This window comes from Sinomonas albida (assembly GCF_004919045.1).
GTDB classification, from domain to species: Bacteria; Actinomycetota; Actinomycetes; order Actinomycetales; family Micrococcaceae; genus Sinomonas; species Sinomonas albida.
In genome coordinates, this window is the sequence record NZ_SWDW01000017.1 from 1 (window position 1) to 83,022 (window position 83,022).

Below are 83,022 nucleotides of genomic sequence, written 5' to 3' on the forward strand. Positions count from 1 at the left end.
CCGGACTCCCACACCGCCCGCTCGGCCGTGCGCGCCCCGCCCTCGGCCCCCGGGCCCAGCAGCTTCACCGCGCCCTTGACCAGCATCGGGTCCGCGGCCATCAACGCCGTGGCCTCCAGCACCGCCCTCGCATCCCCCACCGCGCCCGCGGCGCGGGCCTTCAGCCCCGCCTGCACCGCCCTGGACGCCGCCCGGATCCGCTCACCCTCGGACTCCACCGTGGCCCCCACCGGCAACCCCACACCCGCAGCAGGCTCACGAACCGGCAACGGCATCTGCCGCACAGGCCCCACCACACGCCCCGCCGTCACACCAACACCGTGAAACTGCTGCATGTTCGACCTCGAACTTTCTCCGCTAGGCGGCGACAGGCTCGGCTTCAACGGCCGCGGGGGCCTTCCTGCCAACGTAGCGCTTGAGCCCGATGGTGGCCAGAGCCGTCACCACGACGCCCACCGCGATCGAGATGACCCAGCCGAGGAAGTTGTCGATCGCGAAGAAGACGAAGATGCCTCCGTGCGGAGCCTTGGAACCCGCGCCGAAGCCCATGCTCAGCGCGCCCGTCACGGCACCGCCGAGCATCGAGGCCGGGATGATGCGGAACGGGTCGGCGGCGGCGAACGGGATCGCGCCCTCCGAGATGAACGAGGCGCCGAGGAGCCACGCAGCCTTGCCGTTCTCGTGCTCGGCCGCGTTGAAGGTCTTGTGGTCGAGCACGGTCGCGAGGGCCATCGCGAGCGGCGGCACCATGCCGGCCGCCATCACGGCCGCCATGACGTGGTACGGAGCCTGGTTCGTGGCGCTTGCCGCGCCGAGGCCAGCGACCGCGAACGAGTACGCGACCTTGTTGACCGGGCCACCGAGGTCGAAGCACATCATGAGGCCGAGGATGATGCCGAGCACCACGGCGGCCGCGCCGGACATGCCCGAGAGCCAGTCGTTGAGAGCCTTCGTGATGAACGCAATGGGGCCGCCGAGGACCACGAACATCAGTCCGGACGCGATGATCGACGCGATGAGCGGGATGATCGCCACCGGCATCAGGCCGCGGAGCCACCGGGGCGCCTGAAGGGAGCCCAGCCAATGCGCCGTGTAGCCGGCCAGCAGGCCGCCCACGATGCCGCCGAGGAAGCCCGCGCCCATGAAGCCTGCCACAGCGCCGGCCGTGAAGCCTGGCGCGATGCCGGGCCGGTCTGCCAGGGCGTAGCCGATGTAGCCGGCGAGAGCCGGGACGAGGAAGCCGAGCGAGAGGCTGCCGATCTTGAACAGGACCGCGCCCAGGTACGCGCCGACCGGGCCCCACGCTTGTGGCCCGAACTCCGTCGGCAGGCTGAACAGGTTGTTCTTGACCGTGATCGTGTCGGCGTACTTCGTGATGTCGTAGCCGCCGATGAGGAAGCCGAGCGCGATCAGCAGACCGCCCGCGGCGACGAACGGGATCATGTAGCTGACGCCCGTGAGCAGGGCGCGCTTGAGCTGGCCGCCCACCGACTCGCGTCCTTCCGGTGCGGACGACGACGGCGCGCCCGCCGAGGTAGCGAGGCGACGGCCGTTGGGGTCGGCCGCCGCCGAGAGCGCCTCGGTGAGCATGACGGCGGGTTCGTCGATGGCGCGCTTGACCGGCGACTGGACGTACGGCTTGCCCGAGAAGCGATTCTTGTCCCGCACGTCGACGTCGACTGCGAAGACGACGGCGTCTGCGGCGTCGATGACCGACTGGGGGAGCGGCGTCGCGCCGGCCGAGCCCTGGGTCTCGACCTGCACGTCGATGCCGTGTTCCTTGCCGGCCGCGACGAGCGAGTCGGCCGCCATGTACGTGTGGGCGATGCCCGTGGGGCACGCCGTGACGGCGACGATGCGCTTGGCGGTGCTCTGTGCCGCAGCTGCGGGTGCCGCAGATGCTGGCGCCGCCGCAGTGGCCGTCGGGGCGGCTTCCCCGCCGGGGGTCAGGCCGAGTGCTTCATTGACGAGCCTGACGATGTCCTCGCGGGTCGCGGCGGCGCGGAGGGCCGCCGTGAAGTCCTTCTTGATGAGGCTGCGGGCCAGCTTCGCGAGGAGCTTGAGGTGCTCCTGGTCGGCTCCGGCCGGGGCCGCGATGAAGAAGACGATGTCAGCGGGTCCGTCCTTGGCCCCGAAGTCCACAGGCCGGGAAAGGCGGGCCATCGCGAGGGACGGCGCAGTGACCGCCTCGGAGCGGCAGTGCGGAATGGCGATGCCGCCGGGGACGCCGGTAGCCGTCTTCTGCTCTCGGGCGTAGGCGTCCGCGAAGAGTCCTTCGGCTCCCGTCGCGCGGCCAGCGTCGGCCACGGTCTCGGCAAGCTTCCGGATCACGTCGGCCGAAGCGTCGCCGAGGGCGACGTCCAGGTGGACAAGCTCCGGGCTGATGAGTTCGGTCATGGTCAGTCCTTCGTGAGAGCCGTGACGGTCACGGCGGAGGGATCGGTCTGGTTGACTGCCGGGACGGTCGACCCGGGCAGGGAGGCGGCTGCCGCGCCGTGCGCGACTGCCTGGCGGAGACGGCCTTCGGCGTCCGCTCCGGTGGTGTCGGCCAGGAGGTACCCGGCCAGGGATGAGTCGCCGGCACCCACGGTGCTGACGGCCCGGATGGGGGCATGCGCGGCGAACCACGCGCCGTCGGCCGTTACGAGAACGGCACCTTTCGCGCCGAGCGTCGCGAGCACCGCGCCCACTCCCGCGTCGACGAGCGAGCGTGCGGCGGTGGCCGCCCGCTCCGGTGAGGCCTCCAGTTCCGCCGGGGTGCCGGCGTCGGGGAGTCCAACGAGCGCGGCGAGCTCGGAGAGCTCGTCCGCGTTGGGCTTGAGGAGATCGGGCCGCCCGCTGAGCGAGGCGGCGAGCGGCGCGCCCGAGGAGTCCACGGCGATCTTCGGGGCATCGCTGCCGAATTCGCTGCGCAGGCGCTCCGCGGCGGCAGCGTAGAACGTCGCGGCGACGCCCGGCGGGAGCGATCCTGCCAGCACGACCCATGACGCCCCGGCCGACTCCTTGACGAGCAGCGTGAGGAGCTCATCCTGCTGCCCGTCGGTCAGGAGTGGGCCGGGCTCGTTGACCTTTGTGGTCACGCCGTCCGGCTCGGTGAGCGTCACGTTGGAGCGCAACGACTGGCCGATGGGGAGGGCCCTGAAGGGGACTTCCCGCGACTCGAGACCGGCGAGGACGGGATCGCCCGGATCGCCCGGGAGGACCGCGAGGGTCGCGAGCCCCGAGGCGACGAGCGCCCGGGAGACATTGACGCCCTTGCCGCCCGATTCCTGATGGACGGCGACCGCGCGCTGGACCTCCCCGCGCTGCAGGGGGCCGCCCAGCTCGACCGTGCGGTCGAGGCTCGGGTTGGCCGTGAGGGTCACGATCATTCGGGGCCTGCCTTCACAACTTCGACGCCGGCGGACTCGAGGGCCGCGGCGAGATCGGACTCGGGTGAGGCGTCGGTGACGATCGCATCGACCTGATCGAGCCGCGCGAATTGGACGAGGGTCTCGACGCCGAGCTTGCTCGCGTCGGCGAGGACGACGACGCGGCGCGCCGCCCGCACGAAGGCCGCCTTCACGGCGGCTTCTTCGGTGTCCGGGGTGCTGAGCCCGAAGGCCGCATGCACTCCGTTCGTGCCCACGACGGCGAGGTCTGGGCGCAGGCGCTCGACGGCGTCGACCGTCTCAGGCCCTACCGCCGCCCGGGTGAGGCCGCGGATGCGACCGCCCAGGAGGTGGACTGCGTGTGCCGGGCTCGCGGCGAGCTTGTCCGCGATGGGGAGGGCATTGGTGATGATGACCTGCTCGGGGCCGCCGCTCTGACGGGCGCCGTTCCGGCGGTGCGCCGCCCGCTGGAGCATGACGTCCACGAGCGCTTCGGTGGTGCTGCCCGCGTCCACGAGGATGCTTCCGGGCCGACTCGATTCGAGGAGTCCCGCTGCGGCCTCCGCGATGAGCAGCTTCTGGGGGAGGTGCTGGACGAGCCGCTCGGAGAGGGTGGTCTCTGCGGTTGAGGCGCTCTCGGCGGGAACCGCGCCGCCGTGGACGCGGCGGAGGACGCCGCCCTGTTCGAGAGCCGCGAGGTCGCGTCGGACGGTTTCGGTGGTGATGGCAAAGCGCTCGGCGAGTTCGGTGACGCTGACTCTGCCCGCCTCGGCAACCCGCGCGGCAATGAGCCGCTGGCGCTCCTCGGCGAACATCTGCATCGAACGTCCTTGTCCTCATGCCCCACTCCGGAGAGTGTGGTGCCAATCACAACATCTTTGCTTTGATTGACTGTATCTGCGTTTCTGTGGCTTTGTCAACGGGTTCCAACACAAACACAGATTGAGGGTGACTGCAGACACACGAGGAGCCCGGCACGGGGCCGGGCTCCTCGTTTCATTGACTGGGGCGGTTGGATGCCCACGCAGCCAAGCTCAGTACTCCTCGACGTCTCCGTCCCGACGGCGAACGACCGTGGTTCGCCTAGCCGACGACGCCATGATGATCGACACGATCAGCCCGATTCCCCCGACGACCATGAGGATGTAGCCGATGATCGTCTGGTTGACGTACGGGATGAGGCCGGGGGCGATGGCAAACGCAAGGATGGCACCCAGCGCGATGAGAACGATCGATGAACCAATTCGCATGATCCACTCCTGACTGTTGGCTCGGTGCATGGGGCACCCGGTCCGTGCTCAAGTACTACCCGGTTCTGCGGCGTCCAAACGCCGAGCTGCGCCGCCCTCGGATTAGGCTCGGCATATGACCGCGCGCCCGCTCGACGTCGTGTGGTCCCGTCCCGCGGACCAGCGCGAGGGCACGCCGCTCGTCGTCCTCCTCCACGGCTACGGCAGCAGTCCCGAGCGCATCCTCGCCGCGACCCGTGGCCTGCCGGCGGAGTTCACGCTCGCGGCGCCGCGCGGGCCGCTCGACGTTGGCGGGGACCGCGGCTGGTTCCTGCTCGACTACTTCCTCGCAAGCGATTTCAGCGACGTGATCGCGACGACGACCGCGGTCCAGGCCTGGGTGAACACGGTGCGCGGGTCGCATTCGAGTGTCTCGCTCGTGGGCTTCTCGCAGGGCATGGCCCTCGCGAGCACTCTCCTGCGCCTGAAACCGGAGGCCTACGCTGCCACGGTGGGCCTGTCCGGGTTCGTGCTCGACAGCGAGATCCTGTCCGTTACGGAGAGCCTGCCCGGCAGGCCGCCGTTCTTTTGGGGGAGGGACGTCCAGGATCCCGTGATCAATCCCGACGCGGTCGCCTATACGGCCGAATGGCTTGACCAGCACGTCCAGCTCACCGCGCGCACCTATCCCGGGATGGGCCATCGGATCGGCCGGCCCATGCTCGCGGACGTCTCCGTGTTCCTCCGGCACTACATACCGAGCGCCCTGCGGTAGGCGCGGGCTGATGCGGGCTCGCGTGAGCGCTTCCGAGCCCTTCCGAGCCCGCCCGGGCCCGCGCGCCGCTAGGCCCGCAGTTAGGCTGGTACGTATGGCGAGGAAGAACTCAGCCCTCCGGATCGCCCACGACACCGCCCGCGGCGCGATGTTCGAACGGGACGGAACGGTCCGGCCGGGCCTCCAGCGGGCGCTCCTGCGCGCCGTCGACGTCCAACGGCCCCTGGTCGTGGCAAACCTCCGCCGGATGCGGCGACAGCATCCGGCCTTCACCGTCGAACAGCTGAGCCGCCGGCTCGAGCGGGACTATCTCGCCGCCGTCGCCGGGGGCGGGGCCGCCGTGGGCGGCACGGCTGCGGTTCCGGGTGTCGGGACGGTGACCTCGCTTGGACTCTCCGCGGTCGCGACCGTCGGGTTCCTCGAGGCAACGGCCGTCTACGCCGCGTCCGTGGCTGAACTGCACGGAATCCATCTCGAGGATCCCGAACGGGCCAGGACCACCGTCATGGCGATCATGCTCGGCGAGGAGGGCGCGGCACTCCTGAGCGCCTTCACAGGCCAGGCGTTCGGACGCGGCGCTGCGCCGCAGCACGCGTGGGGCGCCGCGATCAATCGCGCCGTACCCTCACCGACGGCGAGGCTCGTCCAGCGTCAGGTCCAGGACCGGTTCCTCAAGTGGCTCCTGCGCAAGCAGACCGGGGCACTGCTCGGGCGCGCCCTCCCGTTTGGCGTCGGCGCAGTGGTCGGCGGGGTGGGAAACCTCGCGATGGGTCGCGCCGTGGTCCGCTCGACACGGATGGCCTTCGGACCGGCGCCCCTCGGCCTCCCCGGCCCCTTCCGGCTGGGCCCGAACTTCCCCGGCCCGAGCCGCCCCGGACAGAACTTCCCCGGACAGAACTTCCCAGGGCCGGCACTCCCCGGGCCGGCAGGCCGCGAGACGCCCGCGCAGGCGGTCGAGCGGGAGATCGAGGAGCGGCGGGCACGCTTCCACGGAGAAGCGCGCTGACGGTCTAGCCCCCGAAGACCGCGTGCGCGACCGTGAAGATCAGGAGCCCCGCCAGGGCGCCGACCACCGTGCCGTTGAGCCGGATGTACTGGAGGTCGCGGCCCACCTGGAGCTCGATCTTCTGTGACGTCTCCTCCGCGTCCCACCTCGCGATCGTGTCCTCGATGACGCCCGCGATGTCCGAGCGATACGTCGACACCGCGTAGCTCGCGGCGTCCCCGATCCACGCGTTGACCTTGCCGGCGAGCTCGTCCTCGGAGACGAGCCGCGAGCCGAAGTCCCGGATCGCGGTCGTGAAGCGGCGGTAGAGCTCGCTGTGCGGGTCATTCACCGCGTCGAGGAGCGCGTGCTTGATCGTGGTCCATGTGCGGCGCGCGAGATCGCGGACCTCGGGGTCCCCGAGCACCTGGGCCTTGATCGTCTCGGCTCGCGCGATCATCGCGGGGTCGAACTGGAGGTCGCGCGCAAGGTCGTTGAGGTACTTGTCGATCGACTTGCGCACCTGGTGGTTCGGGTCCGACTGCACCGCGGCGACGAACTTGGAGAGCTCGATGTACACCTTGTCGCCGACGAGCTCGTTCGCGAAGTTCGGGACCCAGGTGGGCGAGCGGTCCGTCACAAGGTGCGTCACCGTGTCGTAGTTTGCGGCGACCCAATCCGCCGCCCGGTCCACGAGGAGGTCGACGAGCCGATGGTGATGGCCGGCGTCGAACACTCTCTCGGCGAGGCGTCCGATGGGCGGCCCCCACGGCGGGGCGAGCAGATGCTTGCGGACGAGCCCCTCGATGACCGCCTGGACGTCGTCGTCGTTGAGGACGGTGAAGGCGCCGCGGATTGCCGCGGACCCCTCCTTCGCGACCCGCTCGGCACCCGCCGGCGTGGCGAGCCACGCGCCGGCCTTGCGCGCGATGTCCGCGGAATCGAGCTTGGCGCGCACTACGGGCGCCGAGAGGAAGTTGTCCTCGACGAAGCCGCTCAGCGCGGCGCCGATCTGGTCCTTGCGCCGCGGGATGATGGCGGTGTGGGGGATCTTGAGGCCCATCGGGTGCCGGAAGAGGGCGGTCACGGCGAACCAGTCGGCCAGGGCCCCGACCATGCCGCCTTCGGCTGCGGCCCGGACGTACTGGAGCCACGTGACCCGCTCCTGGAGGGCGAACGCGATCGCGAAGACTACCGCCATGGCGATGAGGAGGCTCAGTGCAAGGGTCTTCATGCTGCGCAGGGCCGCGGCACGCTCCGCGTCGGCGGGGCTGAGCTCCACCTGCCGGCGCGTGGCGGTGCCCGTTGGCCGATTGAGCGTCACCATACGCATCACCCTACTCGCGCGCCGGGTTCGCGGCCCCACCGGGACAGAGCGCCCGCGGGAGTCGGTTAGCTTAATGCCATGACTTCCGAGCGCCCCCTCGTCTATGCTCACCGCGGCTCGAGCGCCCAGTTCGCCGAACACACGCGCGCGGCCTACCTCCAGGCCATCGCGGATGGGGCCGACGGCGTCGAATGCGACGTCCACCTGACCCGCGACCAGCACGTGGTGCTCCTCCACGATCCCAATCTCGACCGCACATCGGACGGGACCGGCGCCGTCGCGGACCGTACGCTCGACGAGCTGCGGGAGCTCGACTTCTGCTCGTGGAAGGGTGCGCGTTTCCCCGACGAGTACGGCGCGGTGAGCCAGCAGCTCCTCACGCTCCCGGACCTCCTCGACCTCCTCGAGCTCGCGGGCCGCGAGATCGGGCTCGCGATTGAGCTCAAGCATCCGAGCCCGTACCAGCTCCGACTCGAGGACACGGTGCTCGCCGTGCTCGCGGAGCGCGGCTGGGATTCCCAGTCCTCGCGGCTCGGGAACGTCCGCGTGAGCTTCATGAGCTTCGATCCCGAGGCTGTGGAGTACCTCCTCGAGCGCGTCCCGGCCGAGCACGTCTGCATGCTCGTCGACGACGTCCAGGTCGAGGACGTGCGCGAAGACCTGGCTCTTGGCCCGATCACCGGCGGAGCCGTGGCGAACATGCTCAAGGCCGCGCAGGCGGATGCCGAGACCATCCTCGACGCGGGCCGCGCGGGAATCGCCGGCCCTGGGATCGGCTACGTGCGAGAGCACCCGAACCGCGTCCGGCAGTGGCTCGACGACGGCCGGCGCTTCCGCGTCTGGACCGTCGACGCCCCCGAGGACGTCGAGCTCTGCCTGTCCGCCGGCATCCAGGAGATCACGACCAACCGGCCCGCGGAAGTGCTACGCCAAGTGGGCGCCGCCGTTGTCTGAGGCGGACAGTCGAGTCCCCGGGGGCGAACACGGGCGGGAGGACAAAGCGGACGACGGCGGGGCGTCACGTTCGCTGCGCACGTCGCCCGGGTTCCGCGTCGGCATGTCCATCGCCATCGCGACCGGGCTCTACGGCATATCGTTCGGCGCGTTGGGCGTCGCGTCAGGGCTGAGCGTCCTCCAGACCGTGGCGTTGAGCCTGCTCATGTTCACGGGCGGTTCGCAGTTCGCGTTCATCGGGGTCCTCGGCGGCGGCGGTTCTGCCGCAGCCGCCACGGCCGCGGCGGCCTTGCTCGGGATCCGCAATGCGGTGTACGGAATGCAGCTCAACGCGATGTTCGGGCCGAGGGGGTGGCGCCGGTTCGCGGCGGCGCAGATCACCATCGACGAGTCAACCGCAACCGCGTCCGGGCAGACCGACCGGCGCGAGCAGCGCCGCGGCTTCTGGACCGCGGGCCTCGGCGTGTTCGTTCTGTGGAATGTCTTCACGGCCGTCGGCGCGTTCGCCGGCAACGCCCTCGGTGACCCGAAGCAGTGGGGCCTCGACGGTGCCGCGGTTGCCGCGTTCCTGGGCCTGCTCTGGCCGCGGCTCAAGGGCCGTGAACCCGTCGCGATCGCCGTGGTGTGCGCCCTCGCGACCGTGCTTGCCGTCCCGTTCCTCCCGCCCGGGATCCCGATTCTCGTGGCCGCACTCGTCGCAGCGGTCCTCGGCTGGGTCAGCCATGCCCGCGCCGAGTCGGGGCGCCTGCTGGCCGTTGAGGGCCTCGAACCGGACGTGGATCCGTACTCCCAGCGGGGGCGGGATCGAGGGGCCCGCGTCGGCTCGCCCGAGGCTGGCCCTGGGGGAGCGGATGCGAGCGCAACAGGTTCGGCTGGGACAGGTCCGGGCGAGGACGGTCCGCCTCACGACGCCGGCCCTGTTCGCGGCCCAGAGGAAGGCGCCTCATGAGCCTGTGGTTCTGGGTGCTTCTGGCGTGCGCAGTGGCCTACGCGACGAAGCTGCTGGGCTATCTGGTGCCCCGCCGCTGGATGCAGAACGAGCGCATGACCCGCATCGCGGGGACCGTGACGATCGGGCTGCTCGCCTCGCTCACTGCCGTCAACGCCGTGGCGAGCGGCCAAGCGTTGACGTTCGACGCGCGGATCGGCTCCCTCGTCGCGGCCGCGGCCGCTCTGGTCCTGAGGGCGCCGTTCCTTGTCGTCGTTCTGGTCGGCGCTGCTGCGGCCGCGGGACTCCGCCTTCTCGGCTGGGGCTGAGGACTCTGGCCTGAGCCCCCAGCCCCTTAGCCTCCTGTGGGCGCGGGCGCGGGCGCGGGCATCAGCATGAGCAGAGGCTGGGGCTCGAGCGCTTGACCCGAGCCCGCAGCCCCCTTCGCTATTGCTGCGGCGTCCCAGCTCCGCCGGCCTCGCCGGACTGCTCGGACTGACCGGGTTCGCCGGACTGACCGGGCTGGCCTGGCCGGCGGGGCTCACCGGTGGGACCGTGGGTCGGTTCCGCCGGGGGCTGGTAGCCGGGCTGGTAACCGGGCTGGTTGTACTGCGGCTGGTTGTACTGGGGTTGGCCATGCTGTGGCTGGTTGTGCTGCGGCTGGCCATAGGCGGGCTGGCCGTACTGCTGCTGAGGCGGCTGCTGGCCATAACCCTGCTGGCCATAACCCGGCTGTCCTGGGCCCTGCTGGCCATAACCCGGCTGGCCGTAGCCCGGCTGGTTGTACTGCTGCTGCCCGTAGCCGGGCTGACCGTAGGCCTGAGGCTGACCGTACTGTTGCGGCGCTCCGTAGGCGCCCTGACCGCGCGGTCCCATGAGCGCGCCCTTGCCGTAGTAGACCGACTCGCCGTAGCTGAGGATCGGGGCGAAGACGATGGCGAGCAGCACGAGGCCTACCGTCCACGCGACGTCCTTGCCGAAGGACTTCGCCAGATCGTTCATGACGAAGATGTTCAACACGATGACTCCGATGGCACCGATCCAGCCCACGAAGATGTTGAGGACCGGGAAGAACAGCAGTGCGTAGCCGCCGACGTAGAGCCAGATCCACCACAGCGGCCGGCCCACGATGTCGATCAGGTTGTAGAGGTTGTAGAAGGGCACGTACGCGGCCCACTGGGGCTTCCCGGCCTTGCGGAAGATCCCCATGAAAAGCAGTCCCGTGATGCCAGCCCAGACGATCACCCAGATGATCGAGCTGAAGATGGCTGCGCCGATCAGGGCGCCGCTCGTGAGGCCGCCCCCGGATCCATAGGTACTCATGTAGGTGGCAAGAGTGCTCATGGCGCAGACATTAGTCGGACTATCCGACATTTGGCGACGGTGCAGGTGAACATTCTCCGCCGCGAGGAAGCGACCGCTAGAGCGGGAGGTCGACTTCCGGGATGGCCTCGAGGGGCGGGAGGGGGCGCTGCTCGCGGTGCGTGCGGATGGCGTCTTCGACGAGGGCCACGTACCGCAGCCACGCCATCGAGCCGGGTGCCACCGTGTCGCCGACGCCGATGAGCATCGCGACGAGCCGCACCATGTCGAGGAGGCGCAGCTCCTCCCGCAGCGTTCCCTGATCCTGCCCTCGGGTGAGCAGCACGCCCATCGACTCGATGAGCTTGCCTGCGATGCCGACTAGGATCTGCCTCCTGCCCGCGACGGCGGAGAGCAGATGATGCTCCTCGTTCGCGACCTGCATGACCGCGCTCAGCACCTCGATGAGCCCTGCCGCAGCGTCCGGGTTCCTGAGTGCCGTCTCGGTCACGGGCTCCACCTTGAGCCGGACCTGCCGTTCGATCGCCGCGAGGACGAGCTCGTCCTTGTCCGCGAAGTTCCGGAAGAGCGTGGCGGGTCCCACGCCAGCGCGGTCGGCCACCGCCTTGAGGGACACCTGGGGGCCGTCCTCCCGGAAGCACTCGAGGGCGGCCGAGATGATCTTCTCGATGTTGCGGGCCGCATCCGCACGCATCGGCTTTCGCCATGCCCCTTCGTACTGCATGCCTCCACCGTATCTACCGAGAGTGCTGCTTTCGTAGATGTGAAGCTCGACTCTCAGGAGAATGCTGCATGTCTCGGGCGAATATTACGCGCCGTCCACGCACGGCCCGCGCGGCGCCCGTGCGAGACTGGCCGCATGATTGTCGCCTTTTCGGTGTCCCCCTCCGGCGAGCGGCCCGCGGAAGCCGGGCGCGCGCCATCGGACGTTCCCTCCGATTCCGTCCACGAGGCAGTCGCGGCAGCGGTGCGGATCGTCCGCGAGTCGGGCCTCCCGAACCGCACGAGCTCGATGTTCACGGAGATCGAGGGCGAGTGGGACGAGGTCATGGACGTGGTCAAACGTGCCACGGAGGCCGTGGGCCGGTACGGCTCGCGCGTCTCACTCGTGCTCAAGGCGGACATCCGCCCGGGCCACACCGGGGAGATCGACGGCAAGGTCGAACGGCTCGAGCGGGCGATCGGCCAAGAGCCTTCCTGAATTTGGGTTTTCGCGGGTCCGGGGCGCCCTGACACGCGGAAGACCGGCGATTGCGGCAGGGGGCGGACGGGACCAGACTGGGCCGCATGATCGAGCACAACGCACGCCCCGAATGGACTGACGTGGAACGCTGGCTCACCACGACCGTCGTCAAGCCCGGGCCGGAGCACGAGCGCGCGCTGACCACCGCCGTCGAACGCGGGATGCCGCCCATCGAGGTCCAGCCCACGGCGGGGAAGCTCCTGAACCTCCTCGTGCGCCTGAGCGGCGCACGGCGGGTCCTCGAGATCGGTACCCTTGCGGGGTTCAGCACCATCTGGATGGCCCAGGCGCTCGCCAACGGCGGCCACCTCGACACGCTCGAGTATCTCCCCGAGCACGCCGCCGTGGCCCGGGAGAACCTCGAGGCGGCTGGCCTCTCCGATCGCGTCGACGTCCACGTGGGTCCCGCGCTCGAGAGCCTCCCCACGCTTCAGGGCCCCTACGACTTCGTGTTCATCGACGCCGACAAGCAGAACGACGCGAACTACCTCGAATGGGCCGTACGGCTCGGCCGGCCGGGGACCGTCGTGGTGGTGGACAACGCCGTGTGGGAGGGCTCGCTGCTCGACCCGTCGAGGGACGAGACGAATGCGCCGGGCATCGTGGCCGCACTCGAGCTGCTGGGCGGACCGCTCTTCGACGCGACCGTGGTGCAAACCGTCGGCTCGAAGGGCTGGGACGGCTTCGCGCTCGCCGTGGTGAGGTGAGGACAGCGTGCGCCTGACCTTCGAGATCGCCGACGCCGGCCCGCTCGACGCTGAGGAACTCCTCGCCGTCAAGGACCAGGGCTGGCGCGAGGCCTACACCCACGTGTTCTCACCCGAGTTTCTGGCCGGCCTCGGCAGGGAGCCCGGGCGGACCGAGCGCTGGCGGCGCCTTCTCGCGGGCGACGGCGGAGCTCACTTCGCGGTGGGCCGCACCGACGGGAGGATTGTCGGCATGGCGGGAGCGGGGCCAGCCCTGGAGGGCGCGCCGGCCCCCGAGGAGGTCTACACCGTCTACGTGCTCGCGGAGGTCTACGGCACTGGGCTCGCGCGGGCGCTCACGGAGCGCGTGATCGGCGATCGGCCTGCATTCCTCTGGGTCCTGGAGGACAACCCGCGAGCCATCGCGTTCTACACGAAGCTCGGCTTCGCCCCCGACGGCACGCGCGAGTTCTTTGAGGCGGACGGGAAGCAGGTCCCCGAGATCCGGATGGTCCGCCGTGGCTCAACCCCCTGAGCCGCGCTGGGATAGCGTTACGCCATGGACGCTCGCACTCCGCGCCTTGCGCCGGGTCTCTACCCGATCGACACGGGCACGGCCGAGCTCCAGCGCGACGGCGATTCCGCCGACGGCTGGCTCCTCAAGATCAACGGCGTGCAGAGCTCGCACATCGTGCTGAGCGATCCGCGGCGGCTCGACTTCGAGTACATGCGCTGGATCGTGGCGCTCGTCGAGGAGCGCTTCCCGCCGGAGGGCACGGGCCGGCTCCGTGCGCTGCACCAGGGCGGCGGCGGGTGCTCGATGCCGCGATACCTCGCGGCGCGCTATCCGGACGCGCGGCAGGTGGTCGTGGAGCTCGACGGCCAGCTCGCCGAATACGTGCGGGCGTGGTTCGACCTCCCGAAGGCTCCGCTCATGCGGCTGCGCGTCGGAGAGGCCCGGGCGGTCACCGAGTCGCTCACGCCGCAGACCCGCGACCTCGTGATCCGCGACGTCTTCTCCGGCTCGCGGACGCCGCACCCGCTCACGACCGTCGAGTTCATCCACGCCTCGGCGCGGCTCCTCGACGGCGGCGGGCTCTTCGTCGCGAACGTCGGGAGCGCGCCGGACCAGGTCACGGCGCGGGAGGAGGCCGCGTCGATCGCGGAGGTCTTCCCTTACCTGGCCATCGTCGCCGACCCCGCGATGCTCAAGGGCCGGCGGTTCGGGAACATCATCGTCGCGGCGAGCGACAGTCCCCTTGAAGGCTCCGCCGGGTTGCGCCGTCGTCTGTTGGGAGGGGGCGTGCCCGCCCACTATTGGGACGACGCGCAGGTGCGCTCGTGGATCGGTGCGGCGCCCCCGCGGCATGATCCGCCGGGTGCAAGCTGACCGTTCAGCTCTCGCCGGGGGCCGCGGTCCCCATGAGCATGGGCCGCGACTCCGCTACCTTCCGCTTGAGCGCATCGACGACCGCGGCTACGGCCGGCTGCCGCATCGAATCCGGGCGCAGGACCATCCAATAGGGGAGTTGTGCGCGGAAGTAGTCGGGCAGGAGGCGCGTGAGGTCGGGGTGACGGTCGGCCATGAAGCACGGCAGGAATCCGATCCCAGCGCCCGCACGCGTGGCCTCGACGTGCACGAAGACGTTCGTGGACGTGAGGCCGTCCTGCATTTCGGGGACGAGCCGCCGCGGCGCGTCGAGATCGTCGACCTGGAGCATGGAGTCCACGAAGTACACGAGTCCGTGCCGGGCTAGCTCCTCTGGAGTCGTTGGCGCTCCGTGCCGGGCGAGGTAGTCGCGCGAAGCGTACATGCCGAGCGTGTAGTCCCCGAGCCGCACGGCCTCGGCTCGGTGCACCTGCGGCTCGCCCACCACGACCTCGATGTCGACGCCCGACCGCTGCTGGAGCGCGCGCCGCGTCACGGTGATGAGCTCGACGGCGAGTCCGGGGTGCTGCTGACGCAGCTCGGCCACGGCGGGCGAGGCGATGTACGCGCTGAAGCCGTCTGTCGCCGTCATGCGCACGCTGCCGGTCACCGGATCGTCCGCTCCAGGCGCCAAACGGGCGACGGCGTCCGCGACCTGCGCAGCGACGCCCACCGCGCGCTCGCCGAGGGGGGTGAGCTCCCAGCCGCCGGCGGCGCGGGCGAGGACGCGGCCGCCGAGCGCCTTCTCGAGGGCCGCGATCTTGCGCGCGATCGTCGTGTGGTTGAGGCCGAGCTTGTCTCCCGCGGCCGTGAACTTGCCGGCGCGGGAGACCTCGAGGAGCACGAGGAGCTGGTCGGGGGAGGGCGACGCCGTCGTCATGGCCACACTGTAGCCCCGCGTGACGCCACAATGTGCAGGAATGCACAGATGCGTTGCCGATCTGACCATTGATGCGCCAATTTCGCGCAAGGATACTGGCTTGGTCAAAGGTGGCCCACATCACAGGGCTCGGTGCCGGACGGCACATGTCAGAGCAGACTCCCGGAGGGAACCCATGAGCTCAACGCAGCGCTCGGGCGGCAGCGCCGCCGACAGATCGCTTCTGACCAAGATCGTGTCCGCCTCGATGGCCGGAACGGTCGTCGAGTGGTACGACTTCTTCCTCTACGCCACGGCGTCGACGATCGTCTTCAACAAGATCCTGCTGCCGAAGATGGGGAACGAGTATGACGCGATCATCGCGGCGTTCCTCACCTACGCCGTCGGCTTCGTCGCACGGCCGCTCGGCGGCGTGATCTTCGGGCAGATCGGTGACCGGCTCGGCCGCAAGCAGACGCTCCAGATCACGATCATGCTGATCGGCATCGCGACCGTGCTCATGGGCTGCCTTCCGACGTATCAGCAGATCGGCGTGTGGGCCCCCATCCTGCTCGTGGTCCTCCGCTTCATCCAGGGCCTGGCGCTCGGAGGCGAATGGGGCGGAGCGGTTCTCCTGGTCGCCGAGCATGCACCGGACCAGCAGCGCGCCTTCTGGGCCTCGTGGCCGCAAGCCGCCGTCCCGGTCGGCAACGTCCTCGCGACTTTCGTGCTCTGGATCATGACCACCCTGCTCCCCGGCGACGGCTTCCTGACGTGGGGCTGGCGGGTGGCGTTCTGGCTCTCGGCCGTCGTGGTGATCGTGGGCTACTACATCCGCACGAAGATCACGGATGCGCCCATCTTCCAGGCCGCGAAAGAGGAGCTGGACTCGGAGAAGGCCGCGGGCTATGGCGTCTTCGAGGTGCTCAAGCGGTACCCGAAGGGCGTGCTCGTGGGGATGGGGCTGCGGTTCGCCGAGAACATCTTCTACTACCTCCTCGTGACGTTCTCGATCGTCTACCTCGGGACCGGGCTCAAGATGAACACGGGCGACATCCTTGGCGTCATCGCAATAGCCCACCTGTGCCACTTCGTGGTCATCCCGCTCGTCGGCCGGCTTGCGGATCGTGTGGGCCGGAAGCCCGTCTACCTCGTGGGTGCCATTCTGGGCGGGACCTGGGGTTTCTGGGCCTTCCCCGCGTTCGGCACGAAGAACACGTGGATCATCCTCTTGACGATCATCGTGGGCTTGGTCTTCCATGCCCTCATGTACGCCGGCCAGCCGGCGATCATGGCTGAGATGTTCCCGACTCGCATGCGCTACTCGGGCGTCTCGATCTCGTACCAGGTGACGTCGATCGTCGCGGGCTCGCTCGCGCCGGTCTTCGCTACCGAGTGGCTCAAGGCGACCGGCTCCTGGTGGCCGACGGCGGTCTACCTCGCCATTGCCGGTGTCATCACCGCCATCTCGGTCGTGGCGCTGCGCGAGACGCGCGGCACGTCTCTCCGGGCGGTCGACGCGGCCGACGCCGCCCGGGAGGGTGTCGGCTCGGGTCAGGCTGGGGCCCGCGCATGAGCGGCGCGCGGGCGAGCGGAGGGCTGGCCGGCCGCAAGGCCCTCGTGACCGGCGGCGGCGCGGGGATCGGCGCCGCCGTGGCGAGGGGACTTGCTGAGCGGGGCGCCGCCGTCGTCATCGCCGACCTGGACGGCGACGCCGCCGAAAAGCTCGCCGCGGACCTCGGCGGGGAGGCCTGGGCCGTGGACCTGCTCGACACCGAACCGCTCGAGTCGCTCAGGCTCGACTGCGACATCCTGGTCAACAACGCCGGGATCCAGAAGGTCGCGCCCATCCACGAGTTCGATCCGGACGCGTTCCGGCGCATCCAGCGGCTCATGGTCGAGGCGCCGTTCCTCCTGATCCGCGCAGCGTTGCCGCACATGTACGAACGGGGCTGGGGCCGCGTCATCAACCTCAGCTCGGTGCACGGGCTGCGGGCGTCGGCGTTCAAGAGCGCTTACGTCACGGCCAAGCACGCGCTCGAGGGGCTGTCCAAGGTGACGGCGCTCGAGGGCGCCGCGCACGGCGTCACCTCGAACTGCATCAATCCCGGGTACGTCCGCACGGCGCTCGTCGAGAAGCAGATCGCGGACCAGGCGGCAACGCACGGGATCCCCGAGTCCGAGGTGCTCGACGAGGTCATGCTCACCGAGATGGCCGTGAAGCGGCTTGTCGAGCCGGCGGAGGTCGCCTCGCTCGCGTGCTGGCTCGCGTCCGACGACGCCGGAATGGTCACCGGCGCGAGCTACACGATGGACGGCGGCTGGTCGGCTCGGTAGGGGAAGCGACAGCGCCGTCACGTCCGCAAGGTCTGCGGACGTGACGGCGCTGGTCGAGGTGGCGGGTTCGCCGAGGGCAGGCGTCAGCTGCAGGTGATGGTGGTGCTGCCGACCTGGTGCGTGCCCGGGCCGAGCTGCTGGCACTGCGACGCGACTGCGCTGATGCCGATGATGATCGCAACCGTGACGATGAGCCCGATCACGATGCTGATGGAACCGAGCACGATCCCGACCACGGCGGGCGTGTTCTTGGCGCCGACCTTCTTTGACTGGGACCTGCCCACAATGCCGAGGATGAGGCCGATCAGGCCGAACCCGACGAAGGGGAGGATGACCGAGACGATCCCGAGGGCCTTCCCCGGGACAGCCTGCGGGGCAGGGTAGGCAGGGGGCGGGGCCTGGAGGTTGGACGCGTTGGACATGAGTGCCTCTCTTGACGCTCAGCGGTGGTGCTTGAACGGTGGCGCGCGAATGCGCGCAGAGCGATGCTCTCAATTCGACATGTCCAACACGTGTGCGACGCGCGAAGAACCCGTTGCGCGCGGGAGTGTTACGCGCCGCACCCGATCATTGCGCGCCGAGCCCGAGGGGCTCGCGCCGTGCCCGTCAGCCGCGAGAGCCGACCTCTTCCCTCGCCACCTCCGAGGTGACCACGGGGAGCGGTGAGGTCTCGTCGCGGAGGGCAGGGCGTCGTCGTCCGTCGCCGCGGACCCACAGCGCGTAGGCGGCGCCAAGCAGGCCGAGCCATGCGGCGCCCACCACGAGCGCCACCCGGGTGTCCTCGAACCACCCGAGGACGCCGATCACCAGGACGAGGAAGGCGATCGCGGCGATCGACGCCGCGGGCCAGAGCGGCGAGGGGAACTCCGACGGCGCGAGGGCGTTCTTCCGGATCTCGCGCTTCATGGCGACGTGGCTGGCCAGGATCATGACCCACACCCAGACGGTCGCGAACGTCGCGATCGAGGCGATCACGGTGAACACGTCCTCCGGAATGACGGCGTTGAGGACCATGCCGACGAGCAGCACCCCGGTCATGACGACCACGGTCAGCCACGGCACCCCATGCTTCGACACCTTGCCGAAGGACGACGGCGCGTGCCCCTGCTGGGCGAGCCCGAACAGGACGCGGCCCGCGCCGAAGATGTCCGAATTGATCGCCGAGAGCGCGGACGTGATGACCACGGCGTTGAGCACGTTCGCCGCGCCGGGAATCCCCAGACCGGTGAAGATCTGAACGAACGGGCTGCCCTGCGAGCCGACCTCGGACCACGGGAAGAGGCTCATGAGGACCGCGAGCGTGAGGACGTAGAACAATAGGACGCGCACGGGCACGGTGTTGACGGCGCGGGGGATGGCACGCTTCGGGTCTTCGGCCTCGCCGGCCGTGACGCCGATCGTCTCGACGCCGCCGAACGCGAACACCACCACGGAGAATGCGGCGAGCATGCCGCCGAAGCCATTCGGGAGGAACCCTCCATGCTCCACAAGGTTTCCGACGCCGGGGTGCTGGGCGCCGAGCTGCACGCCGAAGACGATCAGGGCCGCGCCGCCCGCGATCATCGCGACGATCGCGACGACCTTCACGAGCGTGAACCAGAATTCGAGCTCGCCGAAGACCTTGACGCTCAAGAGGTTCACGCCGGTGAGGAAGAAGATGACGGCGAGGATCCAGATCCAGCGCGGGGTGTCCGGAAACCAGAAGCCCATGTAGATGGAGAACGCGGTGACGTCCGCGATCGCGACGATCGCCATCTCGAACACGTAGGTCCAGCCGGTCACGAAGCCAGCGAGCGGCCCGAGGTAGCGGCCGGCGTATTGGCTGAACGACCCCGCGACCGGGTGGCGCACGGCCATCTCGCCGAGCGAGCGCATGACCATGAACACGGCGGCGCCGGCGATCATGTACGCGAGGAGGACGGCTGGGCCGGCGGCCTGGATCGCCGAGGCCGAGCCGTAGAACAGCCCCGTCCCGATGGCCGACCCCAAGGCCATGAACCGGATGTGCCGAACGTTGAGGCCGCGGCTGAGCACGGCGGGTGAAGACTGCATAAGGGGGAGTTCCTCACGTCGCTGGGAAGGATTCCTTCCACTGTGCCCGCCGGGTGGAGTCCTGTGAGTGGCGTCACCGGGGATTGGTGTCTCGGATCGCAGACCGCGGATCTGTCCGGTATCGCAGACGGCGAGGCGTGCGCGGCTGGTGCGCGGCGCCGTCGCCCGCTGGCACACTGGAGTTCGGTATTCCAGACACCGCGCCAGTCCAACCCGAGGTTCCGCCCATGCCCGTCGACCCCAGCCTGAAGTCAAAGGTCCCCGCGGCCGAAAGCACGCTCCGCATCCTGCGCCTGCTTGCGTCCCGCCGCGGCCCCCAACCGGCGGCGAGCATCGCGACGACTCTCGGGCTCCCGCGCTCCACCGTGTACCACCTGCTGGCGGTCATGGAGGAGAACGGCTTCGTGATGCATCTGCCGGAGGAAAGGCGCTACGGGCTCGGGATCGGGGCATTCGAGCTCTCGAGCGCGTACTCGCGGCAGGAGCCGCTCTCGCGGCTGGGGCGGCCCGTGCTCGCGTCGCTCGTCGACGCGATCGGCGAGAGCGCGCACTTGGCCGTGCTGCACGGGCGCGACGTCCTGTACATCGTCGAAGAGCGCGCGAAGAACCGGCCGTCCCTCGTGACGGACGTGGGCGTCCGCCTCCCGAGCCACCTCACCGCGAGCGGCCGCGCGATCCTCGCGGCCCTGCCGAAGTCACAGGTCCGCGCGCTTTACCCGAACGCCGCGGCGTTCAGCGAGCGCACCGAGGAGGGCGAGCACATCCGCAGCTACTCGGCCCTCCAGTCCGCGCTCGACCAGGTCCGCCAGCGCGGCTACGCGACGGAGGACGGCGAGGTCACCTCAGGCTTCGCGTCCGTCGCCGCCGCGGTCACGGACCACGCGGGATGGCCGACGGCGGCGGTCGCCGTGACCTTCCTCGCCGAGAAGGTACCGGTCGAGCAGCGCGACGAGCTCGCGCGGCACGTCGCGGGGGTCGCCGCGGAGCTCTCGCACCGCATCTACGGGCGGCGGTGAAGCGCAGGACCCGCCGAAGCCGGCGGGCCTACTGACTCGCGTTCGACGGCGGGGCACGACACCTTGATCACGCCGTCCTCGGAGTCGTCGAGGCCGAGCAGCCGGCGCACGGCGACCGCCCCGAGATCGTAGTGCGGGAGCGCGACGGTTGAGAGCGGCGGCCGCACGTGGGCCGCGATGACCTCCTGGTTGTCGAAGCCGACCACGGACAGGTCCCCCGGCACCGACACCCCGTGCTCTCGCAGCCCGTCGTACAGACCCGCGGCCATGCGGTCGTTGTAGCAGTACACGGCTGTGGCCCCGGTGTCGAGCAGTTCGCTGACGGCCCCGTAGCCGCCCTCCTGATCGGGGTAGGCCTCGAGCGTGAACGTGGGGTCGAAAGCCAGCCCGGCGTCGTCGAGCGCGGCCCGGTAGCCCGCGAGGCGGCCGTCCTTCGCGGGAGCAGGGGTGGTCGCATTGATGAACGCGATTCGCGTGTGCCCCTGGCGGGCGAGGAGCTCGGTGGCCGCGCGGCCGCCTTGGACCTCGTCCGGCACCACGGCACGGACTCCCGCGACCTCAGCGAAGCAGTTGACGAGCACGAAGTCCGCCTCCCAGAGGGATTCGGGGATCTCTGAAGCTCTGTGGAACCACGTCGAGTACAGGATCCCGCGGACCTTGTGCTCGAGCATCATCGAGATCGCGTCCCGCTCGAGCTGCTCGTTCCCCTCCGTGTTGGCGATGAGCAGCGCATAACCGTGCTTCCAGGCCTCGTCCTGCGCGCCGTGGATGATCTGTCCCGCAAACGGTGTGGTCGCGATCGCATCGGCGATGAGCCCGATGAAGCGCGAGCTCCCGCTCACGAGGGTCTTCGCGAGCGCGTTGGGCCGATAGCCGAGCCGCTCGATCGCCTCCCGGACGCGCCGCCGAGTTTCGGCGGAGATCCGCGCGTCCTCTTTCCGATTGGCCACGAGGGAAACGGTCGTCGGCGAGACGCCTGCGGCTTCGGCGACTTCCCGAATTGTCGTAGGGCGCCTGGCCGGTGTGTCCCGTTCCTTCACCCCTTCGTCGCCCCACTCTCGAGCCCCTGGATCATCGCCTTGTTGAGGACCAGGAACACGAGCAGCAGGGGGGTCACCGTTACGCAGACGGCAGCGAAAGTGGCCGTCCAATCCGTCTTGCCCATGGTGCCGATGTAGTTCTGGAGGCCAAGCGGAATCGTCTTGAGGCCCTCGGTGAGCACGAACGTGTTCGCGAAGATGAAGTCGTTCCAGATGAAGATGCTGTTGACCAGCACCACGGTGACCACGGTATTGAGCGAGAGCGGCAGCGTGATGAGGCCGAAGATCCGGTAGGGCCCCGCGCCGTCGAGCGATGCCGCCTCGTACGTCTCGCGGGGGATGTACTCGAAGAAGGACGAGAACAGGTAAACCGACATCGGCAATGCGAAGCCCGCGAGCGGAACGATCATCGACTGGTACGTATCGAGCAGGCCGATCTTCGAATAGTCGATGAACAGGGGGACAAGCGCGATCTGTACCGGCACGATGATCCCCATCAGGAAGATGCCGCGCACGAGCTTGCTCAACCGGAAGCCTAGGACCTGAATCGCGTACGCGGCCATCATCCCGAGGACCACGATGAGCAGGTTCGCGCCCATCGTGACGATGAAGCTGTTGAGGATGTTCTGCCCGAGGTTCCCCACCGCGAACGCCCGCGCGTAGTTGTCCAGCGTGAGGGCGCTCGGGAGCGCGAACGGATTGCCGGACGCGAAGTCCTGCTCGGTCCGGAGGCTCGTGATGAACAGCCACGCGAGTGGGTAGACCTGCGCGACGACGATGATGACGACGAGAAGGCGGGAAAGCGTGCGGTAGGCGGCGGGGCGCGCACGACGGCGCGGTCGCGGCGCTGCGGGGGCGGGCCGCGGCGCCGCAGTGCGAACCGCGGGAGTCGTTGCCGGGGCTGGGTGGGTGATCACGCGTCCGCCTTTCGCCTGAGCATGAACACGATGAGGCCGACGGCGACGAGACACTCGGCGACGATGAACACCGAGATCGTGCTCGCGTAGCCGTAATCCGTGCTCGTGAACGCGGTCTTGTACATGTACGTGGTTACAAGCTCGGAGGACTGGCCGGGCCCTCCGTTGGTCATGAGATAGGGGATGTCGAAGCCGCGGAGGCCGTACGTCGTGGCCATGATCGTCGTCGTGATCCACACGGGGCGGATGTACGGGAAGCGGATCTTCGTGAACAGCTGCCAGCGCGAGGCGCCGTCGAGGATCGCGGCCTCCTCGAGCTCGCGCGGCACGGCGAGCAGGGCAGCGTAGATGATGAGCATGTAAAGGCCTGTGAACCGCCAGCCCTCGGGTGCGGAGACCGCGGCGAGCACTGTGTTGACGTCGGAGAGCCAGGGCCGCTCGAGCGAGCCGAGACCCACCCACGAGAGCACCTGGTTGAGCAGACCCACGGGGTCGATCGAGTAAATGCGCTCGAACAGGAAGGCGATCGCGACCGTCGAGATGACCGCCGGGAGGAGGTAGAGGGTCTTGACCAGCTCGCGGCCCCGCCGGAGCGAGAGGAGCAGGCTCGCGACGACGAGCGCGCCGCCGAGCTGGAGCACGAGGCAGATCGCGAGGTATCCGAGGGCGTTGAGGAAGGACCGCCAGAACACGTCGTCGTGCGTGAGCATGTGCACGTAGTTGGCGAGCCCCACGAACTCCATGTCCCCGATCCCGTTCCACGAGAAGAAGCTCAGGACGAGGGACTGGAGGATGGGGAACAGGACAGCCGCGCCGTAGACGAGGAGCGGCGGGAGCAGGAACACGAGGACTGAGATCCTCGAACGGGTGGGAAGCATGGTGTGTGCCTTTCGGGCGGGGGAGTCGAGGCTCCCCCGCCGCATGGACCTACTGAAGCGCCTGGGTTACGGGAGAACCGGGGCTACTTGAAGAACTTGGGCGCATTCTGCGCGATGGTGCTGTCCATTGTGCTCGTGAAGTCGGCCGGGGACGTGTTGCCCTGGACGAGAAGCGTGAGCTCCTGCTGGAGCCGCGTGTTGCTCGTGGGGTCGAGTTGCGTGTCCCACGGCATGATCTGCTTCGTGCCGAGATCTTTGGCCTTGTCGAGCGCCTTCTGGTACAGCGGCGTCGCGTTGGCCGGGATCGTCGTCTGGACGTTCGTCGTCGGTGCCAGGGCGCCCGTCGCGGCGTACTCGGCCGGATACTTCGTCAGGGCGAACTTGAGGAAGTCTGCCACGAGCGGGTCGTAGGTCTTGGCGTTAACAGCCATGCCGATGCCGGACGGGGACACGAACTCATTGGCTTCGGTCACGGACTCCGGCGTCGTGGGAAGCGTGAAGAAGTCGATATCGTTGCGAACCGCCGCGTTGAGCTTGTCCGTCGCGAGGCTCGAGAGCTCCCAGGTGCCGATGTTGTACATGGCGGCCTGGCCTGACGTGAAGGCGTTCTGGGCGTCGGAGTAGCCCTGGGATGAGAAGCCCTCGGAGAAGCACTTCGCCTTTCCGAGGGCATCGAGCCAGTTCACGGCCTTCTGCCCGGGAGCGTCGGAGAACTTGGCTTGGCCCTTCTTAAGGCTCGTGATGTAGTCGGGACCGGCCGCGCGGAACGGCTCGTAGGAGACGTAGCGCTCAAGCGGCCACTGGTCTTGGCCGTCGAGGGCGATGGGCGTGATGCCGGCCTTCCGCAGCGCGGTGCACATGGCCGGGATGTCGTTGAGGGACTTCGGCACGGAGACGCCGGCCTTCTGGAAAAGCGACTTGTTGTACCAGAAGTACTCGAGCTCGAACTGCATCGGGACCATGTAGAGCGAGCCGTCGTCGAAGCGCTGGTAGTCGAGGGCGGCCGGCCGGAAGCTGTCGTAGAGGCCGAGGTCCTTGAGCACCTTGTTGACGTCCATCATCTTGCCCTGCTTCGCGAGCTGCTGGGCGAAGGGCGTCGCGTCGGTGTCGAAGAGCTCGGGCAGCTTGTCCGCCGCCGCGAGGGTTTCGTATTTCTGGATGTAGGAGGGCCGGTCTGGCGTCGTGATGAGATTGAGCGAGAAGCCCGGGTGGTCCTTCGCGTAGTCGTCGGCGAGCTTCTTCATGATCGTGATGACCGAGCCGTCCGCCGGCCGCGAGAGCAGCCAGGAGATCTGCCGGGGCACGATCTGGCCGCTCGGGCTTACGTTCGTTGGGCTGCTGGCGCTGCCGGTTCCACAGCCTGCGAGAGCTAGCGCGGCGACGGCCGCAACGGCCGCTGTGCGGCGGAGCTTGGAGCGGAGGGGGTGTTTCATGGGGGTCAATCTCCTTTGATCTGGGTGCTTGAACGGGGTTAGCGCGGGATGGAAGTGCTATTCAGTTGTCGGGTCGCTTGCGTACCTGGAGGGACTCGATCGCCGCGGAGCCTTCCCCAACGAAGACTCCGAGCCGCCCTTCCTTCCTGTCGTAGATGCGGGTGCTGAGGGCGACCGAGCGGTCGACGACGGCGACGCATACATCGCCGTCGGCAATCACCTCGAGCGAGTGCTCGCCCGGTGGCAGATGGCACGGGCGTTCGAGTTCGATCTCGAAGGGTACGTCCCCCGAGATCTCCCACTGGCCGGACCCGGTCGATTCCCGCGGCCAGCGGTCGAACACGAGTCGACCGCGCTTCGGCTCGAGCCGCAGGACGTAGGTGGTATCGCCGTCGTCGCTCGCCCTGAGGAGGAAGCCGCACTCCGTGGTGCCCGCGTCGATGACGAAGACCGCCTTCGCGTAGAAGGTCTCGGGCACGTCCTCGCGCGAGAGGAGCGCCTCGTAGCCGTCCGGGGTTCCGAGGCGTGCGGGGAGCCGCTCGTCGAGGGAGACGGGCACGTCGTCCCAGAAGCTCTCGACGAGCTCGTCCGCGAAGCCGAAGGCGAGCGTCCCGTCGTCGTTCTGGCGGGCCTCGAGGACGGCGAGGGTCCCCGCCCATTGCCATGCGCCGTCGTCCGCTGCGCCTTCCTTGCTGGCGATCCAGCCGAAGAAGAAGCGGCGGCCGTCCCGTTCCCCGGACTTTGACGCGTAGAACGCCCGACCGTCGATGGTGTCGAGATCCGGGACCGTCCACGGGCCGTCGGGCGTCGTGGCCATGCGGTACCGGGTCGCAAACGAGTCGGAGAACTCGGAGTAGACGAGGTACCAGTGCTCGCCCCACTGGAAGACGTCGGGACACTCGTGCATGACGTAGCGGCGTGGGTCCCAGAACGGCTCGACCTCGTGCCAATGCATGAGATTGCGCGAGACGAACTGCGCGATGATGCCGCGGCGGCGCACGGGACCGTGGTCGCGGCGGGCCGCAACGAGCAGGCGCCAGACGCCATCCGGGTCGCGGAAGACGAACGGATCCCGCCAGTCGGCCGTCTCAAAGCCCTCCGGTGCCCTGAGTGTCAGGTTGCGGAGCTTCGCCCACGTCTTCATGCCGTCGATGCTCGTCGCGTGCATGACGAGCTGGAGTGGGAGCCCGTCGGGCCCGAGATGGCACGGATTCTGCCCTGTGTAGAAGAGGTGATGGACGCCGTAGTCGTCGACGACGACGGAACCCGTGTAGGCGTTGAAATCTGGCTCCTCGGGTGTTCCATGCGGAAGCGAGACGCCATGGTCGACGAACTGCGTGAGGTCCTTCGTCGTGACGAGGTTCCAGGCCGTTCCCGGCTTCGGATCGTCTCGTAGTTCGTGGAGGTAGAAGAGCCAGAATTCGCCGTCGTGCTGGAAGGGGATGACATCCCCGACCCACCCGCCGTCGTTGGGCTGGAAGAAGACCTGCTGTGACATCGCCGGGGACGTCCAATCTGCTAAAGCGTTTGATCACCACGACTGTAAGGTGCGTCACATCGAGTGGTCAAGCGTTTTAGCAAGGTCATGCCGCAAACTCATTCCATGACGGATGAGGTCGCGATCATGACGGGGGCGAGGGCCGCGTGACCAGACGCATCGCCGGGGCTAAAGAGGCCGTCGTCCCATCGCATCCGAGACGGGGGCTGGGGCTGGCGCCGGCCCCACCGAGGCGCGTTCGACGGCGGGACAGTCGATTTCGAGCCGGCCGTCGCCCGCGGTCTCGGCGAGCCCAAGCAGCACTTGGATGCCGGCGGCGCCTAGCTCGTAATGAGGGAGTGCGACCGTGGTCAGCGGCGGACGCAGGTGGGCCGCGATGACTTCCTGATTGTCGAAGCCGACGACGGCGATGTCACCCGGAACCGACAGCCCGCGCTCGCGGAGCCCGTCGTAGAGGCCCATCGCGACCCGGTCGTTATGGCAGAACACCGCCGTCGGGTTCTGGGCCAGAAGCTCTTCTGCGACACCGTAGCCTCCCTCCTGGTCCGGCCGGGCGTCGAACACGAGCGAAGGTTCGTAGGCGACTCCGGCCTCCTCGATGGCCTCGCGATAGCCGCGGAGCCGTCCGTCGTGCGCGGGGGACGGGGTCGTGGTGTTGACGACCGCGATCCTCCGGTGCCCCTCGCGGAGCAGGAGCCGTGTGGCGTTCGCGCCGCCCTGGACCTCGGCTGGCACCACGGCGCGCGCGTCGCGGGCGGGCGAGTAGCAGTTGACGAGGACGAAGTCCGTCTCCTGCAGGGCCTTTGGGACCTCTGCCGCCCGGTGGTACCAAGTCGAATAGAGGACTCCTCGCACCTGGTGCTCGAGCATCATCGAGATGGCCTCGCGCTCGGCGTCTTCGTTGCCCTCGGTGTTCGCGATGAGCAGGACGAATCCATGCTTCCACGCCTCGTCCTGGGCTCCGTGGATGATTTGGCCGGCGAAGGGAGTCGTCGCGATCGCATCGGTCACGAGCCCAATGAAGCGCGAACCGCCGCTCACGAGGGTCTTCGCGAGGGCGTTGGGCCGGTAGCCGAGCGTGCGGATCGCGTCGTGGACGCGGGCGCGCGTCTCAGCGCTGATCCGTGCATCAGGCTTGTTGTTCACCACAAGGGAGACGGTGGCCACCGAGACAGAAGCCGCCTCCGCAACCTCGCGCATGGTCACGTAGTGGCTCGACTTGTTCCGTGCCGACGCTCCTGCGGCGTTGCCGCGCCGGCCTGCTGCCTCTTCCGACGTCATCGTTCTCGAAGTCTACGGCGGCGCGGTGAGCACCGCTCAATTTAGGGGGTTAAACGCTTGATCGACCGTGAGGCAATGCAATGCATTCTCCTCGGTTCAAACGCTTTGGCCTTCCGTTCGACGACGATTGCCCGCGAGAACGCGACCGGGTCGGGCGCCCGGCGCTGCGCGGTCGGGCGCGCCGTTGGTCGCGCTAGGCATCGGCGAGACGGCAGCGTGCCGCCCAGTACCGTTGGCTTATGCTTCTGCGTCCTTTCGCCGAAACCGACCGCGCCGCCGTCGTCGCCCTCTGGTGCGAGGTGGGGCTCACGAGGCCGTGGAACGATCCCGGGAAGGACATCGACCGGGCCGTCGCGACGTGGCCGGACCTCTTCCTCGTCGCGGAAGATGCCGCGGCGTCCGGTGACGACGACGGCGAAGGTGGCGGCAGCGCCGTCGTCGTCGGTACCGCGCTGTGCGGCTACGACGGACACCGCGGCTGGATCTACTATCTCGCCGTGGCGCCCACGCATCAGGGACGCGGGATCGGTCGCGCGCTCATCGCGGAGGCGGAGTCGCGCCTCGAGGCGCTCGGCTGTCCCAAGGCCATGCTCATGGTGCGCCGCGGGAACGAGAAGGCCCACGGCTTCTACGGCGGCTCGGGCTACGCGGAGGACGAGGTCGTGACGTTCGGGAAGCGCCTCATCGCCGACTGAGCGCGACGACTCAACGCGAGGACTGAGCGTCGCCTGGTGTGGGGTGGCCGGACGCCGGCACCCCTCCGGATTCCGACCGGGATCGGGCGGCGAATCAGCTTGGCTATCGGCGCGTCGGTGGGGCTCGCCGGGCGGCGAGAGCCAATCCCGGTCGGCAACTGAAGGCGCCCGGTGGGAACGTCTGGAATTCCGGACAGGTCCCCTCCGAACCCCCTGTTTCCGCGGCCCCCGGCGAGGTGTCATGGATACAGAAGATCCCCTTGGATCGCGAGACCACCATCACCGACGCAGGAGTCACGATGTCCACCACCGGTCAGGCCCGCAAGGCCGACTTCACCACCGGAGCCCGCCCGGTCCGCGCCCCGCGCGGCACCGAGATCACCGCCAAGTCCTGGCAGACCGAAGCGCCGATGCGCATGCTCATGAACAACCTCGACCCCGAGGTTGCCGAGCGCCCGGACGAGCTCGTCGTCTACGGCGGCACCGGCCGGGCCGCGCGCTCGTGGAAGGCCTACGACGCCATCCTCGAGACGCTCAAGGACATGGACGACGACGAGACCCTCCTCGTGCAGTCCGGCAAGCCGGTTGGCGTCTTCCGCACCAATGTGTGGGCCCCGCGCGTGCTCATCGCGAACTCGAACCTCGTAGGCGACTGGGCCAACTGGCCCGAGTTCCGCCGTCTCGAGGCCGAGGGCCTCACGATGTACGGCCAGATGACCGCGGGCTCGTGGATCTACATCGGCACGCAGGGCATCCTGCAGGGCACGTACGAGACGTTCGCGGCCGTTGGCCGCAAGCTCATCGCAGAGGGCCGCCACCCCGCCCCGCCCGCGGAGGGTTCGACCGAGGGCCCGCTGGCCGGCACCCTGACGCTCACCGGTGGCTGCGGGGGCATGGGCGGCGCCCAGCCGCTCGCCGTGACGCTCAACGACGGCGCCGTGCTGATCGTCGACGTCGACGAGACCCGCCTGCGCCGCCGGGCCGGCAAGCGCTACCTCGACGAGGTCGAGACCGACCTCGACGCCGCGATCGCCAAGGTGCTCAAGGCCAAGGAGGAGCGCCGGGGCTGGTCCGTGGGCTACGTGGGCAACGCGGCCGAGGTGTTCCCGGAGATCCTGCGCCGCCACCGCGCCGGCGAGCTGACCGTCGACGTGGTCACCGACCAGACCTCCGCCCACGACCCGCTCTCCTACCTGCCCACCGAATACGCGGTCGAGCAGTGGCACGCCGAGGCCGAGGCTGACCCCGAGGGCTTCACTAAGAAGGCCCAGAACGCGATGGCCCGGCACGTGCAGGCCATGGTCGAGTTCCAGGACCAGGGCGCCGAGGTCTTCGACTACGGCAACTCGATCCGCGATGAGGCGCGCAAGGGCGGCTACGGCCGTGCGTTCGAGTTCCCCGGGTTCGTCCCGGCGTACATCCGGCCCCTGTTCTGCGAGGGCCTCGGCCCGTTCCGCTGGGTCGCCCTCTCCGGCGACCCCGAGGACATCCGGGTCACGGACCAGGCGATCAAGGAGCTCTTCCCCGAGAACCGGCACCTGCACAAGTGGCTCGACGCCGCCGCAGAGCGCGTCGAGTTCGAGGGCCTCCCGGCCCGAATCTGCTGGCTCGGCTACGGCGAACGCCACAAGGCGGGCCTCCTGTTCAACAAGCTCGTGGCCGAGGGCAAGGTGAAGGCTCCGATCGTGATCGGCCGCGACCACCTCGACTCCGGCTCCGTCGCCTCTCCTTACCGCGAGACCGAGGCCATGAAGGACGGCTCCGACGCGATCGCCGACTGGCCCCTCCTCAACGCGCTCACCGCGGCGTCCTCGGGCGCCACGTGGGTCTCGATCCACCACGGCGGCGGAGTCGGCATCGGTCGCTCGATCCACGCGGGCCAGGTCTCCGTCGCGGATGGCACGGAGCTCGCGGCGGCGAAGCTCACCGCCCTCCTGACCAACGACCCCGGCATGGGCGTGATCCGCCACGTCGACGCGGGCTACGAGCGGGCCGCCGAGGTCGCCGCCGAGCGCGGCGTCAAGGTCCCCATGAGCCGCACCCACGAACCCGCAGCCGCGACCGAGACTGCGAAGTAAGGACGACGACGATGACTCTCACCGCCCCCGAAACCCACCTCCCCACCGAGGTGACCCTCGCCCTCGGCGGGCTGACCGCGGCGGACGTCGTCGCCGTCGCCCGTCACGGCGCTCACGTGAGCGTCGCGCCCGAGGCGCTCGCCGAGGTGGCCCGCGTCCGCGCCCACGTCGAGGAGCTCGCCGCGAGCGAGACCCCCGCCTACGGCATCTCGACGGGCTTCGGCGCCCTCGCGAATCGCCACATCCCGCAGGAACTGCGCACGCAGCTGCAGAAGTCGCTCATTCGCAGCCACGCGGCCGGCATGGGCCCGGCCGTCGAGCGCGAAGTGGTCCGCGCGCTCATGCTCCTGCGCGCCAAGACGCTCGCCTCAGGCCGCACGGGCGTCCGCCCGGTGGTGCTCGAGACGTTCGTCAAGCTCCTCAACGCGAACATCACCCCGGTGGTGCGGGAATTCGGCTCGCTGGGCTGCTCGGGCGACCTGGCCCCGCTTTCCCACGTTGCCCTCGTGCTCATGGGCGAGGGCGAGGCGCTGGGCCCCGACGGCGAGACGTTCGGCGGCCGCGGTGAGCGGACGACGGCGGAGCTCCTCGCCGAGCACAGCATCGCCCCGGTCACCTTGGCGGAGAAGGAAGGCCTCGCGCTCGTCAACGGCACGGAGGGCATGCTCGGCATGCTGCTCATGGCCCTCCACGACCTCGACGCCCTCGTGAAGACCGCGGATGTCACGGCGGCCCTCTCGGTGGACGGGCTCATGGGCACCGATCAGGTGTTCCTGCCCGAGCTCCACGCCGCGCTGCGCCCGCACCCGGGCCAAGCTGCCTCGGCGGCCAACATGCTCGCCGTGCTGGCCGGGTCGAAGATCGTCGAGTCGCACAAGGTCGGCGACAACCGCGTGCAGGACGCGTACTCGTTGCGCTGCGCCCCGCAGGTGGCCGGCGCCGTCCGCGACACCATCGCCCACGCGCGCACCGTCGCGGAGCGCGAGCTCGAGGCCGCGATCGACAACCCCGTGGTGCTGCCCGACGGGCGCGTGAGCTCGAACGGCAACTTCCACGGCGCTCCGGTCGCGTACGTGCTGGACTTCCTCGCGATCGCCGCCGCGGACCTGGCCTCGATGGCCGAGCGCCGCACGGACCGCATGCTCGACCCGGCCCGCTCCCACGGACTCCCGGCGTTCCTCGCGGACGATCCGGGCGTCGACTCGGGCCTCATGATCGCCCAGTACACGCAGGCCGGCCTCGTCTCGGACCTGAAGCGCCTTGCCGTCCCCGCGTCGGTGGATTCGATTCCGAGTTCCGCGATGCAGGAGGACCACGTCTCGATGGGATGGCACGCGGCGCGCAAGCTCCGCAAGGCCGTCGAGAATCTGCGCCGCGTGCTCGCGATCGAGCTCGTCACCGCGGCCCGCGCCATCGACCTCCGCACCGCGATGTCGGGCGGCGCGCTCGTCGCCGGACCTGGCGGCCAAGCGGCGATCTCGGTGCTCCGGCGCTCGGTGCCCGGCCCCGGAGTGGACCGCTTCATGTCTCCCGAGCTGGAGGAGGCGGACCGCGTCCTCGCGGGCGGCGAGCTGCTCGCAGCGGTGAGCGACGCGGTCGGCGGTCTGGGCTGACGCCTCTCCTCTCAGGGGCGGTTGGGGAGTGCCGGTGTGCCCCTGCGGGCCCGGGAAACCGGGCTCGCAGGGTGGTCTGACCACACCACTATGCGACTGCACAACAAAATTTGGACATCGTCGTCGGAAGCCACATAGCGACGCGCCGCAGGAACCGGTAGAAACAGAGAGGCTGCAATGGCGCAGCTCACAATGGTCCTAGAGGGACAGAATCCACGGAGGGGTTAGGGACATGAAGGCACGCGGAGCAGTTCTGACCAGACGAGGCGCGCACCAGGCGCCGATCGCCGACTGGACGGAGCTGCGGGCCGGGGATCCGATCGAGATCATCAAGCACGCGCAGCTCGTGGCCGCGGGGCGAGTCGAGGAAGTCTCGCTGAGCGGCAACGTGCTGTGGATTGAGGCTGACGGTGGCGAGGCGCGTCGACTTTTCCTGAAGTCCGACGGCGTGCTCGTGCGCCGCGCGTAAGGGTTCCCTCGCTCGCAACGTAGGAACACTCGCAATTCAGCGGGCCCCGCGCCGATGACGGTGCGGGGCCCGCGCGCGTTTGTGGAGCACTTGCGCCGAGTTGGCCAGTGCTTGCGCTGGGCGGACCAGGCGTGCCGCGCGCGGAATCAAGACTGCTGGGGAGCAGGCAAGTAGCCTGTGGCCATGGTCATCGCTGGACTCGTCCTCGCGGGCATCGCCGCGCTCATCCACGTCTACATCTTCTACTTGGAGTCGTTCGCGTGGACCGCTGCGCGGACCCGAGCCACGTTCGGGACCTCGGTCGAGCAGGCGGAGGCGAGCCGTGAGCTGGCCTTCAATCAGGGGTTCTACAACCTGTTCCTCGCCATCGCGGCCGGGCTCGGCGTGGTCCTGGTCGCGGCGGGGGCGACAGCCGTCGGCGCCACGCTGGTGTTCGTCGGGGCCGGTTCGATGGTCGCCGCGGGGCTGGTGCTTGTGCTCTCGTCGCCTTCGAAGGCCAGGGCCGCCCTCACTCAGCTCGTGCCGCCCGCGCTCGGGGTGGTCTTCCTCGCGATCGGCCTCGCGTCCTAGCCGAGCGGGCCTTCACATCCGGCCGCGCTACCCCAGTATGGTGTCGACGAGTCGCGCTGCGACGCGCGCGGTGCGACCGTCGACGTCGTACCTCGGGTTGAGCTCGGCGAGGTCCGCGTGCACGAGCTTGCCGCTTGCCACGACGCGACGCACGACGGCGACGATCACCTCGAGCGGCACGCCAAACGCCGCTGGGGCAGAGACGCCGGGGGCCACGGCGGCGGGGAGGACGTCGAGGTCGATCGTCAGGTACACGGCGTCGAGCCCCGCGAGGAAGTCTTCGACGAACGCCTCGGCGGTCTCCCGGCTCGCGTATTCGTCGAGGAGGTAGCGCACGCCGAGCTCGTCCGCCCGGCGGAAGAGCGCGAGCGTATTGTTGGGCCTCGAGATGCCGACCACGGCGTACTCGAGCGTGCGCCCCGCCGCGGCTTCCGCGCGGGCCATCTGCAGGAACGGGGTGCCGGAGCTAGGCCGAGCCTCGTCGCGGAGGTCGAAGTGCGCATCGAGGTTGAGCACGCCGACGCGCCGACCGGACGCTGACTCCGCGTCGACAACCCCGAGGTAGCTCGCGAACGCCGTCTCGTGTCCCCCTCCGAGCGTCACGGTGAGCGCGCCCGCGTCGATCAGTGCGGAGACCACCTCGCCGCAGCGCTCCTGGCCGCCCTCGAGATCGCCCGGCACCTCGTCCGAACCGAGGCTCACGGCGACGTCGCCGGCGTCGAACACGTCGCGCTCGAGGTGGAACGCAAGCGGGCCCAAGGCCGCGCGCACGGCCGCGGGCGCCGCCGCGGCGCCGATCCGGCCCTTGTTGCGCCGCACGCCCTCGTCGGAGCGGAAGCCGAGGAGCACGCCCGGGCGCCGCGCGCCGTCGTCCGCTGTGCGCGCCGCATCCACCGCCTCGGCCAGGGCCTCGGGGGACCAGGCTCGCACGGCCTGCCACCAGCGGCGATGCTCGGGGGCGTCGCCGTCGTGCCGCCCGGACCACGGCTCGCTCGGGACATCGACGGGCAACACAGGGCGAGTGGCATCCTTCATCCCCCCAGCACATCGCACAGGCCGCCGCCGGCGCCAGTGTCTGGGGGAAGAGATGTCCGGGACTCCGGATGCGCGCCGTCCCGACAGGTCGCCGCGCCTTCTTGAAGCGCGCATTGACCGTTCTGTCACACAATTGGTTGTGTCGGCGAACTATCTCGAAACGGGAGAGCGTAGTGGAGAAACTGCTGGACGTCCTGGTGCTGGGCAGGGGCCAGTTCCACGAGCTGAGCATGAGAGGCCGAGTCCTCTTGAGCCAGCTCCCACTCAACCTCACGATGCTCCTCGTGTGCGCGGTGGTCGCGTTCGCGGATCCGCGCAAGCTCTCGGACACCGGCTTCGTGGCCGGGCAGGTCATCTCGGTGGTGATCTTCGCGCTGTGTGCCGTGATTCCGTGGAACCGGTTGCCGTACGGATCGTTCCTTGTGATCCCGTTCCTCGATTTTCTTCCCGTGGGCCTCGTCCGGTCCTCCGCCTCGGACGCGCTCACCGGTCTGGGCCTCCTCGCGGTGTTCCCCGTCATGTGGCTTGCCGGCTCGGGCTATCGGACCCGCCTCATGGTTCCACTCGGGGGCGCGGCGACGCTCGTCATGGTGTGGGTGCCGCTGGCCATTGCGCACACCCTCGACCCCCGTTCCCTCGCCGCGGAACTCGTCACGCCGTTCATGATGCTCGCGATCGGGGTCGGGACCTCCGTCATGACCGCCAGCAGCATGGCCCAGCAGGCGCGCGTCGAGGAGCTGCTCGCGAGGAGCGAGACGCGCGAACGCCTCCTCGACACGGTCCTCGAGACCGTCGACGTCGGCGTCCTGGTCCTAGATGCCGACGGAAAGGGTACGTTCGCCAACTCGAAGCAGGTCGAGGTCTATGCGGCCGCGGTCCCGGCCGACGGCATCGGGGAGGAGCTCGAATCCCAGATGATGATCTACCGCGAGGGGTCCGACGAGCCGCTTCCTCCCGAGCAATGGGCGGTTGAGCGGGCGCTCGCTGGCGAAGAGATCGAACACGAACTGTTCACGCTCGGCCGAGGCACCGCAGCCCGCACGGTATCGGTGACGGTCCGCGGCTTCTCCGACGCGTCGGGATCGCATGCCGGGACCGTCGTAGCCTCCGCGGACGTTACCGACGTCGTCATGGCGGTCCGGGCCAGGGACCGGTTCCTCTCGGTCATGTCGCACGAGTTCCGCACGCCGATCGGGAACATCCTGGGCTACGCCGAGATGGTGCTCGACGATCCGCTCCTGAGCCCTGCGTCGCGCGGGGATCTCCAGGTGATCAGCCGCAATGCGGAACACGTGAATCAGATGGTCGACGATATTCTCGCCGCCGCGGTGACGGGACCTGCCGCGGCGGCCATCCGCCTGCCGGTCGACTTCGCTGCGCTCGTCCGGGAGGCCGGGGACTCCTCGGGCCCGGCAGCGCACCGCCGCGGCATCGGGCTGGACGTCCGCCTGGACGGGGCCCTCCCCATCCTCGGCGACCGGACGGGCCTCGCGAGGGTCCTCGACAACCTCATCTCGAACGCGATCAAGTACTCGGGCACAGGAACGCGGGTTGTGCTGAGCGCGTCGCGGGAGGGCGGCTGGGCCCAGTGCACCGTTCAGGACTACGGGATCGGCATCCCCGCCGGGGATCTCGAGCAGATCTTCACGCATTTCGGCCGCAGCTCCAACGTGGTGGGCACGGACATCCCCGGAACCGGCCTCGGCCTGGCGCTCGCCAAGGAAGTCGTGGAGAAGCACCGCGGCACCATTTCCTGCACGAGCGAGGTGGGGGTAGGCAGCACCTTCACGGTGCGCCTTCCGCTCCGGCGCGAGCCGGTCTGATCAGCGGCGGCCCCTCAGCACGTGTAAGGCTGCGTGAGGGCCGAACCCACCCAGGATCCCACGAGCGCCTGAACGGCGAGGGTGTACGTGCGGTTGCCTGTCGTGGCCGAGGACTGGGTGAGGGCAACCGTGGGCAGGGTCGTGGTGGTCGAGCTGCTCGTCCCATCCGGGGCGGTCAGCGTGAACAGGTACGCGGTGGCGCGGGGAACCTGGGCGTAGCCGGCGACCGTCACGGTGGCCTGCTTGTGGTTCGTGCTGCATACAAAGGACGCGTTCACGCTCGCGGGTGCCGGGATGCTGTACGTCGAGGCGCTGAGGGACGAAGTGCCAATGGCGGTGAACGCGGCCTGGGCCGCGGCGGGAGCCGCCACCAGGAGGGCGGCGGCCACGAACGGCGCGAGGGCCCGGATGAGGACGCGGTCGACGACGACGGCGAGGCGGTGCCGCGCAGTGCCCGGGATGCGCCGGTGCTCCATGGCCCCCCCCTCCGCCGAGTTGTTTCTGATGGCCTTTCCATGCTCTCAGCCGGGCCTCAAGCCCAACCGGAACGGATCCTCAAGGTTTGCTCAAGGTGAGGTGTTTGATGTAGATGCGGGTATGCCGACGTAGGGGACGCCGACGTGTAAAACGCCGCCGGATCTGGAAGACTTGCAGACCATGGGGGAAAACTCCACGGACCGTCGCGCCGTCGTCGTCGAAGACGACGCTGACATGCGCATCCTGCTCGTCCGGACTCTTCAGCGGCATGGGTTTGACGTGGCCGAAGCCGACACCGGCGCGGACGGCCTGCGCCTGGTTCGCGAGCACAGCCCTGACCTCGTGACCCTCGACCTGAACCTCCCGGACCTGGACGGAACCGAAGTGTGCCGTCGGCTCCGGGAGTTCTCCAATGCCTACGTCGTCATGATCACCGGTCGTGCGGACGAGATCGACGAGCTCATGGGCCTCCAGATCGGCGCCGACGACTACATCAGCAAGCCGTTCAGCCCCCGGACCGTTCAGGCTCGGATCGAGGCGATGTTCCGCCGCCCGCGTCCGGCGACCCGGCCGGCCGCGCCGCCTCCCGCCGTCGTCCTTGAAGCGGCGCCGGCCCCGACTGCGCCGGCCGCGACCGCGCCGAGCCTTGTGGCCGCCGCGCCGAGCCCAGCGGCCCCAGACGGCGAGCGCATGGCCCACGGCCCACTCGTGGTCGACGTCGATGCCCGCCAGGTGTTCGTCGACGACGAGGAACTGCTCCTGACCCGCACCGAATTTGATCTTCTTGCACTCATGGTCGGGTCTCCGCGCCGCGTGTGGACCCGCGAAATGCTGCTCCGCTCGGTCTGGGGGGACGAATGGGCCTCGGACGAACATCTCGTCGAGGTCCACGTGGGAAACCTGCGCCGGAAACTCGGTGATCGGGGGCGGAATCCCCGCTTCATCCGCACCGTGCGCGGCGTCGGCTATGGGATGGTTGCCGCGCCTTCCTGACCGGCCGGCCCCCGTCTGGTGAGGCCGGAGCTCGGGTCAGCGCCCTCTGAGCAGGTCCGTGAGCGCGCGGGCGACGGCTTCGGCGTCGCGGTCGAGCTGGGGGATCGAATCGCGCGCACCGCAAAGGTGCCCCGCCCGCAGCTCGCGGTCTGCCTGCCGTGCGTCCCGCTCGAGCCGCTGGGCCCCGACCATCTCGGCCGAGGCCGCGAGGCTCAGGAGAGCCACGTGGGCTGCCTCTGCCTGACCGGCATCGACCGTCGTGGAGATCCTCTCGAGCCGCCGCGGCAGGAGGTTGAGGAACGTGGCCGCGAACGCGAGGGCGTGGACGCGGGAGTCTAGCTCGCCCGCGAGTGTCTCGAACCGGGCCCGATCGAGGTCGGGCAGTGGATCAGCGGTCAACAGCATCTCCCCCTCCCGCCAAGCCCGCAGGGGCTTCCGTGTCCGGCGTGCCGGTGGGCCGGCGCCAGATCGATACGAGCAGCAGCGTAACCAAAATCGCTGGCGCAGCGAAGACGAGGATGGCGCGGACCAGGGGAGAACGCAGGGTCCTGATGACGTCACCCAGATGCGGCACCACGGCGGTGGTCGTGTAGACGGTGCTGTCGGTGATGACGGCAGTCCAGGGGTCCACCCCGCTGTTGGCGTCGCCCTTGGTCGTGATGATCGTGGCTCCCGCGCCGTTCCGCGTGATGCTCGCGATCCGATGCGTCTCGACGCGTTGGTCCTGCACGGGAATCTGATACGTGATGATGTCGCCCACCTTGAGCGTCGACGTCTCCGTCTTGGTGCTCACCACGAGGTCTCCCGGGTTGATGAGCGGGGCCATCGAACCCGTGAGCATCGTCGACGTCTGGTAGCCCAGGAATCGCGGCCCGACGGCGAGGAACAGGAACGTGGCGGCCGCGATGACGAGTACGAACCCGAGGGCCGCGCGGACCAGAACCTGCCCTGCCCTGCGGAGGCCCGGTCCCAGTCGCACCCCGTGGGCGGGGCTGGCGAGGGGAGCGGCAGATGCGCCAAGCGTGATGCTCATGACGGCCTTCCTAGGGGAGGGGCAGGTTCCGGGAGCCGGGTGCTACTGGTTGGTGCCGCTGCGCTGCGTGCCGGTGAAGGAGAAGCCCACGGTGCTCGAGGTGCCCTGGAACGTGTTGTCCGCGGCTGTGGGCAGCGTGAGCGTGACGCGGAGGTTGTCGGCGTGGCCCGCGGTGACGGACGTGAGGTTCGCCAGGCTGACGTTCGTGCCGATGACGGCGTGGGTCGCGAGCACCGACGCGGTGGTGCCGGAGCACGTGTACGTGTAGGCGGGGGCGGTGCCAGCTTCCGTCCAAGGGACGGAGCACGAGTCGACGACGAGCTGAAGGCCGTTGGTGGCATCCGTGTCGAGTTTCGAGGAGGTCGTCGCGGCGGTCGTGAGCGTGACGCCGGCGAGGTTCTGCGTGCCCGTGTTGGACAGGGTCACGGCGCGCTGGATGGTGTCACCCGGGACGATGCCGCTGGCCGCGACGGTCAGGCGGTTGGTCGCCGAGCCGGCCGTGCCGAGACCGACCACCACAGTGCCCGAGGAGACCGTGGTGCTCGCTGAGGTGGTGGACGTGAAAGCACCGTACGTCCCGAGCCCCGCGACGCTGGCCGCTGCCCCGACGAGGGCAGCCGAGGCGAGAAGCTTCCCGGACGTGGACTTGAGGCTGAGACCCATTTTCGTATCCTCTGTTCGGCCGGACCCCCGCCCGGACTAGATGTTGGCGCCAGCCCCAGCGGCTGACAACGACAACTCTCCCGCTCCGGTTTCAAGACCACCGCCCGCCAACCGACAAGAAAACCTCAAGATCAGTTCAAGTTGGGATTGAGGGCCTCCGGCCCCTTGCCAAGGAGGCCGCCTATACCTAGATTGCCTAGGTATGGGACGAAGTGCAGTGAACGGACAGCTTGACCTCCTGCTCCTGGCCTCGCTCGGAGCGGGCGAGGCGCACGGCTACGCGCTCATCGCGCGCATCCACGAGCGCAGTGGCTCCCGCCTCGAACTCCAGGAGGGCTCGGTCTACCCGGCGCTCCACAAGCTCGAGGCCTCCGGAAGCGTCGCGAGCCGCTGGGCGGACGACGGCGGCGGCCGTCGCCGCGTCTACGCGCTCACCACGGCGGGGCAGACCGAGCTCGCGAGGCGCGCTGAGGAATGGAACGGCTTCGCGGCGGCGGTCCGCGGCGTCCTTGGGGCGGCGTCGTGAGCGCCCCGGGCGGGCCGGTCGGCCCGGACGGCGCGGGCTCGGGTGATGCGACGCCCGCAGAGGAGGCGCCGATCGACGTCTATCTCGACGAACTCCTGGTCGCCTCGCGGGATGCCGAGCCTGCGGCCGCGCGTCGGCTTCTGGCCGAGGCGGAGGGCCACCTTCGCGAATGCGCGTCCCGCCTCCGGGCCCAAGGCCTCGATCCGATGGAGGCCGAGCGCGAGGCGGTCCGGCGCTTCGGTCCCGTCCGCACCGTGACGCCTGCCCTGCGCACACCGCTCGCGGCGATTGGCCGGCTCCCGCTGCGCGCGTTCGTGCGGCCGATCGTCGGGCTCGCCGCCGTCGGCGCCATCGCGGTGGGGCTGAGCGGGGCCCTCTCGGAGATCTTCGGCCGGATCTGGGGCGCAGGGTTCGTGTCCGGTGACCTTCCCGGCGTCGCGTATACGGCAGCCCGCTGCGCGGTCCTGCAGGCTCCCTACCCTGGCCTCGACTGCGCGCAGGCGGCTGCCGAGCACCATTGGGGCGAGGTGGTCGAATACCGCGTGGTGCTCGGCGTGCTCGGCCTCGTGCTGCTGCTCGTCTGGCGCTTCCTGCCGCGCGAGACCCCGCTCCCGGCTGGGCTCGCGCCCGCGCTCGCGGGCGCGGCCTTCCTGCTCGCGGCCGCCGCGACCGGCTTCCAGGCGCTCAACGCGGCCGTTCAGGGCTGGCAGGGCACGGGGGCGTGGCTCAGCGCTGCGGTCATCTCGTTCCCGCTGGCCGTGGTGTTCGCCGTGATTGCACTTCGCGGCCTGCGCCCGCCCAGGGATAACCGGGAGAGTGTCGCCTAGGCGGGCCTGCGCCCACCCCGGGACAGCCGGGACGGTACAGCCTAGGCGGGCCCGCGCCCGCCCCGGCTACACCCCGAGCAGCTGCTCGATCGGCCCGAGTGCGAAGAACAGCAGGAACGCCGCCGCGACGGCCCACATGAGCGGGTGGATCTCCCGTGCCCGGCCCTGGAACGTGCGCACCAGGACGTAGCTCACGAAGCCCGCGCCGAGCCCGTTCGCGATCGAGTACGTGAAAGGCATGAGCACGATCGTGAGGAACGCGGGGATCGCGATCCCGACGTCCTTCCAGTTGATCTTCGCGACCTGCTGGAACATGAGGAAGCCGACCACCACGAGCGCGGGCGCGACGGCCTCGAACGGCACGAGGTTGATGAGCGGCGTGAGGAACATGGCCAGCAGGAGCATGATGCCCGTGACCACGGAGGCGAGGCCCGTCCGGGCACCCTCGCCGATCCCCGCGCCCGACTCGACGAAGATCTGGTTCGAGGAGATCGACGAGCCGCCGCCCGCGATCGCGCCGAACGCGTCGACAAGCAGGACGCGGTCGACGTTCGGGATGTTCCCCTTCTCGTCGATGTTCCCTGCCTCGCGCGCAAGGCCGACCATCGTCCCCATCGCGTCGAAGAAGATGCTGAGCAGGATCACGAAGGCCATGAGGAGCGCCGCGAGCACGCCGAGGTGGCTGAACGCGCCGATGGGGTTGGCCTTGCCGAGCAGGCTCAGGTCGATCGGCTGGATATTGCCGAGGCCGGGCACCACGAGGGACCATCCGGCGGGATTCGGCTTCTGTCCCGGCGCGACCGACGGCCCGATGTGGAAGACGAGCTCGAGGACGTTCGCGAGGATCGTTGCGCCGACGATGCCGATGAGGATCGCGCCGCGCACGCGGCGGACCATGAGGGCGATGGTCAGCACGAGGCCCACCACGAACACGAGCGTGGGCCAGCCGATGAGCCGCCCGTCGATGCCGAGGCCCAGCGGGACAGTGGTGCCGGCGGAGTCGGGGATGCGGCGCACGAAGCCGGCCTCGACGAGGCCGATCAGCGTGATGAACACGCCGATGCCCACCACGATCGCCGTCTTGAGGCCCTCCGGCACGGCCTTGAACACGGCCGTCCGGAAGCCCGTCAGCACGAGCACGAACATGATGACGCCAGCCACGACGACGAGGCCCATCATGTCCGGCCACGTCACCCCGGGGTGCGTTGCGATGGTCACGGCCACGAACGCGTTGACGCCGAGGCCGGTCGCGAGCGCGAACGGGTGCTTGGCCCATACGCCCATGAGGATCGTGAGCACGCCGGCCACGAGCGCGGTCGCGGCTGCGACGCGCGGAATGCCGAGCGTGTTGCCGGCCGAGTCGGCGCCGGAGAGGATGAGCGGGTTGAGGACCACGATGTAGCCCATGGCAAAGAACGTTGCCAAGCCGCCGCGGATCTCCCTCGCGACGTTGGAGCCTCGCTCCGTGATCTTGAAGTAGCGGTCGACGGCATTGGTCGACACAGTCGTGGTCGACATGGAAATCCCCTTGGGGTAGGCGCAGGATATCGTGCCTATGTTAGTGCCGCGAGCAATGAAGATCGTGCTCATCACGTCCTACTGTGATCGAACACTCCCGGAAGGGGACCAGTTTGAGCTTCTCGCGCGCCGCCGCAGCGTCAGTTTCGCTCGCCGCCGTCCTGCTCGCTGGGCCAACGGGTGCGGTCGCAGCGCCGGGGGACCCCACGCCGTCGTCCGTTTCGACGTCAGCGGCCCCGGCCTCGACGCCCGCGGCGACTCCCGCTGTCCCGCTCCCGGGGATCCAGACCGCGGCACCAGGGAACGTCCAGACCCCGCCGGCCGCCCCGACTGCGCCCAGCGAGCCCTTCCCGTGGCCGATCATCGTCTTCGGCGTCCTGGGCATCGTGCTGCTCGTCGTGTGGGCGGTGCTGACGCGGCGAGCCCGCGACGCGGAGCGCGCCCCGGAAACAGACGACGGCGACCCCGCCTGAGCGGGCCGCTCGCCTCGGGCTGACTCGGCGAGTAGCGGGTCAGGCGGGCTGAAGCGGGGACCCGAACGGGCGCGTCGCCGGTCGGAGAGCGTGGTCGGTGCGCTCTGCGCCCGTGGCCTCCGCGACGGCCTTGCCGACCGACTTGGCCTGCCACAGGAGCTCGCGCGTGGACGGCGCGGCAAGTTCCGTCACGCCGATGAGGTACAGACCGATGTTTGCCAGATCCTCCATGAGCTTCTCGCCGAGGGAGAAGCCGAGATCGGCAAGGAAGCGCCGGAGCTGGTTGTGCGCGCAGCGCGTCAGGATCACCGCGTCGGCGAAGATCACGCCGGATTCGGTCCGGACCGCCCACCGCAGCCCCGAACTGGGCCGGGGCTGTTCGACGAGCGCGAGGTGCTGGGCGCGGACGGTCGGGCGGACGTCGAGGCTGTGGCTCTCGACGTGCGTGCGGAGGTGCCGCATGACCTGGAGGTATTCGACTGATTCCGCCGAGGCGAGGTCAGTGACGCGGAGGGCCGTGGTGGCCGTGGCCGGGGCCCCCGATTCGAGACCGTCTACCGTTACCGTCTCGACCCCGTGCCGGCTCAGCTCGCCAGCGACCGCGAGGCCGGAGAGACCGGTGCCGATGACCACGGCAGTTGTCGACTCAGAGGTGGTCAGCGGCGTGGACACGGGTCGACTCTCCTCCTGTCAGCGGACGGTGTGTGAGTGCCTCTCCACCCCCCGGTAGAGCACTCCTCGGAACATTACCCCCATTCAGGATGGACCGGTAGGCCTCTCTCACAAGGTATAATTCGCCGCCCAGGGGAGGTGTCCGAAGGGTTCGGAAGACGGTTGCGCGGCCCGCCGTCGTCGGAGCTTGACCCGCACTCCAAACCGACCACCATTGTCAATAAGGGGCCCGTGTGGCGCCCATCTCAGGAGGAGGAACGAGATGTCAGACCAGACCGAGCGCGAGTCCGGCCAGGGTGAAGGCGTGGACACCCCTCTGCCCACTGGCATCGTCGTCGGCGTCGACGGCTCGGACCACGGGCGGTGCGCCCTCATCTGGGCCGCGAGGGAGGCCCAGCGACGCAGGAGCCCCCTCCACGTCGTGACGGCCTACAGCGTGCCGATCTTCGCGGCGTCCGGGCTCGATGGCGGGTACTCGACGATCGACGACACCGTGATCCAGGACGGGGCCAAGGCCGTGCTGCGCGAGGCGCTCGATTCGATCGAGGGCTTCGACGATCTCGACATCACGTCTTCGGTGGAGAGCGGCGACGCCGCCGGCGTGCTCCTGCAGTTCTCGGAGACCGCAGAGCTGCTCGTCTTCGGCACGCGCGGCCGCGGCGGCTTCGTCGGGCGCCTGCTGGGGTCTGTCAGCAGCGCCCTTCCCGCGCACGCGCGCTGCGCCACGGTGACGGTTCCGCTGCGCTTCGCGGAGCGGCTCGGCGAGCAGGTCGAGGACAGGCACGTGCGCGCCGAGGAGGGGCGCGAGGCGCGCAAGGAAGTCGAGCGCATCGTCGCGGTGGGCGTTGACGGCTCTGAGCAGGCCCGAGTCGCGGTGCTCGTGGCGGCCGAGGAGGCCATGCTGCTCGGCGTTCCGCTGCGCGTGATCTGCGCCGTTCCTCAATTCAGCGGGAGCCTCGCGTGGGTGCCCGCGCCCGTGGACCGCGAACAGCTGTTCCGGGACATCCAGACGCAGCTCAAGGCTGGGACGGCGTGGCTGCAGAGCCACTTCCCTGACCTCGAGGTGCAGACGAGCCTCGTGGACGGCGCGCCCGTCGACGTGCTCGTGGACGTGAGCCGCGCCGTCGAGCTACTCGTGGTGGGCACCCGCGGGCACGGCGGCTTCGCGGGGATGCTGCTCGGATCAACAACCGACGGCGTCCTGCACCACGCGAAGGGGCCCATCATGGTGGTGCCGGACCACGAGGACGCGCGGCTCGCCGATCGGCCCAAGTTCGGGCCGATGCTCGCGCCTTAGCTGGTGCGCGCCCTCAGTACCGCGCGACCGTGGGCCATACGCCGGACATCCACGCGAGCGGCGTCACGGTGATGCCGTCCGTGGGGTTCAGTGCGTTGACCATCCGGCCGTTCCCGATGTAGATGCCCACGTGGTAGAAGTTGCCGGGCGTGCCGAACACCACGAGGTCGCCGGGCCGGGCGCTCGCGAGCGGGACCTTCGTCGGCGCCGAGTTGTACTGCTCCGTCGCCGTGCGCGGGACCCAGATCCCGGCCGCGCTGAACGAGTACCAGACGAGGCCCGAGCAGTCGAACCCCGTGGGTCCCGTGCCGCCCCACAGGTAGTAGTTCGGCGGGCCCACCTTTGACATCGCGGTGCTGATCGCGGCCTGGATCCCCGAGCCAGACGGGGCGGGGGCCGGTGCCGGGGCGGGAGCTGGTGCGGGGGCTGGGGCAGGCGCGGGAGCTGGGGCCGGAGCCGGCTCGGGTGCGGGAGCTGGGGCCGGAGCCGGCTCGGGTGCGGGAGCTGGGGCCGGAGCCGGCGCGGGTGCGGGAGCTGGGGCCGGAGCTGGCGCGGGTGCCGGAGCCTGGACCGGGCTTGGCTGTCCGTTCGAGGCGACGTTGACGGACGACGGCGCGGGCGGACTCAAGGGGGCCGGCGCGGCCTGCTGGGCCGCCGCTTGCGCCGGGGCTGCGGCGGCCGCCGCGGCCGCCGTCGAGGCGAGCATCGCGGCGTACTGCTGCTGCTGACGCTGCTGCTCCAAGCCTGCGACTCTGGCTTGCTCGAGCTCGACTGTGGTGTTGCGCAGGGTCGCGAGCTGGCTCACGAGGGTAGTGCGCTGGGCGTTCGCCTGGGTGACGGCACTGCGGTACGAGGCGTTGGCCGCGTCCGCGGCGTCCTTCGCCCGCGAAGCCGCCTGGGCGGCGTCGTCGGCGGCCTTGGTCGCCTCGTCCGCCTGCGCCCGCATCTGGGACGAGGCCGCGGCGGCTTGCTGCGCGGTGTTGAAGGCCTCCGAGCGCCGAGCGTCGATCGATTGGAGGGCAGCGGCCCGGTCCAGGACATTTCCGGCGTTGTCGGCCATGTAGGCCTGCACGCCCGGGTTGAGGCCGCCGCTCCGGTAGAGCTCTGCCGCGAGGGCGCCAACCTGCTTCTTTGCGCTCGCGTCCGCAGCCGCAGCGGCGTCGGCCTTCTTCTGCGCCTGCTGCGCATCCGTGCGCCGCTGGTCGAGGGTCACGAGCGCCATGCTGTACGTGTCGTTGGCGCGCATCGTGTCGACAGTGCTCTTGGCGAGGCCGTCCTGAGCCGAATTGATGAGGCCTTCGACGTGGGTCACCTCGGCCGCCGTTGCGTCCGCATTCGCCTTGGCGGCGTTGATCTGCTCAGGGGTGGGGATCGACGGATCATCTGCGGTCGCAGGGGCTGCGGCGAACGTCAGGAGGAGTGCTGCGGCAACGGAAAAAGCCGCGAATGGCCTCGCGGTCGACGTCAACTTCTTGTCCAAAGCACACCTCGTAGCCTCTTGGTCTCCGGACCGAGGCTACGGCGCAAGTGTCACAATTGCAACACTAGTCACAGACGTAGCATAAACAACAGCAGTGTCATTTGAGGAGAGGCGTCGGCGTGTCGGCGTGTCGTGTCGCTGCCAACCGTCAACCCCACCCGAGATCGTGGAGCCGGCGATCGTCGATGCCGAAATGGTGGGCAATCTCGTGAACGACGGTCACCAGAACCTCGCGGACCACGTCCTCGCGGCTCGAGCACATCTCGAGGATCGGCTCGCGGAAGATCGTGATGCGGTCGGGCAGCGAGCCCGCTCCGTACCAGGAGTCCCGCTCGGTGAGCGGAACCCCCTCGTACAGTCCGAGGAGCACGGTGTCGGGATCGTCGTGCGGCCCGGGCTCGTAGCGGTCTGCGATGAATACGGCCACGTTGTCCATGTGTCGGGAAAGGCTTTTCGGGATTCGAGCCAGCGCGGCCTCGACCGCCGCCTCGAATTCGTCCTCGTCCATCCACGGCGCACCCATGCGCTCAATGTAGTGCGGCGCGCGGCTCCTGGGGGATGCCGCGAGGGGGCGGGCGATTTGTGGGCGACGGCGGCCGCACCGTATAGTTTTTTGCGTCCACTTCGACTGGGATGCCCGCAAGGGAAGCCCGTTGAGGTTCTCAGGCCCCCATCGTCTAGCGGCCTAGGACACCGCCCTTTCACGGCGGCGGCACGGGTTCGAATCCCGTTGGGGGTACACGGGATCTGGTTTGGAGCAGACCTTCAGGTCTGCTAGGATTTAGATCTTGTGAGCGGGGGCAAACCCCGGACATTCAAGGCCCTGTAGCGCAGTTGGTTAGCGCGCCGCCCTGTCACGGCGGAGGTCGCGGGTTCAAGTCCCGTCAGGGTCGCTTCGGCGACATGACCCCGGTCAAGTTGCCATCGGTGACGAGTCACCGGGGCTCTGTAGCTCAGTTGGTAGAGCGTTCGACTGAAAATCGAAAGGTCACCGGATCGACGCCGGTCGGAGCCACCACGGAAACCCCGCACCACGAGGTGCGGGGTTTCTGGTTTTCGCAGGTGAGCGGCGGGTTCTCGGTTCGCTTCAGTCCGACGGCGGCTTGCCTCTCCTCTCACAGCCGGGGGACGTCGAGTTTTTGGGCCATAACGGGGCCATTAAGGGCGGCGTCGAGCACGCTCCCGGCGCGCCGGGCGACTCCTTCTCGGGCTCGGGAGTACCGCTCGGTGACCTGGAGGCTGGAGTGCCCGAGCACGGCCTGGACGTCGGGGGCCGAGGCGCCGGCGTCGAAGAGGATGGTCGCGAAGGTGTGCCGCAGGTCGTGCACACGGAAGTCCGGACTCCCGAGCGCGATGCGGATCTTCTCCCAGTCCACGGCGCGGCGGAGGTTCCGTGCGGTGAGCCGCCCGCCGTCGGGTCCGGAGAAAAGCAGCTCGTCTGGCCCCTTGCCCTTCATTGCATCGACCACGTGGGGTCGGAGGGCTTGGATGATGGGCACCACGCGGTCCTTGTGGCTCTTGGGGCTCTGCTCGATCAGCTCCCCGTGCGGTCCGGGGGAGAAGCTGCGGCTGACCCTGATGATCCCTTGCTCTAGGTCCGCGTCGCGTACCCGCACCGCGGTGGCCTCGCCGGCTCGCATCCCTGTGTAGACGAGGGCGGCGGTGTAGCGGCGGTAGGGGCCCGCGGGGACCGCCTCGAGCAGCTGCGCGACTTGTCCCAGTGTCAGCGCTCGTGAGGTCGGGGAGATCCCGGCGTCCGGGGTGGGGCGTCTGATCTCGCGGGCGGGGTTGTAGTCGATGATGCGGGCGCGCCGGGCGGCGTCGAGGAGCCGGCTGAGGACGGCGAGGGCGTCCACCTTGACCGACGGGGTGCCGGACCACCTCACCATCGCCGCTTCGATCAGGGGTGAGGTCATCGCCTCGAGCTTGACGTGCCCGAGCGTGGGCTTCACCCGCAGCCGCCAGGCGACGTCGTATCCACGCGCCGTCGCCGGCCGCACCGAGGCCGCGATCGCTGGCCAGTGGCGTTCGTGCCACTGACTCAGCGTCATCGCCCCATCCCGGTTCTTCCCCGCGATGGCTTTGGCGAGTTCCTTCTTCGCCTCTGCGAGGGTGAGGAACATCTGGGTGCGTTCTTTCGGCGTCCCGTCGATGTCGTGGGCGATGAGGCGGATCTGGTACCGCTTCCGGTCCTCCCGCCAGCGGATGCCCTCCGGGAGCGGGCGCCCCGTGTGCGGGTCGATCCGCACCGGCGAGTCTTTCGACGGCCTCCCGGCCATCACCGTCTCGTCCCGCCGACGCTGAGGAACTCCTCGATCGTCTCCGCCCGCCACAGCTTGTGCTTCCCGACCTCGGCATCGTGGGGCGGGACCAGCCCGTCCCGGCGCAGCTTGTCGAAGGTCGGCAGCGGCACCCGGCACAAGGCGGCGGCCTCGGCGCGCGTCAGGTACTCCGGCCCTGTCGCCTCACTCATTTCGTCCACCTCCGTGAGGCCGGCTGCTGGCAGGGGCGGAACGGGGACGGTGGAATCTTTCGTGTGACCGCCGGGACCATGGAGGCGGATTCGTACGGGTCGACAGCCACGGGACGGTCTTCCCGAGTCGGACGGCGGCGCCCGGGTGGGGCCGCTCTGCGGGGCAGGTGCGCGCGGGGTCCCCGGCTCGATCGTCCCGTGCCCCCGAATCGCCGAAGGCTCGGCCGGGGGTCGACGGGGCCGCGCTGCGGTGCGATCATGTTTTTCAGGCGTGTGCGCTGGCTTCGCCCAGGGGCCAAAGTCGCCGGTGTGGGTTTCTCCGCCGGCCAAGTCAGGATTGACGGTGGTGCCACCGTGGCGCCACCGTGTGACCTGCGGTTTCTCTCTTTGGCGGCGAGCCGCAACCTCTTCGGGAACCGTGCGCGGAAGTCGTCATCGCGCGCCCTTTCTCGGAATCTGGGCATCTGCGCAGGTGCGTCCGGCCTCTGTCTGTGGTGAACATGAATGCGCCATCTCATGAGAGGCAGGTGCACACACGCTCCCCGGCACCCGGTCTCGCGGTGTAGTCGACGACATGATCTGCTCACTCGAGCCCCAAACGGACCACAATGGACTGGGCCCATCCACAGAGGGCCGAAGGCTGACACCCCGGGCGGCGGGCAGGGCATCGGATGCCTCATCGCTCGCGACAAGCACCACCGTGACCGGTGAGACGACGAGCCGCCGTGCTTAAGCTCAGTGCCATCGCCTCCGATCCCTGACCGGCAACTGCCGTCACGGTCCAGTTCGCCAGTTTGGACAGCCGAACCCACCAGCCAGTCGCCTGCGATGGGCCCGCCGCGTAACTACCATCTGGGTCGAGCCAAGCCTGCGAATCGGTCCCTTTCGAAGAGCGCACGCGTCTTGCAGACGGGGCGAAAAGGTCCGGAATCTACTCTGAGTTGACTGGTCGCGCCGTCGCGAGGGCGCATCTGATGCGAAAGGTCGTGGCTGTTCACCTTACTGTCGAGGAGGCGGTGGTGACGGTTTCGATGCGGGTGATGAGCGCGGGGCACGGGTACAGGTACCTGTTGCGCACGGTGGCCGCGGCCGATGGTGACCGGTCGTTGTCGACGCCGCTGACCCGCTACTACGCCGAGGCGGGAACCCCGCCGGGGCGCTGGCTGGGCAGCGGCCTGCCTGCGCTGGGCGACGGCCAGCTCCGTCCCGGCGATCAGGTGTCTGAGGCTCAGCTGCAGCTGCTGGTGGGGATGGGGCGCGACCCGATCAGCGGCGAGCCCCTGGGCCGGGCGAATCCCGAGTACCGTCCCGCCTCCGAACGAGCCGCCGAGCGGGTGAGGGAGCTCGACCCCGAACTCGGCCCGGTGGAGCGGGCCGGTGCCGTGGCTGCGATCGAGGCGGAGGAGGCTGCGGCCGGGACGCGGAGGGCGGTTGCGGGGTTCGATTTCACGTTCTCGATCCCGAAGTCCGCCAGTGTCCTGTGGGCTGTGGCCGATGCGGGGACGCAGGCGCTGATCGCGCAGGCGCACCAAGGCGCGGTTGCGGAGATGGTTGCGTTCCTCGAGCGGGAGGTTGCAGCGACCCGCATCGGCGCAACCGGTGCCGGTGGGGCGGTTGCGCAGGTCGGCGTGGCCGGGGTGGTGGCGGCCGCGTTCGACCACTACGACAGCCGGTCCGGGGACCCGCACCTGCACACCCATGTGGTGGTCTCGAACAAGGTCCAGACCGCGCAGGACGGGAAGTGGCGGTCGCTGGATGGGCGGCCGCTGCACGCGGCGACGGTGGCGGTCTCGGAGTTGCACGAGGCGGTCTTCGCCGACCACATGACCCGGGTGTTCGGGGTGGGCTGGGAGCAGCGGGAGATGGGGCGTGACCGCAACCCGGCCTGGGCCGTCACTGGGGTGCCGGAGGAGTTGGTGGCGGAGTTCTCCACCCGCTCGCACCATGTCGAGGCGGAGAAGGACCGGCTCATCGGGGAGTACGTGCAGCGGCACGGGCATCGGCCCTCGAGGGCGAAGATCATCAAGCTGCGGGCGCGGGCGACTCTGGCAACCCGGCCGTTGAAGGTGGTGCGCCCGCTCGCTGACCTCACCGCCGAGTGGCGGCGCCGCGCCGCCGCCCTGCTGGGCGGGGACGCCACCGCGTGGGCGCGCACCGTCACCGCGAACGAACCGGCGTTGCTGCTGCGCGCCGACGACTTCCCGCCCGAGGTCATCGGGGACCTCGGGCGCAGCGTGGTCGAGGCTGTGGGGGAGAAGCGCTCCACCTGGCGGCGCTGGAACCTCGCCGCGGAGGCGGCCCGACAGACCATGGGGTACCGGTTCGCCACCACCCAGGACCGTGAAGCGGTCGTGGATCTCGTCGTGGACGCGGCCGAGGCCGCGTCGCTGCGGCTGACCCCGCCGGAGCTCGCCTCCAGCCCGGCGCTGTTCCGCCGTCCCGATGGGACGAGCGTGTTCCGGCCGAAGCAGTCGACCGTGTTGTCCTCCGAGACCCTGCTCGCCGCCGAGGACCGGCTCCTTGAACGCTCCCGCACCACTACCGGGCCCACGGTCACGCTCGCCTCGGTCGAGAGGATCGCCTCGGGGCCGGACCGGGAGGGGCGGCTGCTGGGGGAGGACCAGGCGGCCGCGCTTGCCGCGGTCGCAGTCTCCGGCCGGGTGGTCGACGTCATACTGGGGCCGGCGGGTGCGGGCAAGACCACGGCGATGAAAGCCCTGCGCCGGGTCTGGGAGGCCGAGCACGGGAAGGGTTCCGTGATCGGGCTGGCGCCCTCGGCCCTGGCGGCGCAGGTATTGGCCGAGAACCTCGGGATTCCTGCGGAGAACACCGCGAAATGGCAGTCCGACCACCAGGTCCACGGCACCCGGTTCGGGGCCGGGCAGCTGGTCATCGTGGACGAGGCCTCCCTCGCCGGCACGCTCTCCCTTGACCGGATCGCCGACGCCGCCGCGGAATCCGGGGCCAAGGTCATCCTCGTGGGCGACTGGGCCCAGCTCCAGTCGGTCGAGGCTGGCGGGGCGTTCGGGCTCCTCGTCTCCGTCCGCGACGACGCCCCCGAACTGACCGATGTGCACCGGTTCGCGCAGTGGTGGGAGAAGACCGCCTCCCTTGACCTGCGGCACGGGCGCACCGAGGTCATCGACACCTACGCCGAGCATGGCCGCATCGCCGGCGGCAGCGCCGAGGCCATGAGCGATGCGGCCTATGCGGGGTGGCGCGCCGACCGCGCCGCGGGGCTGGTGTCGGTGCTGATCGCCGAGACCCGCGAGGACGTCGCCAGACTGAACCAGCGGGCCCGCTCCGACCTCATCCTCGACGGTACCCTCACCCCGGGCCGCGAGGTCCACCTCGGCGACGGCATGCAGGCAGGAGTTGGGGACACGGTCATCACCCGCCGCAACGACCGCCGGCTTGGCAACGGCAGGGACTGGGTCCGCAACGGCGACCGCTGGAACATCACCGCCGTCCGCGACGACGGATCAGTCGCCGTCTGCAAGGCCGGCAGAAGGTTCGGGGGCTCGATCGTCCTCCCGGCCTCGTATGTGGCTGAGCACGTCGACCTGGGCTACGCGGTCACCGCCCACCGGGCGCAGGGGATCACGACCGACACGGCCCACGTCCTCGTCGAGCCGACCAGCACGCGGGAGAACCTCTACGTCGCCATGACCCGCGGGCGGGAGTCGAACCGGGCGTACGTGGTGCTCGACCGGCCCGACGACCATGTCGAACCCCACCCGTCCGAGAACCCGGACGCGACCGCCCGCTCGGTGCTCTACGGGGTCCTGCAGCATGTCGGCGCCGAGCCCTCCGCCCACGAGGCCCTCAGTGCCGAGCAGGAGGCGTGGGGATCGATCGCGCAGCTCGCCGCCGAGTACGAGACCATCGCCCAAGCCGCCCAGCACGACCGCTGGGCCGCCCTCATCCGCGCCAGCGGCCTCACCCAGGGACAGGCCGAGGCCGTCATCGGCTCCGAGGCATTCGGTGCCCTCTCCGCCGAACTGCGCCGCGCGGAGGCGAACCACCACGACGTCGACCGGCTCCTGCCGCGCCTCGTCCAGGTGCGCGCGTTCGAGGATGTCGAGGACATCGCCGCCGTCATCCACCACCGCCTCGCAGGAGCAACCGCCCGTCCCGCAGGAGCAACCGCCCGTCCCGCAGGCTCTGGGCGCACCCGCAAGGCCCCACTTCTGATCGTCGGCCTCATTCCGCCCGCCGACGGGCCGATGAGCCAGGACATGCGCGACGCTCTCCATGAGCGTCGCCACCTGATGGAAGCGCGGGCCGATGCCGTCCTCGACACCGCCCTACAGGACAACGTGCCCTGGACACGGACGCTCGGGGCTATGCCGAAGGACGCGTACGGCCGGCGGCTGTGGCGTCGGCGCGCACGGGTCGTCGCGGCCTATCGGGACCGGTACGTCATCGCCGACACCATGCCGCTTGGCGCTCGACCGGCTTCGACTGCGCAGAGGATCGACCGCGCTCGAGCCGAAGCCGCACTCCGAGCGCTGACCAACCCGCACGCCCCGGGCCAGGAGCGGCGACCGACCCAGCGCCTCACGCGCGGGCTCGAGCTCTAGACCAGGACCGCGCGCACGAGCGGGGGCCTCGCGGCGCTTCGGATGCGAGGCCCCGGGACTCGATCGCCTCCACCGCGGCGCCGCCGCTCACTCTCGTGCCGCCCGCCGAGGCGATGCCAGCAGCGCCAGCGCCGACCAGCAACTCAGAGCCCACCGCGGAGTCCAGGGAGCCGTGGACGCTCCAGCCGCTGGTCCGGAGGCAGCGCAAGCCGAAGCGCGAGGTGTACACCTCCAAGATGGACCCTGAGCTCAAGGCCTGGGCCATGAGCTTCAAGCCCGAGGAGGACTTCGTCGAAGTCGTCGAGCAGGCCGTCTGGGTCCTCAGGCTCGCCCGGGCCGGGAAGATGGAAGAGGCCGTCGCCGCGCTCGAGGAGGCGTCCCAGCCGTACTCCGAGTGAGCCGTATTTACGTACGTACACACGGCAAGGCTGATGATGCAGCCGCCCTCGAGCGCGAGGCTGCCCCTCCGTGGGGCATGGCAAATGATCCCGAGTACGCGGAGAAGTTGCGGCCGAGAAGGACCGGCTGGACCGCGATCTCGTGGAGCGCTGGAAGGGCTCCGGCGACCCGGACAAGGCCACTCAGGCTGCCGTGGCCCGGCAGGGCGTCAGGCAGCGCGAGGAAGCAGGCGACAAGGCCGCAGCGGCCGCAGACTAGAGGCCGACACCGAGCGCATGCGTGTCGCGGGAGCCCCTGAGAGGCGATCGCGGCCAAGCAGTTCGGGGAGGCCCAGCAGAAATTTCCCGTCGCCACGCCGCGGCCGGTCGCGGGAAGGCCATCGGCAAGGTCAAGGCCAACGCCGTCCAACAAGCCCGCGCACCCAGGGCAGACACCTCACCAAAGGTCGGTAGAAACTGAACCATAGAGGCCCGTCGCCGCGCGACGCCGGGCCTCTATCGCCCCTGTCGAACACGCGCGCTGCTCTCGATCTCCGATGACGGAATTAAATACGATGACCCCATGACTCATCCGGGCGATTCTTGGGACAAGCTCGCAATACGCTCCTGGCACCTTCCCCTCCTCTGGATCGACGGCCGTCGCAGCTTCGCGGCGGGCTGGCCGCCCGGAGCCGTATGCGAGGAGTGCCAGAGCGTTCCGGAACCCGGCCAGCCAGGATACTGCGGCCCGACCCCTCCGGGTTCAGGGCAGATCGCGTACCCGAGATCTGACGTGCGGTACACGTGTATCTCGTGTGCGAGGGCCAAATTCGATCTGGCAGCAGGCGAGCTCGCAGGACATGTCTGCGGCCGAGACTGCCGCGACGGCCTGTGCGTCGACGTCACCATTCAGCAACGAGGAACACTCGGCCCGCTGAGCCCCGCAGAGCGCATCGCTTACCTCCGAGACGAATACGCGGAACGCGGATGGCGAGTGATCGCCGCGGAACGGGACATCAACGGACCCATGCTGCCTGCCTGCGAAAGCTGGGCAATCGGGATCGTCCCAGCCAGAGAAGGCGTCTGGACCAGCTGAACGCTCCGCCGTTCCCTGACCCGAGTCCGGCAGTTCCCCCGGTGCCGGAATGACCGCCTCCAGCACACTCCTTTTCGTTGGGGGCGGGCGGTGCGTCTGACAGGAGCGACGGCTCCGCCGCTACAAGCAGTCAGGCCTTCGGGAAGGAGAACATTCGGGCCGTAGAGATCGAATTGCGCCGGTACGGGCCAGCTGCGCTGACGGAGGCGGTGATGCCGACATCGAAGACGTTCCTGGGGCGACGAAGTCTGCGCGCACGGGAGTTGACGTCATGTCGGCGCAGCTGGCCTCGAATCGGGAGACCAGCTCTGCCAGCTTTTCGATGGCCTCGTCCAGGTCCGTCTCGCTCAGCAGGTCGACGGTGCGGATCTCGATCGGGGGAGCGGCCATTGCACCGGGCCTGAATCAGGCTGCGATAGCCAGGTGAGTCGGCATCGTTGATGCCTGACGCCGTGGCGCCTGAGGGCCGAAACCCGTCTGTCAGCAGAAAGTTGAGCCGCCGCAGTCCAACAGCCTGTTGGACTGCTCCCGTTGGGACACATCATCATACGGCCATCGGCGAGCCGGCCTGCGGCACTCGAGCGGGCCGAGGGCGATTCCTGAGTCCACTGGAGCCATCAGATCCCTCCGGCGACCACAATGAAGCCCCCGAGGGCAATGCCGGCCCTGCACTGGACGCCGCCCGGGCGGCTCAACCTCGCCATCAGTCGCCCACCACGCCTCGACCTCTGGATTCGCAGATACCCCCGCCCGAAAAAATGGCTGGTGAAGTGCCCTAAACGCTACACTCCAACCCGTCTCGAAACCCTAGGGATGCGAGGCGTCTCGCCGGTCGGGCGACCGCCGCGACGGGACTGCGCCAATTTCCGCGGAGACGGGCGGGTTCGCCTGCTTCCGGCGATTCTCGCAACCATGTCTCGGAACCTTCTGGGTGAATCGGCGTATCCATCATTGGTTATGAGACACATCGGAGGCGGCCCGTGGGCAAGCTGATCGACTACGCACGCGTTTCGACGCGGCAGCAGTCCACCGACCGGCAGCAGGCAGACCTCCTGGCCGGCAATTACCGCGGCGGTCCACACGCTGGTCGAGGGTGCTACCGAAACCGTTCACCGAAACCCGGTGCCATCTCGGCCTCGGCAGCCCTTGAGCGGTCCGAGATCGTGCACGCTACATAGAGCCGCCGCCTTGGGCGCCGTCGTTGGGGATGTAAGTGTCAATGCCTCGGCGCGCGAGCCGTTCCCGAGCGTCGCGGACGATCCCGCCGAGCTTCGCCTCGAGCTCGGCTTTGGGCGGCAGTGCCGTCCAGTACTCGGCGACGACGATGCCGTCGCGGTGCATCTCGAGCAGCTCGACCTGCTCGCGGCTGACCTCGGTGCACAGGATGAGGCCGATTGGACTCTCCTCGCCGTCCTGGCGCTCGTACCGGTCGAGCCATTTTAGGTACAGCTTCATCTGGCCCTCGTGCCGGGGGTCGAATTTCCCGATCTTCAGCTCGACGGCGACCAGACGACGCAGGGGCCGGCTGTAGAACAGCAGGTCGAGATAAAAGTCATCACCATCGATGGTCATTCGCTTCTGCGCTGCGACGAAGGCGAACCCGTGCCCGACCTCTAGAAGGAACGACTGCATGTCGCGCAGGATCGCCGCCTCGAGATCCCTCTCAAGAAAAGTGTCCTGCAGGCCGAGCGCGTCGAGGATCAGCGGATCGGCGAACGTGTCACGGGGCGTCGCGGAGCCCTCCGGGATCTGGGAGTTCGCGATCTCCCTGCGCTCGAAGGCCTTGCGGCTGATCGCCGCCCGCAGTTCGCGGACGCTGAGGTGTTTGGTGGCCGCCTCACGGGCGTAGAACGCGCGCGCCTCGTCGGACTTCAATGACAGCAGCTCCTTCAGATGCGACCAGCTCACCTGCTGGGCCAGCTGGGCGACCTGACCGTAATTCGGGAACTGCCTGGACAGTGTGACCATTCGGTTCAGGTTCGACTCGTCGTAGCCGGAACCGAACCTCGCACTCAACTCCTGCGACAGCGTCGCAAGAATCCGCTGCCCGTATTCAGCGCGGCCGTCCCGCAGCGAGTGCACGGAGATCGCCCGACCGACGAGCCAGTTCGTGAGCGTCAGCGCAGCATTCACCTGGACTGCCGCGACGCGGCGCCCGCGCTCGACGAGATCGACGACGTACGCCAGCAGCCCGTCGCTATCCGAAGGGACGTCGTCTGTGGGAATCAGTTCGCTCATCGGCCGCCTCCTCTGCCTCGCCAAGATTCCTGCGACATCGTCGCAGGAATCTTGGCGCGTTCCCCTGCCCGGAGGTAGGCGTAGACGGTCTCGCGGCTGATGCCGTACTCGCGGGCGAGGGCGGCTCTGGACTCGCCCGCCTGGGCGCGGGCGACCATCGCGGCCGCAGCGGCTTCTTCGAGTTTCGCCTTCCGGCCTTTGTAGACGCCGCGGGCCTTGGCCTTGGCGATGCCCTCGGCCTGGCGCTCCCGGATGAGGGCCCGTTCGAACTCGGCCACGGAGCCCATGATGCCGAGCATGAGCTTGGCGAGGGAGTCGTCCCCGGTGAAGGCCAGGCCCTCCTTGACGAATTCGACCCCGACTCCCTTGGCTGTGAGCTGGTCCACGAGGCGCAGGAGGTCGTCGAGGTCGCGGGCGAGGCGGTCCATGGAGTGCACGAGCACGGTGTCGCCCTCGCGCACGAAGCCGAGCATCTCCGAGAGCCCGGACCGGTCCAGGCTCGACCCGGACGCGTGGTCGGTGAAGGTCTTCTCAACCGGGACGCCGTCGAGCTGCCGGACGGTGGACTGAAGGGCCGAGCTCACCCGCACGTACCCCACACGCAATGCGTCCACCTTCTTCCGAGCCAAGTGTGTCAGGAAGGACTCTAGACCCCGAAGGATCGGTGTCAGACAAACGCCACGCCGACCCGAATCTGACACGATCCGGAACGTGTGCCTGACGTGGTGCGGGGGTGCACCCCAACGTCACACAGAGTTCGACCGAGATCCAAAGTTGAGTGTTGCAGTTGTCCTACATTCACCGGGCACTTCTTCGGGCAGGGCAACTGCGAATCCGCAGGTCCCAAGGTGGCAGGCATCCGATGCTGCCATTGAGTCCTCCGATCGGGGTTCGGTGAGCCGCCGCCTTACGGACAAGTTCAGCAGTCCGCCAGCTATGGTGACCTCATGCTCTCTAGTAATTTTGCAGAGTTGTGGGCAGTCGCCCAGAAACAAGGCTGGGCCATGGGGAAATTCGAACGTCCTGTCAGCGACTGGGGGCTCTCCTTCCTGGGGTCCCAGATGGGATGGGTGGCCGTAGGAACAAGGACCGGAGAAGGTGCGTCTTCCACGCTCCGGCCAACATCACAGGGCCAATCCCGTCCGAACTCGATGAGCGCCGTACACGGCCTCGATGCCCAGCCTCTTCACGTAGACGGCTCGCACATGCTGCGTCCGCCGGATGTTGTCACCCTATTCTCTCCTCAGCCAAGTCAGACTCCGACCCGGATTTGGAAGCCAAATATAGGCGATCTGGACGTCGACGCCGCTAGAAATGGGATTTTTGTTGTAGGGGCGGGGCGGTCAGCATTCCTTGCCCCCGTTCTGGAAAACAACGAATTTCGCTTCGATCCTGTGATCATGCATCCTGGGGATGACCGGGCGAGAAAAATTGCCGATTACTTTGCAAGTGAATCGAATAATAGGGCGCAGGCAGTTGACTGGAACGAACCGAACTCGATCCTCATGATCGCTAACCGCAATGTGTTGCACGGGCGCGCGGCGGTGCACGAAGAAGACCGTGATAGAACCCTAATGCGGGTCGCTTTTTACGTAGGAGACTCCGATGCGGGCGCCGTATGATTCAGAAGGCCTCTGGCTCAAGGCCAAGCTATTTATCAATCGGGCCATGGATGACAATGCAAGGTCATTCGACGAACGTGCCCTGTGGGCCAGTCTCTCGCTGGAACTGTTGGCCAAGGCAGCTCTTGCCAACCATTCACCCCTTCTCATTGCGGACCCTATGGAGTGTGAAGCGCGGCGGTAAATGTCGTAGATTCCGCGGCGCTAATTGGCTAGAGGCGCCGGGCGTCTATGGTCGCTTGTCGCTTGGCCGGCAAGGGATCTTGACCTGTGCAGGCGATGCCTGGGATGGGTGCAAGTGCGAGTGGTGATTGGATGGTGAGGCTGTGGTCGGATCCGAAGGCGACCGATGCAGACTTCGGCTCTTATTGGTGCTCGGACCTGGCTCGGTTCCATGGAGCGGAGGCTTGACCAGGGGGTTGTGCCGAGCTCGATGATGTTGCGCCCTCCCGGGCAGGTCTGAGGGCTTTGTCGTCTCCGGGGAGGCGTAGCGACCCCATGAGTTCGCGAACCAACTGTCGTCGTCGAGGGCTTCTGCTGAGCCCGGCTTCTCGGAGGGTTGGGAGGTTCCCGTCCAGCTCCCTGCCGGCGTTGTTCTTCCATGGGCTCACCGCGCCCGGTGGTCGTGGCCGCGCATGCGGAGGGCGACGACTAGTCCGGACAGGGAGGTGAGCGCTGCGACGGCGGCGATGGCGGCGGGGATGCCGTAGAGGTCGGCGAGGAGGCCGGACAGGAGGGCGCCGACGGCGAAGCCGCCGTCGCGCCAGAGCCGGTAGACCCCGACGGATCGGGCCCGCCAGGTCGGGTGGGCGACGTCGCCGATCGCGGCGAGGAGGGTCGGGTAGACCATTGCTGTGCCGAGTCCGAGGAGTATGGCGGCGGCGAGCCAGGGTCCGAAGGCGTGGCCTGCCGCCACGACCGCGAGTCCGACGGCTTGGACGAGCATGCCGGCGGCGATGAGCCATTTGCGGCCCCATCTGTCGGAGGCGGCCCCGGTGAAGAGCTGCCCGGCTCCCCAGACTGCGGGGTAGGCGGCGGCGAGGATGCCGATCTGGTCCAGGCTCAGCCCGGCGCCCGCGAACAGGACGGGGAAGAGGCCCCAGGCGAGGCCGTCGTTGAGGTTGTTGACCATGCCGGCCTGGCTCACGGAGGAGAGGGAGCGGTCTGTGAAGCTGGTCAGGGTGAAGACCTGCCCGGTGGTGAGGCCGGCGTGCGCGCTCCCGTGCGAGCTGACGTGCTGTGCCGCTTCGGCCTTGGCGTGGTGGTGGGTCTCGCGCACGGTCAGGGCGGTCAGGCCCAGGCCGAGGGCGATGTAGGCGGCGCCGAGGAGGAACGGCGCCGGGCGGAGCCCGTAGGCGGAGGCGAGGTATCCGGTGGCCAGGGCGGTGAGGGCGAGGCCGAGGTAGCCGGCGGCCTCGTTGAAGCCCATGGCGAGGCCGCGCTGCTTCGGGCCGACCAGGTCCATCTTCATGATCACCGTGGTGGACCAGGTCAGGCCCTGGCTGATGCCCAGGAGCACGTTGGCCGCGATGACCCAGCCCCAGTCCGGGGCGAGGATGAGCATGGCCGGGACGGGGATCGCCGCGAGCCAGCCGGCCAGGAGGACCGGCTTGCGGCCGAACCTGTCCGAGAGCGTGCCGGCGAAGTAGTTCATCGCGGCCTTGGACGCCCCGAAGGCGAGGATGTAAGTCAGCGCGCTGGTGTAGAGGCCGAGGTGGAACGTCTGGGATGCCAGCAGGGGCAGGACCGTGCGCTCCTGGCCGAGGGTGGCCCCGACGAGGGCGTTGACCGCGACGAGGAGCATGAACTGGGCCAGGTTCTGCCGCAGCCCCAGCACGGGCCCCGCCGCGGCCTGCCGGGGCTGGTCGGGGGCTCCTGCGCCGGGCGGGCTCACCGTGCGGCCCCGGCGGGGGCCGGCACTCGGTGGCTGCGGGCCGGCTGCCCCGGGAGCTCTCGTCCGGCCGGGCCGGCGGCGAGGTGGCGTTCGGCGTCCAGGGCAGCGGCGCAGCCGGTGCCGGCGGCGGTGATGGCCTGGCGGTAGCGGTGGTCGACGGCGTCCCCGCAGGCGAACACGCCCTCGATGCTGGTGGCTGTGGTGGGGTGCGCGACGGCGATGTAGCCCTCCGGATCGAGCTCCAGCTGCCCGGCGACGAGCTCGGTGCGGGGGGTGTGGCCGATCGCGACGAAGATCCCGGTCGCCTCGATGTGCCTCCGCTGCCCGGTGAGGGTGTCCTCCAAGGTGGCCCCGGCGACCTTCTCCTGGCCGTGGATAGCGGCGATGCGGGTGTTGTACTCGAAGCGGATCTTCGGGTTCTCGGCCGCGCGCTGGGCCATGATGCGCGAGGCGCGCAGGGCGTCCCGGCGGACCACGACGGTCACGGAGCGGGCGAAGCGGGCCAGGAAGGCGGCCTCCTCCATGGCGGAGTCCCCGCCGCCGACGACGAGGATGTCCTGGTCGCGGAAGAAGAACCCGTCGCAGGTGGCGCACCAGGAGACCCCGTGCCCGCTGAGGCGCTTTTCCTCGGGCAGGCCGAGCTCCCTGTAGGCGGAGCCGGTGGCGAGGATCACGGCCGCGGCCTCGTGGGTCTGCCCCGAGCCGGTGGTGACCTGCTTGGGGTCGGCGGCCAGGTCCACGGCGACGGCGTCGTCGGAGACGATGCGGGCTCCGAAGCGCTCGGCCTGGGCCTGGAGGCCGTCCATGAGCTCGGGCCCTTGGATCCCGGCGGGGAAGCCGGGGAAGTTCTCGACCTCGGTGGTGTTCATCAGGGACCCGCCCGCGGTGACCGAGCCGGCCAGGACGAGGGGCTCCAGGCCGGCGCGTGCGGCGTAGACGGCGGCGGTGTACCCGGCGGGGCCGGAGCCGATGATGATCAGCTGCTCGCTCATGCGCTCTCCTTCCTGGACCGTCGGCTCAGGAGGCCCGGGCCTTCAGGCGGGCTCGGACCTCGTCCATGTCCAGGCCCTGCACGGCCGCGATCAGCTTCTCCAGGCCGGAGGGATCCAGCGCCCCGGGCTGGGAGAAGACCAGGATCCCGTCGCGGAAGGCCATCAGGGTCGGGATCGAGGTGATGCTGGCCGCGGCGGCCAGTCGCTGCTCGGCTTCGGTGTCGACCTTGGCGAAGACTGCCTCGGGGTGCTCCTCCGACGCGGCAGCGAAGGTGGGGGCGAACCTGCGGCACGGGCCGCACCAGGACGCCCAGAAGTCCACGAGCACGACCCCGTCGCGGGCGACGGTCTCGTCGAAGGTCTTTTCGGTGATGTCGATGGTAGCCATGTCCCCCATGATACCCCTGGGGGTATTTTGGTGCAAGCGGGCCTCGGGCAGTTCCCGTGGCGCCCGGCGCACGCCGGCAGGGAGGGCGCGGGACGACACCCCCGCCCGGGAGAGACTTGGCACATACCCCCTAGGGTATTATCCTAGTCGGTGGCGCCCCAGAATCCCCTGGGCCCCGATCGGAAGGGAATCCAGCATGAAGGGCATCTCGGTGAACGAGCTGGCGGCACTGGGCCGCGGGGCCTCGATCGTCGACGTCCGCGAGGCCGACGAATACGCCGAGGCCCGCGTGCCCGACGCGAAGAACCTCCCGCTCTCCGGCCTGGCCTCATCTCTCGGCGACCTGCCGCCACATCGGCCCGTCTACATCATGTGCGCCTCGGGCGGCCGGAGCGCCCGGGCCACCGCCTTCCTGGCCGAGCAGGGCTTCGATGCGGTGAACGTCCTCGGCGGGATCACGGAGTGGTATCGCAACGGCCATCAGGTGCACTTCGGACCGGAGGTGGCCTGAGATGAGCGCCGCCCAGCCGCTGGCCGCCTCCGAGGGTGCCGCGCCCCAGTCCCTCGAGCTGCGCCGGCTCGCCAATCGGCTCAAGCGAGCCCGCGGCCAGCTCGGTGCCGTCATCGATGCCGTCGAGTCAGGAGCCGACTGCCGCACTGTGATCACCCAGCTGGCCGCGGTGCGCGGGGCCCTGGACAAGGCCGGCTTCGAGCTCATCTCCACCGCCATGCGCGACTGCGTCAGCACCCCAAGGGGCGCCTCTGCGCCCGCCGAAGACGCGCTGACCATGGAGGAGCTGCGCCGGCTGTTCCTCACCCTCGCCTGAGCGCACCCACCACCACACATGCCCCGCCGTACGCGCGGGAGAAGGAGTCATCGATGAGCGAAAGCCCCTCCCTCGCCTCGGGGCTTGTCGTCCACGGCACCGGCCCGTCCCCCGAGGCCTGGCTCCCGGCCGCGATGCGGACCGCACTGAATGCCGCGGCCGACCTCGGGGGCGAACGCGCCGTCGAACTCGTCGTCCAGGGCCCAGCCGTGGCACTGCTGGCGACGTCCGGAGGTCCCGCCGCCCAGCTCGCGGACGTCCTCGCCGCCGGCATCGGCGTCCTGGCCTGCGGGAACAGCCTGCGCTCGGCCGGCATCACCGAGGAGGACCTCGCCGCGGGCGTCGCCGTCGTGCCCGCCGCCGTCGGCCACCTCGCCCGCCGCCAGTGGGAAGGCTGGGCCTACGTCCGGATCTGAGGCGGCGACCGACTTGCCGCTAGATACCCCCGGGGGTATCGTTGGAGCGAAAGCACGACCACAGAGCGTTCTTGGAGGAACATGATGGACGTCATCGTCATCGACACCCCGCAGCTGGGGGACCGCAGCTATCTCGTGCACGACGGCCGCGTCGGGCTCGTGATCGACGCGCAGCGCGACATCGACCGGGTCGAGGCCGCAGCCCAGGAGGCCGGGGTCGAGGTCACGCACGTCGCCGAGACCCACATGCACAACGACTACCTCACCGGCGGCCTCGTGTACGCCCGCAAGCACGGCGTCGCCTATCTGGTCAACGCCGCGGACGAGGTCGCCTTCGAGCGCACGCCGATCGCGGACGGGGAGACCGTCAGGGTCGGCGAGCTGACGGTCAAGGCCGTCGCGACCCCGGGCCACACCCACAGCCACCTCTCCTACGTCGTCGAGCATGACGGCCAGCAGGCAGTCTTCTCCGGCGGAAGCGTGCTGTACGGCTCGGTCGGCCGGACGGACCTTGTGGCCCCCGGGCACACTGTCGGGCTCACTCACGACCAGTACGCCTCCGCGCGTCGCCTCGCCGAGGAGGCAGTCGCGGACGCGGCACTGTACCCGACGCACGGCTTCGGCTCCTTCTGCTCATCCGGGCCGGCCACGGGGGCCGGGGGCTCCACCCTCGGCGAGCAGTTCACGACCAACCACGTCTACACGGACGCGGACGAGGAGCACTTCGTCGCCGAGCTCATCGCCAACCTCACCGCCTACCCGAGCTACTACGTGCACATGAGCCCCGGCAACATGGCGGGACCTGGCGAACCTGACCTGGACGTGCCCGAGTCCCTGGACCCGGCGGAGCTGCGCGCCCGTCTCGAGGCCGGCGAATGGGTGGTCGACCTGCGCAACCGCGTCGCCTACTCCTCCGAGCACCTCAAGGGCACGGTGAGCTTCGAGTACGGAAACGGCAACAGCTTCAGCACCTATCTCGGCTGGCTGTTCCCCTACGGCAAGAAGCTCACCCTCGTCGGCTCCCGCGCCGACGTCGAGAACGCCATCCGCGACCTCTCCCGCATCGGCATCGATTCCCCCGATGCCGCCCTCGGCGAGGACCCGCGAGAACTCGCTCCGGATGCCGCGGTCTCCTCGTACCCGCGGGTCGCCTGGGAGGGCATGGCCGCGCAGCGCAAGCCCGGCGAGGCCATCCTCGACGTCCGCCGCGCGGACGAGCACAAGGCATCCCGGATCGAGGGCGCCGTGAACATCCCGCTCCACGAGCTCCTGAACCGCCTCAACGAGGTCCCAGACGGCCGCATCTGGGTCCATTGCGGCTCCGGCTACCGCTCCGGCGTCGCCGCGAGCCTGCTCGAGCGCGCCGGCCACGACGTCGTCCAGATCGACGACGCGTTCGACCGCGCCGCCGAAGCAGGCCTCCCGATCGCGGCCTGAACCCCCACAGACCGGCTGGCGGGCCCGTCCCCCCTCGGGCCCGCCAGCCTCCCCGGGCCAGCCGTATCATCCTCCGCCCTGCTGCGGCCAGCCGACCTTCCGATACCCCCAGTACCGCGATGAGAGGAACACCCATTGGCCTCCCGAACCCCAGCCGCACGGGGCGAGCGCCGGACCCTCACAGGCATGAGCCTGGCCGTCCTGACCCTGCACCTGGCCGGGTGGGGGCTCCTGGCAATGCTCGTCCTTCCCGCCCTTCTGGGCGGCGGGGCGAGCCCGGCGATGCTGGCCGGGCTCGCGGTGAGCGCCTACGCCCTGGGCGTCCGGCATGCCTTCGACGCCGACCACATCGCCGCGATCGACAACGCCACCCGGCGCCTCGTCGCCGCCGGGCAGCGCCCGGTGTCGGTCGGATTCTGGTTCGCGCTCGGCCACTCGACCGTCGTACTCGGGGCCGTCGCGCTCGTCCTGGCCGGCGTCGATGCCTTCTCCCACAGGCTCGCGGACGAGGACTCGGCCCTGCGGCAGGGCGCCTCGCTGTGGGGCTCGGCGGTCTCGGGCGTGTTCCTGCTGCTGGCAGGGGCCCTCAACCTCCCATCCCTGCGAGGAATGGGCTCGGTCCTGGTCAGGGCGCGCGGCGGAGCCGTCGACACGGCCGACCTCGAGCGGTGCCTCGGCTCCCGGGGGATCCTCTTCCGGGCCCTGGGGCCGCTGGCGCGCCTGGTCGATGCCCCGTGGAAGATGTACCCGACCGGATTCCTGTTCGGCCTCGGTCTCGACACTGCGGCCTCGGTCGGCCTCCTCGCGGCCGGGGCTCTCAGCCCCGGGATGCCCCCGCTGGCGGCCCTGGCCCTGCCGCTGCTGTTCACCGCGGGCATGACGCTCTCCGACAGCGCTGACGGCATCGCCATGAACCGCATCTACCGCTGGGCCTCGGCGGACACCGTCCGCAAGGCCGCCTACAACCTCGCCGTCACGGCCGTCTCCATCGCGGTCGCGTTCCTGGTCGGCGCGGTCGGGCTGGCCTCGGCCGCCGCCCAGCTGTTCGGGGTCCGCAGCGGCCCGCTCGCCGCGCTGGCCGGGCTCGATACCGGCCTCATCGGCATGGTGCTCGTGGCCGTGTTCGCCGCCTTCGGGCTCTACGCCCTCGCCCGCAGCTCGCGCCGGGCGGCCGCCCCCGCGCTGGGAGCGGAATGGGGCGGGACGCTCAGGCCAGGGACAGGAACAGCTTCTCGAGCTGCTTCCGGTCGACCTCGTCGCTCCCCGCGCGGAAGCACTCCTCAAGACCGGAGGAGATGATCGCGAAGCCCGCCCGGTCGATCGCCTTGGAGACCGCGGAGAGCTGGGTGACCACCGCGGTGCAGTCCTTGCCCTCCTCGATCATCCTGACCACGGCGGCCAGCTGACCTTGCGCTCGGCGCAGACGGTTCAGCACTGGCGTCATGTCCTGGGGCTTCAGTTCGACCACAACAGCTCCTCGAATAACTCACGGGCCCGATCGGGCAGCAGTTCATTCTACCCCCTGGGGTATTCCATCAACCATGAGAGAGGCCACTCCTATGGACGTCACACCTCAGCAGACCGCCCAGGCGCTCGGCGCCGGAACCCAGATCGTCGACGTGCGTGAAGCCGACGAGCTCGCCGACGGCGTGATTCCCGGCGCCCGGCACATCCCGCTCGGCGAGCTGCGCTCCCGCCTCCGCGAACTCGACCCGGCCCTGCCGGTGATCACGGTCTGCCGCAGCGGCCGCCGCAGCGCCGCCGCGGCCGACCAGCTCGCTGCTGCGGGATTCAGCGCCGAGACGATGGCCGGCGGCATGCTCGCCTGGCAGGCCGCCGGCCTGCCCACCGCCTGACCGACCCTCCCCGGTGCGCCGCAGACCGGCCCGCCAGCAACCCAGATCGAAAGAAGCGATGACCGAAAGCACAGCAATCATGCCCGCCACAGTCGACCCCGCCACCCTCAAGGAGTGGGCCGCCCGTCACGACGACCTCATGGTCGTGGACGTCCGCAGCGGAGCCGAGTTCGACTCCCTCCACATCAAGGGCTCGTACCACGTGCCCCTTCCGCTGCTGAGCGAGCACACCGGGGAGTTCGCCGAACGGCTGGGGACCCGCGTCGTCCTGGTCTGCCAGTCGGGGGCCCGAGCCGAGCAGGCGCAGAAGCGGCTTGCCGCCGTCGGCCTCTCCAAGGTGAGCGTGCTCGAAGGCGGCGTGCCCGCCTTCGCCGCCGCCGGGGGCGAGGTCGTGCGGGGCGCCCAGACGTGGGCGCTCGAACGGCAGGTGCGGATGACGGCGGGCTCCCTGGTCTTGGCGGGCATCCTGGCCGGCCGCTTCATCTCCCCGCGGCTGCGCCTGGTCGCGGGCGGGATCGGTGCGGGCCTGACCGTCTCCGCCGCAACGAACAGCTGCGCGTTGGGCAAGGTGCTCTCCTGGATGCCGTGGAACCGCTCCGCGAGCGAGCCCACTGCCCATCAGGCCCTCCAGAGGCTAGGAAACACCGGATGATCGTCTCCGCGCTGGGCTTCGGCGCCGTCGTCGGCGGGCTCCTCGGTCTCGTCGGCGGGGGCGGGTCGATCCTTGCGGTGCCGGCCCTCGTCTACGGAGTCGGCCTGCCGCTCGCGGCGGCCATTCCCGGCTCGCTCGTCGTCGTCGGCGCGTCGTCCGTCGTCGCCGTCCTGCCCAGGGTCCGCCGTGGCGTCAATTGGCGCCTGGCCGTGGTCATCGGTGCCGCCGGCACCTCGACGGCCTACCTCGGCGCGGCAGTGAACCGGGTCCTGGACCAGAGGGTCCTCCTGCTCGTCTTCGCAGCGACCATGGTCGCCGCGGGCGTCCGGATGCTCCGACGCACCGACGCCGTGGGCGGCTCCTGCGCCCTGCCCCAAGGAGGGGTCAACTGGCGCAGCTGCCTCCCCAAGGCAATCCTGACCGGCGCCGTCGTCGGATTCCTCACGGGACTCCTCGGCGTCGGCGGGGGCTTCCTCATCGTCCCCGCGCTCGCCCTGGTGCTCGGCCTGCCCATGGCGCTGACCGTCGGAACGTCCCTGGTCATCATCGTCATCAACTCGATCGCGGGCCTCGCGGCCCACCTCGGGGAGATGCACTTCGACTGGGCCGTCGTCGGCGCGTTCGCCGCGGCCGCGATGGCAGCCTCGCTCGTCGCGGGCCGCCTCGGACGGCGCCTCCCCGAGGCGACGCTCAAGCGCGGCTTCGCAGCGCTCGTCCTCCTGGTCGCCGCGTACGTCGCGGCCCAGGCTCTCACCCGATAAGTCACCCCACCCAAGAAATCCACGAGAAGGAGAACAAAATGTGCCGTCAGGTCACCTGCAGGAAGTGCGGGAAGCTCACCTGGGCCGGCTGCGGCCAACACGTCCAGCAGGTCATGCGAGGAGTCCCGAATTCCCAGCGCTGCCAGGGCCACGAGAATGAGCCCAGCGCCCTCGGGACGTTCTTCTCCCGCATCCTCGGACGCTGAACCCACAGGCACCATGTGCCTGCAGCATGGCCCGCAACCGGGGGCCCGCCATCACCCTGCGGCCCGGGGGCGGGCCCCTTGCCATCGCCCGATCTCCCCTGTGAGGATGGATGGGACGAACCGAAGGAGGACCCTCCCATGGCCTACACCCACTCCATCAGCGTGCCCCAGCCGTACCCGCGCACGGTCGAGCTCGTCCGGTCCGCGCTGGCCGAGCAGGGCTTCGGCATCCTCTCCGAGATCGACGTCAGGGCGACCTTCGGGGCCAAGCTCGGCCCCGACGCCGCCACGGAACTCGGCGACTACCTGATCCTCGGGGCCTGCAACCCCCAGCTCGCCAGCCGCGCCCTGGCCGCAGAGCCCGAGCTCGGGGCCCTGCTGCCCTGCAACGTCGTCGTCCGCAGGAAACCGGCGGACGACGCCACGACGGTCGAGGCCATCGACCCGCAGACCATGGTCCAGCTCAGCGGCAGCCCAGCCGTCCGCGACGTCTCCCAGGACGCCGACGCCCAGCTCCGCGCCGCACTCTCGGCCGTCGAGGCCGGCGGCGGCGCCGGGACCCCGTCCTAGGCCCCCCGACGTCCGGGGCCGGACGGCGGGTTCAGTGGGCTCGGCCCCGCGCCAGCATTCGCACACCCAGCCCACCGGGGCGGTCACACACGACGCTCAGCCCGCACCGGTCGGTCCCGTAGCGCGACACCTAGATCCGAGAGACGGCCCCGACTTCGTTGCCAAGCGCCCCAAGTGGGGGGGGTGCCTCTATGGTTTTCGTCAAGCCGCTGAGGCTGTTGGCGGCTGGTAGAGGGTGCCGTCGCGGAGCATGGCGAAGAGGACGTCGCAGCGGCGGCGGGCGAGGGCGATGACGGCTTGGTTGTGTCGTTTGCCCTGGGCGCGTTTTCGGTCGTAGTAGGCCCTCGATGGAGGGTGGTTCAGGGACGCGAACGCGGAGAGGAACAGGGCGCGTTTGAGGCGCTTGTTCCCGCCGCGTGGAGCGTGCTCGCCGCGGATCGAAGTCCCGGACCTTCGCGTCACTGGCGCGATGCCGGCGTAGGAGGCCAGATGGGCGGCGTCCTTGAAGTCCTTGCCGACGACTTCGGTGAGGATCCTGGCTGCGGTCCTGACCCCGACTCCGGGGAGCGAGGTCAGGACCTGATGAAGAGGGTGGGCCTCCACGATGGCCTCGACCTGGGTGGCGATCTCTGTCCGCTGCCGGGTGAGTGCGGCGAGCTGCTCGGCCAGGATGGGGACCACGACGCCGGCGGCGTCGGTTCCGGGCACGGTGACGGTCTGCTCGTCGAGGGCGGTGAAGACCTCCTCGGTCAGCCGTCCGGCCAGGCGGGGTGCGTGCTTCTTCAGCCTCGCCCGCACGTGCCCTCTCCCGGCGGAGGCGAGCCTGGCAGGGGTGGGGTAGCGGGTGAGCAGGTCCGCCACCGCGGGGTGGCTGATCCGTGGCCCGAGGGCGCGCTCGAGCGCGGGGTGGATCTGGGTGAGCAGCCCGCGGAGCCGGTTCGATACAGCGGTGACCTCTCCGGCGAGGTCGTCGTCGAACCCGGCCAGCAGCGCCAGCGCGGCGATCTGCTCCTCGTCGGCCTGGATCGAGCGCAGGGTGTGCGGCATGGTCCGGGCGGCGTCGGCGATGATCAGCGCGTCTCTGGCATCGGTCTTCGCCGAACCCGGGTGCAGGTCCGCGATCCGGCGCATTGCCAGCCCCGGCAGGTAGGCGACCTCGACCCCGGCCATGGCCTGGGCGACCGCGACCGGAAGGGCCCCGATGGTGGCGGGCTGGTCCACGACCATCAGCACGGGCCCATGGGCGGTCAGGCCTTCGAGGATGGTCCGGAGCTTGGCCTCGTTGTTGGGCAGGGCCTTGTCCAAGACGGTCTTGCCGTCGGCGGTGAGCGCCACGGCGTGGTGGTCGGACTTGCCGACGTCGAGCCCGACGAACACCGCCGGCAGGGGATCGGTCACTGGCACTGGTCTCCTTCCGCTCAGTTCTCGCTCATGGCCGGATGAGGCGGTCACGCTCGGCATCCACGTTACGAAGGTCCCTTGGAACTGCTCGGGTCGTGCCTCTATCAGCGATCCGCGACCGCCGAGACGGGCCCCGGTGACAACACCCCCCGGATCATGGACGACTGGGGGCAGAACATCATGCCGGAACCCGACCGGCCAACACCCCGATCCTCCCGGACCGGGGAGCCATGAGAAAGGTAACGGGGGCTCGCAGGACCGACCTCAACGGAGTCCGCTGCACTGGCGGCCACCCATCCCGTGGACGGCCGTCCATAGGACACTCGTCGATGGACTCATCGATTGCGGCGTGTCGTGTTCCATGGTCCGTGTCCGACAGCTATGTACTCTCAGGAACGTCTACGATACATTCTGGGTATGGCATTGGTCGGATACGCCCGGGTTTCGACCCGGGAGCAGAACCCGGAGGCGCAGACGGACGCACTCGAAGCCGCTGGATGCGACAAAATCTTCGTCGAGCACGCTTCCGGGGTGCTCACGCGTCGGCCGGCGCTGGACGAGGCCCTCGATTACCTGCGCTCCGGCGACACCCTGGTCGTGGCGAAGTTGGACAGGCTCGGCCGTTCGGTGCGGAACCTGAAGGAGATCGCCGACACGCTGCAGCGCCGAGGGATCGGCTTGAAGGCGCTGTCCCAGGGTATCGACACCACCACCCCTGGTGGGCGGCTGTTCTTCCACATGCTCGCCGCTATCGCCGAGTTCGAGCACGACCTGATCGTGGAGCGCACCCAGGACGGGCTCGCAGCCGCCCGGGCCCGGGGCCGCAAGGGCGGTGGCCGGCTTAAGATGAGCCCGACGAAGGCCGCGCAGGCCCGGGCGATGTACGACGCCAGGCAGCACACCGTGGCCCAGATCGCCGAGACGTTCGGGGTCTCGCGCGGAACGATTTACCGCCATCTGGCCCAGCACGTTGAGCATGCCTGAGGACCAGGAGCACTAATGGCAGGGCTCAGCGACCGGGAGAAGGCCGAGCTGGTGCATCGGCATCGCGACGGCGTGCCCTGGGTGCGGCTTGCAGAGGACGCCGGCGTCACGGTTCGCACGCTGCAGCGATGGGCGGGCCGGGCGGAAGGCGGCGGGCTGGCCAGGCCCTCGCGCGGCGACAAGGGAACCAAACGCACTCCGTCGGAGCTCGTCGAAGCCGTCGAGGCTCTTGCGCTGGGACGGCCTGCTCCGACGGCTGCGTACATCCACCGTCGGGTGGGCGACATCGCCCGGAGCCGAGGCCTGTCGGCCCCCGGCTACACCACGGTGCGGGACATCATCAAGGGGATCGACCCGGGCCTGCGCACGCTCGCGGCGGAGGGGGGCGCCGCCTACCGTGACAGGTTCGAGCTGGTCTTCCGCCGCACGGCAGCGGCTCCGAATGAGCAGTGGCAGATGGACCACACACTCTTGGACGTGGTGATCCTGGACGAGCAGCAGCAGGCCGTCCGACCGTGGCTGACGGTCGCCTTGGACGACTACTCCCGCGCGGTGGCGGGATACTCCCTGTCGGTCCAGGCTCCCACGGCGGAGCATTCGGCTCTCGCGTTCCATCAAGCGGTCAGCCGCAAGCACGACCCGGCCTGGGTCGTTTCAGGACTCCCCGACGTGCTCTACAGCGACCACGGCTCGGACTTCACCTCGGCCCGACTGGAACAGGTCTGCCTCGACCTGCACATCCGCCTGGTCCATTCCCACGCCGGACGGCCGCAGGGACGGGGAAAGATCGAGCGGTTCTACCGCACCCTGACCACTGAGCTCCTGCCGCACCTGCCCGGATTCATCCCCCACGGAACCGGCGGCAAGCCTCTGAGCGAGCCTTCGCTGACCATCCGCCAACTGGACGAGATCCTCGAGCGGTTCATCGTCCACGAGTACAACGAACGCTCCCATTCCGAGACGAAGGCTGCCCCGCACGCCCGCTGGCGCGGCACCGGGTTCGTCCCGCGCAGTCCCGCACACCCCGAGGACATCGACCTGCTCCTGCTCACCGCAGCGACAACGAGACGCGTCCAGCGCGACGGCATCCAATTCGCTTCCACCCGCTACATCTCGCCCGTCCTCGCGGCCTATGTCGGCGAAGACGTCACCGTCCGGTACGACCCCCGCGACCTCGGCGAGATCCGCGTGTTTCACGAGAACGCATTCCTGTGCCGGGCCATCGCCCCCGAACGATCATCCGAAACCTACACATTCGCCGACCTCCAGGCCGCCCGCACGGCCCGCCGCCGTGCCCTGAAGAAGCAACTGAAAGAACGGCGCAGCCTCGCCGATTCGCTGCCCGCCGACGGCCGCCATCAGCTCATCCCAACGGCTCAGCCCGAGCCCGATTGCGAGCTCGATCCCACCCCTGACGAAACCAGGAAACACGGGTTGAAGACCTATGCCAGCGAATAAGCGACCCCAACGCCATCCCCGCTCCGTCCTCTTCGAGGAAGGCGATGACGGGCGCCGCTTCCTCAACGGGCTCTGGGACGAGTTCAACAGCTCCCCGCCCCCATACCTCGCCGTCCGCCCGAGATTCGTCACCACCCGAGAGCACCGCCGATTCACCGAGTTCGCCGACACCGTCCGCATGAATCGCTACATCGGCCTCTGCTACGGCTCTCCCGGAGTCGGCAAGACCCTCTCCGCACGCCACTACGCCGGTACCGACGAATGGGAGCAATGGCACCCGCTCAGCGGCGGTCTCGAGCCTCTCCCGCCGGTGCCCGAGCCGGTGTTGCGCAGCAGGACCGCCTTCTTCACACCCACCGTCTCCGCCACGCTCAAACAGATCGACCAAGGCCTCCCACGGGCCTGCCAGCACATCTCCTGGGCGCTCGACTATGCCGAACACGGTCACGTCGACCCCTACGTCCACACCGAATCCCAGCACTGCGGGCGCACCGAACTGCTCATCATCGACGAAGCCGACCGGCTCAAGACAGCCGGCCTAGAGCAAGTAAGAGACTTCTACGACCGCCACAGCCTGGGCGTGATCCTCATCGGCATGCCCGGCATCGAAAAGCGCCTTGCCCGCTACCCCCAGCTCTACAGCCGCATCGGGTTCGCCCACGAATACCGCACGCTCCGCAAAGACGAACTAGCCTCTGTAGTCGCCCAACGACTCCCGGAACCCGATCCTGACGACGAAGGACTCGCGCACACAGCCGCGATCGCCGCCATCGTCCGCGCCACCAACGGCAACTTCCGACTCGCCGACCGCCTCGTCACTCAAATCAACCGCATCCTCGACATCAACAACCGCCGCCACCTCACCCCCGAAGCCGTCGACGCTGCGCTCGAAGCGCTCCTCGTCGGACATTAACCAACGAGAAAATCACGACAATTACCGCCGCGATTCACAGGTGTGGACCTTGTGGTTCTGGACCAGGGGATCGACACTTCGACCCCGGTGGGGAAGATGTTCTTCCACATTCTCGGGGCGATCGCGGAGTTCGAGCATGCCTTGATGTCCGAGCGGACCCGCGACGGCCTCGCTGCTGCCAGGGCCCGGGGCCGCACCGGCGGGCAGAAGCCCAAGCTCGGACCCCGGCAGGTGCGCCTGGCACGCCAGATGTACGAGGAGACCGGCCCCGACGGCAAACGCGCTCACACGGTGGCGGAGATCGCCGCCGAGTTCGGCGTCACCCGGCCCACCATCTACCGCCATCTGTCCAAGGGCCTAGGGGGAGGGGAACTCGGCGCTGTTCCGGTCCCAGGGCCCAGTGGGTTGTCAGCGGCCCCGCTGCCGTCAGATCCGTGGACCGACGGCGGAACGGGGGTGCGAGGCCGTGAAAGCAGGACCGCGCCGTGACGCCTCAGAGGATCCAGTACGCCAAGGCCTGCTCTGGATCGCAGATGACTTCGGGCTCATCGCCAGCACGTTGCAGGCATTCGAGTCTCATCAAAGGAACCAATGACGCGACGCGTGCTGAGTGCGCGCCGACTGGTGAGCATGTGCTGAACAGGCGCGCGGCCCCTGCCCAGAGGGAGAGAAGTCCGTGGCCAGGGCAGTGAGCGGTGCGGAGGGGCTGCGAGGGCGAATGCGGCGTGCAGGACGGTGGCCTCGGCTAGTGCGGGTATGCGGCGGGCCGCCTCCTGGAGCGAGCGCAGTGTGGCCCTGCCGAGGAACCTGGCCCATGCGGTCGGGCCCCAGCCCTCCTCTCTCAGGGCAGCGAGGAGCCGGTTGGTGGCGGCACGGCTGGGGGACGTGGCACCTGCGGGGCCTGCCCGGAGGTGGCGCGCCCGGTGGTCCACGGGCGGCTCAGGCAAGCGCGCTGGCGGTGGCATGGGGTGGGAGCTGGCTGTCCTCGGTGCGGATCTGGGTGCGCTCGTCGTAGAAGGCGATCAGGTCCTTCAGGTGTGCGGAGTCCGGCAGGGTGTGTTCGTAGCTCCAGGCGATGTCCCGTCCGCGGGTGCCTGCGCCGCGGACGGACCAGTAGGACGCGCGGCCCTTGTAGGGGCAGACGCTGGTCCGTTCCGAGGGCTCCAGGAGCGTGAAGTCCACGTCGCTGCGCGGCAGGTAGGTCCGCACCGGGAGCATCGTCTCGTGGACCAGCACCGGGCTGGCGCTCTCGGCCAGGACCAGGCCGTCGAGTTCCACTCGGACGGGCTGGGAGCCGGGCCTGGCGTCGACGCGGTGGAAGGGGTCGCGGGGGTGGCCTTCGACGTCCTGCTCGTCCTCCCTCAAGCGCTCGAAGGCGTTGGAGTCCAGCAGCAGGTACCCGGACAGGTCCTGGTCCGCGGGCCGGAACGCGGCATGTGGAAGCTCGGCACCGGGGGCCCGGAGCGTGTACTCCTGCCCGGGCCCGTGGTGGCGGGCGAACGCAGGACGCCGGCCGTCCCCGGTGCCGGGGGCAGGGCCGAGTTTGGCGGCGATGTCGGCCTCCGGCACCGCGTACACGGGGGCCGGCCGGCCTGCTTCCCAGACCAGCACCGCCCGCCGGGAGTCCACCACGGTGCGCCCGGCCGCGTCCGCGCGGATTCGCTTGGCGGTCGGCTCGAACCGCAGCAGGCCGTGGAGCCTGCGCATCTCCTCTGACATCTTCAGCGCCATGTCCCTGGCCGTCCTTCCTGAGAGGTGTGGGGTCCTGAGCCCCTGGCCTGCGGCCCGCCTTTCGGATCCTGGGCCGGGGACGCCGCGTTCCGTCGTAGTCCTGCCTCCGCCGGCACGAGCTCCACTCCTGGGCCGTCGGGCCCGCTCGGGCGCGCGGTGCGGGGCCTGCGCATGGTGCGGGCGAAGGCGACGGCGCCGCCGAGGAACGCGAGCCCGGAGACCCAGGTGTTGACCCGCAGGCCCAGGATCAGGTTGGCGTAGTCGGAGCGCATGAGCTCGATCACGAACCGGCCGCCGGTGTAGACCATGACGTAGAGGGCGAACTCGGCCCCGCGCGGGAGGCGGAGCCTGCGGGAGACGATGATGAGTGCGAAGCCGCCGGCCGTGGTCCAGAGGGCCTCGTAGAGGAACGTGGGCTGGAAGTAGCCGAGGACGACCGGGGTGCCGTCCGGACCGACGGCCGCCGCGCCGGTGGCGGGGTCCATCTGGTGGATCTGCAGGCCCCACGGGAGGGTGGTGGGGTCGCCGTAGAGCTCGTTGTTGAACCAGTTCCCGAGCCGGCCGAGGGCCTGTGCGAACAGGAGCCCCGGGGCCACGGCGTCGGCGAAGGCCGGGAGGCTGGCGTTCGCGCGCCGGCAGCCGATCCAGGCCCCGAGGCCGCCGAGGGCGACGGCTCCCCAGATCCCGAGGCCCCCGTCCCAGATCGCGAACGCGTTCCACGGGTTCCTGCCGGGGAGGAAGTACAGCTCGGGGTCGGTGATGACGTGGTAGATGCGTCCGCCGACGATCCCGAACGGGATGGCCCAGAGGGCGATGTCGAGGACCTCGCACGGCTTGCCGCCCCGCTGGACCCAACGGCGGTTCGTGAGCCAGAGGGCGACGCCTATGCCGGCGAGGATGCACAGGGCGTAGAAGTGGATCTCGAGCGGGCCGGCCTTGACCGCGTCGACCGTCGGGGACGGGAGGTAGGCGGGCAGGGCGAGGGCGTGGGGTCCGGTGGTCATGGGAGCTGTCCGAGGGCGTCTTCGACGGCGCGGTGGAAGGTGGGGTAGGCGTAGATCATCTCGCGCAGGCGCTGGATGGGGGTGCGCTCGTGGACGGCGAGGGTGAGCATGGAGAGGACCTCACCGCCGGTGGGCCCGGCCGAGGTCGCCCCGACGAGGATGCCGCGGCCGGTGTCGGCGACGAGCTTGATCAGGCCCTGGTTGCCGGCCTTGTGGATCCACCCCCGCGCGGAGGAGGGGACCTGGGCTGTGGCGGTCGCGACGGGGAGGCCCTGGTCGCGGGCCTGCCGTTCGGTGAGGCCGACGGCGCCGACCTCCGGATCGGTGAAGGTCACCCGGGGCACGGCGTGGTACTCGGCCTCCGATGGCTGTTCGCCGAGGATGTGGTCTGCGGCGATCCGGGCCTGGTACATGGACATGTGGGTGAAGGCGCCGTGGCCGGTGATGTCCCCGATGGCGTAGACGCCGTCTGCGATGCGCAGGTGCCCGTCGGTGCGGACGGTGCGGGCGCCGGTGTCGAGGCCGAGCGAGCCCAGTCCGAGGGCGTCGAGGTCGGTTCGGCGGCCGGTGGCGACCAGCAGCCGCTGGCCGGTGTACGTCGTGTCCGCGGCCGTGACGGTGAATGTGGTCCCGTCGTGGTCGATCCGCTCGGCCCTGGTGCCGGTGTGGATGCCGATCCCCTCGGCGGTGAGCACGTCCTGGACGAGCTGGCCGGCCTCGGGCTCTTCGAGGGGCAGGAGTGCCTCGAGGGCTTCGAGGACCTCGACGCGGGTGCCGAAGCGGGCGAAGGCCTGGGCGAGCTCGAGGCCGATGGGCCCACCGCCGAGCACGATCAAGGAATCCGGGGCGTCTGTGGCGGCGATGGCCTCGCGGTTGGTCCAGTACGGGGTGCCGTCGAGACCGGGGATGGGCGGGACGGCAGGGTCGGTGCCGGTGTTGACCAGGATCGCGCGGGCGGCCTCGAAGTCCTGCCCGTCGACCCGGACGGTCTTGGCGCCGGTGATGCGGGCGGTTCCGCGGACGAAGCGGCCGCCGGCCTTCTCGAAGCGTTCGACGGCGACGGTGTCGTCCCAGTCGTCGGTGGCCTCGTCGCGGATGCGCCGGGCGACGGGGGCGAAGTCCGGAGCGACTTGGACTGTGCCGGCCAGCTCGGGGACCCGGCGGGCCTCGGCGAGGGAGTCGGCGGCGCGGATCATCATCTTGGACGGGATGCACCCGTAGTAGGGGCATTCGCCTCCGACGAGGTTCTTCTCGATCCCGACCACGGACAGTCCCGCCTTGGCCAGCCGGGCCGCGGCGGCCTCACCGCCCGGTCCCATGCCGATGACGATGACGTCTGCCTGCTCTGCCATGCTCAGTTCCTTCCTCGCGTGTTCGGTGATCAGTGCCCGGCGTGGCCGAGCAGCCGGGACAGCAGGCCCCGGGGACGGGGGGCTTCCTCGGGTGGGGTGCTGCCCGCCTCGGTGACGCGAACGCCCTTCCAGAAGGCGATGTGGTCCTTGATCTGGCGGGCGGCAGGGCTTGGGTCGGGGTAGTACCAGGCGGCGTCTCGGTTGGTGCGGCCGTCGGCCTCGATGGTGTAGTAGCTGGCGGTGCCCTTCCAAGGGCAGACGGTGGTGTGGGTGCTGGGGCGGAAGTGCTCGCGGTTGATCGACTCGGGCGGGAAGTACTGGTTTCCCTCGACCTGGACGGTGCGGTCGGATTCGGCCAGCACGGTGCCGTTCCAGACTGCCTGGTAGGTCCTGTTCGGGCTGCTCATCGCGTCGCTTCTCCTCCTGTGACGGGGTTCTCAGCCAGAACCTACGGCTCGCCTCCCCGGTGGTCTGTGATCTGCATTGCAGAGCCGGGTTCGGCGCCCGTGGTGGGCCGGGCCGGGGCGTAGGCTGCTTCAGCGTCCGGCGGCACTGCGTGGGGTTCCGGCTCGGATCTGGATGTGGCCCCCGCGCACCGAGGAGGCCTCGGTGTCCGGGGCGTCGTGTTCGAGGAGGGCCCAGGGGTGCGCGGAGGGATCGGAGCCGCCGAGGCGGCAGGCCAGGGCGGCTGCGGGGGCGAGCGCCGCGGCGGCGCCGGTGGGCAGCTGCATGTCCACGACAGCGACCCTGGTCCCCGGCCCGCACAGGGCCAGGATCCGTTCCCATGCGGCCCCCTGGTCCCGGGTAACGGAGAGGGAATACGTGGCCAGGACGGCGTCGACCACGGGGGTGGCCTCGTGGACGCGGCCGGCGAGGGCGTCCGGGGCGATGGCGGTCAGGTCGGCGTTCAGGAGGTCGATGTTCGCCCAGCCGTGTCGGCGGATCCTCTTCCGGGCCTGGTCGAGCATCGCGGCGCTGGCGTCGATGCCGACGATCCGCCCGGCCGGGCCTACGGCGGCCTCGAGCCAGGCGAAGTTCAGCCCGGTCCCGCATCCGGCGTCCACCACTGCCTGGCCGGGTCGCAGGCGCAGTCCGGCGATCCCAGCCAGGCGCCCGGGCCGGTAGACGGGCTCGCACGCGAGGGCGTCGTACAGGGGCGCGAAGCATTGGTAGCGGTCGGTCACAGGCCATCGTCGCATGCCTGTGCCATCGTGGGGCAGGGTACGGACAGGAGCGGAGGGACTGATGGCCGGATGGGACCTGGTGGTGGTCGGCGGCGGGTCCGCCGGGCTGGTCGGGGCGCAGGCCGCGGCCAGGCTGGGCGCGAGAGTGGCCCTTGTCGAGGCCGAGAAGACGGGCGGGGAGTGCCTGTACACCGGGTGCGTGCCCTCCAAGGCCTTCATCGCCGCCGCCCGCGACGGGCTCGGGTTCGATGCCGCGATGGCCAGGGTCGCGGCCGCGGTGGTCGCGATCGCCCCGCATGATTCCCCGGGAGCCCTCGAAGCCGAGGGGGTGCGTGTCCTGCATGGCCATGCCGTGCTGGATCCGAGCGGGGGCGTGCGGGTGGACGGGCGTCCTCTGCCCTCCCGGTCGGTCCTGCTGGCCACCGGCGCCGCACCGGCCCTGCCTTCCCTGACCGGTCTTGACCCAGACGAGGCGCTCACGAGCGAGACGGTCTGGTCCCTGAGCGTGCTCCCGGAGCGTCTCGCCGTCGTGGGCGGCGGGCCCGTGGGCTGCGAGCTCGCCCAGGCCTTCGCCCGCCTCGGGGCCGAGGTCACGGTCGTCGCCTCCGCGCCCAGGCTCCTGCCACGGGAGGACCCCGAGGCCTCAGCCGTGGTCCGGGCGGCCCTGGAGGCCGACGGGATCCGGGTGATCACCGGGGACGGCGCCATGGCCGTCGCCCGCGTGGGCGCGGACCGGGTCCTGCTCACAGGGCATGGGGCACGCGTGCCCTACACCCATCTGCTCGCCGCCACGGGCAAGGTTCCGCGCACCGGCGGGATCGGCCTCCCCGAGGCCGGTGTCCGCCTCGACGGGGCCGGCCGTGTCGTCACCGACGCGTCGCTGCGGACCACGAACCCGCGGGTGTGGGCGGCGGGGGACGTCACCGCGAGGAGCCGCCACACGCACACGGCCGGGGTGCACGCGGCGATCGCCGCCGCCAACGCAGTCCTGGGCACCCGTCGCAAGGCAGCCAGCATCGGCGAGCCGAGGGTAACGTTCACCGCCCCCGAGGTCGCCGCCGTCGGCCGGTCCGCGGCCCCCGGGACCGGGCGCACGGTGACGGTCCCGCATACCAGGGTGGACCGCGCCGTGGCCGATGCAGACCCGGGCGGGTTCACCCGCATCGTCCTTGACCGTGGAGGACGGATCACCGGGGGCACGATCGTTGGCCCTCGGGCCGGGGAGACCCTCGGGGAGCTGTCCCTGGCTGTGAACGCCCGGCTGAAGGCCACGGATCTCGCAGCGGCCGTGCACGCCTACCCGACGCACAGTGACGGGCTCTGGCTAGCGGCCATCCAGGCCCGCCTGACCGCCCTCGACGCCCCGGCGCCGCGGATCGCCGCACGCGTGCTGCTCGCGCTGCGCCGGGCCGCCGCCCGGCCCCGCTGACCCGCTCCCGGCATCTGTTCCCGCTGTGTGCACTCGTTCACAGAACGCCCCGGGCCGGGTGCGTAGCGTCTGGACTGTCAGCAGTTCCGCGTCTCGAAAGGCACCCGCGATGTCAGCTTCAACCTCCGCATCCCACGCCGGAAGCTTCTCCTCGTCCTGGGGCCGGCGGGCGATCGCCGGGCTCCTGGGAGGTCTTGCCGGAGGCGTCGTCTTCGGCATGCTCATGGCCATGATGGGCATGTTCACCACGATCGCCATGATGATGGGCTCCACCTCGCCCTTGGTCGGCGTCGTGGTCCACCTGATGATCTCGGTCGTCTACGGCCTGGTCCTGACCCTGTTCTTCGCCCGCTTCCTGCACTCCTACGGCCGGGCAAGCGTCGCCGGGCTCGTCTATGGGGTCATCCTGTGGGTCGTCGGCCCTCTTCTGATCATGCCGCTCATGCTCGGCATCCCGGTGTTCGGGTTCAGTGCAGCGGTCATGATGTCACTGTTGGGGCATGTGATCTACGGCGTCCTGCTGGCCCTGGTCGCCGGGCGCGTGCTCAAGACGGCCAAGGCCTGAACAATTGGGCGTGAACGAGGGAGTGGGCGTGAACGAGGAGTGCCGAGACGAGCTGGCCTCCGGGGCCGCCAGGGCCAAGCCCTGGTCTCCCGAAGAGCGCGAGACCGACCCGCTGGATGCCCTCCTGGCCGACGGCGGGGCGTTCGCGTGCCTGAACGAGGTCGACCTCTTCGCCGACCTGTCTGCGGCCGAGATCCGCGAGATGGACATGATGGCCCCGGCGCGGCTCTTCCGCCGCGGCGAGCTGCTGTACAGCCAGGCCCAGCCCGTCAAGGCACTGTTCATCCTCAAGACCGGGCGGGTGCGCGTCTTCCGGGTGGCCGAGGACGGCAAGGCCCTGACTATGGCGATCCTGGAGCCCGGGGCCGTGTTCGGGGAGATGGTCCTGGTCGGCCAGCGCATGTACGACAGCTATGCCGAGGCGATCGAGGACGCCATGGTCTGCCAGCTCGGCGTGGACGACGTCGAGCGGTTCCTGCTCTCGGACCCCCGCATCGCTGTGCGCATCTCCCGGCTCCTGGGCGAACGGGTCGCCGAGCTCGAAGGCCGCCTGTCCGACCTGGCCCTGCGGCCCCTGCCGGCGCGGGTCGCCTCCACCCTGCTCGGCATGGCCCAATGGCCCTCCTCGTCCCGGTTCGGGCGCGCCCCCACGATCAGGCTCACCCACGAGCAGGTTGCAGGGCTGCTGGGGGCCACCCGCGAGGCCACGAGCAAGATCCTCTCCGAGTTCGCCTCCCGCGGCCTGATCCGCCAGGGCCGGGGACGGATCACCCTCGCCGACCCCGCCCGCCTCAGGGCCATCGCCCGCGGCACCGCATGAGAGGAGAGGACGCCATGGCAACCGCCGCACCTGAATCCAAGGCTCAGCCCATTGTCGCCGCCTGGTACGGGGACACCTGCATCGCCCGCTCCGAGCAGACCGTCTATCTGGAGGGCAACCACTACTTCCCTCCCGACTCCCTCCGCCCGGGGCTGCTGGCGGACAGCTGGCTGCGGACCCTGTGCCCCTGGAAGGGCATCGCCCGCTACCACCACGCCGAGGTCGACGGCACTCGCCTGCCGAACGCGGCGTGGTCCTACCCCCGCCCGTCTCCGCTGGCGCGCCGGATCAAGGGCATGGTCGCCTTCGAGCAGGGCACCGGCATCACCTTGAGGGAAGAGCACCGATGAGGGGACCACAGCCGGGCGCCCTCCCGGACCACGAACTCGACTGGACCACGACGTGGTTAGGAACCCTCGCCGCATGAGCATCGAACGCACGACCCGCGACGAAGTCTTCGTCGAGTACACCAAGAGCATCTGCCCGGTCTGCAAGATAGTCCTGGACGCGGAGGTGAACATCCGGGACTCGAAGGTCTACCTGCGCAAGCGCTGCCGCGAGCACGGCCAGTTCGAGGCCCTCGTCTACAGCGACGCGGACGCGTACCTCTCCTCGGCGAAGTACAACAAGCCCGGCACCCTGCCGCTGGCCACCCAGACCGAGGTCGCCGAGGGGTGCCCGAGCGATTGCGGGCTCTGCCCGGCGCACAAGCAGCACGCCTGCCTGGGCATCATCGAGGTCAACACGAACTGCAACCTGGACTGCCCCATCTGCTTCGCCGACTCCGGCCACCAGCCCGACGGCTACTCGATCACCCGCGAGCAGTGCGCCACCATGCTGGACGCCTTCGTCGCGGCCGAGGGCGAGCCCGAGGTCGTCATGCTCTCCGGCGGAGAGCCGACCATCCACAAGGACATCCTGGCCTTCATCGACCTCGCCCAGGAGCGCCCCATCCGCACCGTGACCCTGAACACGAATGGCATCCGCCTCGCGAGCGACAGGGCGTTCGTCAAGGCCCTCGGGGAGCGCAACCGCAGGCCGGGGAAGACCGTGAGCGTCTACCTGCAGTTCGACGGCTTCGACGAGTCCACCCATCTGGCCCTGCGCGGGAAGAACCTCCTGGAGCGCAAGCGCCGCGCCCTGGACCACTGCGCCGAGGAGGGCATCCCCGTGACTCTCGTCGCCGCCGTCGAACGCGGCCTGAACGAGCACGAGGTCGGGGACATCGTCCGGTTCGGCATCGAGCACCCCGCGGTGCGCTCGGTGGCGTTCCAGCCGGTCACCCACTCCGGCCGCCACCACGAGTTCGACCCGCTGAACCGGCTCACCAACCCGGATGTGATCCGGCTTGTCGCCGAGCAGTGCCCGGACTGGTTCACGCCTGCGGACTTCTTCCCCGTCCCGTGCTGCTTCCCCACCTGCCGCTCCATCACCTACCTGCTCATTGACAGGACCGAGGAGGGAACCACCGTAGTGCCGATCCCGCGCCTGATCGACCTCGACGAGTACATGGACTACGTCACCAACCGGGTCCTGCCCGACCCGGACGTGCGCACCGCGCTGGAGGCCCTCTGGAGCGCTTCGGCGAGCATGGGCTCCGACACCACCGCCCGGAGCCTTCAGGCCACCGCCGCCGGACTCGAGTGCGCCAGCTGCGGCATCGACCTGCCCGCCGCCGCGCAGGACCTGGGCGAGAAGGCCTTCATGATCGTCGTCCAGGACTTCCAGGACCCCTACACCCTCAACGTCAAGCAGCTCATGAAGTGCTGCGTCGAGGAGATCACCCCCGACGGGCGGCTCATCCCCTTCTGCGCCTACAACTCCGTCGGCTACCGCGAGCAGGTCCGCGCCCAGATGTCCGGCGTCCCGGTGGCGGACGTCGCCCCCAACGCCGCCGGCATCCAGCACCTCCTCGCCCCGACCCCGTACGGCTCCAAGACCGCTGCCGAGGGCGGGCCCCCGGCCCCCGACGGGACGATGCCGGAGCGCA

At 69.6% G+C, this 83,022-nt stretch carries 85 protein-coding genes and 3 tRNA genes; 48 read left to right on the forward strand and 40 right to left on the reverse strand.

Annotation, left to right across the window (positions count from 1 at the left end; all coding sequences use genetic code 11):
- The 5 genes from E6A26_RS15330 to E6A26_RS15350 form a co-directional block, all read right to left on the reverse strand.
- The coding region (locus tag E6A26_RS15330) for a phosphoenolpyruvate-utilizing N-terminal domain-containing protein (RefSeq protein ID WP_327407796.1) at positions 1 to 335 on the reverse strand (335 nt) is incomplete at its 3' end.
- Between the two features lie 22 nt (positions 336 to 357).
- Positions 358 to 2,397 carry a PTS fructose transporter subunit IIABC gene (locus tag E6A26_RS15335; protein WP_136612078.1) on the reverse strand — a complete coding sequence of 680 codons (2,040 nt, stop codon included), beginning with the start codon at positions 2,395 to 2,397 and terminating at the stop codon, positions 358 to 360.
- A 2-nt stretch (positions 2,398 to 2,399) separates the two neighbouring features.
- Positions 2,400 to 3,371: a 1-phosphofructokinase family hexose kinase gene (locus E6A26_RS15340; RefSeq protein WP_136612079.1), complete on the reverse strand. Its 972-nt coding sequence runs from the start codon at positions 3,369 to 3,371 to the stop codon at positions 2,400 to 2,402.
- Positions 3,368 to 4,186 (reverse strand): DeoR/GlpR family DNA-binding transcription regulator, encoded by an 819-nt coding sequence (locus E6A26_RS15345; protein ID WP_136612149.1) that lies wholly within the window; start codon positions 4,184 to 4,186, stop codon positions 3,368 to 3,370. The genes E6A26_RS15340 and E6A26_RS15345 overlap by 4 nt, the downstream gene beginning before the upstream one ends.
- 219 nt (positions 4,187 to 4,405) lie before the next feature.
- Positions 4,406 to 4,621, reverse strand: a complete 216-nt coding sequence (locus E6A26_RS15350) for a DUF6458 family protein (RefSeq protein WP_136612080.1) — start codon at positions 4,619 to 4,621, stop codon at positions 4,406 to 4,408.
- A 115-nt stretch (positions 4,622 to 4,736) separates the two neighbouring features.
- Here E6A26_RS15350 and E6A26_RS15355 point away from each other — a divergent pair, with 115 nt between their 5' ends.
- Both E6A26_RS15355 and E6A26_RS15360 read left to right on the forward strand, forming a co-directional pair.
- Positions 4,737 to 5,375: an alpha/beta hydrolase gene (locus E6A26_RS15355; protein ID WP_136612081.1), complete on the forward strand. Its 639-nt coding sequence runs from the start codon at positions 4,737 to 4,739 to the stop codon at positions 5,373 to 5,375.
- Between the two features lie 94 nt (positions 5,376 to 5,469).
- Complete coding sequence (locus E6A26_RS15360) at positions 5,470 to 6,381, forward strand: hypothetical protein (RefSeq protein WP_211129187.1); 912 nt, start codon at positions 5,470 to 5,472, stop codon at positions 6,379 to 6,381.
- 4 nt (positions 6,382 to 6,385) lie between these two features.
- On the opposite strand, the gene E6A26_RS15365 is transcribed toward E6A26_RS15360, so the two are convergent.
- Complete coding sequence (locus E6A26_RS15365; protein ID WP_234865565.1) at positions 6,386 to 7,687, reverse strand: DUF445 domain-containing protein; 1,302 nt, start codon at positions 7,685 to 7,687, stop codon at positions 6,386 to 6,388.
- A gap of 78 nt (positions 7,688 to 7,765) precedes the next feature.
- Here E6A26_RS15365 and E6A26_RS15370 point away from each other — a divergent pair, with 78 nt between their 5' ends.
- The 3 genes from E6A26_RS15370 (at position 7,766) to E6A26_RS15380 (ending at position 9,898) form a co-directional block, all read left to right on the forward strand.
- Complete coding sequence (locus E6A26_RS15370) at positions 7,766 to 8,641, forward strand: glycerophosphodiester phosphodiesterase (protein ID WP_136612083.1); 876 nt, start codon at positions 7,766 to 7,768, stop codon at positions 8,639 to 8,641.
- Positions 8,642 to 8,744: 103 nt separating this feature from the next.
- Positions 8,745 to 9,590, forward strand: coding sequence for an AzlC family ABC transporter permease (locus E6A26_RS15375; protein ID WP_136612084.1), 846 nt, complete (start codon positions 8,745 to 8,747; stop codon positions 9,588 to 9,590).
- Entirely contained in the window at positions 9,587 to 9,898 is a 312-nt protein-coding gene (locus E6A26_RS15380) for an AzlD domain-containing protein (protein WP_136612085.1), read from the forward strand. The genes E6A26_RS15375 and E6A26_RS15380 overlap by 4 nt, the downstream gene beginning before the upstream one ends.
- A 118-nt stretch (positions 9,899 to 10,016) precedes the next feature.
- On the opposite strand, the gene E6A26_RS15385 is transcribed toward E6A26_RS15380, so the two are convergent.
- Both E6A26_RS15385 and E6A26_RS15390 read right to left on the reverse strand, forming a co-directional pair.
- Positions 10,017 to 10,913 (reverse strand): DUF5684 domain-containing protein, encoded by an 897-nt coding sequence (locus E6A26_RS15385; RefSeq protein WP_136612086.1) that lies wholly within the window; start codon positions 10,911 to 10,913, stop codon positions 10,017 to 10,019.
- Positions 10,914 to 10,989: 76 nt separating this feature from the next.
- Positions 10,990 to 11,616 (reverse strand): TetR/AcrR family transcriptional regulator, encoded by a 627-nt coding sequence (locus tag E6A26_RS15390; RefSeq protein ID WP_136612087.1) that lies wholly within the window; start codon positions 11,614 to 11,616, stop codon positions 10,990 to 10,992.
- A gap of 135 nt (positions 11,617 to 11,751) precedes the next feature.
- Between E6A26_RS15390 and E6A26_RS15395 the strand changes: the two genes are divergently transcribed.
- The 4 genes from E6A26_RS15395 (at position 11,752) to E6A26_RS15410 (ending at position 14,211) form a co-directional block, all read left to right on the forward strand.
- On the forward strand, positions 11,752 to 12,093 hold the full coding sequence (locus E6A26_RS15395) for a thiamine-binding protein (RefSeq protein WP_136612088.1): 342 nt from the start codon (positions 11,752 to 11,754) through the stop codon (positions 12,091 to 12,093).
- An 86-nt stretch (positions 12,094 to 12,179) separates the two neighbouring features.
- Positions 12,180 to 12,842: an O-methyltransferase gene (locus tag E6A26_RS15400; protein WP_136612089.1), complete on the forward strand. Its 663-nt coding sequence runs from the start codon at positions 12,180 to 12,182 to the stop codon at positions 12,840 to 12,842.
- A gap of 7 nt (positions 12,843 to 12,849) precedes the next feature.
- Positions 12,850 to 13,356: a GNAT family N-acetyltransferase gene (locus E6A26_RS15405; RefSeq protein WP_136612090.1), complete on the forward strand. Its 507-nt coding sequence runs from the start codon at positions 12,850 to 12,852 to the stop codon at positions 13,354 to 13,356.
- A gap of 24 nt (positions 13,357 to 13,380) precedes the next feature.
- A complete protein-coding gene (locus tag E6A26_RS15410) occupies positions 13,381 to 14,211 on the forward strand; it encodes a spermidine synthase (RefSeq protein ID WP_136612091.1) in 831 nt (276 codons plus the stop codon).
- 4 nt (positions 14,212 to 14,215) lie between these two features.
- On the opposite strand, the gene E6A26_RS15415 is transcribed toward E6A26_RS15410, so the two are convergent.
- A complete protein-coding gene (locus E6A26_RS15415; protein WP_136612092.1) occupies positions 14,216 to 15,130 on the reverse strand; it encodes a LysR family transcriptional regulator in 915 nt (304 codons plus the stop codon).
- 175 nt (positions 15,131 to 15,305) lie between these two features.
- On the opposite strand from E6A26_RS15415, the gene E6A26_RS15420 reads away from it, so the two are divergent.
- Positions 15,306 to 16,685 (forward strand): MFS transporter, encoded by a 1,380-nt coding sequence (locus E6A26_RS15420; protein WP_136612093.1) that lies wholly within the window; start codon positions 15,306 to 15,308, stop codon positions 16,683 to 16,685.
- Positions 16,682 to 17,446 carry a 3-hydroxybutyrate dehydrogenase gene (locus E6A26_RS15425; protein WP_136612094.1) on the forward strand — a complete coding sequence of 255 codons (765 nt, stop codon included), beginning with the start codon at positions 16,682 to 16,684 and terminating at the stop codon, positions 17,444 to 17,446. Before E6A26_RS15420 ends, E6A26_RS15425 begins: the two co-directional genes overlap by 4 nt.
- A gap of 83 nt (positions 17,447 to 17,529) precedes the next feature.
- Here E6A26_RS15425 and E6A26_RS15430 read toward each other — a convergent pair whose 3' ends face one another.
- Positions 17,530 to 17,868 carry a DUF4190 domain-containing protein gene (locus tag E6A26_RS15430; protein ID WP_136612095.1) on the reverse strand — a complete coding sequence of 113 codons (339 nt, stop codon included), beginning with the start codon at positions 17,866 to 17,868 and terminating at the stop codon, positions 17,530 to 17,532.
- Between the two features lie 184 nt (positions 17,869 to 18,052).
- Positions 18,053 to 19,498 carry an amino acid permease gene (locus tag E6A26_RS15435; RefSeq protein ID WP_136612096.1) on the reverse strand — a complete coding sequence of 482 codons (1,446 nt, stop codon included), beginning with the start codon at positions 19,496 to 19,498 and terminating at the stop codon, positions 18,053 to 18,055.
- A gap of 227 nt (positions 19,499 to 19,725) precedes the next feature.
- On the opposite strand from E6A26_RS15435, the gene E6A26_RS15440 reads away from it, so the two are divergent.
- Positions 19,726 to 20,514 (forward strand): IclR family transcriptional regulator, encoded by a 789-nt coding sequence (locus tag E6A26_RS15440; RefSeq protein ID WP_136612097.1) that lies wholly within the window; start codon positions 19,726 to 19,728, stop codon positions 20,512 to 20,514.
- On the opposite strand, the gene E6A26_RS15445 is transcribed toward E6A26_RS15440, so the two are convergent.
- From E6A26_RS15445 to E6A26_RS15470, 6 genes are all read right to left on the reverse strand, one after another.
- Complete coding sequence (locus E6A26_RS15445; protein WP_136612098.1) at positions 20,499 to 21,554, reverse strand: LacI family DNA-binding transcriptional regulator; 1,056 nt, start codon at positions 21,552 to 21,554, stop codon at positions 20,499 to 20,501. The genes E6A26_RS15440 and E6A26_RS15445 overlap by 16 nt on opposite strands.
- The gene (locus E6A26_RS15450) at positions 21,551 to 22,471 is read right to left on the reverse strand and encodes a carbohydrate ABC transporter permease (protein WP_136612099.1); all 921 of its coding nucleotides are present in this window, start codon (positions 22,469 to 22,471) and stop codon (positions 21,551 to 21,553) included. The genes E6A26_RS15445 and E6A26_RS15450 overlap by 4 nt, the downstream gene beginning before the upstream one ends.
- Positions 22,468 to 23,349, reverse strand: coding sequence for a carbohydrate ABC transporter permease (locus E6A26_RS15455; RefSeq protein WP_136612100.1), 882 nt, complete (start codon positions 23,347 to 23,349; stop codon positions 22,468 to 22,470). The genes E6A26_RS15450 and E6A26_RS15455 overlap by 4 nt, the downstream gene beginning before the upstream one ends.
- An 83-nt stretch (positions 23,350 to 23,432) precedes the next feature.
- Positions 23,433 to 24,782, reverse strand: coding sequence for an ABC transporter substrate-binding protein (locus tag E6A26_RS15460; RefSeq protein ID WP_136612101.1), 1,350 nt, complete (start codon positions 24,780 to 24,782; stop codon positions 23,433 to 23,435).
- Between the two features lie 61 nt (positions 24,783 to 24,843).
- Entirely contained in the window at positions 24,844 to 26,280 is a 1,437-nt protein-coding gene (locus E6A26_RS15465; RefSeq protein ID WP_136612102.1) for a glycoside hydrolase family protein, read from the reverse strand.
- Positions 26,281 to 26,448: 168 nt separating this feature from the next.
- Positions 26,449 to 27,561: a LacI family DNA-binding transcriptional regulator gene (locus E6A26_RS15470; protein ID WP_136612103.1), complete on the reverse strand. Its 1,113-nt coding sequence runs from the start codon at positions 27,559 to 27,561 to the stop codon at positions 26,449 to 26,451.
- 239 nt (positions 27,562 to 27,800) lie between these two features.
- Between E6A26_RS15470 and E6A26_RS15475 the strand changes: the two genes are divergently transcribed.
- The 5 genes from E6A26_RS15475 (at position 27,801) to E6A26_RS15495 (ending at position 32,986) form a co-directional block, all read left to right on the forward strand.
- A complete protein-coding gene (locus E6A26_RS15475; RefSeq protein ID WP_136612104.1) occupies positions 27,801 to 28,256 on the forward strand; it encodes a GNAT family acetyltransferase in 456 nt (151 codons plus the stop codon).
- 299 nt (positions 28,257 to 28,555) lie between these two features.
- Complete coding sequence (locus E6A26_RS15480; RefSeq protein WP_136612150.1) at positions 28,556 to 30,334, forward strand: urocanate hydratase; 1,779 nt, start codon at positions 28,556 to 28,558, stop codon at positions 30,332 to 30,334.
- Between the two features lie 11 nt (positions 30,335 to 30,345).
- Entirely contained in the window at positions 30,346 to 31,947 is a 1,602-nt protein-coding gene (gene hutH / locus E6A26_RS15485) for a histidine ammonia-lyase (protein WP_136612105.1), read from the forward strand.
- A gap of 232 nt (positions 31,948 to 32,179) precedes the next feature.
- Positions 32,180 to 32,416, forward strand: a complete 237-nt coding sequence (locus E6A26_RS15490) for a hypothetical protein (RefSeq protein WP_136612106.1) — start codon at positions 32,180 to 32,182, stop codon at positions 32,414 to 32,416.
- Positions 32,417 to 32,599: 183 nt separating this feature from the next.
- On the forward strand, positions 32,600 to 32,986 hold the full coding sequence (locus E6A26_RS15495; protein WP_136612107.1) for a DUF1304 domain-containing protein: 387 nt from the start codon (positions 32,600 to 32,602) through the stop codon (positions 32,984 to 32,986).
- A gap of 27 nt (positions 32,987 to 33,013) precedes the next feature.
- Here E6A26_RS15495 and hutG read toward each other — a convergent pair whose 3' ends face one another.
- Complete coding sequence (hutG, locus tag E6A26_RS15500) at positions 33,014 to 34,021, reverse strand: formimidoylglutamase (RefSeq protein WP_136612108.1); 1,008 nt, start codon at positions 34,019 to 34,021, stop codon at positions 33,014 to 33,016.
- 173 nt (positions 34,022 to 34,194) lie between these two features.
- On the opposite strand from hutG, the gene E6A26_RS15505 reads away from it, so the two are divergent.
- Entirely contained in the window at positions 34,195 to 35,844 is a 1,650-nt protein-coding gene (locus tag E6A26_RS15505) for a sensor histidine kinase (protein ID WP_168928760.1), read from the forward strand.
- Positions 35,845 to 35,858: 14 nt separating this feature from the next.
- Here the strand turns inward: E6A26_RS15505 and E6A26_RS15510 are convergent, their stop codons facing one another.
- The gene (locus E6A26_RS15510) at positions 35,859 to 36,320 is read right to left on the reverse strand and encodes a hypothetical protein (RefSeq protein ID WP_136612110.1); all 462 of its coding nucleotides are present in this window, start codon (positions 36,318 to 36,320) and stop codon (positions 35,859 to 35,861) included.
- A 181-nt stretch (positions 36,321 to 36,501) separates the two neighbouring features.
- On the opposite strand from E6A26_RS15510, the gene E6A26_RS15515 reads away from it, so the two are divergent.
- Positions 36,502 to 37,314, forward strand: coding sequence for a response regulator transcription factor (locus E6A26_RS15515; protein WP_136612111.1), 813 nt, complete (start codon positions 36,502 to 36,504; stop codon positions 37,312 to 37,314).
- 36 nt (positions 37,315 to 37,350) lie between these two features.
- Here E6A26_RS15515 and E6A26_RS15520 read toward each other — a convergent pair whose 3' ends face one another.
- Genes E6A26_RS15520 through E6A26_RS15530 form a run of 3 tightly spaced genes read right to left on the reverse strand, consistent with a single transcriptional unit; the run spans position 37,351 to position 39,010 of the window.
- The gene (locus E6A26_RS15520) at positions 37,351 to 37,713 is read right to left on the reverse strand and encodes a hypothetical protein (protein ID WP_136612112.1); all 363 of its coding nucleotides are present in this window, start codon (positions 37,711 to 37,713) and stop codon (positions 37,351 to 37,353) included.
- Positions 37,703 to 38,347 (reverse strand): signal peptidase I, encoded by a 645-nt coding sequence (locus tag E6A26_RS15525; RefSeq protein WP_136612113.1) that lies wholly within the window; start codon positions 38,345 to 38,347, stop codon positions 37,703 to 37,705. The genes E6A26_RS15520 and E6A26_RS15525 overlap by 11 nt, the downstream gene beginning before the upstream one ends.
- Before the next feature lie 42 nt (positions 38,348 to 38,389).
- Positions 38,390 to 39,010 carry a TasA family protein gene (locus tag E6A26_RS15530; protein WP_136612114.1) on the reverse strand — a complete coding sequence of 207 codons (621 nt, stop codon included), beginning with the start codon at positions 39,008 to 39,010 and terminating at the stop codon, positions 38,390 to 38,392.
- A 202-nt stretch (positions 39,011 to 39,212) separates the two neighbouring features.
- On the opposite strand from E6A26_RS15530, the gene E6A26_RS15535 reads away from it, so the two are divergent.
- Both E6A26_RS15535 and E6A26_RS15540 read left to right on the forward strand, forming a co-directional pair.
- A complete protein-coding gene (locus E6A26_RS15535) occupies positions 39,213 to 39,536 on the forward strand; it encodes a PadR family transcriptional regulator (RefSeq protein ID WP_136612115.1) in 324 nt (107 codons plus the stop codon).
- Complete coding sequence (locus tag E6A26_RS15540; RefSeq protein WP_136612116.1) at positions 39,533 to 40,363, forward strand: permease prefix domain 1-containing protein; 831 nt, start codon at positions 39,533 to 39,535, stop codon at positions 40,361 to 40,363. Before E6A26_RS15535 ends, E6A26_RS15540 begins: the two co-directional genes overlap by 4 nt.
- A 66-nt stretch (positions 40,364 to 40,429) precedes the next feature.
- Here the strand turns inward: E6A26_RS15540 and E6A26_RS15545 are convergent, their stop codons facing one another.
- Positions 40,430 to 41,881, reverse strand: a complete 1,452-nt coding sequence (locus E6A26_RS15545; protein ID WP_136612117.1) for an NCS2 family permease — start codon at positions 41,879 to 41,881, stop codon at positions 40,430 to 40,432.
- Positions 41,882 to 41,994: 113 nt separating this feature from the next.
- On the opposite strand from E6A26_RS15545, the gene E6A26_RS15550 reads away from it, so the two are divergent.
- On the forward strand, positions 41,995 to 42,354 hold the full coding sequence (locus E6A26_RS15550) for a hypothetical protein (protein WP_136612118.1): 360 nt from the start codon (positions 41,995 to 41,997) through the stop codon (positions 42,352 to 42,354).
- A 39-nt stretch (positions 42,355 to 42,393) separates the two neighbouring features.
- Here E6A26_RS15550 and E6A26_RS15555 read toward each other — a convergent pair whose 3' ends face one another.
- Positions 42,394 to 43,026 carry an NAD(P)/FAD-dependent oxidoreductase gene (locus tag E6A26_RS15555; protein ID WP_211129188.1) on the reverse strand — a complete coding sequence of 211 codons (633 nt, stop codon included), beginning with the start codon at positions 43,024 to 43,026 and terminating at the stop codon, positions 42,394 to 42,396.
- A 262-nt stretch (positions 43,027 to 43,288) separates the two neighbouring features.
- Here E6A26_RS15555 and E6A26_RS15560 point away from each other — a divergent pair, with 262 nt between their 5' ends.
- Complete coding sequence (locus E6A26_RS15560; RefSeq protein WP_136612119.1) at positions 43,289 to 44,323, forward strand: universal stress protein; 1,035 nt, start codon at positions 43,289 to 43,291, stop codon at positions 44,321 to 44,323.
- A 13-nt stretch (positions 44,324 to 44,336) separates the two neighbouring features.
- Here the strand turns inward: E6A26_RS15560 and E6A26_RS15565 are convergent, their stop codons facing one another.
- Together E6A26_RS15565 and E6A26_RS15570 are read right to left on the reverse strand one after the other, a co-directional pair.
- Positions 44,337 to 45,803: a C40 family peptidase gene (locus E6A26_RS15565; RefSeq protein ID WP_136612120.1), complete on the reverse strand. Its 1,467-nt coding sequence runs from the start codon at positions 45,801 to 45,803 to the stop codon at positions 44,337 to 44,339.
- A gap of 148 nt (positions 45,804 to 45,951) precedes the next feature.
- Positions 45,952 to 46,326 carry a metallopeptidase family protein gene (locus E6A26_RS15570; RefSeq protein ID WP_136612121.1) on the reverse strand — a complete coding sequence of 125 codons (375 nt, stop codon included), beginning with the start codon at positions 46,324 to 46,326 and terminating at the stop codon, positions 45,952 to 45,954.
- Between the two features lie 143 nt (positions 46,327 to 46,469).
- On the opposite strand from E6A26_RS15570, the gene E6A26_RS15575 reads away from it, so the two are divergent.
- The 3 genes from E6A26_RS15575 (at position 46,470) to E6A26_RS15585 (ending at position 46,821) form a co-directional block, all read left to right on the forward strand.
- Positions 46,470 to 46,542: transfer RNA gene (locus tag E6A26_RS15575), tRNA-Glu, on the forward strand.
- Positions 46,543 to 46,622: 80 nt separating this feature from the next.
- Positions 46,623 to 46,696, forward strand: a tRNA-Asp gene (locus E6A26_RS15580).
- A 49-nt stretch (positions 46,697 to 46,745) separates the two neighbouring features.
- Positions 46,746 to 46,821 (forward strand) — tRNA-Phe (locus E6A26_RS15585).
- 97 nt (positions 46,822 to 46,918) lie between these two features.
- Here the strand turns inward: E6A26_RS15585 and E6A26_RS15590 are convergent.
- Both E6A26_RS15590 and E6A26_RS15595 read right to left on the reverse strand, forming a co-directional pair.
- Positions 46,919 to 48,082: a tyrosine-type recombinase/integrase gene (locus tag E6A26_RS15590; protein WP_136612122.1), complete on the reverse strand. Its 1,164-nt coding sequence runs from the start codon at positions 48,080 to 48,082 to the stop codon at positions 46,919 to 46,921.
- Positions 48,082 to 48,276, reverse strand: coding sequence for a helix-turn-helix domain-containing protein (locus E6A26_RS15595; protein ID WP_136612123.1), 195 nt, complete (start codon positions 48,274 to 48,276; stop codon positions 48,082 to 48,084). Before E6A26_RS15595 ends, E6A26_RS15590 begins: the two co-directional genes overlap by 1 nt.
- 1,031 nt (positions 48,277 to 49,307) lie before the next feature.
- Between E6A26_RS15595 and mobF the strand changes: the two genes are divergently transcribed.
- Together mobF and E6A26_RS15605 are read left to right on the forward strand one after the other, a co-directional pair.
- On the forward strand, positions 49,308 to 52,859 hold the full coding sequence (mobF, locus tag E6A26_RS15600; protein WP_136612151.1) for a MobF family relaxase: 3,552 nt from the start codon (positions 49,308 to 49,310) through the stop codon (positions 52,857 to 52,859).
- A gap of 113 nt (positions 52,860 to 52,972) precedes the next feature.
- Positions 52,973 to 53,257 (forward strand): hypothetical protein, encoded by a 285-nt coding sequence (locus E6A26_RS15605; RefSeq protein ID WP_136612124.1) that lies wholly within the window; start codon positions 52,973 to 52,975, stop codon positions 53,255 to 53,257.
- Positions 53,258 to 55,502: 2,245 nt separating this feature from the next.
- On the opposite strand, the gene E6A26_RS15615 is transcribed toward E6A26_RS15605, so the two are convergent.
- Positions 55,503 to 56,570, reverse strand: coding sequence for a PDDEXK nuclease domain-containing protein (locus tag E6A26_RS15615; RefSeq protein ID WP_168928761.1), 1,068 nt, complete (start codon positions 56,568 to 56,570; stop codon positions 55,503 to 55,505).
- A complete protein-coding gene (locus tag E6A26_RS15620; protein WP_456114978.1) occupies positions 56,567 to 57,199 on the reverse strand; it encodes a recombinase family protein in 633 nt (210 codons plus the stop codon). Before E6A26_RS15620 ends, E6A26_RS15615 begins: the two co-directional genes overlap by 4 nt.
- Before the next feature lie 318 nt (positions 57,200 to 57,517).
- On the opposite strand from E6A26_RS15620, the gene E6A26_RS15625 reads away from it, so the two are divergent.
- Entirely contained in the window at positions 57,518 to 58,192 is a 675-nt protein-coding gene (locus E6A26_RS15625) for a Fe(II)-2OG oxygenase family protein (protein WP_136612125.1), read from the forward strand.
- Positions 58,193 to 58,799: 607 nt separating this feature from the next.
- Here the strand turns inward: E6A26_RS15625 and E6A26_RS15635 are convergent.
- The 3 genes from E6A26_RS15635 to trxA all read right to left on the reverse strand — a co-directional run bounded on the left by E6A26_RS15635 (position 58,800) and on the right by trxA (position 61,466).
- Positions 58,800 to 59,996, reverse strand: a complete 1,197-nt coding sequence (locus E6A26_RS15635) for an MFS transporter (protein ID WP_136612154.1) — start codon at positions 59,994 to 59,996, stop codon at positions 58,800 to 58,802.
- 86 nt (positions 59,997 to 60,082) lie between these two features.
- The gene (gene trxB / locus E6A26_RS15640; RefSeq protein ID WP_136612126.1) at positions 60,083 to 61,078 is read right to left on the reverse strand and encodes a thioredoxin-disulfide reductase; all 996 of its coding nucleotides are present in this window, start codon (positions 61,076 to 61,078) and stop codon (positions 60,083 to 60,085) included.
- A 25-nt stretch (positions 61,079 to 61,103) separates the two neighbouring features.
- The gene (gene trxA / locus E6A26_RS15645) at positions 61,104 to 61,466 is read right to left on the reverse strand and encodes a thioredoxin (RefSeq protein WP_136612127.1); all 363 of its coding nucleotides are present in this window, start codon (positions 61,464 to 61,466) and stop codon (positions 61,104 to 61,106) included.
- A 196-nt stretch (positions 61,467 to 61,662) separates the two neighbouring features.
- On the opposite strand from trxA, the gene E6A26_RS15650 reads away from it, so the two are divergent.
- From E6A26_RS15650 to E6A26_RS15670, 5 genes are all read left to right on the forward strand, one after another.
- Complete coding sequence (locus E6A26_RS15650; RefSeq protein WP_136612128.1) at positions 61,663 to 61,977, forward strand: rhodanese-like domain-containing protein; 315 nt, start codon at positions 61,663 to 61,665, stop codon at positions 61,975 to 61,977.
- A gap of 1 nt (position 61,978) precedes the next feature.
- Positions 61,979 to 62,293, forward strand: coding sequence for a metal-sensitive transcriptional regulator (locus E6A26_RS15655; RefSeq protein WP_136612129.1), 315 nt, complete (start codon positions 61,979 to 61,981; stop codon positions 62,291 to 62,293).
- A gap of 53 nt (positions 62,294 to 62,346) precedes the next feature.
- Positions 62,347 to 62,709: a DsrE family protein gene (locus tag E6A26_RS15660; protein WP_136612130.1), complete on the forward strand. Its 363-nt coding sequence runs from the start codon at positions 62,347 to 62,349 to the stop codon at positions 62,707 to 62,709.
- 84 nt (positions 62,710 to 62,793) lie between these two features.
- Positions 62,794 to 64,146, forward strand: a complete 1,353-nt coding sequence (locus tag E6A26_RS15665; protein WP_136612155.1) for an MBL fold metallo-hydrolase — start codon at positions 62,794 to 62,796, stop codon at positions 64,144 to 64,146.
- Positions 64,147 to 64,332: 186 nt separating this feature from the next.
- On the forward strand, positions 64,333 to 65,445 hold the full coding sequence (locus tag E6A26_RS15670; RefSeq protein WP_136612131.1) for a HoxN/HupN/NixA family nickel/cobalt transporter: 1,113 nt from the start codon (positions 64,333 to 64,335) through the stop codon (positions 65,443 to 65,445).
- Here E6A26_RS15670 and E6A26_RS15675 read toward each other — a convergent pair.
- Positions 65,354 to 65,590 (reverse strand): metal-sensitive transcriptional regulator, encoded by a 237-nt coding sequence (locus E6A26_RS15675; RefSeq protein ID WP_136612156.1) that lies wholly within the window; start codon positions 65,588 to 65,590, stop codon positions 65,354 to 65,356. The two genes, E6A26_RS15670 and E6A26_RS15675, sit on opposite strands and share 92 nt — an antisense overlap.
- Before the next feature lie 115 nt (positions 65,591 to 65,705).
- On the opposite strand from E6A26_RS15675, the gene E6A26_RS15680 reads away from it, so the two are divergent.
- From E6A26_RS15680 to E6A26_RS15700, 5 genes are all read left to right on the forward strand, one after another.
- Complete coding sequence (locus E6A26_RS15680; RefSeq protein WP_136612132.1) at positions 65,706 to 66,002, forward strand: rhodanese-like domain-containing protein; 297 nt, start codon at positions 65,706 to 65,708, stop codon at positions 66,000 to 66,002.
- Positions 66,003 to 66,060: 58 nt separating this feature from the next.
- Positions 66,061 to 66,654: a rhodanese-like domain-containing protein gene (locus E6A26_RS15685; protein ID WP_136612133.1), complete on the forward strand. Its 594-nt coding sequence runs from the start codon at positions 66,061 to 66,063 to the stop codon at positions 66,652 to 66,654.
- A complete protein-coding gene (locus E6A26_RS15690; protein ID WP_136612134.1) occupies positions 66,651 to 67,415 on the forward strand; it encodes a sulfite exporter TauE/SafE family protein in 765 nt (254 codons plus the stop codon). Before E6A26_RS15685 ends, E6A26_RS15690 begins: the two co-directional genes overlap by 4 nt.
- 38 nt (positions 67,416 to 67,453) lie before the next feature.
- Positions 67,454 to 67,621: a hypothetical protein gene (locus E6A26_RS15695; RefSeq protein ID WP_136612135.1), complete on the forward strand. Its 168-nt coding sequence runs from the start codon at positions 67,454 to 67,456 to the stop codon at positions 67,619 to 67,621.
- A 138-nt stretch (positions 67,622 to 67,759) separates the two neighbouring features.
- Positions 67,760 to 68,191, forward strand: coding sequence for a DUF302 domain-containing protein (locus E6A26_RS15700; RefSeq protein WP_136612136.1), 432 nt, complete (start codon positions 67,760 to 67,762; stop codon positions 68,189 to 68,191).
- Positions 68,192 to 68,392: 201 nt separating this feature from the next.
- On the opposite strand, the gene E6A26_RS15705 is transcribed toward E6A26_RS15700, so the two are convergent.
- Positions 68,393 to 69,589, reverse strand: a complete 1,197-nt coding sequence (locus tag E6A26_RS15705) for an IS110 family RNA-guided transposase (protein WP_136612137.1) — start codon at positions 69,587 to 69,589, stop codon at positions 68,393 to 68,395.
- A 420-nt stretch (positions 69,590 to 70,009) separates the two neighbouring features.
- On the opposite strand from E6A26_RS15705, the gene E6A26_RS15710 reads away from it, so the two are divergent.
- Genes E6A26_RS15710 through E6A26_RS18010 form a run of 4 tightly spaced genes read left to right on the forward strand, consistent with a single transcriptional unit; the run spans position 70,010 to position 73,436 of the window.
- Entirely contained in the window at positions 70,010 to 70,576 is a 567-nt protein-coding gene (locus E6A26_RS15710; RefSeq protein ID WP_136612138.1) for a recombinase family protein, read from the forward strand.
- A 15-nt stretch (positions 70,577 to 70,591) separates the two neighbouring features.
- Positions 70,592 to 72,034: a Mu transposase C-terminal domain-containing protein gene (locus E6A26_RS15715; RefSeq protein ID WP_136612139.1), complete on the forward strand. Its 1,443-nt coding sequence runs from the start codon at positions 70,592 to 70,594 to the stop codon at positions 72,032 to 72,034.
- A complete protein-coding gene (locus E6A26_RS15720) occupies positions 72,021 to 72,947 on the forward strand; it encodes an AAA family ATPase (protein ID WP_136612140.1) in 927 nt (308 codons plus the stop codon). The genes E6A26_RS15715 and E6A26_RS15720 overlap by 14 nt, the downstream gene beginning before the upstream one ends.
- A gap of 42 nt (positions 72,948 to 72,989) precedes the next feature.
- The gene (locus tag E6A26_RS18010) at positions 72,990 to 73,436 is read left to right on the forward strand and encodes a recombinase family protein (protein ID WP_327407817.1); all 447 of its coding nucleotides are present in this window, start codon (positions 72,990 to 72,992) and stop codon (positions 73,434 to 73,436) included.
- Positions 73,437 to 73,886: 450 nt separating this feature from the next.
- Here E6A26_RS18010 and E6A26_RS15730 read toward each other — a convergent pair whose 3' ends face one another.
- From E6A26_RS15730 to E6A26_RS15750, 5 genes are all read right to left on the reverse strand, one after another.
- The gene (locus E6A26_RS15730; protein ID WP_136612141.1) at positions 73,887 to 74,678 is read right to left on the reverse strand and encodes a DUF427 domain-containing protein; all 792 of its coding nucleotides are present in this window, start codon (positions 74,676 to 74,678) and stop codon (positions 73,887 to 73,889) included.
- Positions 74,669 to 75,682, reverse strand: a complete 1,014-nt coding sequence (gene lgt / locus E6A26_RS15735; protein ID WP_136612142.1) for a prolipoprotein diacylglyceryl transferase — start codon at positions 75,680 to 75,682, stop codon at positions 74,669 to 74,671. Before lgt ends, E6A26_RS15730 begins: the two co-directional genes overlap by 10 nt.
- Complete coding sequence (locus tag E6A26_RS15740; RefSeq protein WP_136612143.1) at positions 75,679 to 77,034, reverse strand: dihydrolipoyl dehydrogenase family protein; 1,356 nt, start codon at positions 77,032 to 77,034, stop codon at positions 75,679 to 75,681. The genes lgt and E6A26_RS15740 overlap by 4 nt, the downstream gene beginning before the upstream one ends.
- A 29-nt stretch (positions 77,035 to 77,063) precedes the next feature.
- Positions 77,064 to 77,441, reverse strand: coding sequence for a DUF427 domain-containing protein (locus E6A26_RS15745; RefSeq protein ID WP_136612144.1), 378 nt, complete (start codon positions 77,439 to 77,441; stop codon positions 77,064 to 77,066).
- Between the two features lie 129 nt (positions 77,442 to 77,570).
- On the reverse strand, positions 77,571 to 78,233 hold the full coding sequence (locus E6A26_RS15750) for a class I SAM-dependent methyltransferase (RefSeq protein ID WP_136612145.1): 663 nt from the start codon (positions 78,231 to 78,233) through the stop codon (positions 77,571 to 77,573).
- A gap of 46 nt (positions 78,234 to 78,279) precedes the next feature.
- Between E6A26_RS15750 and E6A26_RS15755 the strand changes: the two genes are divergently transcribed.
- The 5 genes from E6A26_RS15755 to E6A26_RS15775 all read left to right on the forward strand — a co-directional run.
- Positions 78,280 to 79,647: a dihydrolipoyl dehydrogenase family protein gene (locus E6A26_RS15755; RefSeq protein ID WP_136612146.1), complete on the forward strand. Its 1,368-nt coding sequence runs from the start codon at positions 78,280 to 78,282 to the stop codon at positions 79,645 to 79,647.
- Positions 79,648 to 79,756: 109 nt separating this feature from the next.
- Entirely contained in the window at positions 79,757 to 80,212 is a 456-nt protein-coding gene (locus E6A26_RS15760; RefSeq protein ID WP_234865568.1) for a hypothetical protein, read from the forward strand.
- Between the two features lie 28 nt (positions 80,213 to 80,240).
- Complete coding sequence (locus E6A26_RS15765; protein WP_234865571.1) at positions 80,241 to 81,032, forward strand: Crp/Fnr family transcriptional regulator; 792 nt, start codon at positions 80,241 to 80,243, stop codon at positions 81,030 to 81,032.
- Positions 81,033 to 81,046: 14 nt separating this feature from the next.
- Positions 81,047 to 81,382 carry a DUF427 domain-containing protein gene (locus tag E6A26_RS15770; protein ID WP_136612147.1) on the forward strand — a complete coding sequence of 112 codons (336 nt, stop codon included), beginning with the start codon at positions 81,047 to 81,049 and terminating at the stop codon, positions 81,380 to 81,382.
- Between the two features lie 73 nt (positions 81,383 to 81,455).
- A partial coding sequence (locus E6A26_RS15775) for a radical SAM protein (RefSeq protein WP_136612148.1) occupies positions 81,456 to 83,022 on the forward strand: 1,567 nt, incomplete at its 3' end.

Coding starts and splice junctions, on each gene's coding strand:
- hutG (WP_136612108.1), bottom strand. CDS start 34,021: ATGAAGGATGCCACTCGCCCTGTGTTGCCCGTCGATGTCCCGAGCGAG.
- E6A26_RS15455 (WP_136612100.1), bottom strand. CDS start 23,349: ATGCTTCCCACCCGTTCGAGGATCTCAGTCCTCGTGTTCCTGCTCCCG.
- E6A26_RS15650 (WP_136612128.1), top strand. CDS start 61,663: ATGAAGGGCATCTCGGTGAACGAGCTGGCGGCACTGGGCCGCGGGGCC.
- E6A26_RS15495 (WP_136612107.1), top strand. CDS start 32,600: ATGGTCATCGCTGGACTCGTCCTCGCGGGCATCGCCGCGCTCATCCAC.
- E6A26_RS15360 (WP_211129187.1), top strand. CDS start 5,470: ATGGCGAGGAAGAACTCAGCCCTCCGGATCGCCCACGACACCGCCCGC.
- E6A26_RS15635 (WP_136612154.1), bottom strand. CDS start 59,996: ATGCTCCTCGTCGCGGTCAACGCCCTCGTCGGGGCCACCCTCGGCCAG.
- E6A26_RS15715 (WP_136612139.1), top strand. CDS start 70,592: ATGGCAGGGCTCAGCGACCGGGAGAAGGCCGAGCTGGTGCATCGGCAT.
- E6A26_RS15375 (WP_136612084.1), top strand. CDS start 8,745: ATGTCCATCGCCATCGCGACCGGGCTCTACGGCATATCGTTCGGCGCG.
- E6A26_RS15625 (WP_136612125.1), top strand. CDS start 57,518: ATGCTCTCTAGTAATTTTGCAGAGTTGTGGGCAGTCGCCCAGAAACAA.
- E6A26_RS15440 (WP_136612097.1), top strand. CDS start 19,726: ATGCCCGTCGACCCCAGCCTGAAGTCAAAGGTCCCCGCGGCCGAAAGC.
- mobF (WP_136612151.1), top strand. CDS start 49,308: ATGCGGGTGATGAGCGCGGGGCACGGGTACAGGTACCTGTTGCGCACG.
- E6A26_RS15530 (WP_136612114.1), bottom strand. CDS start 39,010: ATGGGTCTCAGCCTCAAGTCCACGTCCGGGAAGCTTCTCGCCTCGGCT.
- E6A26_RS15350 (WP_136612080.1), bottom strand. CDS start 4,621: ATGCGAATTGGTTCATCGATCGTTCTCATCGCGCTGGGTGCCATCCTT.
- E6A26_RS15730 (WP_136612141.1), bottom strand. CDS start 74,678: ATGGCGCTGAAGATGTCAGAGGAGATGCGCAGGCTCCACGGCCTGCTG.
- E6A26_RS15385 (WP_136612086.1), bottom strand. CDS start 10,913: ATGAGCACTCTTGCCACCTACATGAGTACCTATGGATCCGGGGGCGGC.
- E6A26_RS15665 (WP_136612155.1), top strand. CDS start 62,794: ATGGACGTCATCGTCATCGACACCCCGCAGCTGGGGGACCGCAGCTAT.
- E6A26_RS15710 (WP_136612138.1), top strand. CDS start 70,010: ATGGCATTGGTCGGATACGCCCGGGTTTCGACCCGGGAGCAGAACCCG.
- E6A26_RS15700 (WP_136612136.1), top strand. CDS start 67,760: ATGGCCTACACCCACTCCATCAGCGTGCCCCAGCCGTACCCGCGCACG.
- E6A26_RS15770 (WP_136612147.1), top strand. CDS start 81,047: ATGGCAACCGCCGCACCTGAATCCAAGGCTCAGCCCATTGTCGCCGCC.
- trxA (WP_136612127.1), bottom strand. CDS start 61,466: ATGGCTACCATCGACATCACCGAAAAGACCTTCGACGAGACCGTCGCC.
- E6A26_RS15395 (WP_136612088.1), top strand. CDS start 11,752: ATGATTGTCGCCTTTTCGGTGTCCCCCTCCGGCGAGCGGCCCGCGGAA.
- E6A26_RS15595 (WP_136612123.1), bottom strand. CDS start 48,276: ATGAGTGAGGCGACAGGGCCGGAGTACCTGACGCGCGCCGAGGCCGCC.
- E6A26_RS15490 (WP_136612106.1), top strand. CDS start 32,180: ATGAAGGCACGCGGAGCAGTTCTGACCAGACGAGGCGCGCACCAGGCG.
- hutH (WP_136612105.1), top strand. CDS start 30,346: ATGACTCTCACCGCCCCCGAAACCCACCTCCCCACCGAGGTGACCCTC.
- E6A26_RS15340 (WP_136612079.1), bottom strand. CDS start 3,371: ATGATCGTGACCCTCACGGCCAACCCGAGCCTCGACCGCACGGTCGAG.
- E6A26_RS15460 (WP_136612101.1), bottom strand. CDS start 24,782: ATGAAACACCCCCTCCGCTCCAAGCTCCGCCGCACAGCGGCCGTTGCG.
- E6A26_RS15675 (WP_136612156.1), bottom strand. CDS start 65,590: ATGACGCCAGTGCTGAACCGTCTGCGCCGAGCGCAAGGTCAGCTGGCC.
- E6A26_RS15480 (WP_136612150.1), top strand. CDS start 28,556: ATGTCCACCACCGGTCAGGCCCGCAAGGCCGACTTCACCACCGGAGCC.
- E6A26_RS15410 (WP_136612091.1), top strand. CDS start 13,381: ATGGACGCTCGCACTCCGCGCCTTGCGCCGGGTCTCTACCCGATCGAC.
- E6A26_RS15465 (WP_136612102.1), bottom strand. CDS start 26,280: ATGTCACAGCAGGTCTTCTTCCAGCCCAACGACGGCGGGTGGGTCGGG.
- E6A26_RS15605 (WP_136612124.1), top strand. CDS start 52,973: ATGCCAGCAGCGCCAGCGCCGACCAGCAACTCAGAGCCCACCGCGGAG.
- lgt (WP_136612142.1), bottom strand. CDS start 75,682: ATGACCACCGGACCCCACGCCCTCGCCCTGCCCGCCTACCTCCCGTCC.
- E6A26_RS15570 (WP_136612121.1), bottom strand. CDS start 46,326: ATGGGTGCGCCGTGGATGGACGAGGACGAATTCGAGGCGGCGGTCGAG.
- E6A26_RS15470 (WP_136612103.1), bottom strand. CDS start 27,561: ATGACGTCGGAAGAGGCAGCAGGCCGGCGCGGCAACGCCGCAGGAGCG.
- E6A26_RS15525 (WP_136612113.1), bottom strand. CDS start 38,347: ATGAGCATCACGCTTGGCGCATCTGCCGCTCCCCTCGCCAGCCCCGCC.
- E6A26_RS15655 (WP_136612129.1), top strand. CDS start 61,979: ATGAGCGCCGCCCAGCCGCTGGCCGCCTCCGAGGGTGCCGCGCCCCAG.
- E6A26_RS15435 (WP_136612096.1), bottom strand. CDS start 19,498: ATGCAGTCTTCACCCGCCGTGCTCAGCCGCGGCCTCAACGTTCGGCAC.
- E6A26_RS15560 (WP_136612119.1), top strand. CDS start 43,289: ATGTCAGACCAGACCGAGCGCGAGTCCGGCCAGGGTGAAGGCGTGGAC.
- E6A26_RS15365 (WP_234865565.1), bottom strand. CDS start 7,687: ATGGTGACGCTCAATCGGCCAACGGGCACCGCCACGCGCCGGCAGGTG.
- E6A26_RS15615 (WP_168928761.1), bottom strand. CDS start 56,570: ATGAGCGAACTGATTCCCACAGACGACGTCCCTTCGGATAGCGACGGG.
- E6A26_RS15685 (WP_136612133.1), top strand. CDS start 66,061: ATGACCGAAAGCACAGCAATCATGCCCGCCACAGTCGACCCCGCCACC.
- E6A26_RS15755 (WP_136612146.1), top strand. CDS start 78,280: ATGGCCGGATGGGACCTGGTGGTGGTCGGCGGCGGGTCCGCCGGGCTG.
- E6A26_RS15680 (WP_136612132.1), top strand. CDS start 65,706: ATGGACGTCACACCTCAGCAGACCGCCCAGGCGCTCGGCGCCGGAACC.
- E6A26_RS15370 (WP_136612083.1), top strand. CDS start 7,766: ATGACTTCCGAGCGCCCCCTCGTCTATGCTCACCGCGGCTCGAGCGCC.
- trxB (WP_136612126.1), bottom strand. CDS start 61,078: ATGAGCGAGCAGCTGATCATCATCGGCTCCGGCCCCGCCGGGTACACC.
- E6A26_RS15415 (WP_136612092.1), bottom strand. CDS start 15,130: ATGACGACGGCGTCGCCCTCCCCCGACCAGCTCCTCGTGCTCCTCGAG.
- E6A26_RS15670 (WP_136612131.1), top strand. CDS start 64,333: ATGAGCCTGGCCGTCCTGACCCTGCACCTGGCCGGGTGGGGGCTCCTG.
- E6A26_RS15420 (WP_136612093.1), top strand. CDS start 15,306: ATGAGCTCAACGCAGCGCTCGGGCGGCAGCGCCGCCGACAGATCGCTT.
- E6A26_RS15760 (WP_234865568.1), top strand. CDS start 79,757: ATGTCAGCTTCAACCTCCGCATCCCACGCCGGAAGCTTCTCCTCGTCC.
- E6A26_RS15660 (WP_136612130.1), top strand. CDS start 62,347: ATGAGCGAAAGCCCCTCCCTCGCCTCGGGGCTTGTCGTCCACGGCACC.
- E6A26_RS15335 (WP_136612078.1), bottom strand. CDS start 2,397: ATGACCGAACTCATCAGCCCGGAGCTTGTCCACCTGGACGTCGCCCTC.
- E6A26_RS15535 (WP_136612115.1), top strand. CDS start 39,213: ATGGGACGAAGTGCAGTGAACGGACAGCTTGACCTCCTGCTCCTGGCC.
- E6A26_RS15745 (WP_136612144.1), bottom strand. CDS start 77,441: ATGAGCAGCCCGAACAGGACCTACCAGGCAGTCTGGAACGGCACCGTG.
- E6A26_RS15720 (WP_136612140.1), top strand. CDS start 72,021: ATGCCAGCGAATAAGCGACCCCAACGCCATCCCCGCTCCGTCCTCTTC.
- E6A26_RS15345 (WP_136612149.1), bottom strand. CDS start 4,186: ATGTTCGCCGAGGAGCGCCAGCGGCTCATTGCCGCGCGGGTTGCCGAG.
- E6A26_RS15475 (WP_136612104.1), top strand. CDS start 27,801: ATGCTTCTGCGTCCTTTCGCCGAAACCGACCGCGCCGCCGTCGTCGCC.
- E6A26_RS15690 (WP_136612134.1), top strand. CDS start 66,651: ATGATCGTCTCCGCGCTGGGCTTCGGCGCCGTCGTCGGCGGGCTCCTC.
- E6A26_RS15545 (WP_136612117.1), bottom strand. CDS start 41,881: ATGTCGACCACGACTGTGTCGACCAATGCCGTCGACCGCTACTTCAAG.
- E6A26_RS15390 (WP_136612087.1), bottom strand. CDS start 11,616: ATGCAGTACGAAGGGGCATGGCGAAAGCCGATGCGTGCGGATGCGGCC.
- E6A26_RS15750 (WP_136612145.1), bottom strand. CDS start 78,233: ATGCGACGATGGCCTGTGACCGACCGCTACCAATGCTTCGCGCCCCTG.
- E6A26_RS15425 (WP_136612094.1), top strand. CDS start 16,682: ATGAGCGGCGCGCGGGCGAGCGGAGGGCTGGCCGGCCGCAAGGCCCTC.
- E6A26_RS15515 (WP_136612111.1), top strand. CDS start 36,502: ATGGGGGAAAACTCCACGGACCGTCGCGCCGTCGTCGTCGAAGACGAC.
- E6A26_RS15380 (WP_136612085.1), top strand. CDS start 9,587: ATGAGCCTGTGGTTCTGGGTGCTTCTGGCGTGCGCAGTGGCCTACGCG.
- E6A26_RS15510 (WP_136612110.1), bottom strand. CDS start 36,320: ATGGAGCACCGGCGCATCCCGGGCACTGCGCGGCACCGCCTCGCCGTC.
- E6A26_RS15430 (WP_136612095.1), bottom strand. CDS start 17,868: ATGTCCAACGCGTCCAACCTCCAGGCCCCGCCCCCTGCCTACCCTGCC.
- E6A26_RS15740 (WP_136612143.1), bottom strand. CDS start 77,034: ATGGCAGAGCAGGCAGACGTCATCGTCATCGGCATGGGACCGGGCGGT.
- E6A26_RS15590 (WP_136612122.1), bottom strand. CDS start 48,082: ATGGCCGGGAGGCCGTCGAAAGACTCGCCGGTGCGGATCGACCCGCAC.
- E6A26_RS15695 (WP_136612135.1), top strand. CDS start 67,454: ATGTGCCGTCAGGTCACCTGCAGGAAGTGCGGGAAGCTCACCTGGGCC.
- E6A26_RS15400 (WP_136612089.1), top strand. CDS start 12,180: ATGATCGAGCACAACGCACGCCCCGAATGGACTGACGTGGAACGCTGG.
- E6A26_RS15355 (WP_136612081.1), top strand. CDS start 4,737: ATGACCGCGCGCCCGCTCGACGTCGTGTGGTCCCGTCCCGCGGACCAG.